The sequence below is a fragment of the Vibrio japonicus genome (genome assembly GCF_024582835.1).
GTDB lineage: Bacteria > Pseudomonadota > Gammaproteobacteria > Enterobacterales > Vibrionaceae > Vibrio > Vibrio japonicus.
The window spans coordinates 1-115343 of the sequence record NZ_CP102096.1 but is presented as its reverse complement, the minus strand read 5'-3'; the positions used below and the strand labels follow the sequence as shown (position 1 = coordinate 115343).

The window sequence follows — 115343 nt, the reverse complement described above, 5'->3', positions numbered from 1 at the left end:
TCATTGCGATTAAGCACTTGCATAAAGCCTGCATTGACTCGCTCAGGAAAACGCTCATGAGATTCCAGAAGTGGTCCCAATGTGTCTACATCGGCCGTTGCAACATCGTCCACGACCGTAACCACATGAGGATTACCCATGCTTACCGCACCGCAAAACAGTGTTTTGTCTTCAGTTCGGAGAATGTAAGTTTTCTCCATTTGCTTTGCTTTGAAAGGAATTTTGTTTGGCTCAAACTCAGGTATACCCATATTGACGGTGATCTGATCATCGTCTTCGATGTTGAGTATCATTTTACCTTTTTTGGTGCTCACACTAATGCTGTATTTATTAGTCAGCCCTTTCATTCGCACAAAACGCGCAAAGCAACGAGCACCATTTCCACACTGTTCGACTTCACTGCCATCGGCATTAAAAATACGGTAATGGAAATCTGTTTCAGGATCGTAAGGCGCTTCAACAACCAAGAGTTGATCGAAGCCCACCCCGGTATGACGATCCGCCAAACGACGGATCAACTCAGGGGAAAAAAATATGTTTTGGGTAATACAATCAACGACCATAAAGTCATTACCCAAACCATGCATTTTAGAAAAATGGAAATGCATAAAGCTCACATTACTCCGGAAGAATGTTCTCTAACGCCCATAGACTAGACAGCTCTTCACGCTGACGCACTAAGTGAGCCTGATCGCCATCCACCATCACTTCAGCAACGCGAGTACGTGTGTTGTAGTTCGATGACATGACAAAGCCATACGCACCTGCTGAACGTACAGCTAGCAAATCATTTTGCTCCAGTACCAACGTACGATCTTTGCCAAGGAAGTCACCCGTCTCACAAATTGGTCCGACTAAGTCGTAGGTTACTGCCTCACCTTCACGAGGTTTTACTGGCACAATGTCTTGCCATGCTTGATAAAGCGCTGGGCGCATCAAGTCATTCATCGCAGCATCAATAATGGCGAAGTTCTTGTGCTCGGTATGCTTTAGGAACTCGACTTTGGTCAGGAGAACACCTGCGTTGGCAGCAATCGCACGCCCAGGCTCAAAGATCAATTCCAGATTTTGGTGGTTATCTAGACGACCCAATAACGCTTTTGCGTACTCTGACGGCTCAGGAGGGAGTTCATCTCGGTAAACAACACCTAGGCCACCGCCCACATCTAAATGCTCAATAGTGATACCTTGTGCTTCCAGATCATCAATCAGAGCTAGCAGGCGGTCCGTAGCATCAATAAATGGTTCGATATCTGTCAGCTGAGAGCCAATGTGGCAATCAATACCTTTGACATTCAGGTTCTTTAGGCTCGCTGCAAACTTGTAAACTTCAGGAGCTCGGTCAAATGCGATACCAAACTTGTTGTCACGCAGTCCAGTGGAAATATAAGGGTGAGTATTTGCGTCGACATCTGGATTAATGCGCAGCGAGATAGGCGCTTTCACTCCTAACGCTCCTGCTACTTTATTCAGACGTTCCAGTTCTGGCTCAGATTCAACGTTAAAACACTTAATTCCCAGCTCTAGTGCTCGCTTCATCTCCTCTTCGGTTTTACCAACCCCAGAGAAGACAACTTTGCTCGGGTCGCCGCCCGCAGCCAACACACGTTCTAGCTCGCCGCCAGAAACGATATCGAAACCGGAACCTAATCGAGCCAACGCGTTTAACACACCTAGGTTTGAGTTCGCCTTCACGGCATAACACACCAAATGTGGATGTGCTCCGACAGACTTGTCAAACGCATGCCAATGGCGCTCCAACGTCGCTCTTGAGTAAACATATAGTGGCGTGCCGTATTGGTGCGCCAAATCAGATAGTGCGACGTTCTCGGCCCAGAGCTGGCCATCATCCTGATAGTTGAAGTAATCCAAAGTGCTTTCCCTTATATTCTGATATCACTGTATAGTTATTATGACGGCTGCTCGTTCTGAGGTGCCTCTTCAGGCATGTACAATGGACCTGTTTGGCCGCAACCAGCCAAGCCAAGTACAGAAACAATAAACAGAGCTAAGATTGATTTTTTCATAGGTTCTATCGTGATTATTTTTTCAATGCCCCCTATAATCGCACCACACTCAGGAAAAGCAATAGGATAGACAAGATGAACGATACTGAATTTCATCAGTTGGTTGATGTTCAAATGGAAATCATCGAAGAAATGATTGATGATTCAGGTGCGGACATCGATTACGAGGTAACTGGCAACGTTATGACATTGGATTTTGAAGATCGCAGCCAAGTGATCATCAACCGCCAAGAGCCAATGAAAGAGATCTGGTTAGCATCAAAATCCGGTGGTTTTCATTTTGCGTTTGTCGATGAGAAATGGATTTGTTCAAAAACCGGTATCGAACTGATTGCTATGGTTAAGCAAGAGTGTGAGAAACACGCAGATGAAGAGATCGAGTGGCCTTAATCAGAGAGTAAGCCACAGAATTCTAAAACAAAGAGGCCATCATAACGATGGCCTCTTTGTTTTAATCTCAATGCAAATCGAGTCGAATAATTCACTAGGCATTGGCTATTTTACGCAGCTTTGAGCTCCCAGCGCTATCACTGCGATAAGGGACAATATATGTCTCCCCTTCTTCTGGGTGCACAATTTGGTAGTACTGAGGCAAGTTAAAGTTAATAAACTTAGAAGCTAACTTGTTGTCATCTTTAATCGAAGTGTAAAAACCGTTTACACTCGCGATCATCTCGTCTTTCTCACCTCTAAACTGGTGGTAAACTTCTACGCGGTTAGCTTCATCCAAAACGTAAATATTGAACCCTTGCTCACTGTCTTCAAAAAAGAACTGAATCAATCCTTCACTCGCAAAACCGTCTACTGCATCAGGCAACTGATAATCCTGCTCTTTATCCAGCATCAGAAGAGGAGAACCTTTCAGTTTATTGGTAGAAATACTACGGTAGAAGTCCACCGAGTTTTCGAGCATCTGTACAGATACTCCACGACGTTCGAAGAACAAGCCGTATGTCTGCTGGCCAATTCGCATCGCTTTAAAACGACGTCGCTTTTCTTGCTCGATCGGCTTCAAGCGTAAATCAATACACTCTGCCAGCAACTGATAAACCATATTACGCATAACACCGCGAAGGTTCTTACAGTAGCAGAACACATCCACAGATTCTGGCGGCAACGCGTCTTGGTGCATTTTGCCTAAAATGGTCTTCAATGCATCCAGCATCGAAGTCTCACCTTTGAAATGCAAAGTACGAACTTCTTGCCAAGAATTACGGTAAACCAAATCTACGCTACCCACTAGACACTTTTGATCTTGACCAAAACTAAGAATGTCGGTGTTTTTCGGGTCAAGTTTCAGGGCTTTACCACTCAATTCGGTGGTAGGGTCATTTTCAAAGTTAATGAACATCGCCAACTGGCTAATTTCACACGGGCTAGCCAATGCCTGCATCGTTGGTCGATGCTTACGTAAAGAAAAGGTGTTACGTAAATCGCTGACCATCTGATAGAACTTATCAATATCGAGGTGAGCATCGCGCACTACGGAGTGAAGGCGAGTCGATTCGGTAATCAAACCATTAAAGAATGACCACGCAACCAGTTTACTCAGATATTCATTATGCTCTAACGGAGCGCGACCAATAATTCGATGCGGCGAGAGTGGTTGCTTGTAAAGGTACCAGCCCTGCTTGTTCGTTCTTCCTGGGCGCACTTCAATGAAGGTCAAATCTGGCTCATGCAGGTCAGGCGAAATTTGTGGATTTAGAAGCGTTACTTTACCCGGTAAGATTTCAAAGGCTGCGTAAAGTTTACGTGCAAGCACACTAATATCTTGCGGACTGATCGCCGAGGTAATGTCGTTACGACGAGCAAACTGGATAAGATTGCGATAGCTCTGCATAAGCGCATCAAGTAGTGCATGGTGTACTACTTTCACTTGCTCTACTTTCCAGTTTCGGCGGTCATCTAGCTCACGAATGACACTCTCATCCCATTGCCATTGCTGTACCATTTCACCCAGAGCTTCGCGACGCCACGCCACCGAACCTACGCTCGGTTCGCGTGATAATTTTTCATGGGTTTTTAAATAGAAACAGCGACGAACGAGATCGAGACGCGTCTCATCCCCGATACGTTCTAAGTAGCGCGTTACTTTTTCTAGCATTAAATAGTATGCATCCATACCGTAAAGGTCTGGCTCATGAGCAAAAAAACGGCGCTTTGTATCAAGGCTAAGTAACTGGGTATTTGGGTACTCCCAAGAGTACGCTTCTAACAGGATAGCTTTTAGCACCGACTTGTAAGGCGAGTCGATACTTTTATAAAGTTGCCAAAGGTTTGAGCCGAAATATTCTTCTGCAGGTATGCAATTCAACTTACCAAAGTCGATCCATTTAGAACAATCAATGAAGCCATCGTTGCAAAGATTCTGAACATACTCGTCGTAACACTCTTCCATCTCAGGAGGAACGATTTGCCAAAGTAGACGCTTACCAGCTAAACGAACAGCTGAACGGTAAAACTCATCTAATAACAATAGGTGCTGCGATGAACCACAGTTATCACCTGTCATTTCTTCAGAATGATTAGAACGAAAGCGCTCTTCATCCATAAGGAAAAAGTTGGCTTCCACACCCTGAGTCTGTGCCCAGTCGGTTATCAATAAGCACTTATTGGTTAGGGACTCACGTTCATCCTGAGGCATCGTTGCAGACACGCAGACCCAAATGTCTAAATCACTTGAGGTACTCTGACCAATCGATGAGGTACTGCCCATTGTAAATAGACCGTGAATGGCTGGTGATGAGGCCGTGACTAATGGCTGTCCAATTGTCAGCTCAGTATCTTCAACAAACTGACGCTGAACATCACTAAACTCGAACTCACAAATGCCATAAGGGACTTGCGCAGCATAATATCCAGGAATAGAAGGATGGTTAAAATGCAGAAGGGTAGGAATTAAGTGGAATACACGCTGACTTTGCAAATCCATAAGTGCCAGCGCACGATCTGTGCGTTGCTGATTCAGATTATCAAGTCTTTGAATTAAAGTCTTTGTGTAAGCCTGCAAGGGATAGTCCTTGTTAATTACCTGTTGCGCTCTGACGAAAAAGCAATCTAAAGCGTCCATTAAACGTGATCAATGTAACACTTTTATTTTAATTGGTAAAGAATTGTACGATCGAATCCACATTATAGCCTGCCCTGAGAGCAGGTGGGGATAGTGTGGTACGGAACACCTATTAATTATAATAGCCAACCGCACAAACGAGAGATAAATCACACTCTTTTGATGATTTCAGGTAAGCAACAAGAGAAGTAATCATCCTGAAGATATTGCAGTAATACTTTTTGATTCAGAATGGTACGATTGGGGAATTACGTTGAATCAACCAGTAGAACATCATGACTCAAACTACCCCTATCCGTATAGCGACACGTAAAAGTCCTCTTGCCTTATGGCAAGCCCACTTTGTTAAAGATGCACTGCAAGCAGCTCACCCTGGTCTCGAAGTCGAACTAGTGACCATGGTAACAAAAGGCGATGTGATACTTGATACCCCCCTTGCTAAGGTTGGCGGTAAAGGCTTATTCGTTAAAGAATTAGAAGTCGCCATGTTAGAAGGGCGTGCAGATCTCGCCGTGCACTCTATGAAAGACGTTCCAGTGGACTTCCCTGAAGGCCTAGGTTTAGTCACCATCTGCGAGCGTGAAGATCCTCGCGATGCATTTGTCTCTAATACTTACAGCAACATTGATGAATTGCCTCAGGGCGCAATTGTCGGTACATGTAGCCTACGTCGTCAATGTCAGCTAAAAGAATACCGCCCAGATCTTGTGATTAAAGAATTACGAGGAAATGTAGGCACTCGCCTAGGTAAACTGGACGCGGGTGAATACGATGCCATTATCCTTGCTGCGGCTGGTCTAAAACGCCTTGAGCTTGAAGAGCGCATTCGTAGCTTTATCGAGCCTGAGCAATCGCTTCCTGCAGTTGGACAAGGCGCCGTAGGTATCGAATGCCGACTGGATGACGAACGCCTACTTAAACTACTTGATCCGTTAAACCACCAAGATACTGCCGATCGTGTTAAGTGTGAGCGAGCAATGAACTTGACGTTAGAAGGTGGTTGCCAGGTTCCTATTGGTAGTTACTCATTACTTGACGGCGACGATATTTGGTTGCGTGCTCTGGTCGGTGAGCCAGACGGTACTAAAATTGTCCGTGGTGAGATCAAAGGCCCACGTGATCAAGCAGAAGCCATGGGCGTTAAACTGGCCAATCAGTTACTTGATAATGGTGCCAGAGAGATTCTGACTAAGCTTTACGCTGATCACGAGTAATCCCTATGGCAGTGTTGGTTACTAGACCTGATGAGCAAGGAAGCGCATTATGCCAACAGCTACATGACGTCGGAATTGATGCGATGCATCAACCCATCATTTCAATCAAGCCAGGGAGCACACTCTCTGGCATTGGCCAAGCATTAGAACATTTCGACATCATTATTGCTGTCAGTCAACATGCGGTGAACTTTACTCACGAAGCGATACTGGCATCCTCTTCCCGATGGCCTAAATCAGCCACTTATCTTGCCGTTGGTCAAAAATCTGCACATGTATTGAGCAAAAAGACACAACAGAAAGTACACTATCCCGACATCAGCGATAGCGAACATCTACTTCGTCTCGATGTTTTGCAAAACGTGGAAAATAAACGCATTGTGATCTTGCGGGGTAATGGTGGCAGAGAACTTATTTTTGATACTCTCATGCAACGAGGTGCCAGAGTTGAATATAGAGAAGTATACAAGCGGGAAAATATAGCTTTCCACTCAGAATTACTCATATCGTTATGGCAGGATAATAACATTCAGCAATTGGTGATAACCAGCTTGGAGCAACTGAATCACTTTGTCTCTCAGTTTTCCGAGATCGAGTTAGATTGGTTACTTACACTAACGCTTTATGTACCTAGTGAACGTATTATGCAAGAGGCAATGCAGTTAGGTTTTAAAAAGGTAATCAATACCTATAGCGCTTCAAATAAGGACTTGTTGACTGCTCTCCGGTCAACTGAAACAGGACAATAAATAATGGCAAGTAAAAACAAAAACGGAATCATTGAACCTGAGAAAGAAAACAACGCCATAACGGAAGAGGTCGAGCAAGCGCCAACTTCCGAGGCAACTTCAAATGTAGAAAACCAAAATACGGATACTAAAGGCGCAGAGGCTACGGTTGGCGGCACTGCACCAAAAGACGTAAAAAAAGATGAGCCTCCCGTTTTTGAAGAAAAGCAAGGTAAACGAGGTGTCAAACTTGGCACGATCGCAATCATCATTTCGCTGCTGTTTGGAGGCGGTCTAACATTCCATATGCAGCAGAAAAACGCTGAATATCAAGAAAAAATCAATGCCCTCCAGTCTCAGCTAGATCAAACTGAAACCTCCCTCAAACAAGATCTTGAAGCGACACAACAAGCCACAGTTTCTAAAGCAAATGAAATTGCTAACCGAGCCGAAACCGTACTAGACCAGCAACAGAAGAGTATTGAAAGTCTGCAAGTTGCCTTAGCTGAAGTGAAGGGGCGTCGCCCTAATGATTGGCTTTTGGCGGAAGCGGACTACCTCGTGAAACTAGCTGGACGCAAACTCTTCTTAGAGAATGACGCTGTAAGCGCTACTGAGCTGATGGAAAGCGCCGACCAGCGCATCGCAGCTCTAAATGATCCAAGCCTGGTTCCACTTCGTAAAGCAATGGCTACAGACATTACTAAATTAAAAACGATCCCATTAGTTGATAGAGAAGGGCTGGTTCTTCGCATCACAGCACTACAGCAACAAGTCGACGCGCTACCTCTAGCCAACGCATTACTCCCAGAAGCTCAGCAAGTCGAGGAGCATAAGGTGTCAGAAGATCTTAATGATTGGCAAGATAACCTCATGACGTCCCTAAAAGATTTCTCTGCGAACTTCATTACTTTCCGAACCAGAGATGGGAATGTGATCCCTCTACTTTCACCAGAGCAGCATTTTTATCTGAAAGAAAACATCAAAGCGAAGCTAGAAACTGCAATTAAAGCAGTCTATGTAGAGCAACAAGACATTTATAGCACTGCACTTACCACCGCTGACAAATGGTCGAGTGCTTTCTTCAATCAAGATTCTAACAGCGTTAAAGAATTCAATAATGCGCTAGCGATGCTAAGCAAACAGACTATCCAGGTGGAATATCCGGTAAAACTTAATACTCAAGAAGTCCTATCAGATGTCATCCGAGAGCGTCTACGCCGTGAAGTAACCACTCTAGTCACGGAGGAAAAATAATGTTTCGTATCATTTTCCTGTTCGTTGTATTAGGTGCAGGCTTATTTGCGGGAACCCAATACTCAGGGCAGCAAGGCTATGTTCTCATCTCCATAGCAGATAAAACGATAGAAATGAGCGTAACGACACTCGTCATTTTTGTCATCGCTGTATTAGGCTTACTGTTTTTCCTCGAATTCCTGGTGAAGAAAGCGTTATACGCGAGTTCTTCTACTTGGAACTATTTTAGTGCGCGTAAATCTCGTCTATCTCGTCGATACACAGACGAAGGCATCGTAAAATTACTGGAAGGCGATTTTAAACAAGCAGAGAAAAAAGCAACTAAGTGGGCTAGTTACCATGACATGCCTCTTCTTTGCTATCTGGTTGCCTCAGAAGCCGCGCAAGGCTTAGGTGATACGGCTAAACGTGACAAGTATCTAGAGCTTGCAAGCAAGGAAACAAACGCACAGCTAGCAGTAGAATTAACACGCGCTAAGCAACAAGTTCGCGAGGCTGACTACGAGCAAGCACTAGAAACCCTTTCAAATCTAAAGGCAGCACACTCACAGAATAATATTGTTCTTAACTTGCTAAAAACGGTCTACATTGAGCTCAAACTATGGCAACCATTGTTAGACCTATTACCGAACCTCGGCAAGGTGAACAACCTTTCTGAAGAAGAACAGCTAAAACTGACGGAAAGAGCTCAATGTGGCCTTCTGATTGACATTGCAGAACAAAAAGGCAGTGAAGGATTGATTACTCATTGGAATAGTTTACCGCGCAAACTCAAGAGCGACAGCTATCTTGTAGAGTGCTTTGCTAAACAACTTATTTCTAGAAAGGCTGATAACGAGGCATTCACTCTAGTTAAAGAAAATCTGAAGAAACACCCTAACTCTGAGCTGTATGCACTTCTACCAGAAATGAATCTTGCCGATAATCACCCTGCTGTTGTGTTCCTTGAAGAGACACTGCGTAAAGATGGTAATAATGCGGAAGCGCACAGCGCGTTGGCTCAATTCCATTTTCGCAATGAAAAGTGGTCAGACGCTCAAGAACATTTCGAGAAAGCATTGTCTCTACGTTCTAATGTATCCGACTACGCGTATCTAGCAGACGCACTAGAGAAACAGAACTTAACCAAAGCAGCGCACGAAGTATCGCGCAAAGCACTGACTTTGATTCAAGAGTAAGGTACATCCTACCTACGATCAAAACCGGCTTAGTTAGCCGGTTTTTTTATGCCTTGAATACCCCATCCAAATCCCTTCCCTATTAATTAAAGCAAAGAGATATTGTTATATCTCCAATCTCCACACCTGCGTCATCTATGTTCAGGGCTATAAGCTGACGTCAGAAGGGATAACTCTCTAATAAGAAGAAAATCCGCTAAGATTGAACACTAGACGGGATGGTAAAGCGTAAAAACTTATAGAGTGATAATTGAAATTCTTCTTCCGTCCCCAAAGAATCGCATAGAGAAGTTCATTTTAGTGATATTGCTGAGCTCGAAGAAATATCAGGAGTTTAGGATAAATAGTAAAGACGCAGTATCCACATTGTTACTGATACACTAGGTAAGACAACTAAAGTATGGAGTACAGCTACATTCGCCGCAGGGATATGTTCTGATACCAATCTAAGAAAAAATATGATCTAATTTAAGTCCATTCAACAATAGAATGTATTCGTTATGGATAGCCTCAAGAATATTGATTTTAAAAAGCTCGCAAGCCAGCAGAAATCCATCCAGATGAAAATGAGATTGCTCGCACTTGCTCATTTCAAAGATGGACACCCTCGTACCCAAATCGCCAAGTTTCTTAAGGTGAGCCGAACCAGTGTTAATCGATGGGTTCAAATCTTTCTTGAAGAAGGATTAGAAGGGCTGAAGGAAAAGCCAAGAACGGGAAGACCGCCATTATTAACTTCTGAACAAAGGGAGCAATTGAGCCAATACATCAAAGATAAAGCTCATGATACTCAAGGTGGGCGACTGACCGGCGCCGATATCCATGCCTATATTGTGAAAGAATTTGGCCAGCATTATCATCCTGATTCTATCTATTACCTACTCGAGCATATGGGTTTCTCATGGGTCACTTCCCGTTCAAAACACCCACAACAATCCCAAGCGATACAGGAAGATTTTAAAAAAACTCCAAGACGAAACGATCCTTAAGATCCCAGGTCATGTCGCTTTAAAGCATGTCGATATCTGGTTTCAGGATGAAGCTCGATTTGGGCAACAAAATACAACAACACGGTTATGGGCTGAAAGAGGCACACGTCCCAGAGCAGTGAAGCAACAACAGTTCGAATATGCGTATCTATTTGGTTCTGTCTGTCCTCAAAAAGGTATTGGTGAGGCTATCGTTGTCCCATGGGTCAATAAAGACCTCATGATTGAGCATTTAAAGCAAATATCGGCGGTCACTGAAAAAGGACGTCATGCCGTCATCATTATGGATGGCGCAGGATGGCATACAGAAGATATCGCTAATGGCTTTCAGAACATCAGTGTCATCAAACTTCCCCCCTATTCTCCAGAGCTAAACCCTATAGAACAAGTATGGAGCTGGATGAGACAACACTATCTCGCCAATCAGTCTTTTGCGGATTACGAAGACATTGTCTCCAAAGTGTGTAGGGCTTGGAATCGTTTTTTGGCATGCTCCAACAGAGTCACCAAGATGTGTTCGAGAGAATGGGCAGACCTGACCAGTTAATTTTCCAGATTGGTATACGATTGGTATTGGAAACGCATAGTCTGAATTCGGAGAAGCATGATGGAAAAGCCGGAGATAGATCTTATGACTTCAAAATGCCATAAATGAAGAAAGCCCTGCTATTGCTAGCAGGGCTTCTGAATAAGTGGCGGAGCGGACGGGACTCGAACCCGCGACCCCCGGCGTGACAGGCCGGTATTCTAACCAACTGAACTACCGCTCCGCACTGGTTAGACTCTAAGTCTAAGTTTTTGCCTTTAGATTTTTCTAAAATCTAAAAACGAAATGTAAGCCTGGCGATGTCCTACTCTCACATGGGGAAACCCCACACTACCATCGGCGCTAATTCGTTTCACTTCTGAGTTCGGCATGGAAATCAGGTGGGTCCAAATCGCTATGGTCGCCAAGCAAATTCTTACTCTCTATTTCTAGAGAAAATCTGGAAAGCTGTTTTGTGTTCTCTACACATTCAATGTTCTTACTTTGAGTCCATCAAAACCCTTTGGGTGTTGTATGGTTAAGCCTCACGGGCAATTAGTACAGGTTAGCTCAACGCCTCACAACGCTTACACACCCTGCCTATCAACGTTCTAGTCTCGAACAACCCTTCAGGACTCTCAAGGAGTCAGGGAAGACTCATCTCAGGGCTCGCTTCCCGCTTAGATGCTTTCAGCGGTTATCGATTCCGAACTTAGCTACCGGGCAATGCGTCTGGCGACACAACCCGAACACCAGAGGTTCGTCCACTCCGGTCCTCTCGTACTAGGAGCAGCCCCCTTCAATCTTCCAACGCCCACGGCAGATAGGGACCGAACTGTCTCACGACGTTCTAAACCCAGCTCGCGTACCACTTTAAATGGCGAACAGCCATACCCTTGGGACCGACTTCAGCCCCAGGATGTGATGAGCCGACATCGAGGTGCCAAACACCGCCGTCGATATGAACTCTTGGGCGGTATCAGCCTGTTATCCCCGGAGTACCTTTTATCCGTTGAGCGATGGCCCTTCCATTCAGAACCACCGGATCACTATGACCTGCTTTCGCACCTGCTCGAATTGTCATTCTCGCAGTCAAGCGGGCTTATGCCATTGCACTAACCTCACGATGTCCAACCGTGATTAGCCCACCTTCGTGCTCCTCCGTTACTCTTTGGGAGGAGACCGCCCCAGTCAAACTACCCACCAGGCACTGTCCTCACCCCGGATGACGGGGCTAAGTTAGAACATCAAACATACAAGGGTGGTATTTCAAGGTCGGCTCCACCGATACTGGCGTACCGGTTTCAAAGCCTCCCACCTATCCTACACATGTAGGCTCAATGTTCAGTGCCAAGCTGTAGTAAAGGTTCACGGGGTCTTTCCGTCTAGCCGCGGGTACACTGCATCTTCACAGCGATTTCAATTTCACTGAGTCTCGGGTGGAGACAGCGTGGCCATCATTACGCCATTCGTGCAGGTCGGAACTTACCCGACAAGGAATTTCGCTACCTTAGGACCGTTATAGTTACGGCCGCCGTTTACCGGGGCTTCGATCAAGAGCTTCGACCGAAGTCTAACCCCATCAATTAACCTTCCGGCACCGGGCAGGCGTCACACCGTATACGTCATCTTACGATTTTGCACAGTGCTGTGTTTTTAATAAACAGTTGCAGCCACCTGGTATCTGCGACTCTCAATAGCTCCATCCGCAAGGGACTTCACCGTCAAGAGCGTACCTTCTCCCGAAGTTACGGTACCATTTTGCCTAGTTCCTTCACCCGAGTTCTCTCAAGCGCCTTGGTATTCTCTACCCGACCACCTGTGTCGGTTTGGGGTACGATTCCTTACAATCTGAAGCTTAGAGGCTTTTCCTGGAAGCATGGCATCAATGACTTCACACCCGTAGGTGCTCGACGTCGTGTCTCAGCCTTAGAAAGAGCCGGATTTACCTAACTCTTAAGCCTACGCACTTGAACCTGGACAACCGTCGCCAGGCCCACCTAGCCTTCTCCGTCCCCCCATCGCAATTGTAAGAAGTACGGGAATATTAACCCGTTTCCCATCGACTACGCTTTTCAGCCTCGCCTTAGGGGTCGACTTACCCTGCCCCGATTAACGTTGGACAGGAACCCTTGGTCTTCCGGCGAGGGGGTTTTTCACCCCCTTTATCGTTACTCATGTCAGCATTCGCACTTCTGATACCTCCAGCAAGCTTTACAACTCACCTTCAACGGCTTACAGAACGCTCCCCTACCCAATGCAGTAAACTGCATTGCCGCAGCTTCGGTTTATAGCTTAGCCCCGTTACATCTTCCGCGCAGGCCGACTCGACTAGTGAGCTATTACGCTTTCTTTAAATGATGGCTGCTTCTAAGCCAACATCCTAGCTGTCTAAGCCTTCCCACATCGTTTCCCACTTAGCTATAATTTGGGACCTTAGCTGGCGGTCTGGGTTGTTTCCCTCTCCACGACGGACGTTAGCACCCGCCGTGTGTCTCCCGGATAGTACTTACTGGTATTCGGAGTTTGCAAAGGGTTGGTAAGTCGGGATGACCCCCTAGCCTTAACAGTGCTCTACCCCCAGTAGTATTCGTCCGAGGCGCTACCTAAATAGCTTTCGGGGAGAACCAGCTATCTCCAGGTTTGATTGGCCTTTCACCCCTAGCCACAAGTCATCCGCTAATTTTTCAACATTAGTCGGTTCGGTCCTCCAGTTGATGTTACTCAACCTTCAACCTGCCCATGGCTAGATCACCTGGTTTCGGGTCTATATCCAGAGACTGAGCGCCCAGTTAAGACTCGGTTTCCCTACGGCTCCCCTAGATGGTTAACCTTGCCACTGAATATAAGTCGCTGACCCATTATACAAAAGGTACGCAGTCACAGGACAAAGCCTGCTCCTACTGCTTGTACGTACACGGTTTCAGGTTCTATTTCACTCCCCTCACAGGGGTTCTTTTCGCCTTTCCCTCACGGTACTGGTTCACTATCGGTCAGTCAGTAGTATTTAGCCTTGGAGGATGGTCCCCCCATATTCAGACAGGATATCACGTGTCCCGCCCTACTCGATTTCACTGAATGTGCGTTGTCAACTACGGGGCTATCACCCTGTATCGCCGGACTTTCCAGACCGTTCGTCTAACGCATATAAAGCTTAAGGGCTAGTCCAATTTCGCTCGCCGCTACTTTCGGAATCTCGGTTGATTTCTTTTCCTCGGGGTACTTAGATGTTTCAGTTCCCCCGGTTCGCCTCTTGCACCTATGTATTCAGTACAAGATACGTGCTTATGCACGTGGGTTTCCCCATTCGGAAATCCCAGACTCAAGTGGCTTTTACTGCCTAATCTGGGCTTATCGCAAGTTAATACGTCCTTCATCGCCTCTGACTGCCAAGGCATCCACCGTGTACGCTTAGTCACTTAACCATACAACCCCAAAGAGTTTCGCGGAGCGAATCTTGAGGATGTTGTTTAAACAACCAAAGTTGCTATCTCATTATTTGAATGAGCGAGATAGCTTTCGATTTTGCCGGACTCAATTTCTTTTTATTTTACTTTTTATAAAAGTGAAAACAAAAAGCCAAGAACACTTGAATGTGTTGTATTGGTGTTTGTCTTTAAAGACAAACATTGAGAACTTTACAAACAACAATAAATTGTTGTTTTGTCAGCTTTCCAAATTGTTAAAGAGCAATAATAGCTCGAAGCTTTCGCTTCAAAAACTATCAATCTGTGTGAACACTCATCGCAATAATCATCGTATAAGGAGGTGATCCAGCGCCAGGTTCCCCTAGCGCTACCTTGTTACGACTTCACCCCAGTCATGAACCACAAAGTGGTAAGCGTCCTCCCGAAGGTTAAACTACCTACTTCTTTTGCAGCCCACTCCCATGGTGTGACGGGCGGTGTGTACAAGGCCCGGGAACGTATTCACCGTGGCATTCTGATCCACGATTACTAGCGATTCCGACTTCACGGAGTCGAGTTGCAGACTCCGATCCGGACTACGACGCACTTTTTGGGATTCGCTCACTCTCGCAAGTTGGCCGCCCTCTGTATGCGCCATTGTAGCACGTGTGTAGCCCTACTCGTAAGGGCCATGATGACTTGACGTCGTCCCCACCTTCCTCCGGTTTATCACCGGCAGTCTCCCTGGAGTTCCCACCCGAAGTGCTGGCAAACAAGGATAAGGGTTGCGCTCGTTGCGGGACTTAACCCAACATTTCACAACACGAGCTGACGACAGCCATGCAGCACCTGTCTCAGAGTTCCCGAAGGCACCAATCCATCTCTGGAAAGTTCTCTGGATGTCAAGAGTAGGTAAGGTTCTTCGCGTTGCATCGAATTAAACCACATGCTCCACCGCTTGTGCGGGCCCCCGTCAATTCATTTGAGTTTTAATCTTGCGACCGTACTCCCCAGGCGGTCTACTTAACGCGTTAGCTCCGAAAGCCACGGCTCAAGGCCACAACCTCCAAGTAGACATCGTTTACGGCGTGGACTACCAGGGTATCTAATCCTGTTTGCTCCCCACGCTTTCGCATCTGAGTGTCAGTATCTGTCCAGGGGGCCGCCTTCGCCACCGGTATTCCTTCAGATCTCTACGCATTTCACCGCTACACCTGAAATTCTACCCCCCTCTACAGTACTCTAGTCTGCCAGTTTCAAATGCTATTCCGAGGTTGAGCCCCGGGCTTTCACATCTGACTTAACACACCACCTGCATGCGCTTTACGCCCAGTAATTCCGATTAACGCTCGCACCCTCCGTATTACCGCGGCTGCTGGCACGGAGTTAGCCGGTGCTTCTTCTGCAGCTAACGTCAAATAATGCAGCTATTAACTACACTACCTTCCTCACTGCTGAAAGTACTTTACAACCCGAAGGCCTTCTTCATACACGCGGCATGGCTGCATCAGGCTTGCGCCCATTGTGCAATATTCCCCACTGCTGCCTCCCGTAGGAGTCTGGACCGTGTCTCAGTTCCAGTGTGGCTGATCATCCTCTCAGACCAGCTAGGGATCGTCGCCTTGGTGAGCCCTTACCTCACCAACTAGCTAATCCCACCTGGGCATATCCTGACGCGAGAGGCCCGAAGGTCCCCCTCTTTGAGCCGAAGCTATTATGCGGTATTAGCCATCGTTTCCAATGGTTATCCCCCACATCAGGGCAATTTCCCAGGCATTACTCACCCGTCCGCCGCTCGACGCCGTTAACGTCCCCCGAGGGTTCAGTTAACTCGTTTCCGCTCGACTTGCATGTGTTAGGCCTGCCGCCAGCGTTCAATCTGAGCCATGATCAAACTCTTCAATTTAAGATTTTGTCGGCTCAATGAATACTGACTTCAAAACTACTAATGTAATTTTAAAGCTATTATCGTTCCAACAGAACGATAATGAATTGACTGTGCTGAATCCGAAGATTCAATGGTCACTTCGTATCATTGAAACCTAATTTGATACCGAGGTATCTAATTGGATTATCATCAACGAGTGCCCACACAGATTGATAGATTTATATTGTTAAAGAGCTTTTCTTTTGAGAAGCTTTCTTCTCAAAGCGGAGGTGCATTCTAGCGAGATAATTTGAAGAGTCAAACACTTTTTCAAATTTATTTTCTCGAGAAGCTTTCACCTCTCTAACACTGCTGAAGCCTTTTGCTGTCTGCCGTGTCAGTGGATGCGCATTATAGGGAGTTCATTGGATAGCGCAACCCATTTTTCATAAAAAGTTTAAAAAAATAAGCGTTCGTTGGTTTTACGCCCAAAAACAAAGAAAAAGAGAGCAATATGCTCTCTTTTTATCCAGTATCACATCATTTTTAAATGAAGGCATACGCGTCAGCAAACATTCGGTCACTTTGTGCGCCTTTGTTCTGCGTGAACTGCTCTCGCGCGGCTCCCGCCATTTCAAAACGGCCAGCAATATAAATGTCGTATTCAGCTAATGAACCAAAGTCTTCGCTCACCGCTTGAAGTACATTTCCTACTTTACCTTGCCACTCACTCGTATTTTGCTCAATAACAGGGATAAAATGCACATTGCTGTTCTGACTAGCTATCTCAACTAACTCTTCTTTAGCATAGAGCTGACACTCATCACGTGCGCCCCAGTACAGATAGATTTCATTGTCTTTATTCTGTGCCACACAGTGATCCAAGATTGAGCGAACATAGCTGAATCCCGTACCACCAGCGATAAGTAGTAAAGGTCGTTCACTGTCTTCTTTTATCCAAGCATCACCATGAGGTGCATCGATCGTAATATCGCTACCATTTTCAAGAGCAAGCTTCATTGCTTCTACCACTTCTAGTGCGTATGCGTTGTGTTCTGCGGCACCGATATGTAGTTCGAGCTCTCCTGCATGTCGGCAAGGGCTACTTGCAATTGAAAATGGTCGCTTATCCTTTTCACCCATAACTACCATAAGATACTGACCAGCTTTAAAGTTCACTGGTGATTCTGGGTGAAGGAGAATTTGATATGTATTACTCGCCAATGGCTTAATGGACTTTACTTTACATTGAATGGTCATGGTGTTCCTCTTACCTACTCCTCAAAAGTAAGTACTAAATTACTTTCGGCGATTGCCTGACACGCAAATATCCAACCTTGTTCTTGCTCTTTCTCTGTGAGCATTGGGTCAAGGTGATAACTTACTGTTCCCTCTAGTTTGCGGCACAAACAAGCTGCACACGCTCCAACTTGGCATCGATTTGGAAAGCTAATATTGTTATTGAGCGCAGCTTCCAAGACCGTTTGCCCATCTTGCACCTCAAACCTAATACCCTTTGGCTGCAAGATGATTGTTTTACTCATGATAACCCCAGCTTACTCCATTTCTCGTCTACCTGCGCAACGAGCTGAGGATCTTTCTTAATCGGAATGCCCCACTCACGTTCAACCTCTCCAGAAAATTTATTGGTTGCATCTAGACCAAGTTTAGAGCTTCGACCGTCTTTTGCGGGAATTTGCAACGTATCACGTGCAGGGTCCATACGGGTGGTCATCGCCCAAATCACGTCATTCCAATCATGAACATTGACGTCTTGATCGCAAAGAATGACAAACTTCGCATCGGTGAACTGGTCTAAAAACTCCCAAACATCACTTAATACCTGTTTTGATTGATGAGCTTGTGTTTTGTGCATTGATACGATTGCAAAGCGATCATGACCAGCAGATACAGGTAGCGCTACGTCAATGATCTCTGGGTGCTGAGCTTTAAGCACCTCTAGTTGCTCTGTAGTGATATCGATCTTTGGACCGTCAGTTAATTCTGGAGCAGTCACATTTTCCGCATCCCATTTAATCGTTGCGTCCATACCCATTTTTGAGCCAAGACCAACAACCGGAGAAGCAAAATCCAATGAATCGATCGGCGTATTCTCAATCATCAAGGTATCGCGTACAGGTTCCATATTCTCTGTCATGGCTTTGATGACATCATCCCAGCTACGAGCATTAACGCTTTCATCACACACAACAACAAACTTGGTATACATGAATTGACGTAGGAAAGACCATACACCCAGCATGACTCGCTTCGCATGGCCCGGATACTGCTTCTTCATCGTCACAACGGCCATACGATAAGAGCAGCCTTCTGGCGGAAGATAAAAATCCTCAATTTCCGGGAACTGCTTTTGCAAAATAGGCACGAAGACTTCGTTAAGTGCAACGCCTAAAACAGCTGGCTCATCAGGTGGGCGTCCTGTGTATGTACTGTGGTAAATTGGGTCTTTACGCATGGTGATATGCGTAATGGTAAAGACGTGATGCTTTTCTTTCTCATTGTAGTAACCAGTGTGATCGCCATACGGCCCTTCGTCGGCAAATTCATTCGGGTCGATGTAACCTTCCATAACGATCTCTGCACTTGCGGGTACTTCTAGATCGTTACTGATGGATTTAACCACTTCGGTTTTACTACCACGTAGCAATCCTGCGAATGCGTATTCCGACAAGGTATCTGGTACTGGCGTTACCGCACCAAGAATGGTCGCTGGATCAGCACCGAATGCAACAGATACTGGAAATGGCTTACCTGGATTGGTTTCCATCCAGTCACGTAGGTCTAACGCTCCACCACGGTGAGCAAGCCAACGCATGATGATTTTGTTCTTGGCAATTTTTTGCTGACGGTAAATGCCTAAGTTCTGGCGCTTTTTATGCGGACCACGAGTTACGGTCAATCCCCATGTCAGCAGAGGAGCAACGTCGTCTTGCCAGCAACTCATAACCGGAATTTTATCTAGGTCAACGTCATCACCTTGCCAAACTATCTCCTGACACGGTGCTTTACGCAATCTTTTGGCTGGCATGTTTAAGACTTGCTTAAACACTGGGATTTTTTCCAATGCATCTTTAAATCCGCGTGGCGGCTCAGGCTCTTTGAGATAAGCGAGCAACTTCCCCACTTCACGGAGTTCTTTGACGTCACTGCGACCCATACCTATTGCTACTCGCTCGGGTGTACCAAATAGATTGGTTAGCACTGGCATATCGTATCCGATTGGATTTTCGAATAGTAATGCAGGCCCACCCGCACGAAGAGTGCGATCGCTGATTTCTGTCATCTCATAGTTAGGGTCAACGGGGTGAGAGATGCGCTTTAGTTTCCCTTGCTGTTCAAGGTGGGCAATAAAGTCGCGTAAATCCTTAAAACTCATAGGCCTTCTGATGGACTGGTTAATCTGCACGCAGTATAACAAAAAGAGGGTTCATTCGATCCCTCTTTTTCATATGGTTATTTACGTCCATTTTATGCGCTATAAAGACAGTGCATGAGTAATCGCACTACTGCGTACTTTTTTATTGCTTGTTACCAGCTCTTCTAACCAAGATTGATAGCCTTGACGCGCAAGTTCATTAGCGACGATTTCGGCATCTTCTTTAATCGCCATCTTGCTGATGAGAAACTCTCGAATGTCATTATTTAGAGGTTTGATGCTCGCCAAAGCCTGAAGTGCTTTCTCTTTTAGCCTTGGATTTTGTGTAGCGATCTTCAATTGCTCTATAGAGAAATCATCTGCAATCGAACCCAGCCTAGACAGTTCTTTCTGGCTATTAAAGTCAGCTCGCATCAACCATAACAACTTATACACTTGTGAGTCTTCGCTAACTTGTGCCAACCTCACCATCACCGCTGATGATGGCAACCAACTTGTAACAGCTTCCTGTGTCAGCTGGCTAGTTAAGGCATTAATTGCATTGGGAGACAAACTATCGAGCTCGCGGATCAATAACGTTTCGCGAGTTTGAACTTGATACTCACTGCCAGACAACCACTCTTTTAGTTTGAGCTCTTCACGCTCGGCTTTCAGCACAAAATCGAGTGTTGACTGATCTTGTTTCCAGCGTTTGATTAAGCGATTTGCGATAGAAGGATAGTTAAAGGCAGGAACAGAAAACTCGTAACCATCTCCTCTTTCAAGGATTTGGTAAGTAGGCACCATCGATGTCTGACGCTCGACAAACAACGCCATTTTGGGAGTTAAAATGATGCTTTGCTCTTCAATTTTTTTGAGCAATAGATAACGAGCGACCTCTTGCTGAGACAAAGTAAGCCTCTCGATCGCAAAATTAAGAGAGTCGATATTATCTTCAACTGCATATTGCAGAAGTTCAGCGACTTTTTGATGTATTTGCTCATCCTCGAGCAGAACTTCCACACGCGAGGACGTCATTTCCATCGCGGAAGCAATAGGTGTTCCCAATAGCATAGATGCAGATAGGAGAACTGACGACAACATTCCTTGTTGCATGTTAACCTCCTTGTAACATTCTCGCCATTTTGCTTGCTCAGCAGAGAGAATGCAAACAAAAACGCCACCGATATAGTCGATGGCGTTTTTGTTAAATTTTAATTACTGGCGACGCATTGCATCAAAGAACTCATCATTGGTCTTCGTCATTGCCAGTTTATCAATGAGGAATTCCATCGCATCGGTTTCACCCATTGGATGAACAATCTTACGCAGGATCCACATTTTTTGTAGTTCGTCTGTCTTCGTAAGAAGTTCTTCACGACGAGTACCAGAACGGTTGAAGTCAATCGCAGGGAAGACACGCTTCTCAGCAATCTTACGGTTCAGGTGCAATTCCATGTTACCTGTACCTTTAAATTCTTCGTAGATAACTTCATCCATCTTAGAACCAGTATCAACCAGTGCTGTTGCGATGATCGTTAAGCTACCGCCCTCTTCTACATTACGTGCCGCACCGAAGAAGCGCTTCGGACGATGCAGAGCGTTTGCATCCACACCACCAGTCAGTACTTTACCTGACGATGGCACAACGGTGTTGTATGCACGCGCTAGACGAGTAATAGAATCAAGAAGAATAACGACGTCTTTTTTGTGCTCAACAAGACGCTTCGCTTTCTCGATAACCATTTCTGCCACTTGTACGTGACGAGACGCTGGCTCATCAAACGTAGACGCGATCACTTCACCTTTAACTAGGCGCTGCATTTCCGTTACTTCTTCCGGACGCTCATCGATAAGCAGTACCATCAACTCACACTCAGGATGGTTGTAGGCAATGCTCTGCGCGATGTTTTGCAGTAGCATTGTCTTACCCGCTTTTGGCGGAGCAACAATCAGACCACGCTGACCTTTACCGATTGGTGAAGCCAAATCCAATACACGTGCCGTAATGTCTTCTGTCGAGCCATTACCGCGTTCCATCACCATGCGTTCGTTAGCATGCAGCGGTGTTAAGTTCTCAAAAAGAATCTTGTTACGCGCATTATCCGGTTTGTCGTCGTTAACTGTGTTAACTTTTAACAGAGCAAAGTAACGTTCACCGTCTTTTGGTGGACGAATCTTACCTGCAATTGAGTCACCTGTACGTAGGTTGAAGCGACGAATCTGGCTAGGAGATACGTAGATATCATCAGGGCCGGCCAAATATGAACTGTCGGCACTACGTAGGAAACCAAAACCGTCTTGAAGTATTTCCAGAACCCCGTCGCCAAAAATATCTTCACCACTTTTCGCATGCGCTTTAAGGATGGCGAAGATGATGTCTTGTTTTCTTAGACGCGCAAGGTTTTCAAGGCCCAAGCTTTCGCCAAGTTTTACAAGATCAGACACAGGTCTGTTTTTCAGTTCTGTTAGATTCATGGTGGTGGATACTTGTTTAGTCAAAATAGGATCTGTTATTTAGTTAAGATGGATTTGGTCACAGGATCGACCAAGAAGAGAACTTGTTTAATTAACGTGCGATAAATTAGCACTAAATACTAGCCTAGTCTAGATTTTGTTGGAGCACAAAAACAAAACCGTGCATTATTTACAATGCACGGTCTTATGTGACTATTACAGGTTTGCGTCTAGGAACTCTTTTAGTTGAGTCTTAGACAGCGCGCCTACTTTAGTTGCTGCTACGCTGCCATCTTTAAATAGAAGCAACGTTGGAATACCGCGAATACCAAATTTAGGTGGTGTACCTGCGTTTTGGTCGATATTTAGTTTACCGATAGTGAGTTTGCCTTCGTACTCTTCAGCGACTTCGTCCAGAATCGGAGCAATCATCTTACAAGGACCACACCATTCTGCCCAAAAGTCTACTAATACAGGGCCTGCAGCGTTGATTACATCGTTTTCAAAACCGTCATCAGTTAGCTGCAAAATCTTATCACTCATCTTCCACTCCAATGTGTTTTTCAGAACTGGTTGGATGATAACCAGTATTAAGATGCCCTATTGGAATGTATTTACTTTCGTATTGCAAGCTTAAGCTGATATTCTATAGCCATGAAAAAGACGCATATCACAGAGCAAAAGTTCGCCGATTTGGGATTGCATGCCCAAGTTACTGAAGGTTTGATTAAAAAAGGGTTCGAATTTTGTACCCCAATTCAAGCCTTGGCGTTGCCGGTACTGCTCACCGGCCAAGACATTGCAGGTCAGGCTCAAACAGGGACAGGTAAAACCCTGGCTTTCTTGACTGCTACTTTTAACCACCTACTGAATACGCCTGAACATGAAGGCCGTAAACCAACTCAGCCGCGTGCCATCATCATGGCCCCTACGCGTGAGTTAGCTATTCAGATCTACAACGACGCAGCGCCTCTAATCGAAAGCACAGGTATTAAAGCCGCACTTGCTTACGGCGGAGAAAGCTACGACAAACAGCTTGCCAAACTAGAGCAAGGTGTTGACGTTTTGATCGGTACGACTGGCCGAATCATTGACTTCTACAAGCAACGAGTGTTCAACCTAAACCACATTCAAGCAGTAGTATTAGACGAAGCGGATCGCATGTTTGACCTTGGCTTTATTAAGGACATTCGTTTCCTATTCCGCCGTATGCCTGAACCAAAAGAGCGTTTGAACATGCTGTTTTCTGCGACGCTGTCTTACCGCGTACAAGAGCTGGCGTTCGAGCACATGCATAATCCAGAGCACGTGGTAGTAGAGCCTGAACAGAAAACCGGTCACCGTATCCAAGAAGAGCTGTTCTACCCATCCAACGAACACAAAATGGCGCTGCTTCAAACTCTGATTGAAGAAGAATGGCCAGACCGTGCAATTATTTTCGCTAACACCAAGCACAAGTGTGATTCGGTTTGGGGACATTTAGCTGCAGATGGTCATCGTGTTGGTCTACTAACGGGTGATGTACCGCAGAAGAAACGTGAACGCATTCTGGATCAATTCACTAAAGGTGAAGTGGATATTCTGGTTGCGACCGACGTTGCTGCCCGTGGTCTGCACATTCCACAAGTGACACACGTTTATAACTACGATTTACCAGACGATTGTGAGGACTACGTACACCGTATTGGTCGTACAGGTCGTGCTGGTGCAAGCGGTCACTCGATTAGCTTTGCTTGTGAAGATTACGCAATCAACTTGCCAGCAATCGAAGAGTATATAGAACACGCGATTCCAGTTTCTGATTACGACCCAAGCGCGCTGATTGAAGATCTTCCAGCTCCAATTCGTATGCGTTCTAATCGTCCGCAACAGCGCCGTACTAATACTGGTGGTTCACGTTCAAACAACCGTCGCCAAAACACTCGCTCTCGTCCGCGTCAACAGAAGGATTCTTAAGCGTCTATGAGCCAAGCAGTATCATCTCCGCTATATGCAGCCATCGATCTCGGATCGAACAGTTTTCATATGCTCGTTGTGCGTCATATAGATGGAAGCGTACAAACTATGGCTAAGATAAAACGCAAGGTTCGCCTAGCCGCTGGGTTAGATGAACATAATGCTCTTAGTCTGGAAGCCATGCAGCGAGGTTGGGACTGCCTGAGCTTATTTGCTGAACGACTTCAGGATATTCCGAAAGAGAATATTCGTATTGTGGGTACAGCTACGCTTCGTACCGCGACAAACGTTGAAAAGTTTCTGGAAAAAGCAAACCAGATCTTAGGTTACGATATTGAAGTTATCTGTGGAGAAGAGGAAGCCGCCACTATTTATAAAGGTGTTGCGCATACCTCTGGAGGCAGTGGCCGCCGCCTGGTAGTCGATATTGGCGGTGCCAGTACCGAGCTAATTATCGGTGAAGGCTTTGAAGCGAAAGCTTTGACTAGCCTTAAGATGGGCTGCGTGACTTGGCTAGAACGTCATTTTAAAGATCGCCAGCTAACGTCGACAAACTTTAATAACGCGATTCAAGCAGCTAAAGACACCTTGCAACCTATCTTAGAGCAATACACGCAGATAGGTTGGGACGTGTGTGTCGGTGCTTCTGGTACAGTGCAAGCGTTGCAAGAAATCATGTTGGCACAGGGCATGGATGAGGTGATTACACTCGCCAAGCTAAAACGTCTTCAGAAACAGGCGATGCGTGCTGAGCACCTTGAAGAACTTGAAATTGAAGGGCTAACCTTAGAGCGAGCACTGGTATTTCCAAGCGGCCTATCTATATTGATCGCCATTTTTGAGCTGTTAGAAATTGATTCGATGACACTAGCAGGCGGCGCGCTGCGTGAAGGCTTAGTCTACGAGATGGTAGAAGAGCTAAAGCAAGACGATATTCGTGCGCGCACGATCGCTAGTGTACAAAGCCGCTACCAAATCGATACTAGCTACGGTGACCAAGTCGCCTCTATGGCAGCCAAGCTTTTAAGGCAATGCCAACAAGATTGGATCAATGAAGAGCAAGGGCACATTCTGCTTGATACCGCCGCCAAGCTACACGAAATTGGTCTCACGATTGACTTCAAGAAAGGTGGTGAGCACAACGCTTACCTACTTCAAAACCTTGATCTACCTGGCTACACTCGCGCACAAAAACACCTATTGGGTGAAGTGGCGCGACGCTACCGTGATCAACTGACGTCACTCCCAGAACAGCACGCCATTTCTGGTACAAGTGCTAAACGTGTTTTACGCCTACTGCGCGTTGCCGTTCTATTGTCACATCGTAGAAATCCAGATTTGGAGCCAGCGTTTACGCTAAGTTCGGATGGAGACAAACTGACATTATCAATTGACGCCCAGTGGCTAGAGGCAAACCCTCTTACTGCGGCCGAGCTTGAAATCGAAGCCAACCGACAAACGGATATTGGCTGGCCACTGAACGTGATTGCCAAATAGCGAGTCTAACAAATAGCAAAAAGCCCGAGTGATGTTCTCACTCGGGCTTTTTTGTTTTTGATGGGGCTTAGTTTGCACCGACCATCTTGAACTCTGGATTCACTGCGGTCAGCTTCTTCACTAAGTAGTTCAACAACACGCCGTACATTGGGACAAACAGACCCAAGCTAATGACTAGCTTGAAGCCATAATCGACCAAGGCGATCTCTGTCCAATGCTCCGCCATAAATGGATCTGGGCTTTGGTAGAAAGCAATCGCAAAGAAAGCAATGGTATCTAGCGCGTTACCAAACAACGTTGAACACGTAGGCGCGACCCACCATTGTTTTAGCTGACGCAGACGGTTGAATACGTGCACATCAAGGATTTGACCAAGTAGATACGCCATAAAACTCGCCGCAGCAATACGTGCGACAAACAGGTTAAACTCACTCAACTGAGCAAAACCTTGGAACTGGCCTTCATAGAACAAGACTGACAGCGCGTACGACACTGCCAAGGCTGGCAACATTACCAAGAAGATAATACGACGAGCCAACTGTGCACCAAAGACACGAACCGTTAAATCCGTTGCTAAGAAAATAAATGGGAAAGTGAAAGCACCCCAAGTGGTATGAAAACCAAAGATGGTAAACGGAAGCTGAACCAGATAGTTGCTCGATGCAATAATGATCAGGTGAAACAGGGTCAAAAAGAAAAGGGCTTTGCGCTGCTGCGCAGGGGTAAAGTTACTCATGCGATACCTTTTTAGTTTGGTTTGGGGGTGAGGGAACCCAAATCGAATCTATCCCAACTATTTGGAACGACTCTTACCAACAATGTAAATAAAGAGATTAAGATATTTTAAATAGTTGGAGTTTCAACAAGGCGACAAATGAGTACTGCCCTATGAGCATAGGGAACCTATGTGATTAGGGAGGACGAATGTAGTCAACGATGATGAAACTTCAAATATGACAAATATCGCGGCGGGCGATTATACATTAACCAACTATAGCCGCAAGCCTGAGTAATTACGCAATCGTTGGCGTACTAAAATCCGCGCTGAAAAAGGCTGGCTAGGAACGCAAGTTCTTCTTTTGAATCTTCAATTGAAAGCGCTTCAAACCATACGCACTCACTGTAATGCTCGGCTCTCAAGAACAGTTGGCAGCCTTCAAAGTCAATCAGCCAAGAGTGAATATCGGCATCCCACTGCTTTTCGACCACTGTCGCAGATAGCAGCTCGACTAAACGCGCTCCAAGCTCTGGAAAAGAGTCAAAGTCAAAGCTTGGGGTACGAATAATAATGCGACCTTCGTCTGCCTGATACTCTTGCAGGCCAAATTCCGTTTGTTGATCAACCATGATTAGTTAAGTGCTCCTGAATTAAATCTAAGAATGGATCGGCGTATTTTTCCAGCTTACGTTGCCCGACTCCGTTTACCGCCAGCATTTCGCCATAGGAAGTTGGCAGTATCTCGGCCATGTCGATCAAGGTTGCGTCGCTGAATACCACATATGGTGGTAAACCATCTTCATCAGCGATCGCTTTACGCAGCTTACGTAATTTAGCAAACAGCTTTTTGTCGTAGTGTTTGTTCGATAGCTTATCTGATTTAGCCGCTCGCGCTGCCGTATCTAGGCGAGGCACTGCGAGTTCAAGCGACATCTCACCGCGCAACAGTGGCCTCGCTTCTTCAGTTAGCTGCAGCGTTGAGTTGCGGGTAATATTTTGGGATAACAATCCTTTGTGAATCAACTGGCGGAAAATACTTACCCAGTAGTCATGGCTGTTCTCACGTCCAAGCCCGTAGGTTGAGATCTTATCGTGGCCATTCTCACGTACACGAATATTTTGCATACCGCGCAGCACTTCCACCACATAGCCCATACCAAAACTCTGATTGACGCGATACACACAAGACAGCGCTTTTTGCGCCTGCTCCGTTGCATCGAAATGTTTCGGTGGGTCTAGGCAGATATCGCAGTTACCACACGGCTTTTCGCGATACTCGCCAAAATAGTTGAGCAGCACTTGTCGACGGCAGGTTTGTGCTTCAGCAAACGCACTCATTGCGTGGAGCTTATGCGCTTCGACTTGTTTTTGCGGGCCATCATCTTTTTCGTCCAACATGCGGCGCAACCAACTGATATCCGCTGGGTCATAGAGCATCATCGCTTCTGCTGGCAAACCATCACGTCCGGCACGACCGGTTTCCTGATAGTAAGACTCGATGTTACGAGGGATATCAAAGTGAACCACAAAACGCACATTAGGTTTGTTGATCCCCATACCAAATGCAACTGTGGCGACCACTATCTGAATATCATCACGCTGGAAGGCATCTTGTACGTAAGCACGCTCATCCACTTCCAAACCCGCATGATAACTGGCCGCTCGCAAGCCGTTGTTGCACAGTTTTTCTGTCAACATTTCAACTTTCTTTCGGCTACCGCAGTAGATAATACCGCATTGACCCCTCTGGTTTTCGAGAAATCGAACCACCTGAGAAACGGGTTTGTGCTTTTCAACTAAGGTATAGCTGATATTCGGTCTATCAAAGCTACCCAGATACTCATGGGGCTCGCAAAGTTGTAAACGATGCATGATATCTTTACGAGTAGCATCATCAGCCGTTGCCGTGAGCGCCATCACTGGCACATGCGGAAAATACTGCTTTAGCTGACCTAAAGAGGCGTATTCCGGTCTAAAATCATGTCCCCACTGAGAAATACAGTGCGCTTCATCCACCGCGATCATCGACAGCGGCAAGCTCTCTAAACGTTCTATAAAATCACGCATCAACACGCGTTCAGGGGAAACATAAATCAGTTTTATGGCACCTGAATGCATTCGGTTGTACACGGAGATCAGCTCTTCACGTGACATGGTTGAATTAACGCACTCTGCCGCCACGCCATTCGCTTTTAGCTGATCGACCTGGTCTTTCATTAACGAAATCAGCGGAGAGATCACGAGCGTCAGGCCATTTCGAACCAACGCCGGGATTTGATAACAAAGCGACTTACCACCACCCGTTGGCATAATAACCAAACTGTCTTGCCCTGCGACCGCAGACTCGATCACCTCTTGTTGTCCATCACGAAACGTCTGATATCCGAAGACCTCCTCAAGTATGCTTTGTGGCGTCACCGTTGGATCAGATTGTTCGGCTATTAGTGTGGCTGTCATGGGTATCTCAAAAAGGGATGAGTGCAGAAGTGCAAGGGGCACATTGTAGTGGGGAATCAGGGTGAATAAAACAGCAAATTTCTAGGTGATTTTCAAACTCGTTCGTATACTGGATGTTTCAATTTGTAAACGTCGTGTTGAGATTATTTAATGACACCAGAAGAACAGCAAAGAGCGAAGCAAGGCGTATTGCTCGCCATTGGTGCCTACACCATGTGGGGCGTCGCACCAATTTATTTTAAAGCCATCAGTGACGTCTCACCGCTTGAGATCCTAAGCCATCGTGTCATTTGGTCCTTTGTCTTATTAGCACTGCTACTGCATTTTAGCCGACGCTGGCGTAGCGTGAGAGATGTGTTTCAATCAAAGAAGAAAATGGCTTACTTGCTGTCGACGTCGGTTATCATCGCGGCAAACTGGTTGATTTTTATTTGGGCGGTGAACGCCAATCATATGCTCGATGCCAGCTTGGGTTACTACATCAACCCATTGATTAACGTCGTCCTCGGAATGATTTTCCTCGGCGAAAGGCTGCGTAAACTGCAGTGGTTCGCAGTGGCGTTGGCGGCTTGTGGCGTCATCGTTCAGCTGGTTGCTTTTGGCTCAGTGCCAATTGTCGCAATCGCATTAGCGTTCAGTTTTGGCTTTTATGGCTTGCTACGAAAGAAGGTCAGCTTGGATGCCCAAACAGGACTCTTTATAGAAACCTTAGTCTTACTACCTGCAGCGGCTATTTATCTTCTGTGGTTTGCCAACTCTCCAACCTCAAATATGGCTGAAAACTCGTTAAACCTGAACGTGCTTCTCGTTGCTGCGGGTGTTATCACTACCCTGCCACTGCTTTGCTTTACTGGCGCTGCGACCCGACTCAAACTGTCGACTCTGGGTTTCTTCCAATATATCGGTCCGAGCCTAATGTTCTTACTCGCGGTACTGGTTTACGGAGAAGTATTTACCTCAGATAAAGCCATCACCTTTGCCTTTATTTGGGGTGCGTTGGTGGTATTTAGTTTTGATGGATTAAAAACCAGCAAGCAATCGCGAGCGTCCGCACTGGCGAAGTGATCGTTTTTTACAAGACAAACCGACATTCGCACTATAAGCTTGGTGAAATCTTCACCAAGCTTTTTTTGTACCATGGATAAGGTCAATTACCACAAAACGCAAAACCAAGAGATCAGCCTGATCGATGCAAACTACCAAAAGTTTGCGTTTCAGCGTCATTATCACCTTGATTTTCATATTGGCCTTATCACCGATGGACAGCAAAAGTTTCATTACCAAGGCTGCTCTTATCAAGTTGGCAGCGGGCAGATTGTCATCATGCCACCCGATGAGCTACACGATGGTCATTCACTGCTAGATTCTGGCTATCAAGTAAAAGTCTTTTCCATCGACCCGCAGTGGCTGAGTGATTTGGCCGAGTTAAAACGCCCGGGTAACACGATCAGTTTTAGTGAACTTATCATCCATGATCCCGGCGTGTTCAAACCCTTAGCTCGGCTTCACCATTCATTGACCCAAAATAACATCAGCCAACTCGCAAAAGACTGTTTACCCTATGAGGGCTTTAGTCAGCTCTTTACCCGTTACGGAGCGTTGGCACAAAAAGCAGCCATTCCTTTGGGTCAGCAGTCCGTCAATACGCTCAAAGAGTACTTGATGGAAAATCTTGATCAGCCGGTCAGACTGGAGCAACTTTCTGAGCTGTGCCAACTCAGTCCGACGCAATTTCAACGCCACTTTAAAGCCAGAGTCGGCCTAACGCCGTATGCATGGCTAAGTCGATTACGCCTGGAAAAAGGCATGAGGTTACTAAAATCAGGACTGTGTGGAACCGAAGTGGCTCACCAAATCGGCTTTTACGATCAAGCCCATTTTAGCAAAGCGTTTAAAGCCACCTATGGCGTGTCGCCTTCTCAATTCATCTAGTGTCAGTTTTTTACAATCGGCGTTGATGTTTTCCGTGCACAATAGTGCGATGTTTTGACGGTGTTGGCCTGTAGTAATGAATGAAATCTCCATATTAGTAACCCTCGCAACGATTCACTTTATCGCGTTAATGAGCCCGGGGCCCGACTTTGCGCTCGTGGTACAAAACGCCACCCGATATGGCCGACAAACCGGCGTATACATTGCACTTGGACTCTCTTTTGGCATTTTGCTGCATTCGTTGTTGAGCCTGACTGGCGTGAGTTATTTGGTTCATCAACAACCAACCTTATTCGCGTTAGTGCAAATCGCTGGCGGTAGCTATCTGCTCTACTTGGGCTTTGGCGCACTAAAAGGAACATGGCAAACCCTACGCTCAAAAAGTGAGGTTTCTGAAGAGATCCCCCACTCAAGCCTATTACTGAACAACAAGCGCCAAGCCTTTTCACGCGGTTTCGCTACCAATATCCTCAACCCCAAAGCGCTAGTGTTTTTCGTTAGTTTGATGTCGACACTGGTTCCAGCAAGCATGTCAGTAACTGGGAAAGGAATTGCGCTGTTTATTCTCTGGAGTTTGTCTTTGGCGTGGTTTTCATTCCTTGCATGGGCGTTATCGACGCAGCGACTGCAAAACAAGTTGAAGTCTTTCGCGGTTTATATTGATGGTTTATGTGGGATCATTTTCACCGTGATTGGAGTGAGCATTCTTTGGCAGTCAGTTATCGCACTGCTCATCCGTATCTAAGGATGAACAAGTCGGAATCGATGTCTAAGAACTGACTCCAAGTTACACTTTTCTAACAATTTCATGGACGTACTCAATGTCCACTGCCAATCTTGTTGAGCAAACACAACAAGGAGAACAATAAATGCAGTGGACATTGAAACTCATCACCACCTCCCTTTTGCTTGCCTCTACGTCTGGCTGGGCTGATCAAGCGGCAGACTCCGTCGCTCCCGAGCAGAGTACCGGCGTCGAACAAAAGCGCCTAGTAACCGCAAAAGATTGGATGGTCACCGCCGCCAACCCAATCGCTACCCAAGCGGGGGCAGATATTTTGGCTCAGGGCGGTAACGCAATTGATGCTATGGTAACAACTCAGTTGATGCTCGGCTTAGTTGAACCACAGTCATCCGGTATTGGTGGCGGTGCATTCTTAGTGTACTGGGATGCCAAAGAGAAAAAACTCACCACCTATGATGGCCGAGAAACCGCGCCACTCGCTGCGACTCCAACTCTGTTCCAAAACGACAAAGGTGAACCGCTTGAGTTTTACGATGCGGTTGTCGGCGGTCGCTCCGTGGGAACACCCGGCACCGTTAAGCTGATGTGGGAGACCCACCAGAAATACGGCAAACTTGAATGGAACAAGCTGATAGAGCCAGCGATCAAACTGGCGCAACAAGGTTTTGAAATCAGCCCTCGCTTAGCCAGCCTTATCGAAGGAGATGCCGAGCGTTTAAGCCGATTCCCAACCACTAAAGCGTATTTCTTCAATCCAGATGGTTCGCCTAAAGCCGAAGGCACAATACTCAAGAACCCAGAATACGCAGCAACCTTAACCACCATTGCTAAGCAGGGTGCAGAGGGTTTCTACCAAGGTGAGATCGCGACAGATATCGTCAAGACGGTACAAACTGCCGCAGGTAACCCAGGCGTTCTTGCTGAGCAAGACCTCGATATTTATCAAATCAAACAGCGCGACGCCGTTTGTGCACCGTACCAAAGCTATGATGTATGCGGTATGGGGCCACCGAGTTCAGGCGCACTGACCGTTGGGCAAATCTTGGCGATGACCGAGCAGTTTGACCTCAAAGGATGGGGCGCAGAAAATCCAAAATCTTGGCAAGTGATCGCTGATGCGTCTGCCCTCGCATTTGCTGACCGAGGCATGTACATGGCTGACGAAGACTTTGTTCCAATGCCAACTACCGGATTGCTTAACGCGGAGTATCTGAAACAACGCGCGAGCTTAATCACCCCGGGAAAAGCTCTGGAATCGGTCTCGGCGGGCACGCCACCGTGGGATTATGCTCAGTTGCAAAGTCAGGATGAATCGATAGAACTGCCGTCCACCAGCCACTTCAACGTCGTCGATGGCGAAGGAAACGTCGTCTCAATTACGACTACAATTGAAAACGCGTTTGGATCTAGGCTGATGGTGAGAGGCTTCTTGCTTAACAACGAGTTAACCGACTTCTCGTTCCGCACGCACAGCGACGGCAAACCTATTGCCAACCGCCTTGAACCGGGTAAGCGCCCACGTTCTTCAATGGCGTCAACCATCATCATGCAAGACGATAAACCTTACATGGCGATCGGATCACCGGGTGGTAGCCGCATTATCGGTTATGTTGCACAAGCGATCATTGCTCACACGCAGTGGGGAATGGATATTCAAAGTGCAATCAATCAGCCACATTTACTTAATCGCTTTGGAACCGTCGACATTGAACAGGGAACAAGCTTCGAAAGCATGAAATCTGAGCTGGAAAAACTCGGACTACAAATCAACGTTCGTGACTTAAATTCCGGTTTACATGCCATTCGATTCACCAAAGAAGGCTTAGAAGGTGCCGCTGACCCGCGTCGTGAAGGAGCCGCTATCGGCAAATAGAGACGATCTGCCCGCCCGTTTGTGCGAGATATCTTACAAACGGGTGAGCAAAAGTAGCTTTTTTGCTAAGAGAAAACACACCAATAACACTTAACCAATTGAATTATAATAACATTAATTATTTTTCACTAATATTTCGTCTATGTAATCGTTTTCTTCGCATTGCTGAAATCGAGCAAAGGCTTAATATGAACCCTGTCGGAAGGATACTGACACGGAACAGGAAATTACCAAGGATTAGGTAATCTTCAGGAAGAAGATACGGTTACTCAGGATGAGTAGTCGGCACGGATAGCAAATTGGACATTGAACGGACGCAATAGTAACTAGGATGGTTGCTACTAAGGATGGGAAATGGACACCTCTGGACGAGGTAAGGAACTTATCATCAGGATGATGAAAGGGACACCGCTCAGGGAACAAGCGACGTGAGCTAACGAGGATTGTTAGCAGACCAGGATAGGGTCAAGGACACCGCTAGGAAGGCGATGAAAGGATTAAGCTGAAGGAAGTCAGCATACTATCAAGGATTTGATGCATGGAGCACTTTTAGTAGCCGGATTGCTGCGAGTAAGACTATAACCCCGATGGGCGCAAGCCCTCGGGGTTTTTCTTTATCTGAATCTCACCCATCTTTATTTTTCAATAAATCTTATTATTGCTGTTGACCTCTATTTAACTTGAGGTTTTAAAGTCATTACATCCACACCTAAAATCAACTTAAAACAAGGATGTAAGACCATGAGCTATTACCTAGAACACGCCAATTTGAGCGTTGATAATGCCCAAGCCACTGTCGATTTTTTACTCGCCGCGATCCCAACGTGGAGAGTGCGTGGCGGTGGCGATTGGGACTCGCCAATCGGACAAACAGTCGATTGGTATCATGTTGGCGACGATAATCAATACATCACTGTGCAGTCTGGTGGTGACGGCCCAGCGCAAGACTGGACGTTAAAATGGACCGGCGTCAAGCACCTCGGCATCGCAGTCCCCAACTTAGAAGACGTGATTGAACGCTTACGCCAACACGGTTACGAACTCGATCATTTAGGTGGTGAGCATCCACACCGTAAAAGCGTTTACTACTTGGATGGCAATAATCTGCAATTTGAATTTATCGAGTACCTTTCTGAGCGTGCCGATGAGCGTAATGACTACACGTTGTAAGCAATAAAAAAGCGCTAACTCGGTTAGCGCTTTCTTTGGTTTTAGTTATAGCTTTTCCAACTTGGCGTAAGCGGTAACAAGCCACTTGATGCCCTCGCCGTTAAAAGCGACCTGAACCCTGCTTTGCGGACCACTACCTTCAAAGTTGATAATGGTTCCTTCACCAAACTTAGGATGCATCACACGCGCACCCAGACTAAAGCCAGTTTCGTTAAAGCTCTCTTTGACTACGGTTTGGCTAAAGCGACCAGAACTTGCTGGACGGCTCACCTGTGCTTTCATGCGCACTTCGTCTAAGCACGCCTCTGGTAATTCACGAATAAAGCGAGACGGTTTATGGTATTTGTCTTGACCGTACAAACGGCGCATTTCTGCATACGTGATGTAGAGTTTTTCCATCGCGCGAGTCATACCCACATAGCAAAGACGGCGTTCTTCTTCCAAACGTCCCGCTTCTTCTGCGGACATTTGGCTCGGGAACATCCCCTCTTCGACACCCACCATAAACACTAATGGGAACTCCAACCCTTTTGCGCTGTGCAAAGTCATCAATTGTACGGCATCTTCAAATTCATCCGCCTGACCTTCACCCGCTTCTAAAGCTGCGTGAGTCAAAAAAGCAATCAGTATCGGCATTTCTTCCGCTTCTTCTGGCTTTTCAAATTGACGAGTCGCAGTCACCAATTCTTCCAAGTTCTCAATACGAGCCTTAGACTTCTCACCTTTTTCTTGCTCGTACATCGCGAACAAGCCCGAGTACTTAATCACGTGGTCGGTTTGCTCGTGCAATGGCAACTCGCAAGTGTCGTCTTCCATTGCATTGATCAGTTCGATAAAACGCCCTAATGCACTCGCCGCTCGTCCTGCCAGCACTTTGTCTTCCAACAGGCGTAAACTGGCTTGCCACATAGTGCTGCCCTGATCGCGCGCGGCAAAACGAATAGTTTCCAACGTTTTATCGCCAAGACCACGAGTCGGTGTATTTACGATACGCTCAAACGCCGCGTCATCGTTGCGGTTCGACATCAAACGCAGATAGCCCAACGCGTCGCGGATCTCTTGACGCTCGAAGAATCGCATCCCGCCGTAGATTCGATACGGTAAACCCGCTTGAATTAATGCTTCTTCCAGAACACGCGACTGGGCGTTGTTTCGGTATAACATCGCCGCGTCATTAAGTGCGCCGCCTTTCTCCTGCCACTCTTTAATTTTGTTGACTGCAAAGCGGGCTTCATCCAGTTCGTTGTATGCCGAGTACACGGAAATCGGCTCACCTTCCGCGCCTTCGGTCCAGAGCTCTTTCCCCATTCGCTCAGTGTTATTGGCGATCAACGTATTCGACGCCTCAAGAATCGTCTTGGTTGAACGGTAGTTTTGCTCCAAACGGATGGTGTTTACACTCGGGAACTCTTGAGTGAATTTTTCGATGTTCTCGATCTTTGCCCCGCGCCAGCCGTAAATTGACTGATCATCATCGCCGACGATCATTACGTGCGAATCCGGACCCGCCATCATTCGAAGCCAAGCGTACTGAATGTTGTTGGTATCTTGGAATTCGTCGACCAGAATGTGCTTAAAGCGCGCTTGGTAGTGCTCGCGAACAAACTTGTTATCACGCAATAACTCGTGCGTTCTCAACAAGATCTCAGCAAAGTCGACCAATCCCGCACGGTCACAGGCTTCTTGATACGCGCTATACAGTTGCAGGTACGTCTTGGTCACCGGGTCGTGATAAGCATCGATATGGCTAGGGCGTAAGCCTTCATCTTTTTTACCGTTGATCCACCAAGCAACCTGACGCGCAGGCCACTGCTTATCATCTAGGTTCTGGGCTTTAATTAAGCGCTTGAGTAATCTTTGCTGATCATCGGTGTCAATGATTTGGAAATCTTCCGGCAACTTAGCATCCAAATAATGCGCGCGAAGAATGCGGTGACAAATTCCATGGAACGTGCCGTTCCACATACCAGATGCACTGCCCATCATGAGTTCTTCAATACGGCCACGCATTTCTGCCGCCGCCTTGTTGGTGAACGTCACCGACATAATCGAAAACGGCGAGGCTTGTTCAACAGACATTAGCCAAGCAATGCGGTGTACAAGCACACGTGTCTTACCACTGCCTGCGCCAGCAAGGACAAGTAGGTTTTCTAGTGGGGCGGCAACGGCTTCACGCTGCTTGTCATTGAGACCGTCGAGAAGTAATGAAGGATCCATTCTGAGCTCAGCTACTGGTTATCTATACATGAAAATTGATTATAACCTAAACACCGATGCCATTTCAGGGGAAAAGAGAGAAAAAATTCGTTGATTATTTTCAACCACTTATCAGAAACTTACATAAGCACAACCAATAACTCACGAATTTATCATTAATTATTTGAAAGTTTTTTTATTCCTCTTCTTTCTTTTTGAATAAGCAAGCTGGTCAAGAATCACACAACACTTAATTGGTTTGCATAGCTCTAAGGGCTATTTATCTAGGAAAAAAGAAATAAAGTCAGAGGAAACTACCATGAAAAAGTCAAATCTTGCCGTTACTGCCGCTGTTACAGGTCTACTCGCTCTAGGTGGCACAATGCTCACAGCCAATCATGCAGTCGCAGCTGAAAAAGAGAAATGCTACGGCGTTGCCAAAGCGGGTAAAAACGACTGCGCCACCAAAGCAGGTTCTTGTGCGGGTACAGCAAAAGAAGACAGCCAAAAAGACGCGTTTGTTGTCGTTCCTAAGGGACTTTGTGACAAACTTGCTGGCGGTAGTACTCAGTCTTCTTAATCGTTTTGCCATTACAAGCCGGCCTTATGATGGCGGCCAATTGAATTCAGGCCGCCATTCTTCTCTTTACACGTAAGGACTCGCCCGTGACTACCAAACACTATGACCCGCACACAGGTGTTGGATTACGCTCGCCACACCTCGACTATTTCGTCAATGAAAGGCCAAAGCTGGCTTGGTTAGAAATCCACAGCGAGAACTACTTTCAACCCTACTCCGTAGCAAGGCAAACACTGCGTCAATTGGCCAATGATTATCAAATAAGCTGCCATGGCATTGGGTTATCACTCGGCAGTGTTGAGCGCCCAAACCAATCTCATCTCAAGAAACTGAAACACCTGATTGATGAATTAGACCCTTTTCTCGTATCAGACCATTTAAGCTGGAGCGAAAATGGTGGCCACTATTTTAATGACTTGCTGCCTTTGCCTTATACAGAAGAAGCGTTAGACGTTTTCTGCCGTAATGTCGACGAGGTACAAGATTACCTGCAGCGCCCAATGCTGATAGAAAACCCGTCAAGTTACCTCAAATTCAATCACTCCACGATTTCAGAGTGGGAGTTTCTCAGTGAAGTGCAGCGACGCACAGCGTGCCGACTGCTGCTCGACTTAAACAACATTTACGTTTCGGCGTTTAATCACGGCTTTGATGCCACGACTTATCTCAATGCGATTCCCGCCAATGCAGTCGATGAAATTCATTTAGCCGGATTTACCATCAAGCAGCTTGAGCAAGGCGAGATTTGGATTGATACCCACAGTAAACCTGTTTGTGATGAAGTATGGCAATTGTTCGAGCAATGGTTGGTGCAGCATGGGCCTCGCCATACATTAATCGAGTGGGATTTAGATATCCCCACGCCAGACGTACTGCTCGCAGAAGCAGAGAAAGCCAGCCAAAGGCTACAAACTTACCGCTCGAAAGACGGGAGGAAAGCGTCATGACTTTACCGCTCGCTAAACTACAGAGCCGCTTTTCTGATGCACTCCGCTACAACGCAACTGGCGAGGAATGTGATGTCGTGAGTGATGCATTTAGCGCAGATGAACGCGTTCAGATCTATCGCAACAACTTTATTATCAGCTTAAGTGAAGTGCTACAAGCAAGCTATCCATTGGTGTTAGCTCTGGTTGGCGGGGAGTGTTTTACCCAACTGGCGCGACAGCATGTATTGGATCACCCATTAACATCTGGTGATGTCAGTCACTACGGTGAGCACTTTTCCCACACCATCAACAAATTCCCTGCTGTTATTAAAGCCGCACCATACATCACAGATGTCGCCGAGTTTGAGTGGCAAATGGATAACGCTCAACAACTTCACGACAACATGACCATTGAAGAAGCGTCGATGCCGTTAGCACTGCTGAGCGACATACCGGAAAATAAGCACGCGGATATCCAATTACATCTACAACCGGGCGTTTTACCTTTTCAATCTGAATTTGCGGTATTTTCACTAAAAGTCGCCGTTGATAACCAACAGTACGACGATCTCGTGCTCGACCAAGCAGAACAAGGGGTGATTTGCCACCTCGCTGGCAACGAAAGTTGGAGCTTGGCTTTGACGCCCGAGCCATTCCAGCTGCTTCTACTTCTTCATTCAGGTGCGCGTTTAGGCGATATACCGGCCGAGTGCTTATCGCACCTAAGTTTTCTATTGGACAACCATCTTGTGGCGGGATTCTCGCTGAAAGGTTAAGGAGCTAAGTATGTCGACTGCAATTAAGAATGTCATTGAGACCTATGACTCGCTGATTGGCAAAGCGCAGTGTGTATTTGTTCCTGTTCTCCTACTGTTTTGCCGCTTATGGGTCGCTTATGTCTTTTTCAATTCGGGCCTGACTAAGGTTGCTACCTGGGATAGCACGCTTTATCTATTTGAATATGAATACCAAGTGCCACTACTTCCTTGGCAAATGGCCGCTTATCTGGGGACTGCCGCAGAGCTGACTCTACCGATATTTGTCGCTTTAGGACTACTGACAAGACCGATGGCTGCGATTCTGTTTGTATTCAATATTATCGCTGTCGTGTCTTATCCATTGCTTTGGGAAAAGGGATTCTATGACCACCAGCTTTGGGGGTTGATGATTTTAATGATTGTAGTTTGGGGGGCGGGGCCTTTCTCTATTGATAGACTTTTGAAAAACAGAGTCGCAAGTTAACGAGTGAAACAACTGACCGATAGAACAATGCCCTCGAGACAGAGGGCATTGGTGTTTTAAATCTCAGTGTTAGGCGATGATACCTGAGTTAGGCGCTGATACCTGAGTGACGCAACAAAGCATCAATTTTAGGCTCGCGACCACGGAAGCGTTTGAACAGTTCCATTGGCTCTTCACTGCCACCCATCTCAAGGATGTTATTCAAGAAGCTCTTACCCGTTTCCGCGTTGAAAATGCCTTCTTCTTCAAAGCGAGAGAACGCATCCGACGACAATACTTCTGCCCACAAGTAGCTGTAGTAGCCAGCGCTGTAACCACCAGCAAAAATATGGCTAAAGCTGTGTGAGAATCGGTTCCATTCTAAACTTGGTAGCACCGCGACTTTCGATTTTACTTCAGCCAGCGTTTCCAATACGCGCGGGCCGACTTCTGGATCGAATTCTGTGTGCAAGGTAAAGTCGAACAAACCAAGCTCTAGCTGACGCAGGATAAACATCGCCGACTGGAAGTTCTTCGCCGCCAGCATTTTATCCAACATCTCTTTTGGTAGCGGTTCACCCGTTTCATAGTGACCGGAGATAAACGCCAGCGCGTCTTCTTCCCAACACCAGTTTTCTAAGAACTGACTTGGTAGTTCGACTGCATCCCAAGGCACACCATTGATGCCAGAAACCGAACCTGTTTCAACTTGAGTCAGCATATGGTGGATGCCGTGACCAAATTCGTGGAATAGCGTGACCACTTCGTCGTGAGTAAACAACGCAGGTTTATCACCGATAGGACGGTTAAAGTTACACGTCAGGTAAGCCACTGGCGTTTGTAATTCACCTTCGCCATTGATGCGACGTACACGACATTCATCCATCCACGCACCGCCACGTTTGTGCTCACGCGCGTATAGGTCTAGATAGAAGCTGCCGCGTAGTTTGTTCTCTGAATCGAAGATATCAAAAAAGCGAACTGACTCATGCCAGGTATCCACGCCTTCGCGCTCTTTCACTGTCATGCCGAAAACGCGTTTAAGCACTTCGAACAGACCACTTACCGCTTTCGCTTCCGGGAAGTATGGGCGCAATTCTTCATCTGAGATTTGGAATAGATGTTGTTTTTGTTTTTCGCTGTAGTAAGCAATATCCCAAAGGTTCAGTTCTTCTACACCAAACTCACTCTTCGCAAATTGACGTAGGTCTTCGACTTCACGTTCACCTTGTGATTTCGCTTTGCTGGCTAAGTCATTCAAAAAGCCTAGAACCTGAGATGGATTTTCAGCCATCTTGGTTGCCAGTGACTTTTCACTGAAGGTGTTAAAACCAAGCATGCGTGCAATTTCGTGTCGCAGTTTTAGCTGTTCGTTAATGATCTCACTATTGTCCCACTTACCTGCGTTCGGACCGCGATCCGATGCACGTGTGACGTACGCTTCATACAACTCTTTACGCAGCTCTTGGTTATCACAATAAGTCATCACTGGTAGGTAAGACGGAATATCTAGTGTCAGTAAGTAACCATCCAGCTCTTTAGCTTCTGCTGCTGCTTTCGCCGCTGCCAGTGCAGAGTCTGGCATACCTGCAAGTTCTTTTTCGTCGGTCACGTGCTTTGTCCAACCCATGGTGGCATCCAACACATTGTTTGAGAACTTAGAGCCTAGCTCCGACATACGTTTGCTAATTTCGCCGTAACGGTGCTGCTCGTCCGCTGGCAAACCGATACCGGACAATTCGAAATCACGTAGAGAATCTGTGATGGTTTTCTTCTGCGCTTGCGTCAACTCTTCATAAGACTCATCCGCTTTAATCGCTTTGTACGCTTCAAATAACCCTTTGTGCTGACCAACCCAAGTACCGTACTCCGACAACATTGGTAAGCAGCTTTCGTATGCCTCGCGCAACTCATCGCTGTTCACGACTGAGTTCATATGGCTCACTGGTGACCAAATGCGGCTTAGGCGATCATCCACTTCTTCAATCGGCGCAATCACGTTTTCCCAGTTAGGAGCTTCGTTATCTTTTAACACTTGCTCAATCTTCGCGCGGCAGTCCGCAATGGCCTGCTCAACAGCAGGTTTTACGTGCTCAGGTTTAATCTGAGAAAACGGAGGGAGATCCGTAAAAGTCAGTAGTGGATTAGACATAAAACATTCCTTTTGATTCAAAGATGTACCTCTTGAGTCATCTTTGCTACTTATCGTTTGTGTTAGATAGTAAATATAGGTAGGTTCTGCAATTTTCAATAGTAACGTATACTAAGTGCCATTATTCATGATGCGCCTCGCACCGATTCTGAGAGAAATATTTTGTTAAGTTATCGCCATAGCTTTCACGCTGGAAACCACGCTGACGTAATAAAGCATATTGTTCAAAGCCTTATCCTAGATTCCCTAAAACAGAAAGATAAGCCTTTTGTCTATCACGATACGCACTCTGGTGTGGGTCGTTACGATTTAACGCATGAGTGGTCAGAGAAAACGGGCGAATACAAACAAGGTATCGCGCGAGTGTGGGATCAGAAAGACATCCCAGAAGACCTTCACGGCTACCTAGATGCAATTAAAGCGCTGAACAACGGTGACAAACTGCGTTACTACCCTGGCTCACCGCGTGTAGCACGCGCTCAAATACGCAAACAAGATCGCATGGTGCTGACCGAATTACACCCAAGCGATTACCCGTTGCTTGAACAAGAGTTTCATCGCGATCGCCAGGTCAGCATCTATAAAGAAGATGGTTTTAAACGCCTGAAAGCGAGCTTGCCACCACAAGAGCGCCGAGGTTTGGTGCTGATTGACCCACCTTACGAGCTGGCAAAAGAGTACCGCGATGTAGTGCAAGCGATCTGGCAAAGCCACAAACGCTGGGCGACGGGTATCTACGCAATTTGGTATCCTGTGGTCAATCGTCACGACATCGACGACATGATCGAAGGTCTAGAAAGCCTAGGCATTCGCAAAATCTTACAAATTGAGTTGGGCGTGGCACCGGATACCAACGAGCACGGTATGACCGCATCTGGCATGATTGTCATTAACCCACCGTGGAAACTGGAAAGCCAAATGAAAGAGATTTTGCCTTTCCTTAAAGAAGCCATTGCACCGGCGACCGGTCATTGGAAAGTAGATTGGATTGTTCCTGAGTAAGGCTCTGTAACAGCAAATTAAAATGGGATGGATTGAGTTCAACCGATTCATCCTTAATATACAAGAATACATTTAAACTCTCAGGGAGCTTGCGGCGTCACGAAAGTGAATAACCAGCCCTCGCCCCTAGATAAACGGAGAAAGTAATGGCGACTCATTTTGACTATATCTGTATCGGCGGCGGCAGCGGCGGTATCGCATCAGCAAACCGCGCGGCAATGTACGGTGCTAAAGTAGCGCTAATCGAAGCTCAAGACCTTGGCGGTACGTGTGTAAACGTTGGCTGTGTGCCAAAGAAAGTAATGTGGCACGGCGCGCAAATCGCTGAAGCGATGAACCTGTATGCAGAAGACTACGGCTTCGACGTAGACGTAAAAGGCTTCGATTGGAGCAAACTGGTTGAGAGTCGTCAGGCGTACATTGGTCGTATCCACCAGTCTTACGACCGCGTTCTTGGCAACAACAAAGTTAACGTGATCAAAGGCTTTGCTAAGTTCGTCGATGAGAAAACGGTTGAAGTAAACGGTGAGCACTACACAGCGGATCACATCCTGATTGCTGTTGGTGGTCGTCCAACTATTCCAAACATCCCTGGTGCAGAATACGGCATCGATTCAAACGGCTTCTTTGACCTAGCAGAACAACCAAAACGCGTTGCAGTTATTGGTGCAGGTTACATCGCGGTTGAAATCGCAGGTGTTCTTCACGCTTTGGGTACTGAAACTCACTTATTCGTACGTAAAGAGTCACCACTGCGTAGCTTTGATCCAATGATCATCGACACATTAGTTGAAGTGATGGACACAGAAGGTCCAAAATTGCACACGCATTCAGTACCAAAAGAAGTGGTAAAAGAAGCAGACGGCAGCCTGACTCTACACCTAGAAAACGGTGAGAGCCAAAACGTTGACCAACTGATCTGGGCAATCGGTCGTCACCCAGCAACAGACGCGATCAACCTTGCGTCAACAGGCGTTGCAACTAACGACAAAGGCTACATCAAGGTAGACGAATACCAGCAAACTAACGTGAACGGCATCTACTGTGTTGGCGACATTATGGAAGGTGGTATTGAGCTAACTCCAGTTGCAGTTAAAGCAGGTCGCCAGCTTTCTGAGCGTCTGTTCAACAACAAGCCAAACGCGAAGATGGACTACGATTTGGTTCCAACCGTTGTATTCAGCCACCCACCTATCGGTACTATCGGTTTAACCACACAAGAAGCCGAAGAAAAGTACGGCAAAGACAACATCAAAGTCTACACGTCTGGCTTTACTGCGATGTACACCGCGGTCACTAAGCACCGTCAACCATGTAAGATGAAGCTAGTCTGCGCGGGCGAAGAAGAAACGGTTGTTGGCCTACATGGTATCGGCTTCACTGTTGATGAAATGATTCAAGGCTTCGGTGTTGCGATGAAGATGGGTGCAACCAAAGCAGACTTCGACTCTGTGGTTGCCATCCACCCAACTGGCTCGGAAGAATTCGTTACCATGAGATAAGCTAAGGCGTTAATACTCCTTAAGCATATGTATGAAAAGCAGCCGAAGTCGGCTGCTTTTTAGTATGATAAATATCAATAACCTCATAACCATCTCAATTTTAAGAAAATAGTGAGATAAGCATTCCATTTCTCATTACACTGTGCGCATAAGAAACAATATCAATCAACACGCAGTGAATCTAGACACTAGCAAAACCCAGCTGTACTACTTGTTGCTGGACTTAGATGAGCAACAAAAGCAAGCGAAGCTTGAACAGATCAGACAAAGTCAGCCAGAGCTCTATCAGGAAGTCTCTGCTCTAATTAATGCGGAAAGCTCTGATAATTTAGATCAGCTTTTTCATCGTACGCTTCAAAATAGCCTACTTCAGCAGACTGACTACAGTCATCAAACCGTCGACAAATACCAAATCCTGCATGAAATTGGTCGGGGTGGTATGGGGGTGGTTTATGCCGCTTGTCGTGCGGATAAGGCTTTCGACCAAAAGCTCGCAATCAAGTTTCTGCAATCAGACATAATAGGGCTGTTCAGTCACCACGCCCTGTTTGATGAAGCTCAGCTGCTGGCTAAGTTGAATCACCCCCACATCGCCAAAGTGTTTGATGGCGGGATCCATGACGGCGATGTGTACATTGTGATGGAGCAAGTAGAAGGACCTAACTTCAAGGAATATATAGAGCAAATCACACTCTCACGCTCAGGCAAACTTAAGCTTTTTGTTCAGATCTGCTCAGCCGTGGAGCACGCGCATCAAAACGGAATTTTGCATGGGGATCTCAAACCTGAAAATGTCCTGATAAACCACCAGCATCAAATAGTGAAGCTGATAGATTTCAATCTCGCTCCAACACACTCCTATTCATATTCCTATGGCATATTCGCTTATAGCCAACAGTTTGCGAGCCCAGAACAACAAGCTGGACAAGCGATGGCGTATCAAAGTGATGTTTACTCTCTTGGTCAGATCTTGCTCTGGTTGTTTCCCAATGAATCGGCCTTATCGGATTTAAAGGCCATCCAGAATCACGCAACTCAGGCTGAGATAAGTCAACGCTACCATTCTGTAGAGCAACTGAAAGTGGACATTGAAGCAATCATCGCGTCAAAGCCGATTTCACTCAGACGCCACTTATGGTTTTATCCTCAACTTTGCTTACTACAACGTCGCCCTATCAATTGTGCTCTCCTACTCGCAATAGCAGCAATTGGTACCGGCTTATCGACAGCGCTCTTTACAAAGCACAATCAGCTAGAACAACAAAAACTGATGACTCAACGGCTCATCGAAGAGATGTCTCAAAGCAACTCCCCCCATACGGTAGAGCTCCTCACGGATATCAGCCTTGACCAGAATAGATCCACGAACGACACGGCTGGGGAAAAGGAGAACGTGATATGACAAGTGACTCAAAGTTAACTGACCTTATCCATGGATGGCAATCTGGCGACAAACAGGCGGAAAACTTACTGTACCGTAGTGCGTATTTGCAACTGAGAAAGATTGCACGTAAAGAGAGGGAGCGATGTGCTAATAAGTATGGTGACACCAATATCGAGATGCTTGATAGAGCATGCAGCACGACCATTTTGATTCATGAGTCTTACGTCAAAATATCGAGCTCCAAAACAAGCCACATACAAAACCAGCGCGAGTATTATTTGATGGTCACTCAAGTCATGCGTCAAATCCTTATTGATAATGCTCGAGCCAATCAAGCAAAGAAACGGCAGAAAACCAAAGACTGGAGCTGCACGAAAGAGAGTGACACAGAGCAACTCATCGAACTGAATAAAGCGCTAGATTGCTTTAGCGAGCTTTACCCTCGCCAATCCAAAGCCTTAACACTAAAGTACCTGATCGGCTTAAAAAACCAAGAGATCAGCGAACTTTTAGAATGCAGTAATAGCCTGATTGAAAAAGACCTGAAGTTTTCTCGTAGTTGGCTTCAGTCAAAGCTCACTACTGTTTAGCTGTTTTCTTATCATTTCAGACCGCAAACAGATATCCCCAATAAATAAGTGGAAAAGTTTAAAAATATTTTACGGCTTTTCTCTTGTTTTCCGTACCTTGAACCTCTATGAAAAATCCAATAAAAATGTCTCTCTTTTTAGATAGCTAAACATTTGGCTTAAATAAGCCTATCTAGAAAAGCATAAAAAATTAAAGGATTATTCAGAATGAAAAAACTAAGTTTACTAGCAGCGTCAGTGGCTATTGCACTTACAGGGTGCGGTGGCTCAGATAATGATGATAGCAGCACATCAACTACGCAAAGTTCGCAAAGTGGAGTAGAAATCACTGCAATTGATGGTTACTTGAAAAACGCAGCCGTATGGGTAGATACAAACGAAAACTTAATCTTAGACATCAGTGAAGATACTAAGCTGGATATCGTTACAAACGAATACGGCAAGTTTACCCTTCCGGAAAAATACAAATCTCAGACGGTATTTATTCAAGCAGTCGCTGGTCAAACGGAAGATACTACTCGCGGCTTCATTACTGAAGACTTCTCACTTGCTTCAACTTCAGGCTCCACCGTTGTTAACCCGATGACCAATATGGTCGTTAAAAAGGTTGCTAATCAACTAAAAGTAGATTCGACTCTAGACATAGAAACAGCGATAAAAGAAGCGAAAAAGGCCGTAGTTGAAGCTGTTACTAAATCGGGTCTAAAAGTAGATGCTTCAATGATTTTTGGCGACTACATCGCGAAAGCAGACGAATCTAAAGAAGCTCAAGCGCTAAATGCAATCGGTGAAGTACTCGTTGATAACGCTGACATTGATGTCGAGAAACAACTAGAAGTTGCAGATCTCGTTGCGAAAGAAGCGAACGATATTATCGAAAACAACGGTAATGTGGCGGATTTTGCTCCTGTTATCACTATACCAGCAGATGACAACCCAGTTGTGGTAGAGAAGAACCACCGCCCAACAAGCTCTCAGACGATTGAGCCAATCACAGTCGTGCTAGGCGATGTTATTGCATCATTCACTGTGTCATTTACCGATAGTGACGATGACAAGCTAACATACGAGCTAAAAGTTCTAAAAGTAGGTGATGGGCTGCATGGTTTATCCATTGACTCGACAACTGGCGAAATCAGCGGCACTCCAGTATCAGCTGGCGTATTTACATACCAAGTGTTTGCGACTGACGAACATAAAGCACGCTCTTACCCGCTAACCTTCACAGTAACCGTTGAAGCGCCAAACACAGCGCCAGTGATCAACGAAGATGTAAAAGTTCAGCTACAAGATGAAATCAGTACTTGGCAATGGGTTGAAGGTGAACAACCTCTTGATACATTGAACATCTCAGCGCTATTTGACGATGCTGATTCAGATATACTGACCTACCGTGTTTTATCTTCGCTAAGCGTCAATAGTGGGGAGCAGACAGGCTTCCAAGTATTGCAGGATAGTAACGGCAACGTTTCATTCGATGGTCCAGTTCCTAACTCAGCAGAAGCAGGAGCTGAACACCTATACGTTTACGCCAAAGACAGCGTTAATGCAGATGAGCCATACGTAATGTTTGAACTGCCTGCTATCGCTGAAGGCACAACTGTTGATCCGGAGCCACCTTTAACCGCAGAGCGAGGATTCACAGAAGAACATTTCGACGGCCGAGTTTGGAAAATGGGCAGCTTTGCCGGGCATGATGGTGAAATCGGATACGCGACACTGAAAAAGGGTCTTAATGGCCTTGAGTTCTGTTGGGGCTCAAGCGATTTAGAAACGACCACTTTCTACAAAGGTAACATTAGCAACCAAGGTATAGAACTGCTGTCTGATCTAGACTCACTACCAAGCTACCTAGACTACCAAAACCAAGACTGTTGGGGTGTTACGTTAGAAAACGGGACTTTGAAAGACGAAGGTGGTTTCGTTTCAACAGTACTCTACCAAAACATTACCATGGATAACCAATATCAGATGTTGGTCAAAATTGGCTCGGAGCAGTTATTCTGGCTTGACTCAACAAACACTCCATTTGCCCAAACATTGGCAGTTGCAGAAAAAGTAGCTGAAAGTGTCGTGGAATACGATATGACGGTAGAAGCGACCAGCGGGCATATTGAAGAGTTGGACGGCCCAGAACTAAGTTACGCTTCAGGTAAGTTAACATACCAAACGGATACTTACGCTTTTGAGTCAATCCTACCGACAGGTTTCCATACTCCTGGAAACTACCGAGTAGAGCAAGACGGCAACGGTGCAGATCAATTGGTTTTAGAGGAAACGGGCGAAATGTCTGACTACAAAACGCGCTACCGTTACGTTAACCGCGATTTTGGTGACTTCTACATTGGCATTAAGTGGAGCACAGAGCAGAACTTTGTTTCTTCGAAAGACTACGGCTTATACACTCGCAATGAGCAATTGATGCAGGATTTATTATCGAACTACCGCATCATTCAAGACTAGGTTAGTCAAAAAAATCAAGCCCCGCACTGCGGGGCTTTGTTTTAATTTCTGGATTTCAAAACTCTAGCCACGTTACTTCACACACAATACATTTAACTTCGAGCTGCCTTTTAGCTGATTTACTTTCCCACTGTAGAACAAGCCTGTGTTCTTTGCCCCCCAATACGGCAAATGAATCGGCCACTTACCTTTCGCCATCACTTGAGAATCAAGCAGTACTTTCCAATCCGCTGGTGTCGCTAGGTGCATCCCTAAACTACGGCAAGTTTTATTCGCCCCATCGTAGCTCATTCGGTTCCACGGCAAATCGTGCTCCATATAGAATAACTCATCACTAAACATCACATAAGGGACTTTGTATTCCTTACCATTTAGCGTTGTTTGTACACGAATAGATACTTCCGTTTTTTTCTTCTCTACTACTGGTTTAGGTTCGGGTTTCAGATCCGTTTTCACAGGCGCGGTAAACACCGCCTGAGTCCGTTTTTCGGCTGAAACTTCGACTGGTTTAGCTGTTGGTTTTTGTGCCGAAGGTTTAACATTCGCTGAATTAAGAATCTCGCGAATAAACGCATCTTTGTAGCCTTGCTCTTTTCTCACTTTCGCAAGTTCACTACTTGCTTGAGAAAAATCCACATATGGCCCAATTAAGCATCGATATTCTTTGCTTTCCGGTTTCATCCAAACGTCGGTTGAAATGTGCTGGTACAAACGCTTTGCTCGATTAAGCGACAACGGCTTAGGGTAAATCCCACACTGAATCCAGAATTTGGAACCTTGGCCTTTCGGCTTTTGCTTACCCCATAAGCCATTCCCAATCGGGCAAGACTTATCTAACAAAGGCAACTGTGTGCCTGAGGTCTGAATAGCATCACATAAGAACTCTTCTGCTAATGTCGGTGCAGGTATCATTACCATCAACAGTGTCGAAATACTCAAGATATTCACTAAAGGTCGCTTTCGCATCGTCATGTTCGTTTTCCTAGTCCTTACTCAGTCCTGTCTACGTATCAGAGCGCGTCGATATTGTCGTGGGTTTATCGGCTCAATAACAAGATATAGAATGCAAAAAAAAGAGCCGTAATTCATTACAGCTCTTAGTGTAGAGATTTTTTTGCAACCAAATCTTGGGGTTAGATCACCCTTTATAGATTTTTGGGTTAAATACGTCGCGCAACCAGTCGCCAAGTAAGTTGATGACCAGTACCAAAGTCACCAGCACAATACCAGGGAAGGCCGTAATCCACCAAGCTCCTGAGAAGATGTAGTTGAAACCGATGCTGATCAACGCACCCAACGACGGTTGGTCCACAGGTAGACCTAAACCTAGGAAAGAGAGTGCGGCTTCAGACATGATCGCATTGGCTACCTGCACAGTGGAGATAACCAAGATTGGCGATAAACAGTTAGGCAGTATGTGACGGAACATGATGCGCGGAGCTTTAAATCCCATCACTCGAGCCGCTTCGACATACTCTTTCTTCTTCTCTGCGAGTACCGACGCACGAATGGTACGCGCGTACTGTGGCCACTCCGCAACACCGATAATTACCACCAACATCACTACCGCATATTGGCTGTAAAAGTCGCTGCCAAAGCTGGCTTTAAAGATCGCAGAGACTATGATCGCCACCATCATAGTTGAGAACGACAGCTGAACATCGGCAAAACGCATCAAGAAGCTATCGATACGACCACCAAAATAACCCGCCGACAAACCAATCACGATCCCTAAAACCAGCTGCAGACCCACAGCAAGAAAGCCAATCGTCAGTGACAGGCGCGAGCCATAGAGAATGGTTGAGAGAATGTCGCGCCCTTGTTCATCCGTGCCGAGGACAAAACGCTCTTCGCCGCCTTCCATCCACGAGGGTGGCAGCTCTGAATCCATAATATCAATGGATGCCAAATCATAAGGGTCAGTCGGCGACAGTATTGGGGCAGCCAGTGCCATCAACAGAAACAGCATGAAGATGGTAAAACTGGTCATCGCTACTTTGTCGCGCTTGAAGTAATAAAGAAAATCAGATTGTTTAAAACGCTCCCAACGAGAAGGAGCCGCCGATACTTTGCTCATGGTTACGCTCCTTTTCCAGTCAGGTTCACAGTTGGGTTAATCAGACCGTACAGCAGGTCGACGATGGTATTGGTCACCACGAAAATCAAACCAACAAAAATCACGTAAGCGGTAATCAGAGGCGTATCGACTCGGTTAATCGCTTCGAGGAAAAGGAACCCCGTACCCGGCCACTGGAACACGGTCTCGGTAAGAATGGTGTACGCCACCATAGTACCGATTTGCACCCCGCCTACGGTTAGAACTGGCAGCATGGTGTTTTTCAGTGCATGTTGGTAGTAGATTTTGTTCAGCGCCAGGCCTTTTGCCTTGGCAAACTTGATGTATTCCGAGCTTAGTACTTCGAGCATTTCAGAGCGAACCAATCGGATAAACAACGGCAGCATGATGGATGCCAATGAAATACACGGCAGAATCAGATGTGCTAAGCCGTCTAGTGTGAAATAACCCGACTCCCAGCCGAGTATGTTGGCGGTTTCTCCCCGCCCGTAAGACGGTAGCCAGCCTAATTCTATCGAGAACACATACATCAACATAATCGCGGTTAAGAACACAGGTATCGAGATACCGATACTACTGAATGCCATGACCACTTTAGTCAAAATGCTTTTTGGGTGAATTGCCGAGTACACCCCGAGCGGGATCGACAACACCACTATGATGACAGTAGCACCAAACACCAGTTCCAGTGTGGCCACTAACTTATCTAAAATCACTTCCACCGCTGGACGCTTGAAGAAATAAGATGTACCTAAATCACCCTGTAGAGCTGCGCCTACAAAGCGAGTGTATTTTGTAATGAAGGGATCATTCAGGCCGAGTTCGTCACGCAAAGCTTGACGCTCTGCTTCCGATACCGACTGACCAACTAGCTCACGCAATGGGTCACCCAGATTATCCTGAATGGCAAACGCCACCAAACTGATCACAAACATCACTATCAGTGCCTGAAACAGGCGCTTGACCAGAAACGAAAACATTCCTTGCCCCTTAACTTTCCATAGTTTTTCAGCCTACAAGCGAGATAGAAAACCCGCCTATTTTTCAGTCTTAAAAATGGCACCTAACCCGACTGAAACAAAGTTAAGCACCAAAAATTTAAGCTGGCACCCGTGTATTCGGGTGCCAATTTTACATGTTGGGTCAGGTTATTTCACAACCAAGTCGCCAAAGTAAGGGTAGTCCATCGCGTTGACGATCGGCGCTATATCCACGTTCGATTTTGCACCCCAAGCTAGGTTCTGCCAGTGTAGAGGAACAAATGCCGCGTCGTTGTACAGCGTTGCTTCCACTTGCTGTAGCATAGCTGCACGTTTCGCAGGATCGGTTTCTACGTTTGACGCTTCAACGAGCTTATCCACTTCTGCATTCGAGTAGTAACCACAGTTGTACTGACCTTTACCTGTCTCTTCGTTACGAGTCATGGTTAAGAATTCAGAGAAGTTCGCTGAATCTTCTGTATCAGAGTGCCAGCCGATCATAAGCATATCTGCTGCACACTTATCGAATTCTGGCCAGTATTGCGCTTTAGGCATGGTCTTCAGGTCAACTTTGATACCAATCTTAGATAGCATTGCCGCCGCCGCTTGAGCGATTTTCGCGTCGTTCACATAACGGTTGTTTGGTGCCATCATAGTTAGCGTAAAGCCTTTCTCGTAACCCGCTTCTTTCATCAGCTCTTTCGCTTTTTTCAGATCGTAGCGTGGCACTAGGTCTGCGTTGTAACCTGCGTAACCTTCAGGACCTTGTTGACCCGCAACAGTCGCGAAACCCTTCATGATTTTCTTCACGATACCGTCGTTGTTGATTGCGTGAACAATCGCTTGACGTACGCGCACATCTTTCAGCGCCTCATTACTGGTTTGGTTCATTTGGAACGTAATGATACGAGTACCAGGAAGCGTTACTAGATTAACACCTTTCGCGCTTTCTACACGCTGGTGATCATTTGGAGCCACTGGCGCAATCATATCTACGTCACCAGAAAGAAGTGCAGCTACACGTGTTGCGTCTTCTTTGATTGGCACAAGCGTTAACTTATCTACGTTACCTGTGTTTTTGTCCCAGTATCCACTGAAACGCTCGAACTCCACTTTTACGCCCTGCTCACGCGCAGTCACGATAAATGGACCTGTACCTGAAACATTGGTTGAAGCAAACGAGTTGCCGTGCTTCACAACTTCGCCTTTCTCTTTACCGTCAGCCGTGGTGCCCGAGTAGAACTTGCTGTCCATTGGGAAAATGTAAGTCGCCGTTTGTAGCACCAGTGGGTATGCACCTTTTGAAACCAGCTCTACCGTGTAGTCGTCTACCTTAACCATCTTCTCGTAAGGTTCGAAGATGGCTTTAAAGTCTGGAGAATTTTGGAGACGGTCAAATGTCCAAACCACATCGTCAGCGGTTAGCTCATTGCCCGAGTGGAATTTCACGCCTTTACGCAGTTGGAAACGGAAAGTCGTGTCATTCACACGTTCCCATTTCTCAGCCAGACGCGGTTCAAAATCTAACTTTTGTGTGTAGCGAACCAACGGATCAAACACCATGTGAGACATTTGCAGTGTACCGCCAGAGAGCTGTTCATGCGGGTCCAGTGATACTGGATCGGCATCGTAAGCGACGGTGATATCTGCTGCAGCTGCACTAAAGCTTAAGCCTGCTGCCATTAAAGCCACTGCTAATTTGCTTTTCATGGTTTTCATTGCATAACTCCTTATGCGGGATTTATCCCTAGTTGTTGTATTTGCTTGTGTTTATTTTGCCCAATCAAGCATTGGGAAAGTGTGACGACTTATGCCGTTTTTATATCTTCTCGTAAGCCTGTAAATTCAGGCATTAACGAAATCAGTTGCTTGCTGTATTCATGCTGTGGTGACGTAAACAATTGTTCGGTTGGCGCGACCTCAAGCAGCGTGCCCATCTGCATCACCCCAACTCGGTCACACATTTGACGAATAACTGGCAAATCGTGACTGATGAACAGCATGGTTAAGTTCAGCTCGTCTTGTAAGTCTTTTAGAAGGTTCAGGATCTGCGCCTGCACCGACACATCTAATGCAGAAGTTGGCTCATCACAGATAAGTAGACGCGGACGAGTCGCTAGCGCACGCGCAATAGAGATACGCTGACGCTGACCACCTGAAAATTCGTGTGGGTACTTAACGCCCGCCATTCTGCCCAAACCCACGTGATCAAGTAGATCATTTACGATCTGCCTGGTTTCCGCTTCGCTATTGGTCAATTTATGGAAACGAATTGGCTCAGCAATAATGTCCGCGATCTTCATCCTTGGATTCATTGAAGAATAAGGGTTTTGGAACACCATCTGCATCTGACGACGCATCGGTCGGCGTTCTTTCTCTGACTTCAGCGCGGTTAAATCAATACCTTCAAAAGTCACACGACCAGAGTTTGGCTGATACAGGCCAGCGATAACACGTGCAATCGTCGATTTACCTGAACCAGACTCACCTACTAGACCAAAAGTTTCCCCTTCAAACACTTCAAAACTAACGTTATTTGATGCTTGTACATATTCACGGCGACTTTCAAATAGAGAATCTTTGGTCGTAAAACGAAGATTTACACTTTCAACGTTTAACAGAGCACCTGTGTAGCTACGTTGATCTTGGCTTTGTCCAAGCCAGTGGTTTTTCACATCGAGCGGTTCCATCTCATGCGCTTCTTCGATGTAACTCACCAAAGGGAATCGGTCGAGTTTGACATCTGAACGCGGCACCGCCGAAATCAAGCTGTGGGTGTATGGATGCTCTGGTGTACCCAATACTTTTTGGGTTGGGCCGAACTCAACTAAGTCACCACGGTACATTACAGCAACACGGTCAGTCACGTTGGATACCACACCCATATCGTGAGTAACCAACATACAACCGACATTGTTCTTAATGCACAGGTCACGGATCAGTTGCAGGATTTGGTCTTGAATGGACACATCGAGCGCGGTGGTCGGTTCATCGGCAATGATCAAATCTGGCTCGCCCGCCAGAGCGATCGCGATCACCACCCGCTGACGCATCCCCCCAGAAAACTGATGCGGGTACTGCTTCAGACGGTTTTCTGGCTGTGGAATGCCCACTTGGTTCATCAAGGCGAGTGAACGCTGATAGGCTTCTTCGTCTGACACATCCATATTGGCATGGATGGTTTCTTTTAACTGCTGCTCAACCGTAAACAGAGGGTTTAGCGATGTCATCGGGTCTTGGAAAATAAACCCGATCTTCGAACCTCGTACCTTACGCATCTGCTCTGGGGATAGGCCGGAGATTTTCTCACCATCGAGAAACACATCGCCGCTAGCAATTTGCCCAGGAGGGCTTAATAAATCAATCACCGCATTACCCACGGTGGACTTACCCGCACCAGATTCGCCAACAACACCAACAATTTCCCCTCGCTCAATATTGAACGATAAAGATTTAACTGCAGCGTGCACACCGTGGCGAGACGGATACTCAATACGAAGATTTTTAACTTCTAAAAGTGACATTAACCAGACCTCTACTGCTTCGGCAGCTTTCTGCCCTGTCTGAAAAGTGAATCCATTCGAGTCAGTCAATTACTGACAATCTATAAGATCAGCAATTTGGCAAATATTTCACAAAAAAGCAACATAGATAGTATAAAAACTCGACATCAGACAGAATACAAGCACCTTATAAAATAAGTATGCGATTAACCAAAAGTATAAATTGATCCGACCACTTTATAAAATTGATAGGCAATATATAAATGGTAATCAATCAGAGTTAATGGATATGTAGCCAGTCAAAAATAAAAGCATAAATATTCAATCAACAAGTTATGCTTTGATGATATTGAATATTGATTTCCCCAATTACCGAAAGAAACATGTCTTTTGATCGAAACTTTAATAGTAGTCGATGAAGAGCTAGACTTTGAAAATCAGGCGAAGCTAGACCCAAAAACATGAACCTCGACACGCTAAACGTAAAAAGCCCCAATCGTTTGACTGGGGCTTTAAGTATTCTAGCTAACAATATGATCTAATTAGACTATTCCCATGAGGACTCGTAAATAGCCTTAAAAATCCGACTTTCAAACCCTAAGCAGAATGCACCGCCCTGTTCAGACGACAGTACGCGTATTAGATTTAAATCACTTAGCGAATATACCTCAATGGCATTGTTGAGAGGGTTTGTGAGGCATGGAATAGCTTTTTACCTTATCCAAGGCAAATAGCAAAAACATGCATGAGAGATTGGATAAACCTGATGAGCTAATTAAGTAAATGGTATTAATAGATGTGTATGTATCACCCTTATGTGTTGGGTGTTTTTCAGTATGCGTCAGATAAGAAAAAAGCGCTGATAAATCAGCGCTTTTTTCTTAAATGTGGCGGAGAGATAGGGATTTGAACCCTAGATACGCTATTAACGTATGCCGGTTTTCAAGACCGGTGCTTTCAACCACTCAGCCATCTCTCCACAAATTGTCATCGCTAGATTAGTACACTAGTGATGTGGTTACGTGCTTATGCAGGTAACTGTATTTAAAGCCTGGCGATGTCCTACTCTCACATGGGGAAACCCCACACTACCATCGGCGCTAATTCGTTTCACTTCTGAGTTCGGCATGGAAATCAGGTGGGTCCAAATCGCTATGGTCGCCAAGCAAATTCTTACTCTCTATTTCTAGAGAAAATCTGGAAAGCTGTTTTGTGTTCTCTACACATTCAATGTTCTTACTTTGAGTCCATCAAAACCCTTTGGGTGTTGTATGGTTAAGCCTCACGGGCAATTAGTACAGGTTAGCTCAACGCCTCACAACGCTTACACACCCTGCCTATCAACGTTCTAGTCTCGAACAACCCTTCAGGACTCTCAAGGAGTCAGGGAAGACTCATCTCAGGGCTCGCTTCCCGCTTAGATGCTTTCAGCGGTTATCGATTCCGAACTTAGCTACCGGGCAATGCGTCTGGCGACACAACCCGAACACCAGAGGTTCGTCCACTCCGGTCCTCTCGTACTAGGAGCAGCCCCCTTCAATCTTCCAACGCCCACGGCAGATAGGGACCGAACTGTCTCACGACGTTCTAAACCCAGCTCGCGTACCACTTTAAATGGCGAACAGCCATACCCTTGGGACCGACTTCAGCCCCAGGATGTGATGAGCCGACATCGAGGTGCCAAACACCGCCGTCGATATGAACTCTTGGGCGGTATCAGCCTGTTATCCCCGGAGTACCTTTTATCCGTTGAGCGATGGCCCTTCCATTCAGAACCACCGGATCACTATGACCTGCTTTCGCACCTGCTCGAATTGTCATTCTCGCAGTCAAGCGGGCTTATGCCATTGCACTAACCTCACGATGTCCAACCGTGATTAGCCCACCTTCGTGCTCCTCCGTTACTCTTTGGGAGGAGACCGCCCCAGTCAAACTACCCACCAGGCACTGTCCTCACCCCGGATGACGGGGCTAAGTTAGAACATCAAACATACAAGGGTGGTATTTCAAGGTCGGCTCCACCGATACTGGCGTACCGGTTTCAAAGCCTCCCACCTATCCTACACATGTAGGCTCAATGTTCAGTGCCAAGCTGTAGTAAAGGTTCACGGGGTCTTTCCGTCTAGCCGCGGGTACACTGCATCTTCACAGCGATTTCAATTTCACTGAGTCTCGGGTGGAGACAGCGTGGCCATCATTACGCCATTCGTGCAGGTCGGAACTTACCCGACAAGGAATTTCGCTACCTTAGGACCGTTATAGTTACGGCCGCCGTTTACCGGGGCTTCGATCAAGAGCTTCGACCGAAGTCTAACCCCATCAATTAACCTTCCGGCACCGGGCAGGCGTCACACCGTATACGTCATCTTACGATTTTGCACAGTGCTGTGTTTTTAATAAACAGTTGCAGCCACCTGGTATCTGCGACTCTCAATAGCTCCATCCGCAAGGGACTTCACCGTCAAGAGCGTACCTTCTCCCGAAGTTACGGTACCATTTTGCCTAGTTCCTTCACCCGAGTTCTCTCAAGCGCCTTGGTATTCTCTACCCGACCACCTGTGTCGGTTTGGGGTACGATTCCTTACAATCTGAAGCTTAGAGGCTTTTCCTGGAAGCATGGCATCAATGACTTCACACCCGTAGGTGCTCGACGTCGTGTCTCAGCCTTAGAAAGAGCCGGATTTACCTAACTCTTAAGCCTACGCACTTGAACCTGGACAACCGTCGCCAGGCCCACCTAGCCTTCTCCGTCCCCCCATCGCAATTGTAAGAAGTACGGGAATATTAACCCGTTTCCCATCGACTACGCTTTTCAGCCTCGCCTTAGGGGTCGACTTACCCTGCCCCGATTAACGTTGGACAGGAACCCTTGGTCTTCCGGCGAGGGGGTTTTTCACCCCCTTTATCGTTACTCATGTCAGCATTCGCACTTCTGATACCTCCAGCAAGCTTTACAACTCACCTTCAACGGCTTACAGAACGCTCCCCTACCCAATGCAGTAAACTGCATTGCCGCAGCTTCGGTTTATAGCTTAGCCCCGTTACATCTTCCGCGCAGGCCGACTCGACTAGTGAGCTATTACGCTTTCTTTAAATGATGGCTGCTTCTAAGCCAACATCCTAGCTGTCTAAGCCTTCCCACATCGTTTCCCACTTAGCTATAATTTGGGACCTTAGCTGGCGGTCTGGGTTGTTTCCCTCTCCACGACGGACGTTAGCACCCGCCGTGTGTCTCCCGGATAGTACTTACTGGTATTCGGAGTTTGCAAAGGGTTGGTAAGTCGGGATGACCCCCTAGCCTTAACAGTGCTCTACCCCCAGTAGTATTCGTCCGAGGCGCTACCTAAATAGCTTTCGGGGAGAACCAGCTATCTCCAGGTTTGATTGGCCTTTCACCCCTAGCCACAAGTCATCCGCTAATTTTTCAACATTAGTCGGTTCGGTCCTCCAGTTGATGTTACTCAACCTTCAACCTGCCCATGGCTAGATCACCTGGTTTCGGGTCTATATCCAGAGACTGAGCGCCCAGTTAAGACTCGGTTTCCCTACGGCTCCCCTAGATGGTTAACCTTGCCACTGAATATAAGTCGCTGACCCATTATACAAAAGGTACGCAGTCACAGGACAAAGCCTGCTCCTACTGCTTGTACGTACACGGTTTCAGGTTCTATTTCACTCCCCTCACAGGGGTTCTTTTCGCCTTTCCCTCACGGTACTGGTTCACTATCGGTCAGTCAGTAGTATTTAGCCTTGGAGGATGGTCCCCCCATATTCAGACAGGATATCACGTGTCCCGCCCTACTCGATTTCACTGAATGTGCGTTGTCAACTACGGGGCTATCACCCTGTATCGCCGGACTTTCCAGACCGTTCGTCTAACGCATATAAAGCTTAAGGGCTAGTCCAATTTCGCTCGCCGCTACTTTCGGAATCTCGGTTGATTTCTTTTCCTCGGGGTACTTAGATGTTTCAGTTCCCCCGGTTCGCCTCTTGCACCTATGTATTCAGTACAAGATACGTGCTTATGCACGTGGGTTTCCCCATTCGGAAATCCCAGACTCAAGTGGCTTTTACTGCCTAATCTGGGCTTATCGCAAGTTAATACGTCCTTCATCGCCTCTGACTGCCAAGGCATCCACCGTGTACGCTTAGTCACTTAACCATACAACCCCAAAGAGTTTCGCGGAGCGAATCTTGAGGATGTTGTTTAAACAACCAAAGTTGCTATCTCATTATTTGAATGAGCGAGATAGCTTTCGATTTTGCCGGACTCAATTTCTTTTTATTTTACTTTTTATAAAAGTGAAAACAAAAAGCCAAGAACACTTGAATGTGTTGTTTTGGTGTTTGTCATAAAGACAAACATTGAGAACTTTACAAACAATCTTAAAAGATTGTTTTGTCAGCTTTCCAAATTGTTAAAGAGCATGATGCTTCCGAAGAAGACCATTTTCTAAGCTTTTTCAGCGTCAAAAATTCCAACCACATACGCTTTACTGAAGTGGTTTGGAAATCCTATCCAAAAATACTTAGAGAATGGTGGGCGATACCGGGCTCGAACCAGTGACCCCCTGCTTGTAAGGCAGGTGCTCTCCCAACTGAGCTAATCGCCCACATAAGTTTTCTCTTGCCTTCACTTTTGGTAAAAGTGAAACAAAAGCCATTCTTCGTGGAAAGAATGGTGGGTCGTGCAGGATTCGAACCTGCGACCAATTGATTAAAAGTCAACTGCTCTACCAACTGAGCTAACGACCCAATGGTATCCCGTAGGGGAGTCGAACCCCTGTTACCGCCGTGAAAGGGCGGTGTCCTAGGCCTCTAGACGAACGGGACACTAAGTTGAACATCTTGGGGGATGTTCTTTCTCTTAAACTACATAAACCATCAATCTGTGTGAACACTCATCGCAATAATCATCGTATAAGGAGGTGATCCAGCGCCAGGTTCCCCTAGCGCTACCTTGTTACGACTTCACCCCAGTCATGAACCACAAAGTGGTAAGCGTCCTCCCGAAGGTTAAACTACCTACTTCTTTTGCAGCCCACTCCCATGGTGTGACGGGCGGTGTGTACAAGGCCCGGGAACGTATTCACCGTGGCATTCTGATCCACGATTACTAGCGATTCCGACTTCACGGAGTCGAGTTGCAGACTCCGATCCGGACTACGACGCACTTTTTGGGATTCGCTCACTCTCGCAAGTTGGCCGCCCTCTGTATGCGCCATTGTAGCACGTGTGTAGCCCTACTCGTAAGGGCCATGATGACTTGACGTCGTCCCCACCTTCCTCCGGTTTATCACCGGCAGTCTCCCTGGAGTTCCCACCCGAAGTGCTGGCAAACAAGGATAAGGGTTGCGCTCGTTGCGGGACTTAACCCAACATTTCACAACACGAGCTGACGACAGCCATGCAGCACCTGTCTCAGAGTTCCCGAAGGCACCAATCCATCTCTGGAAAGTTCTCTGGATGTCAAGAGTAGGTAAGGTTCTTCGCGTTGCATCGAATTAAACCACATGCTCCACCGCTTGTGCGGGCCCCCGTCAATTCATTTGAGTTTTAATCTTGCGACCGTACTCCCCAGGCGGTCTACTTAACGCGTTAGCTCCGAAAGCCACGGCTCAAGGCCACAACCTCCAAGTAGACATCGTTTACGGCGTGGACTACCAGGGTATCTAATCCTGTTTGCTCCCCACGCTTTCGCATCTGAGTGTCAGTATCTGTCCAGGGGGCCGCCTTCGCCACCGGTATTCCTTCAGATCTCTACGCATTTCACCGCTACACCTGAAATTCTACCCCCCTCTACAGTACTCTAGTCTGCCAGTTTCAAATGCTATTCCGAGGTTGAGCCCCGGGCTTTCACATCTGACTTAACACACCACCTGCATGCGCTTTACGCCCAGTAATTCCGATTAACGCTCGCACCCTCCGTATTACCGCGGCTGCTGGCACGGAGTTAGCCGGTGCTTCTTCTGCAGCTAACGTCAAATAATGCAGCTATTAACTACACTACCTTCCTCACTGCTGAAAGTACTTTACAACCCGAAGGCCTTCTTCATACACGCGGCATGGCTGCATCAGGCTTGCGCCCATTGTGCAATATTCCCCACTGCTGCCTCCCGTAGGAGTCTGGACCGTGTCTCAGTTCCAGTGTGGCTGATCATCCTCTCAGACCAGCTAGGGATCGTCGCCTTGGTGAGCCCTTACCTCACCAACTAGCTAATCCCACCTGGGCATATCCTGACGCGAGAGGCCCGAAGGTCCCCCTCTTTGAGCCGAAGCTATTATGCGGTATTAGCCATCGTTTCCAATGGTTATCCCCCACATCAGGGCAATTTCCCAGGCATTACTCACCCGTCCGCCGCTCGACGCCGTTAACGTCCCCCGAGGGTTCAGTTAACTCGTTTCCGCTCGACTTGCATGTGTTAGGCCTGCCGCCAGCGTTCAATCTGAGCCATGATCAAACTCTTCAATTTAAGATTTTGTCGGCTCAATGAATACTGACTTCAAAACTACTAATGTAATTTTAAAGCTATTATCGTTCCAACAGAACGATAATGAATTGACTGTGCTGAATCCGAAGATTCAATGGTCACTTCGTATCATTGAAACCTAATTTGAAACCGAAGTTTCTAATTGGATTATCATCAACGAGTGCCCACACAGATTGATAGGTTTATATTGTTAAAGAACTATTCTTCTTTGTGACTCACATCACTTCGGAAGAGGCGGCTATTTTAGCGAGATAAAGTTTAGTGTCAACCACTTTTTTCAAACTTTTTTAAGTCTTTCGACTTAGCTAATTAACCTGCTAACTCGTTGTTGTTTCTTTCGAAGCTTTCCCGTGTCAGCGAGGGGGCATTATAGAGATCGCCGTCACGTTGGCAAGCCCTTTTTTCAGTTTTTTTTGATTTTTTTGCCGTTTGGGTATTTTCTATTCAAAACACTCTATTTTAGGCACTCTTCTCGTGTCTATTAGCCAAAAATCACCCTAGATAAGGAGAAAAGATGAACGCTTTACGGAGTTACAAAGGAATTTGCCCTCAAATTGGTCAGCGCGTCTATATAGATAATAGTTCAGTTTTAGTGGGTGATATAAAAATTGGCGATGATTCTAGTATTTGGCCACTCGTTGCAGCCCGTGGTGATGTGAACCATATCCATATTGGCGAGCGTAGTAATGTTCAGGACGGCAGCGTATTGCATGTCACACATAAGAATGCGGAAAACCCTAATGGTTACCCTCTTATTATCGGCAACGATGTCACCATTGGACATAAAGTGATGCTGCATGGCTGCACAATTCACAACCGTGTACTAGTCGGGATGGGTACGATTGTATTAGATGGTGTAGTAGTTGAAGAAGAAGTTATGATTGGCGCAGGTAGCTTAGTACCACCAGGGAAAACTCTAGAGAGTGGCTTCTTATATGTGGGGAGTCCGGTTAAACAAGCTCGCCCCTTAACTGATAAAGAGCGAGCATTTTTGCAAAAGTCGGCTGACAACTATGTACAGAATAAAGAAGACTATTTGCATCAGGTCGAAGATATCAACTGATGACTTCTATCTGACCAAGCGCGTTAAACTCTTCCTCTTCTATCAGTTCTTCAGCAAGCTCTTCCAGTTCAAAACGGCACTGGGAAAACACATCAAGAGCTTGCTGCTCCTCTTCTATTCTCTGACCAGAGATTTTTTCCAGCTCAGCTTTGCGAATAAAGCATTCTATTAAGGCTCCGGATTGCTGAGCTGGAAACGTTACGATTTGTTGCTCTTCATCCCAGCTTTGGATATCGGGGAAGAGAATCGATTGATTCATTATACGCCTTCTAAGTTTTTTCTAAGTTCACGTAAGATCTGTTTTGTACCCGGTCTTAAACCGCGCCACAACATAAAACTTTCTGCCGCTTGCCCCACCAGCATACCGAGACCATCGTACGCCGCTGCAACACCATTCTCCGTTGCCCATTGGTTAAATGCCGTTTTCCCCGCGCCATACATCATGTCGTACGCGTTAGTATGCGGAGTAAAGATAACGGGAGATATTGCAGGCAACTCGCCTGATAAGCTTGCTGACGTTGAGTTGATGACCACATCGAATGCTTGATTTATTTCGTTCATTGGCAGCGCTTTTATCTCGCCATACGGTGAAAATAGCTCCGCCAATTGTTCAGCTTTCGATAAGGTTCGGTTAGCAATGATGATTTCTGCTGGTTTTTGGTCGAGCAAAGGCTTAATCACACCACGCGCAGCCCCACCAGCGCCAATCAGTAAAATGCGAGCACCTGACAACGGAACTTGGCATTGCAACAAGTCTTGCACTAACCCTTCACCATCGGTGTTGTCACCAATGATTTCGCCATCATCGAGCTTTTTGAGTGTATTAACCGCTCCCGCCAATTTAGCACGCTCAGTAAGTCGAGTGGCAAATTGATAAGCCTCTTCTTTGAATGGTACGGTAATGTTGCAGCCTTTACCGCCCGTAGCGAAAAACTCTTTCGCCACAGGGACAAATCCATCAACTGGCGCTAGCTCTGCAGTATAGGTTAAAGCCTGATTCGTCTGGCGAGCAAATAAAGTATGAATGAAGGGAGATTTACTGTGCCCTATTGGGTTGCCAAAAACGGCGTAACGATCAGTTTGCTGTGTCATATCCTTACCTACAGAAAAATAAAGGGTCAATGCTTAAGCAATGACCCTATCACTATCTATATAAGGAGAAAAGCCTTACCACTCTCTCGGCTTAAGGAAGTGATCGTATAGCTCGGCTTCTGGCGAGTTTGGCTCAACTTGATAGCTGTACTCCCAACGGGCAAGTGGAGGCATCGACATTAAGATAGACTCTGTACGTCCACCACTTTGAAGACCAAACAAGGTGCCTCGGTCAAAGACTAGGTTGAACTCTACGTATCGACCACGTCTATACAGCTGAAACTGCCTTTCTCGCTCGCCATATGCGATGTCTTTTCTGCGCTCAACAATGGGAGCGTAAGCTTTGGTATAACCTTCACCTACCGCTTTAATGTAATCAAAGCACTTGTCAAATTCCCACTGATTCAAGTCATCGAAGAACAAGCCACCGACACCGCGCGTTTCGTCGCGGTGAGGAAGATAAAAATACTTATCACACCAGGCTTTGTGCTCGGCATACACCTCGCTGCCAAACGGTGCACACACTTCTTTTGCTACATCGTGCCAGAATTGAGCATCTTCTTCGAATGGATAGAACGGAGTTAAATCGAAACCACCGCCGAACCACCAGATTGGCTCTTCACCCTCTTTCTCAGCAATAAAGAAACGAACGTTAGCGTGAGACGTTGGTACGTATGGGTTGTTAGGATGCATAACCAGAGAAACACCCATTGCTTCGAAATGGCGACCAGCTAACTCAGGACGATGGGCAGTTGCAGAAGCAGGCATTTGCTTACCTTGAACATGGGAAAAGTTCACACCACCTTGTTCAAACACGGAGCCATCTTTCATGACTCGTGTTCTTCCTCCGCCACCAAGCCGTTCGCCCGGCTCTCTATGCCAAGCATCTTCAACGAACTTTGCTTGACCATCGACTTGCTCTAGTTGATGGCAAATCGAATCTTGCAAATCCATTAAGAACTGTTTAACTGTTTCTTTGTTTATGGCTGACATTTTTTTCCCTGTTAACCCTGTCTTAATACTTGTGACGTTTTAGCATCGCGAATCTCACTCGGTTTATCTCGACCACCCGTTTCCCCTTCCAGAATCGCCACTAATCTATCACCAAGTTGTTGTTCAACTTGCTCTGTTGTCATACACGGTGGTTGCCCGGTTAAGTTCGCGCTGGTAGAGGTTAACGGCTTTCCAAACTCATTACACATCTTTTGTACCAAAGGATGATCAGTAACACGTACCGCAATTGAATCAAACTGCCCGGAAACCCAACTAGACACTTTGTCACTGCAAGGCATAATCCAAGTAACGGGTCCTGGCCAAGACTGATGAACTTTATCAAGCTGAGCCTGAGTCAGTTGGGATTCATCAATATAAGGCAGAAGCTGCTCATAGTTAGCCGCAATAAGAATGAGCCCTTTCTCAACAGGCCTTTGCTTAAGTGCCAAAAGCTTTTTTATTGCCTCTGCATTATCTGGATCACAACCAACACCAAACACGCCTTCCGTCGGATAGGCAATTACTTCACCATTTTTCAAAGCGTTAAGCGCTTTACTAAAGTTGTCCACGACACTCTTCCTATTGAATCTTTCTCATTTATATTGCCAAGTGTACAAATAATACAGAAAGCTGCCTAAAGCTATTTCTTTTGAGATTGTAACCATCATATTTTAAACCCAACGCAAACGTTTGCTTCGCATGAAAATCCCCGTATAATGCGCACAAACTAATCCTCACCTATTTAGTGCAGCGTTTAAGGAGTTTGAGATGAAAGTCGGTATCATCATGGGTTCAAAATCGGATTGGCCTACCATGAAGTTAGCAGCAGAGATGCTGGATAAATTCGGAGTTGAGTACGAAACCAAGGTTGTTTCTGCCCACCGTACACCTCAACTTCTTGCTGACTATGCAAACAGTGCGAAAGAACGTGGATTAAAGGTGATCATTGCTGGCGCGGGCGGCGCTGCTCATTTACCGGGCATGGCTGCAGCATTTACCAGTCTCCCAGTTCTGGGCGTACCTGTTCAGTCTCGTGCGCTAAAAGGAATGGACTCTTTACTCTCAATCGTTCAAATGCCTAAAGGCATCGCAGTTGGCACGCTTGCTATTGGCGAAGCTGGTGCTGCAAATGCAGGTATCCTAGCTGCTCAAATCATTGGTACTCATGATGAGTCTGTAATGGCGAAAGTTGAGGCTTTCCGCAACGAGCAAACGGAAACTGTTCTAGCTAACCCAAACCCAGCAGAGGACTAATCTGATGCACGTTTTAGTATTGGGGGCTGGTCAACTCGCTCGAATGATGTCTCTTGCTGGCGCGCCATTGAATATTGAAATTTCCGCGTATGATGTCAGCAGCGAACATATCGTCCATCCTTTAACTCAAACGGTAATCGGTAAAGGGCTGGAGAATGCGATAGCAAACGCAGATGTCATTACAGCTGAGTTTGAGCATATTCCCCATGACGTTCTTGAGACCTGCGAACAAAGCGGTAAATTCTTACCATCTTCAGAAGCCATCAAAGCCGGTGGAGATCGCCGTATTGAAAAAGCACTTCTAGATACCGCTGCGGTCCGTAATGCGAAGTACCACATCATCAACACTCGTGACGATTTTTATAACGCGATCGAATCCGTTGGCGTACCAATGGTATTAAAAAGTGCCCTTGGCGGTTACGACGGTAAAGGCCAATGGCGTTTGAAAGATGCCTCCCAAGCCGATGCAATTTGGGCAGAAATGGAAGAGTGCATTACCGCAACCGACAACCAAGCAATTGTTGCTGAAGAATTTGTACCGTTCAGCCGCGAAGTGTCTCTTGTCGGTGTACGCGGAAAAGATGGTTCTGTCGCGGTATATCCTTTAGCGGAAAATATCCATACTAACGGCGTTTTGAGTTTATCTACTGCAATTTCTGACCTTGAACTGCAAGCACAAGCCGAGGAAATGTTCACTGCTGTGGCCAATACTCTCAATTATGTCGGTGTATTAACACTTGAGCTCTTCGATGTTGAAGGGACACTCCTAGTCAACGAGATCGCTCCTCGTGTTCATAACTCTGGCCACTGGACTCAGCAAGGCGCAGAAACCTGTCAGTTTGAAAATCACTTACGTGCAGTATGTGGTCTGCCTCTTGGTAGCACTAAGCTGATTCGTGAAACTGCGATGATCAACATCTTAGGCGAAGACACTCTCCCACAAGCTGTTCTAGAAATGGACGGTTGCCACATTCACTGGTATGGCAAAGAAAAGCGACAAGGGCGCAAGATGGGTCATATAAACGTCTGTGGTGATTACTCCGGTGAACTGCAAAGAAGACTATGCGCTCTGGCTGGTGTACTGGATAAACCTGCCTTTCCCGCTGTCCATGAGTTTGCTGAAAACTTCTCATCCAGTAACTAAAAGCAATGAAAAAACGGCGCATTGAGCGCCGTTCTTATTTAAGATTCTGATTGCGTGTGGTGACACTTTCGGTCAGCACACTGCTTTTTATTACCACTGGCTAATTTTTTTTCTACCAAGAGTGGGAAACCGCACTTTTCACACTTGCCAGACACAGGCGGCTGGTTCACTGCAAACTTACACTTCGGATAATTATCACAAGCATAAAACAGCTTACCAAATCGAGTTTTACGCTCTACTAGGTGCCCCTTGTGACATTCTGGGCATTCAAACTGAGCATCTTCATTCTCGTCATGAGAATCGAGAGATTCAATATGATGGCATTGCGGGTAGTTACTGCACCCAATGAACATTCCGTAGCGTCCTTGACGCAGTACCAATTCACTCGCACATTCAGGGCAAGCAATACCCAGCTCTTTTACGACATGACCGTCGTTCTGGTGAAGTGGTTTGATAAAGTCACACGCAGGATACTGGTTACAGCCTAAAAATGGGCCATGTTTGCCGTGGCGAAGCTGGAGTTCGCCTTGACGTCCGTCAGACAAGCACTTTGGGCACGCTTGATGTTCCAAAGCGTGCTCATGCGCGGAAAATAACTGATGATCGATCTTACTGCTCATAGAATGAAAGTTAATTAATGAAGAACACCCTGTTCTTTGGTGTACAACAACTCTTCCATAAGTGTGTAAGCGTTTTCATTGCCAGGTACATTAAATAGCACCATTAGCACAATCCATTTTAGATCATCGAGTTCAAAGTCATCGGTTTCGAGACCCATGATACGGTCGATTACCATTTCACGCGTTTCCGTTGTCAACACGTTTACCTGCTCTAGAAAAGTTAGAAAGCCACGGCATTCAATGCTTAGGCGTTCGCACTCTTTTGCAGTGTATATACGAGTGGAAGTCGAAGTGCTGCAAACAGAAATTGCTGAGTGAGCCTCACTTTGCTGCAGCGCGGCCAACTCTTCGAGCCAGATAAGGGCTTTATAAATGTCTTTTTGATGAAAACCAGCACGACTTAGTTCGTCTTCCAGCTCATCTTGATTGACCTGTAACTCCGCATCGCTATGGATGTAAGTCTCGAACAGATACATTAAAATATCCATCATCATAGCTTGCCCCTCCCCCTTAGAATATAGCCACCTGAAACTGCAACAACATGCCCTGAAAGCTCAAGCTCCAGGAGCTGCATCATGACTTCTTGCACAGGTATATTGGTCCTGTTTGCCAGAATATCAACTGGTGTCGCTTCATTTCCTACGTTAGCTAACAGCTGAGGAAATGGCAATCCTTCTTTGCTATCTATTTCTTCAAAAAGATCGCATTGTTGCGGGGGCTTATTGGCATTAGACCAACGAATTAGCACATCTATTTCATCCAAAATATCTTGGGTGGTCTGAACTAAACAAGCTCCCTGTTTAATCAATAGATTACATCCACGGCCATTTGAATTGTGTATTGAGCTAGGAATCGCAAACACATCCCGACCTTGCTCTGCCGCATAACGCGCAGTAATGAGCGATCCACTTTTTTCAGCGGCCTCTATCACTAGAACGCCTGTAGATAGTCCACTGATGATTCTGTTTCGTCTTGGGAAATGGTCAGCTTTCGGTTTCGCTGTTGGGTGGAACTCAGAAACAAGGGCACCACTTTCAGTGATTCGGCTTGCTAAGCTTCGATGCCGCGCGGGATAAATTGTATTGAGCCCACACCCAAGCACGGCGATGGTTTTCCCTCCGCCTTTCAAAGCGCCGTCATGAGCATACCCATCCACACCTAGTGCCAAACCACTAGTAATCACTAATCCTTGCTCTACCAGGTCTGCGGCAAAATTTCGTGCCGAATTTAGGCCATCGATACTGACGTTGCGACTGCCAACGATCGCCAACTGGTGCTGAGATAAGCAGCTCACATCACCTTCAACGAACAATACCGCTGGTGCGCTGCCCGTTTGTTTGAGTAACGCAGGGTAATGGACGTCTTCAAGAGTCAATATATGACGGTGCTTGGCACCCTCCAACCACTTCACACAATCCTCGACATCCTGAGGTGCCTTGTGCTTAAGGTATTGAATTTGCGTGTCGGTAAAACCTACCGATTGCAATGTGGAAGGCGCTGACTCGACCAATGCTCGTGGTGCATCGATCGCAGTCAGCTTCTGAAAGGTTTTCGGCCCAATTCTAGGCGTAAAATAGAGCGCCAGCCAAGCCGATAGCTCTACGTCATTCATTGAGATGTGTTAACCAAAGGCGCTTTTAGTCGTGTTACTTGGCTCACTGGCTCCGAGCTTTCTGTAACTAAGGCTAAGCTGAAATGAGAGTATGGACGAATGACCATCAAATGGCCTATACGTGTATCGGGTAAATAAGCGTTATCGGTCTCTGAATCTTCGATCTCGACAGCGACGCCCTGCTTATACAATTCAAACATTGAGCCTTGGCGAAGCTGATCTTGAGCACCACGATCGATCACTACCACCTGATTCTGGCCAACAAAGTGACTTCCATCGATAGAACCTAGAATATTAGCCACACTCCCTTGTGGTGATGGGGCAGGATAAAACGTCGTGGAGAGAGAGCTCAACTCTATATCCACCTCAGGCAACGCAATATCATCAACCAAAATTTCTTGGGTTTGAGTCAGAACATTCAAGCCGCTGAACTCGGACTTTGTCTCAGCTAACTCTGCCGTTGCGACCTGTTTCATCGCAATCACTTTATGCGCGTCTCGGGTGTATTCTTTCAGTGGGCGATAAATCGTCCATGACTTCACTTTATGTTCGCCAGTGATATATAACAATCCTTCGTTTGAGAGAAATTGTTTTCCATCACTTGAGCCCAACACTCGAGGACTCGCTGCAATTTCTGATTCGCTCAATAAGCGGTCTGATTCAATGTAAGGCAGTACCAGTCCATCATTTACCGTCGTCAGTGCTTCTTTTTCCAATACACGCACTTTAGGACTCAACTTCTTCATTGGCTTTAGGCTTAACACCGGGTGTCCATTGCGCCATATTAGAATTAGTCTATCACCAGGGTAAATGAGGTGAGGGTTGTCAATGCTAGGGTTCACTTGCCATAACCGTGGCCAAAGCCATGGACTATCCAAATACATGGCAGAGATATCCCACAAGGTATCTCCCTGAACAACGGTGTAAGTAGTGGGTGCATCCTTTTTTACAGTCAATGGTTTTTCTGTCGCGAAAGTAGGAAAGGTAAGGCTTAAAGAGAGTAGCGCTCCAATAGAAAACCCTAAGTGGCGTGGCATGACGATCATCCTGATAACGAATAAAATGAACAGTGTTTCTGTTCGTACAAACGCTTTAGAAACGCGTTAAAAACGTAATGATGCTGTCATTTAGGCTATAAAATGTCTAGAATTGAGCCAACGAGGTTTATCCCGATTCGGCACAGTTCAACATTTCGAGTGTATATGTCTGTATTACAAGTTCTAACATTCCCGGATGATCGCCTTCGCACAGTCGCTAAGCCTGTAGAAGAGGTGACTCCTGAGATTCAAAAATTCGTTGATGACATGATTGAAACCATGTACGACGAAGAAGGTATTGGCCTGGCTGCGACCCAGGTAGATTTCCACCAACGCATTGTCGTTATCGATGTTTCAGATACGCGTGACGAGCCAATGGTGCTGATCAATCCAGAAATCATCGAAAAACGCGGTGAAGATGGCATTGAAGAAGGCTGTCTATCTGTACCTGGTGCACGTGCACTGGTTCCGCGTGCAGCTGAAGTGAGCGTAAAAGCGCTAAACCGTGACGGCGAAGAGTTTACATTTGAAGCAGACGACCTGCTTGCCATCTGTGTTCAACATGAGCTTGACCACCTAGAAGGCAAACTGTTTGTTGATTACCTTTCGCCTTTAAAGCGTAAGCGCATTCAAGAAAAGCTCGCGAAAATCAAACGCTTTAACGAGAAGCACGCAAGCTAAGCCTAGTTGCTAATTAATTGAAGGAAAGTACCTTGAGCAAACCTTTAAAAATCGTTTTCGCAGGTACTCCGGACTTCGCCGCCCGTCATTTGGCGGCGTTGTTGTCTTCGGAGCACGATGTCATTGCTGTTTACACTAACCCTGACCGTCCAGCAGGCCGTGGTAAGAAACTGACGGCAAGTGCAGTTAAAAACTTAGCCGTTGAACACAATGTACCTGTCTACCAACCAGAAAACTTTAAGTCTGATGAAGCAAAACAAGAGCTTGCAGACTTAAACGCTGACATCATGGTCGTGGTGGCTTACGGTATGCTATTGCCACAAGCGGTGCTTGATACCCCTAAACTGGGTTGTATCAACGTACACGGCTCGATTCTTCCTCGTTGGCGTGGTGCAGCACCGATTCAGCGCTCTATTTGGGCTGGCGATAAAGAGACTGGCGTGACCATCATGCAGATGGATATTGGTCTAGATACTGGCGAGATGCTGAAAGTCGCGACGCTACCTATCGAAGCAACCGACACCAGTGCTTCTATGTACGAGAAACTCGCTGAGCTAGGCCCTCAAGCACTAGTGGAGTGTCTGGCTGACATCGCAAACGGTAAGACAGTACCTGTAAAACAAGATGATGAGCAAGCGAACTACGCGAAGAAGCTGAGCAAAGAAGAAGCTCGCATCAATTGGAGCGATGACGCTGCGCACATCGAACGCTGTGTTCGCGCTTTCAACCCATGGCCAATGAGCCACTTTGAAGCGTTAGAAAACAACATCAAAGTATGGCAAAGCCGAGTAGACGAACAATCGACTGATAAGCCTGCAGGAACGATTTTGCAAGCGGATAAGACGGGTATCTACGTGGCGACGGGCAATGGCGTACTGGTACTGGAACAGCTTCAAGTGCCAGGTAAAAAAGCCATGGCAGTGCAAGATATTCTCAACTCTCGCGCCAACTGGTTTGAAGTTGGAAGCGTACTGAGCTAACCCATAAACATGAGCCAATCCAACGTTCTAGGCTTGGCTCACTATTAAGAACTTTTTGAGATCAGAGATGGTCTCGCACCATTAAGGTATTCATCATGAATGTTCGTGCTGCTGCAGCAAACGTCCTATTCCTCGTGGTCGACAAAGGTCACTCTCTCTCTAACGCACTCCCTGCGGCTCAACAAAAAGTAAGACCTCGTGACCATGCTCTACTGCAAGAGATTTGCTTTGGCGCACTGCGCTACCTTCCTCGCCTTGAATCCATTGCCAATGAGCTGATGGATAAACCATTAAAAGGCAAACAACGCGTATTTCACCACTTGATCTTGGTTGGTATCTATCAATTGAGCTTCATGCGTATTCCTGCCCATGCGGCCGTTGGTGAAACAGTGGAAGGCACTAAAGAGCTCAAAGGTCCTCGTCTGCGTGGATTAATCAACGCGGTACTGCGCAACTACCAACGTAACCAAGAAGAGTTGGATGCCATGGCGGTTAGCCACGATGCAGGTAAATACGGTCATCCTAGCTGGCTTTTAAAGCTACTGAAAGAAAGCTATCCAGATCAATGGGAACAGATTGTTGAAGCGAACAACAACAAAGCGCCAATGTGGCTTCGCGTCAACCACCAGTACCATACTAGAGACGAATACCAAGCACTGCTCAAAAATGAAAACATTGATAGCACTGCTCACAGTGAAGCGAACGACGCCCTAAGATTGGCAGTACCATGTGACGTAACGACATTGCCAGGCTTTGATAAAGGCTGGGTTTCCGTTCAGGATGCCGCTGCGCAGCTCTCAATCAATTACTTAACTCCGAAAGACGGCGAGCTAATCTTAGATTGTTGTGCTGCTCCGGGCGGTAAAACCGCGCATATTCTGGAACGTACCCAAGGCTGTGAAGTGGTCGCTATAGACTGCGATGAAACACGCCTAAAGCGCGTTCACGAAAACCTAGAGCGCCTAAAACTTAACGCAAAAGTTATTTGCGGCGACGCCCGTAATCCGCAAGACTGGTGGCAAGGCGAGCAATTTGATCGCATTCTGCTTGATGCGCCATGTTCGGCTACCGGTGTTATTCGTCGCCACCCAGATATCAAGTGGCTACGTCGCGGCGATGACATCGCGGCACTGGCAGAGCTACAAAGTGAAATTTTAGATGCCATGTGGCAACAGCTTAAACCGGGTGGTACTTTGGTGTATGCGACATGCTCAATCACGCCACAAGAGAACAAAGAGCAGGTAAAGGCGTTTCTTACCCGTACAGCTAACGCGCAGTTAGAAGGCTCTGACGCGAACAATCCAGGTCGTCAGATATTGCCTGGTGAAGAAGGGATGGATGGATTTTACTACGCCATCCTTAAGAAAAGCGCGTAATTCAGTTGGGCGGTGAAGGCAATTTCACCGCCCTATTTATAGGTTAAACGAGAACAAAGTATGAAAATCATCATTCTTGGCGCAGGTCAGGTAGGCGGTACGCTGGCAGAAAACCTGGTAGGTGAAAACAACGATATTACGATTGTTGACCGAGATAATGACCGACTGCGAGAACTGCAAGACAAGTACGATTTGCGTGTGGTACACGGGCACGCCAGTCATCCAAACTCGCTTCGCGAAGCGGGCGCACAAGATGCGGATATGTTGGTCGCAGTGACAAATACGGACGAAACCAATATGGCAGCTTGTCAGGTCGCGTTCTCTCTGTTTAACACGCCAAACCGAATTGCACGGATTCGCTCACCAGAGTACCTAGCCGAGAAAGAAGCGCTATTCCAGTCCGGTGCGGTCCCCGTCGATCACCTAATTGCCCCAGAAGAGTTAGTCACAAGCTATATCGAACGCTTGATTCAATACCCAGGTGCACTACAGGTAGTAAGCTTTGCCGATCAAAAAGTCAGCCTTGTGGCAGTAAAAGCCTACTATGGCGGCCCTCTGGTTGGTAATGCACTTTCCACGCTGCGTGAGCACATGCCGCACATCGACACTCGTGTGGCTGCCATTTTCCGTCAAGGCCGACCAATTCGTCCACAAGGAACAACCATTATCGAAGCCGATGATGAAGTGTTCTTTGTCGCAGCAAGTAACCACATTCGCTCAGTCATGAGTGAACTGCAACGTTTGGAAAAGCCGTATCGCCGCGTAATGATCGTGGGCGGCGGTAATATCGGCGCAAGTTTGGCAAAACGTTTGGAGCAAACCTACAGCGTGAAGCTGATTGAACGCGGTTACCAACGTGCTGAAAAACTCTCTGAAGAGCTCGAAAACACCATTGTCTTCTGTGGTGACGCGGCCGATCAGGAACTCCTCAGCGAAGAAAACATCGATCAAGTAGATGTCTTCATCGCACTGACCAACGAAGATGAAACCAACATCATGTCTGCGATGCTCGCTAAGCGCATGGGCGCGAAGAAAGTGATGGTTTTGATCCAGCGTGGTGCTTACGTTGACCTTGTTCAAGGCGGTGTGATTGATGTTGCAATCTCCCCTCAGCAAGCAACGATTTCTGCGTTGTTAACTCACGTTCGTCGTGCCGATATTGTTAACGTATCCTCTTTACGACGAGGCGCAGCAGAAGCGATTGAAGCGATCGCACACGGTGATGAAACGACGTCAAAAGTAGTTGGCCGAGCGATCGGTGATATTAAACTACCGCCAGGCACGACCATTGGTGCTATCGTGCGTGGTGAAGAAGTCCTGATTGCCCATGACCGTACCGTGATTGAACAAGATGACCACGTGGTGATGTTCTTAGTTGATAAGAAATATGTGCCAGACGTAGAAGCCCTGTTCCAACCGAGTCCGTTCTTCCTATAAGGTTAGGGACATGCTCAATTTCCGCCCCGTTCTGTTTGTGGTCGGGCTAGTTCTCTCCAAACTGGCCCTGTTTATGTACGTCCCGACTCTGGTCGCTTTTTTCACTGGTACGGCTGGCTTTATCGAGTTTGGCCAAGCGGTCATCATCACTCATATCATCGCTTTTGCCTGTTTATCGATAGGCAGCACCGCTACATTTAAGCTGAGTGTTCGCGACATGTTCCTCATCACCAGTTTGGTGTGGTCCATCGCCAGTGCCTTTGCTGCACTACCGTTTATGTTCATAAACCACATCAGTTTCACCGATGCCTATTTTGAAACGATGTCGGGAATAACCACCACTGGCTCAACGGTACTCAGCGGTCTGGATGATATGGCTCCTAGCATCCTGCTATGGCGTTCGATTCTGCAATGGTTGGGCGGGATCGGTTTTATTGTTATGGCGGTGGCGGTACTGCCGATGCTCAACGTCGGCGGGATGAAACTATTCCACACAGAATCATCAGATTGGTCAGATAAAAGCAGTCCCAGAGCCAAAACCGTGGCAAAAAACATCATGGTCGTCTATTTGATTCTGACGGGGCTGTGCTTAATCGGCTACATGATGACGGGGATGGGGCTGTTTGACGCCATCAACCACTCCTTCACCACGCTTTCAACTGGCGGTTACTCTACATCAGACGGCTCAATGAACCACTTTTCGAAAGGGGCTCATTGGGTGGCTACCCTATTTATGTTTTTGGGAGGATTGCCGTTTCTATTGTTTGTCTCTGCACTACGTAAACGTCGATTGGATGAGCTATTTGAAGATGCGCAGGTTCGTGGCTTTACTGCATTGTTTCTGATTACCAGCCTAGTTATTGCGGCTTGGCTAGTGATACGCGATGACTACAGTATCATGGATGCGTTACGCGTCTCCATGTTCAACATTGTCTCTGTTGTCACGACCACAGGTTTCGGTTTAGAAGATTTTACCGCGTGGGGAGCGCTCCCGACGACCTTATTCGCCTTTTTAATGATGGCGGGAGCATGCTCAGGTTCCACCTCTGGTGGCATCAAAGTTTTCCGATTTCAGATCGCCATGACACTGCTTAACAAGCAAATGATGAAACTCATCCACCCGTCAGGGGTCTTCGTGCAGCGTTATAACCGCCGCCCGGTCAATGACGATATCGTGCGTTCGATTATTGCTTTTGGCTTGACGTTTTTTATCACGACGATTGTGATTGCAGGAGCACTCAGTGCGATGGGGCTTGATCCAATCACCAGTATTTCTGGCGCTGTGACTGCGGTCGCCAACGTAGGCCCGGGGATGGGTTCCGTGATCGGCCCAACGGGCAATTTCGCTCCGCTTCCCGATGCGGCCAAGTGGATATTGAGTCTGGGCATGCTAATGGGACGACTGGAGATTCTGACCTTAATTGTGCTTTTTTTCCCAGCCTTTTGGCGTCGTTAATACTGACACTGGAGCGAAAGTGAGTAGCTCCAGTGTCAGGTGGGGAAATCAGAAGTCGCTATGAATTCTCATCGAGATAAGCGAGCACTTTCTGCCCAGCTTCATCAGGTGGAGTGTCTAACGGAATTGCTAACTGCCTTTTCAGCTGACCAACACCAAGTAAAGTCGCTAACATCCCTTTGGCTCCCTCTCGATGACGATCAATTTCGAACCACATCTGGAGCTCATCATCTGTTCTATGCGCCACTATTTCCAACTCTCGCCAACGGCCATGAAATGGCCCCGTAGTAGGCACAAATTCAAACTCTTGAACAAATGGCAACGCAAAGCCATCCACTGCTTCGCATTCAACTTGTCTGATTCTTAACCCCTGCTCTTCAAGCGCTGTAAATACACCATCCAATAAATCATCAGGGCGAACCGTGAGGATGTCTTTATCACTTGGGTCTTTCGCCATCGCGATATCCAAACCAGTTTCTAACCAGACTTTTGAGTCACCTATCGTCACGGGTGTGTTCCATGGCACATCCAATTCCACGTTAAACTCTCTATCTTCACCATGCCCGATCGTAAAGGCATAAGGGAGTTTCCACTTGGCAAGCACATAGGTCGTCGGCACGCGTCTCATGGGTCCATCGTCTCTGTCATTGTTATTATTAGCAGGGACTTCTTTGATATAACGACAGCAAAGCTTCACATCAATATTATCTATCTCTTGCGCTGTCGAGCCGCCATATACATGGATGGTGATACTCAATTTCTGGCCTGCGTACAGCACCTCTTGCTTCAGGACAGAGTCCACTTGCGCTGAACCTATACCAAAGCTCGCAAGCGTTTTTTTGAATAACGACATACACTCCTCCTTCGCGATCTTAAAACCAAGCAATATGCTTATAGACCCATACTAATCTCGTAAGCTGTCTTACTACTAGTACGCTTCTCACATAATTGTAGTGTTTCATTAAAACCCTTAGTGATTAGATATCGACCAAATAAAAAGTTGGTGCTAATCTAATTATCGATATGCATGCATATCATTATTCCTGATGGATTATTTGGATTGGCGAAAGCCAGAAGAGCCACCCTTCAGTAATGAAGCTCAACTCATAATTTATCAGGCCATTAGATTGGCAATGGAGATGCCTGGCAGTTAGGTAACTAAATGCGCCCAACAACCGTCAGGTTTTCGCACACGAATACGAGTGCGATGCGTCGTCGCAGTGGCTTTGCTGCTGCACCAACGGCGAAAAAAGCAGCGCCTGCAATGACTTTGGTAGAAAAGACCGCTCTATTAACGTCCGCACCTGCAAAAGTAGTGAAGGCAGCTTAATGAAAAAGCGCAGTGTGAACTGCGCTTTTTTTCTTATATTCAGCAGTTCAATTTGATACCTTTACTGGCAAGTCACTATAAACGTTGTGGATAATTAAGATGAAATGCCATCGTATAGAAGAGCTGATTGAGCTGTTAGAGCCTGAATGGCAAAAAGATCAGGAACTTAACTTACTACAATTTCTTGTCAAGTTAGCAAGTGAGGCAGGCTATAAAGGGCCGCTAGAAGAACTCTCAGATGATGTACTGATTTATCACCTGAAAATGCGTAACAGCAAAAGTGATGAAATGATTCCAGGGCTCAAAAAAGACCAAGAAAACGACTTTAAAACCGCCATCTTACGTGCACGTGGTGTCATCGAATAAATAGCTCTCTAAGGAGCGGCCTTCTGGTCGCTCTTTTTATATCAATCTCATAGAGAAACATCAGACTGTTAGGCCATTTTTTTATAAAACTGTACTGACCTTTGTTGCTAAAGGTTGATAGCCTTAAAGAAACGAATTTGTTATAGCGTATATAATCGCCGTTCATAAGAATTTACTAAAATATCTTACAAGCAATGTTGAAAAGAGTGTGAATAGAATAAATCGCACCGAATAGCCTAAGAAGGAAGCGGAATGAGTCAGGACAAAATCGATATCAAAGATGTGACTCCTAAAACATATAACCCCAAAACTCATAAAAACAACGGGGATAGATTTAACCCGAGTAACCGAATTTATGTCCGTGAGAGTAAAGGGACGTTTCAAAAGCTACGTCGTTACGGCGGCTGGTTTTTATTGGTCTTGTTTGCGATGGTGCCATGGATTCCTTACGGTGACCGCCAAGCAATCTTACTGGATGTTGGCCAACAGCAATTCAATTTTTTCGGTACCACTTTATACCCACAAGATCTGACACTGCTCGCGCTGCTATTTGTGATCTCAGCATTCGGTCTATTTTTCCTTACGACCTTCTTAGGTCGCGTGTGGTGTGGTTACCTCTGCCCACAAACCGTCTGGACCTTCATGTACATCTGGTTTGAAGAAAAACTCGAAGGCAGTGCCAACAAACGACGTAAGCAAGACTCAGGAAAACTCACTGCTAACCTAGCAATGCGCAAAGGCTTAAAACACCTCGCTTGGTGGGCGATTGCCTTAGCAACAGGCTTTACTTTTGCGGGCTATTTTGTGCCAATTCGTGAACTGGTTGTCGATTTCTTTACCTTCAACGCAGAGTTTTGGCCAGTGTTCTGGGTATTATTCTTTGCGGCCTGTACCTATGGTAACGCGGGCTGGATGCGCTCAATTATGTGTATTCACATGTGCCCTTACGCACGCTTCCAATCTGCCATGTTCGACAAAGACACGTTTATCGTAGGTTACGATACAAAACGCGGTGAAAAACGCGGCCCTCGCTCTCGTAAAGCCGATCACAAAGCGCTTGGTCTAGGCGACTGTATCGACTGTGACCTATGTGTACAAGTGTGTCCAACTGGTATCGATATTCGTGATGGCTTGCAGTACGAATGCATAAACTGTGGTGCGTGTATTGACGCCTGCGACCACACGATGGAACGTATGGGGTACGAAAAAGGCCTGATCAGCTATACCACAGAACACCGTTTATCAGGGAAACACACCAAAATTATGCGTCCGAAGTTACTCGGTTACGGTGCTGCGCTTTTGGTGATGATCGCTCTATTCTTTGCCCAGATCGCGGCGGTCGATCCGGCTGGCTTGAGTGTTCTTCGAGATCGAAACCAACTGTTCCGAACCAATAGCTCTGGCGAAGTCGAAAACACCTATACGCTGAAGATCATCAACAAAACTCAGCAAACTCAAACTTATAACCTAGATGTTGAAGGCCTAAGCGACGTATCTTGGTACGGTAAACAAACGGTTCAAGTCGCGCCTGGTGAGGTACTCAATCTTCCGATGAGTTTAGGGGTAGACCCCGATAATCTAAGCTCTTCTGTTTCAACAATTCAGTTTATACTGTCTGATAGTGAAGACTTTACGATTGCAGTAGAGAGCCGCTTTATTAAAAAGCTATAACACCTCTACAAAAAACGATGGAAAAAGGCTCAGCAATGAGCCTTTTTTATTTTATGACACAACAAGCTTTTAACTTTGATGCGCTTACCCCTGACTTTATGTGGTATGCCCTAGAGAGCATTGGTATTAGAGCCGAATCTGGTTTTTTACCACTCAATAGTTACGAAAACCGCGTCTATCAATTTACTGATGAAGAGCGCAAACGCTACGTCGTGAAGTTTTATCGTCCTGAGCGTTGGAGCCAAGAACAAATTCGAGAAGAACATAACTTCACCCTTGAGTTGATTGAATCAGATATCCCTGTCGCGCCTCCTATTCAGATTAACGGCATGACATTACACCAGTATCAAGGCTACTTCTTTGCCCTGTTTGCCAGTGTTGGTGGACGACAATTTGAGGTAGATAACTTAGATCAACTCGAAGGCGTCGGGCGCTTTCTTGGACGAATCCATAAGGTTGGATCTCGTACGCCATTCAAACACAGACCGACAATCGGCTTACAAGAATATCTATACCAACCGCGCGAACTGCTTCAGCAATCTCAATTTATTCCCATGCATCTGGAAAATGCATTTTTTAACGATCTAGATCTACTCATTAAATCGATAGAAGAACACTGGGACGAATCCGCCACTATTATTCGTCTCCATGGCGATTGCCACCCGGGAAATATACTATGGCGAGACGGACCGATGTTTGTCGACCTAGACGACTCGCGCAACGGACCAGCGGTACAAGATCTATGGATGATGCTAAGTGGCGATCGTTCTGAAAAGACGATGCAATTGGATACCATCTTAGAGGCATACCAAGAGTTCAACGACTTTAATACCAGCGAATTGAAACTTATTGAGCCTTTACGTGGTCTACGTATGGTGCACTATATGGCATGGCTAGCAAAAAGATGGCAGGATCCTGCTTTCCCTATCGCTTTTCCTTGGTTTAATGATCCAAAATATTGGGAAGGTCAGGTGCTGGCGTTTAAAGAACAAATTTCAGCGCTCAATGAACCACCGCTATCACTCATGCCACAATGGTAATCCGGTAACTAAAGAGAAAATGGAGTTAACAATGAAAAAGCTGCTTGTATTAGCTGCAACACTGATAATGAGTCTTTCTGCTCACGCTGCGCAATTTAAAGAAGGTCAGCATTTTAAAGTTCTAGATTTAGAAGCTTCGGCGAAACCAACAGTGACTGAGTTCTTTTCATTCTACTGCCCACACTGTCATTCGTTTGAACCTGTCATTCAGCAGCTAAAAGCACAGCTACCAGACAACGCAAAACTGCAAAAGAATCACGTTTCATTCATGGGCGGCAACATGGGCGAGTCTATGAGTAAAGCCTACGCAACCATGATTGCACTAAAAGTTGAAGATAAAATGGTGCCAGTGATGTTTAACCGCATCCACAACATGCGTAAAGCACCAAAAAATGACGAAGAACTTCGCCAAATCTTCATTGATGAAGGTGTGGATGCAATAGCATTTGACGCTGCATTTAAAGGCTTCGCAGTAGACTCTATGGTTCGTCGTTTTGACAAACAGTTTAAAGATAGCGGCCTATCTGGCGTTCCTGCGGTTGTAGTAAACAACAAGTACCTAGTTCAAGCACAAAGTATTAAAACAACGGATGAGTACTTTGAATTGGTAAACTACCTGCTGACTAAGTAACAAATACACGCAAGGGAGCTGAACGCTCCCTTTTTTGTCTCTAACACTTTAATGGCGTTGGTGAATATCCTTAAGTACGTCATCCTTCTCTCGCCACACACCCGTTAACCATTGCTGAAATTGGCGCTTAAACGGTTTATCGTTGAAGTAATCCCCTCTGACATGTTCATCAACTGGCAATACCTTGATACGAACGACAATCTTGGTCATCCGCCCCAGCAACATATCTCTAAAGGGTTTGTCCGTATTTTCTGGATAAGCCAAGGTGACATCGATAATATTCTCGAACTGCTCACCCATTGCGGCCAGCGTATACGCGATTCCGCCAGTTTTCGGTGGCAACAAATATGCGTAGCTTGATTTACTCTTACGCTGCTTTTCTGCTGTAAATCGGGTGCCTTCCACGTAATTCACCACCGTTGTTGGTGAATTTCTAAATTTTTCGCACGATCGTCGAGTCGTCTCTAAATCTTGGCCACGCTTTTCAGGGTGGCGAATTAGATACTCGCGCGAATAGCGACGCATGAATGGCATATCCAGCGCCCAACAAGCCATCCCAATAAATGGAACGTACAATAACTGCTGCTTGAGAAAAAACTTTGGCATTGGGATGCGGTCTTTGAACACGCTGCAAAGTACCACGATGTCAGTCCAGCTTAAGTGGTTGCTGATCAGCAAATACCAGCCATCTTTCTTGAGTTCTTCACCCCCCTCAATCTCCCACTCAACATGGTTTGTCGCAGACAAAATTCCTGCGTTGATCGTTGACCAAAACCACATGACTTTATTGGCCAATGAGGTTGCTTTGACTTTCAGTTGAGAAGTGGGCAACAACGCCTTGATCAGAGCAATGAGGCATATTGCGATTGAGCACAGCACGGAGTTGAAAATGACGAGTACAATGTTGAGAGCAAAAATAAAAGGGAACAGCATAATTTTCAGAAATGAAACCTCAAAAAAAGATTAACCAATATTTGTGTTTTAAATCGCTAACTTATTAACATCTTCAGCTATTTCCTTTATAGGAAAATTCACATTTATTTATTTCACTTGCAATAAAACAGTGTGTAATTATACAGCGTCAACAAAACATTGGAATCACACTGCCGATGGTCAGATTAGTTGATCGGCAAAGTGGTGGTCCCATTAACAACCAACGATTACATAAAAGGAAGCCTTCATGAAAGCTCAACTCACACTACTCTCTTTGGCGATAGCTTCAACGCCAACCATGGCTAAGCTATCCGAACATTCAGGGTTTAGTGGTGAAGTTTCGTTAAGTGCTGGATATGTTTCGTCAAAATCCAACTTTGACACTGAGGGTGAGAAAACCGTAGATCAGTTCAACCAAGAAGCCTCTACTGACTCACGTATTACGGCACTCCCATTAGGCAAACTGAATTACACCTTTGGTCATTCACTCGACAAACAAGTCTATATCGGCACATCGCGTGAAGATATCGCGATCGGTGCTCTCGCCGTTGAATTAGGCTATAAGCAACAACTCGGCTCAGGCACCATCGTCGATGTTTCCGTCTTACCTAGCATTATGTCGGGAGAAACTTGGGCAGACCCATTTGTTGTTAACCAAACACGCCAGAAAACCGATGAAGACGGGATGGCTTATAGACTCAAATTCACCAACATCCAAGGCAGTCACTTTAGCCTTGATACCGCGTTTGGTTCTAAAGACATTGACGAGGAACGTTCAGGAGTCACTCAACTGACCGCCGATCAAGCCAAACTACTAGATCGTGATAGTGACTGGTATTACATGCGAGGTAGTTATCGCATGCCACTGGGCAATTCTACCTATTTAGTCCCAGCCCTGACTTACATCTCAGCAGATGCTGACGGTGACGCCAACTCCTATGATTCATACCGAGGTGAAGTATCTTATGCCACTCTATTAGATCGTCATAAGCTAGCGATCACGGCAGGTTACACCCATCGCTCATATGACGAGATACATCCTCTATTCAGCAAAACTCGTGAGGAAAATGTGTACAGCCTATTTACTGCATACGAATATAGACTTGGTAATGAATGGCGAGACTGGTCTGTGGTTGCGTTGGCAGGCTACAAAAACACGGATGCAAATATCAAGTTTTATGACAAAAGCCAGTTTTTAACTTCTGTTGGTATGAGCTACCACTTCTAAGCTAAAACGTAAAAAAACCACCTAATCCCATTAATCTGGATAAATTTAGGTGGTTCTTTACTCTTAGGCTTATCACTCTCTAGCGGTAAGTTGGCAACTGCACGCCTTCAAACCATTTCAGTAATTCAGCTTTAGACATATGTGCGGTGTCTTCAATCACCGGGCGCGTTAGGTGAGGCGCAAACTTCTCAATAAAGTCATACATATAACGCTGTAGATAAATATTTTTGCTGTAGCAAAGCCAAGCATAACAATCCGGCACCAGGCCTTCCAAAGAGCGTACTGTGATAGAACTGTTGATCGAGTGCGTCGCCACTGAAGCGATAATCCCAATCCCAACGCCTAGGCTCACGTACTCTTTAATCACGTCCACATCCATGGCGGTCACGATGTACTGAGGATCCAAGCCACGCTGTGCAAACGCATTATCAATCGCAATTCGGCCCGTTGATTTGAGCTCGTAGCTGATGAGTTTTTCTTTCGCAATATCTTCCAGCGTGACCGTTTCAGCAGTGGCGAGTGGATGATCCGAAGGGACAATTAAGCTCAATGACCATTTGTACGCAGGAAGCATCGCCAAATCCATTTGCTCATCAACGTCTTGTGCCACAATAGAAAAGTCATAAGGCCCGGTCGGCAATGAGTTACCACGCGTATCCGGCTCTATCGTACCCATATGCAGAGAGACTTTAGAGTATCGGTTCATAAAGTAACGGACACTTTCTGGCAGCAAGAACTTTGCGATCGCATTGGTCGTATAGATGTTCAATCGCCCTTGCTCAGGAGAAGCGACACTGGCAGAAATTGCTTTTATCCTTTCTTCCACTTCAAGCATCTGACTCGCTTCATGGATGATTTGTTTACCAATTTCCGTCGGACCAGATAGATGTTTGCCATGCCTTTCAAATATCTGCACGCCAAGTTCGTCTTCAAGTAACGAGACTTGCTTGCTTATCCCTGGCTGGGAAGTAAATAACTTTTGAGAGGTTAAAGAGATATTGTATCCATTTCGCTCTATCTCACGAATATAGCGAAGTTGCTGTAGCTTCATTGTCTATTCCCCATCGCATACATGATTGCTCAACAACCACTTATCAATAATCCATTGTTATAGCAATACTACCCTAGCTTGAGCAATTACACACTCAAACGAAGACACTTATGGGAAGAGATTAACCTAACTACTCTGTGAAGCGTTAAAAGCACACATCCTGTTGATGATGCACGATTTCATTTCTTTGATCGCCGCATTTTGAAGTCGGCCTTTGCGCATCACAAGATCAACGGAGGCATCAAGAGTGTGCATACCCTCAACAGGGACAGCGACAAAGCATTGACTCTTCAATTCTTTCGTCACACAAACTTTGGGAAGTAACGTTCCACCCAAGCCAGCCTCGACAAAGCTCTTCAACGCCTCGAAAGAGTTACATTCCATTAAAGATTTGAGCCGTATCTGCTGACGGGCTTCATATAGATTCACCGCACGACGAATACTAAAAGACTCGCCCAACAGCGCCAAAGGGATCTCAGATAATTGTGAAGGGGAACAAGCGTCGAGCGTCGCCCACGGACTTTGATTCGGAACCAGCAAGCTCAACTCTTGGAAAGCACAGGAGTACAGCACATCCACTTTTGGGTCGTGCTTGGCATTAAGCAGCAAACCAATATCGGCGTCTTCATTCTTGATGCTATCAATCACATCGTCTCCACCGCCGACTTGCAACACCAGTTTCACTCCAGGATGAAGGCGAGAAAATTGCGTGATCGCGTTGTTGAGCAAATCGGAGATAAAGCCGCCACCGATGGAGATACGCAGAGTACCCGACTGCAAATGCTCAATTTCCGACAATTGCGAGATAAAGTCATTCTTACGCTGGTTGACGTCTTGAATGTACTCGGTCAGGCGAATACCGGATTCGGTAAGGTTGACGCCACGACCGACTCGTTCCAGTAATTGCACATCGAGTTGAGCCTCAAGCTGAGCCACTTTACGACTGATGGCAGAAGGAGAAACGTGCAGAATCTCCGACGCTGCACGAATACTTTTGGTTTTAGCGACCACCTCGAAATATTTTAAGGCTCTATCATCCATCGGTCTGGTATTGTTAATCCTTTATTTGGTCAGTAAATGCTGCACCAGCCTGACCCAGAAGTTCGCGCCAATAGGCAGAACATCATCATTGAAATCATAGTTCGGGCTGTGCAGGTTATGGGTATGCTCTTGGCTACCATTACCCAACCAGATGTAAGCACCCGGTCGTTGCTCCAACATAAACGCGAAATCTTCACCGCCCATACTTGCAGGTGGGTTCAGATGCAAACGCGAGATCTCCGGCATTTGTTCCAATACTGCGCGACACTTTGCCGCTTCCTCTGGTGTGTTTATCGTCGCGGGATAACGTCGAGTATAGACAATCTCAGCCTTACACCCTTGTGCCTGCGCAATGCTTGTCACCACCTCTTTCATTCTCGACTCGATCAAGTCACGAACTTGAGGACAGAACGAACGCGTTGTGCCTTTGAATACCACCTCTTCTGGTATTACGTTATACGCGTGACCCGCGTTGATTTGCGTCACACTGATCACCCCCGACTTTTGTGGATCGAGGTTACGGCTAATCACGCTTTGCAGAGCATTGACGATCAAACTGGCGGTATAGATTGGGTCTATGGTGTCGTGCGGCATCGCACCGTGTCCACCTGCACCGACGATTTTGATATCAAAAGTATCAAACGCCGCCATTACGGCACCATCGTGCACTGCCGCTTCACCAGCAGGCAAGGCCGGCCAGTTGTGCAGACCGTACACTTCTTTGACAGGAAAACGCTCAAACAAGCCGTCTTCAATCATCGCTTTTGCACCCGCTTCATTTTCTTCCGCAGGTTGGAAAATGAAATGCACCGTTCCTTTGAAGTGCGGATTTTTCGCCAGCATGACAGCAGCGCCCAGAAGCATGGTCGTATGACCATCGTGGCCGCAAGCGTGCATTTTACCCTGGTGGGTTGAGCAATGAGCAAAAGTGTTCAGCTCATCAAGGTCGAGTGCGTCCATATCTGCTCGTAAGCCAATACTTTCGCCCTCTCCTAAACTGCCGTGTAAAGTGGCAACCACGCCAGTACCACCCAAACCACGATGCACCTTCAAACCTAAGTTAGTTAGGATGTCGGCCACAACCTCCGACGTCCTAAACTCCTCATAGGCGGTTTCTGGGTGGGCATGGATATCACGTCGCCATTGTACAAGCTGAGCATGCTCTTCGGAGTGATGTTTGATGTATTCTGTCATAACCTTTCTAGCCGATTTATTCTTTTGATTCACGTTATCCAACCTGGCTGAACGCACTTACAGCAGCGCGTTCGCAACCAGAGCTGAACCAATATAAGTTCCAGTAAAGACCAAGATAGCAATCAGTACGATCTTACCACCAGCAGATTTAAAGGTAGTGACTTCATGTTTACTGATCGCTAGGCCAGCATAAGCCAGCACCGGAGTAACCAAACTCAAAAAGTTAATATCTTTTACGTAACCTAAAATCGGCTCAGCAAGTGGAGAGGCAGGAATAGTGAGTAACACACTGACTACCGACAACCACGCTACCGATGGTAAATAAAACGGCATCACCTTAGCTAACACCAATCCCGCCATCACCATAGCAAAGATGATCACCATGCCCGGCAAGGCTGATAGAGGTGTCACGCCCGTGCCAGTCCAGTTACTGATCAGCGCGACGACACAAACAATGGCCAACACCATCGCGTAATCGAGCAAGTTGATATCGGCATTTACATTCTTTTTCGTTGCTGTATTAGACATTTAGATCACTCCCTGACTGCTGTGCTTGTTTCTCCATCTTGTTACCCGCAAGTAAGCGGTACAGTTTTTCGGTCAAAGGTAGGGCGATAAACAACCCGACAAACAGACCTGTCGCGTTAGTTAACAAGTTACTCGCACCAGCCAGTGCAAGAATTTCCTCTTTCATCGCTGGGACACTTTCACCTAACGCCGCTGAACACGCTGCCGTCATACTGCCACTGCCCACGCCACATGCCATAGCCAGTGCGCGGACATCAAACCATTCTGTTGATGCAAGCAAAGAAGCCAGAATCGCAAAATACAACGTACCAAACATGGTGCCCATTACGTACACACCCATGACACCGATGCCTTCTGGGCTCTTCAAGCCATATTTGTCTGAAATCAGTGCGATGTTTGGTTCACGGGCGATAGAGAAACACGCGCCGACCGACTCGCGTCCCATTTTTAATAGCAGAATAGCAACGGGCATCGCTATCAAGATGGTTCCGAGGTTGCCAAGTTCCTGAAAAATCATTGCCGGACCAATCGCCATGATTTTATTCAGAGAAGGACCGATTAACGTGCCGAATTTCGCCAAAAAAGGAAGTACAGAAATAATGATGATTGGCGTGGCTTTTTCAGCCTGTTTAGAGCTGAGTATCAGCTTAGCGGCGCTGACCACATTCGGGTTAAAAACCAGACCGATAATAAATGCGTAAAAGAGGGGAAGCAGTACCACACTGCTGCTGCCTAACGGCACTTTGATTACGCCGACGAGTTCGGCGAATACCGCAATTGCAATCACCAAAAGGTGAAGTCTCCAATTGCCCAACTGTCCTTTCAAGCTGTTCATCTTTAGCTTCCTTGTTGGTTATAAATCATTCCATTTTGCTTGTGTAGCAAATTGATTAAATCATAATTACCACACTGTCACTAATGCTATATAACCAACAATCCGTTCTAATAAACGCAACAAAAAACATAATATCGTTGCAATAAATGGATACGAAAACGTTTACCCTATCAACAGGTAAAACAAGACGATTCCGCTCAATTCAGACAAAATGGCAGGACTTTCCCCTACTACACCGCTTGTGCCGTCAATTGTTTCAACAACCGATCCATCGCGCGGTAGCCTAATGCTTCGGCAAGATGGGAACGTTCTATATGACTTTTTCCTTCCAAATCAGCGATGGTGCGAGCAACTTTGATGATGCGGTGATAGGCCCGAATCGATAACCCTAATTGGTGCAAAGCACTTTCTAAAAATTGAGCGTCCTGTTTTTGCAAAGGACAATGCTTTTCTATCTCGCGGCTGCCCAACAACGCATTGGACTTCTTTGCCCGATGCTCCATTCTCGCTCTGGCTTCCAGCACTCGATCTCTGACAACAGACGTTGGCTCTCCCCGATCGCCACCTTCGGCTAATGTCCCTTTGGGTAGCGATGGGATTTCAATCGACATATCAAATCGATCGAGTAATGGACCAGATAAGCGGCTCAAGTAGCGCAATATGGTTTGTGGGTTAACGCGAGATTGGTTGCCTTCATAATAACCCGTTGGGCTAGGATTGAGCGCACCCACCAATTGGAAACGAGCGGGAAAACGGGTTTTCCCTTGTGCACGAGAAATGATAATTTCTCCCGACTCTAGCGGTTCTCGCAATGAATCAAGTACCTTTCTTTCAAATTCAGGCATTTCGTCCAAAAATAATAGGCCGTTATGCGCTAAAGAGATCTCGCCAGGGCGAGGAATTGAGCCACCACCAACTAGCGCCGCCATTGAGCTGGAGTGGTGAGGTGCTCTAAACGGACGCTGCTTCCAGTTATTAATATTGATTTCCTGTTGGGTCAGCGAGGCAACGGAAGCGGTTTCCATCGCTTCTTCATCGTTCATTTCAGGCAGCAAGTCACACAGTCTCGACGCGAGCATCGTTTTGCCCGTCCCAGGAGGCCCCAGAAATAGCAAGTTGTGATTGCCAGCGGCAGCGATTTCGAGCGCTCGTTTACCTTGCTGCTGACCAATAATGTCCTGAAGATCACGGCCATTCGATGCTGGCTGAATTCGATTGCTCGTCTGATGAAGGCTGAGAGATTGCTGCCCACATAAATCAGCGCACACTTCGAGTAGACTCTGCGCTGACTTGTGCGTCGCTTTCCCCACCAGCGCCGCCTGATCACCATTTTGGTGAGGAACAACCAAAGAGCGTTTGTCTCGATTAGCGGCTAACGCGGCGGGCAACACCCCTTTCACCGTTCGCAGCTCACCGGATAAAGCCAACTCCCCTACAAATTCTTTATCGTTTAGCTCGGTGACTGGGAGCTGTTCTGAAGCAGCCAAAATGCCCAGCGCAATAGGTAAATCGAACCGACCGCCTTCTTTGGGTAAATCCGCTGGCGCTAAGTTGACGGTAATTCGCTTGGCCGGAAATTCAAAACGCGAGTTAATGATCGCACTACGCACCCGATCTCGTGACTCTTTAACTGTTGTTTCGGGAAGACCGACTAGAGTGAACCCCGGCATTCCGTTACTAATATGCACTTCAACCGTTACATTGGGTGCTTCAACACCAACCGAAGCTCGACTATGAACAATTGCTAATCCCATAATTTACCCACTTTCATCCCATTCACTCTTCATCTCCTTGATAAGCTGTATAAAACGTCATCATGCTTGTTATATATCCCGAACAGATGCTGATAAAATGTGAAAAAAGTATGACTTTTTGCTTGTCATTTAACGGATAGGTGTGATACCACTAAAGGCGTAAGCTATTTAGAACCATATTTGCACAAACACAACATTAGATAAGAATGATGAACTTAACCGCCCGCACTAACGCACTGATTGTCCTGATTATCGTGGTCATTATTGATTCCGCGCGGGGTATGGTGGGCGAAAAATAGCCACAGAATAAAAAAAACCCCCGCACTGAAAAGTCCGGGGGTTTTTTGCAACTTAGAAGCTAAAAAACAGGGTTCATCCTGACCAAAGTCGTTCAAAGGTCAGAATTAACAGGAAGAATGGGAGCGCACATGACGTGCATACAAAAAAGAAATCGCAACAGCGATAAACAGGGAGGAATGTGATGACAGGAGCTGAGTTAGTCGTAGCCGCGTTGCAGCAACAGGGAATCAAAACCGTTTTTGGTTACCCAGGCGGTGCAATCATGCCAATTTACGACGCATTATACGATGGCGGTGTTGAACACATACTCTGTCGTCACGAACAAGGGGCAGCAATGGCTGCAATCGGCATGGCGCGCTCGACTCAAGATGTGGCTGTTTGTATGGCAACATCAGGGCCAGGTGCCACCAACCTAGTAACCGGTCTAGCCGATGCCTTTATGGATTCTATCCCGCTGGTGGCCATCACAGGTCAGGTAGCCAGCTCTCATATCGGGACAGACGCTTTCCAGGAAATGGATGTGATCGGTATGTCACTTTCTTGTACCAAGCACAGCTACTTAGTTACCGATATCAACGAACTTGCGCCAACCATGGCCGAAGCGTTTGAAGTCGCGAAAACAGGCCGTCCAGGCCCGGTAATCGTTGATATCGCTAAAGATGTACAGCTAGCACAAGCTCCTGTAGAACACCTTCCTTCTTTTACTCCTCCACCAATGCCAGTTGCCAGCTCAGACGCAATAGCTAAAGCCCAAGAGCTGCTATCACAGAGCTCTCGACCTGTTTTATACGTCGGTGGTGGTGTCCAGTTAGGCCATGCTACGCCAGCGGTTCGCGAGTTCCTGCGTCTTAACCCAATGCCTTCAGTTAGCACATTAAAAGGCTTAGGTACGATTGAGCGTCACGATCCTCACTACCTTGGCATGCTGGGCATGCATGGTACCAAAGCGGCCAACTTAGTCGTGCAAGAGTGTGACCTGTTAATTGCTGTTGGTGCGCGATTTGATGACCGAGTGACAGGCAAGCTAGACACGTTTGCCCCTAACGCAAAAGTTATCCATATTGATATTGATGCGGCTGAGATCCATAAACTTCGTCAAGCAAACGCACCTGTCCGTGGCGAAATCCCTGAAAGCTTGGCCCAATTAGAATTGACTCAAGATATCACCCCTTGGGTCAAACACAGCGAAAGTCTGCGTAGCGGATTTAAGTGGCGATACGATCATCCGGGCGAGCTTATCTACGCACCGGGCCTATTGAAACAACTTTCCGACCTGATGCCAGACAGCGCGATCGTCTCGACCGATGTCGGCCAGCACCAAATGTGGGCAGCGCAGCATATCCAACCGCGTGAGCCACAAAACTTCATCACATCCGCTGGCCTTGGGACGATGGGCTTTGGCCTTCCTGCCGCAATGGGCGCAGCAGTCGCGAGACCAGATGATCAGTCTATTCTTATTACTGGTGATGGCTCGTTTATGATGAACGTTCAGGAATTGGGGACATTAAAGCGCCGCCAAATCCCGGTCAAAATCGTTCTCTTAAACAACCAACGTTTGGGTATGGTTCGTCAGTGGCAATCTCTATTTTTTGATGGTCGCCACAGTGAAACCATTCTTGATGACAATCCGGACTTTATCATGCTAGCAAAAGCTTTTGATATTCCAGGAAAAACCATCACTAAAAAAGAAGAGGTGGAGCCAGCGTTAAAAGAGATGCTAGAGAGCAAAACGTCATACGTGCTTCACGTTATGATCGACGAAGAAGAAAACGTATGGCCACTTGTACCGCCAGGCGCTTCAAATAATGACATGCTGGAGAACACATAACATGGAAAGATATCTATTAGACATCAAAGCTGATGATAAACCAGTCCTTTTGGAACGTGTTCTTCGCGTCGTTCGCCACCGTGGATTCGTCATCAAACAGGTAGCAGCTACACAAAATCACGAAAGCAAAGTAGCGAGCGTTGAGATTATTGTAGATAGTGATCGTCCAATCTCTTTCATTACTAATCAGATAGAGAAACTCTGGGACGTTCGAACGGTTGATGTGACGAAAATCGCGAGCGACGAACTACCAAACAACAACTTACAACAAAAGATTTGTGCATAAGGAAGGCAATAATGGCTACAAAAACTGCAGATTACATTTGGTTCAACGGTGAAATGGTTCCATGGGCAGACGCGAATGTCCACGTACTGACTCACGCAATGCATTACGGTACATCGGTATTCGAAGGCGTGCGCTGCTACAACACACCGAAAGGACCAATTGTCTTCCGTCACCGCGAGCACGCACAGCGTCTTAAAGATTCAGCGAAGATTTACCGCTTCCCTATCCCTTACTCAATCGATGAGATCATGGAAGCGACACGCGAAACGCTACGTCAAAACAAACTCGATAGCGCGTACATTCGCCCACTGGGTTTTGTTGGCAACGTGGGTTTAGGTGTTTGCCCACCAGTGGGTACAGAGATGGATCTGATTATCGCCGCGTTCCCTTGGGGCTCTTACCTTGGTGAAGAAGCCCTAGAAAAAGGCGTAAGCGCGATGGTTTCAAGCTGGAATCGTGCGGCACCAAACACCATCCCAACGGCAGCAAAAGCCGGCGGTAACTACCTATCTTCATTACTTGTAGGCGGTGAAGCTCGTCGCCACGGTTACGACGAAGGTATCGCATTGAGCGTAGATGGTTACCTGTCAGAAGGCGCAGGCGAGAATATTTTCGTGGTTAAAAACGGCGTTATTACGACACCTCCAGCAACCAGCGCAATCCTACCGGGCATCACTCGTGATTCGATCATGACGCTAGCGCGTGACAAGGGTTACGAAGTTCGTGAAGCAAACATTGCCCGCGAAGCTCTGTACCTAGCAGACGAAGTGTTTATGACGGGTACAGCCGCAGAAGTCGTGCCAGTCGCGACTATCGATAAGATTGAAGTTGGCAGCGGTAAACGTGGCCCTATCACTAAAGAGCTTCAAGAAGCGTACTTTGGTCTATTCAACGGCACCACTGAAGATAAGTGGGGCTGGTTGGATTACGTTTACCCGCAAGATGCAGAATAAGGAAGTAGCACAATGCCTAAATATAGATCAGCCACCACCACACACGGACGCAACATGGCGGGTGCACGTGCCTTGTGGCGCGCAACTGGCGTAAAAGATGAAGACTTTGGTAAGCCAATCATCGCGGTGGTGAACTCATTTACTCAGTTTGTACCTGGCCACGTTCATCTAAAAGACCTTGGTCAACTTGTTGCGCGCGAAATCGAAGCGGCAGGCGGCATCGCCAAAGAATTCAACACTATCGCAGTCGACGATGGCATCGCGATGGGTCACGGCGGCATGCTTTACTCGCTGCCTTCACGTGAACTGATCGCGGACTCGGTGGAGTACATGGTCAACGCGCACTGTGCTGACGCGATGGTGTGTATCTCTAACTGTGACAAAATCACTCCGGGAATGCTAATGGCGTCAATGCGCCTGAATATCCCAGTAATTTTCGTCTCTGGTGGCCCAATGGAAGCGGGTAAAACCAAGCTTTCTGATCAAATCATCAAGCTGGATCTGGTTGATGCGATGATCCAAGGCGCTGACCCGAAAGTTTCAGACGAACAAAGCGAACAGATCGAACGCTCGGCGTGTCCGACTTGTGGTTCATGTTCGGGCATGTTCACGGCAAACTCAATGAACTGTCTGACCGAAGCACTTGGTTTGTCTCAGCCGGGTAACGGCTCACTACTGGCGACGCACGCGGATCGTAAAGAACTGTTCGTTAATGCAGGTAAACGCATCGTTGAGCTGACCAAACGTTACTACGAGCAAGACGATGAAACCGCCCTACCACGTAATATCGCGACTAAAGCAGCGTTTGAAAACGCAATGGCTCTGGATATCGCGATGGGTGGTTCAACCAACACAGTTCTGCACCTGTTAGCGGCAGCGCAAGAAGGCGAAGTCGACTTCGACATGACCGATATCGACCGCATGTCTCGTCTGGTTCCGCATTTGTGCAAAGTCGCACCATCCACTCAGAAATACCATATGGAAGACGTACACCGCGCAGGTGGTGTTGTCGGTATCCTTGGTGAACTGAACCGCGCAGGTTTGCTACACAACCAGTCTAAGACAGTACTGGGTCTGACTTGGGAAGAGCAATTAGCGCAGTACGACATCATGCTGACCGACTCGGAAGAAGTAAAATCGTTCTACCGTGCTGGCCCTGCGGGTATCCGTACCACTCAAGCGTTCTCGCAAGAGTGTCGTTGGGACACATTAGATGATGACCGTGCTGAAGGTTGTATCCGCACCAAAGAAAACGCATTTAGCCAGGACGGTGGCCTTGCCGTACTGAAAGGCAATATCGCGCTCGACGGCTGTATTGTAAAAACTGCGGGTGTTGATGAAAGCATCCTGAAATTTACAGGCCCTGCGGTGGTATTTGAAAGCCAAGAAGACGCGGTAGAAGGCATCCTTGGTGGCAAAGTTAAGTCGGGTGATGTGGTTGTTATCCGTTACGAAGGGCCAAAAGGCGGTCCGGGTATGCAAGAAATGCTCTACCCGACTACTTACCTTAAGTCGATGGGTTTAGGTAAAGAATGTGCCTTGCTGACTGACGGTCGTTTCTCTGGCGGTACTTCCGGTCTGTCTATCGGTCACGCTTCCCCAGAAGCAGCAAATGGCGGCGCGATTGGCTTGGTGAAAAATGGCGATCTGATCGCGATTGATATTCCAAATCGTACTATCTCTCTAGAGATCTCAGAGGAAGAGCTTGCCGAGCGCCGAGTGAAGCAAGACGAGCTAGGCTGGAAACCCGTTGCTCGTGAACGTGAAGTGTCTTTTGCACTGAAAGCATACGCAAGCATGGCAACCAGTGCTGACAAAGGGGCAGTACGAGATAAATCTAAGCTAGAGGACTAGCTTATGAGCGATTCTTCAACCCTCAACCAACTATCTGGCGCAGAGTACCTGCGCCAAATCTTGCGCGCGCCGGTGTATGAAGTCGCGATCGTCACACCACTGCAGGACATGCCGCGTTTGTCGGCACGTCTGAAAAACCATATACAAATCAAACGAGAAGACCGTCAGCCGGTGCACTCGTTTAAACTGCGCGGCGCTTACAACATGGTGTCGAGCCTAACTGACGAGCAAAAAGCGGCGGGCGTGATTGCTGCATCTGCGGGCAACCACGCGCAAGGCATGGCGCTTTCAGGTACTAAGCTCGGCATCAAAACCACGATTGTGATGCCAAGAACCACGCCGGACATCAAGGTCGAGGCAGTACGCGGCTTTGGTGGTAATGTCGTTCTTCATGGCAGCAACTTTGACGAAGCGAAAGCGGAAGCAGAACGTTTATCCGAAGTAAACGGCTATACTTTTGTACCGCCTTTTGACCACCCACTGGTGATCGCAGGGCAAGGTACGATCGGTATGGAGATGCTGCAGCAAAACGGCCACCTCGATTACATTTTCGTTCCTGTCGGTGGCGGTGGTTTGGCTGCGGGTGTTGCAGTCTTAGTCAAACAACTGATGCCAGAAATCAAAGTCATCGCAGTTGAACCTGAAGATTCCGCGTGCCTAAAAGCGGCACTCGACGCAGGTGAACCGGTAGTGCTTGACCAAGTCAGCATGTTTGCCGACGGTGTCGCAGTAAAACGCATCGGCGAAGAGACCTTCCGACTCTGTCAGAAATACATAGACGGCCACATTACGGTATCAAGCGATGAAATCTGTTCAGCGGTCAAAGACATCTTCGAAGATACACGTGCGATTGCCGAGCCATCAGGCGCGTTAGCCCTAGCTGGTTTGAAAAAGTTTGCCGAAAAGAACAAGCTGGAAGGCAAAAAACTGGGGACGGTTCTCTCGGGTGCCAACACCAACTTCCACGGATTGCGCTATGTTTCTGAGCGTTGTGAATTGGGCGAAAAACGCGAAGGTTTATTGGCGGTCACCATTCCTGAGCGCCAAGGGGCATTCCTTGAGTTCTGCCATCTGATAGGTGGACGCGCAGTGACGGAATTTAACTACCGTTACAGCGATGATAGCTTGGCGAATATTTTCGTTGGTGTTCGTCTACAAGGCGGTCAAGAGGAACTGGATCATATCATTCACGATCTACGTGAAGGCGGTTATCCGGTGATTGACCTATCCGATGATGAAATGGCGAAATTGCACGTACGCTACATGATCGGCGGTAAGCCTTCAAAACCGTTGAAAGAGCGTTTGTACAGCTTTGAGTTTCCAGAATACCCTGGCGCATTGCTTAAATTCTTAAGCACGCTTGGCACGCACTGGAATATCAGCCTGTTTAATTACCGCAATCACGGTGCGGATTATGGTCGGGTACTTTGTGGCTTCCAATTGGATGAAGCTGACCTGCCGCAATTCTCCGCGCATTTACGTGAGTTGGGTTATCAGTGTAAAGACGAAACCGAAAACCCTGCGTATAAGTTTTTCCTTTCCTAAACCGCTTTTTCTTCCTAGTTATCTAAGCCAGTCGAGAGACTGGCTTTTTTATCGCCACAATAACCTTAATGATAATGCGTGATATGCATAGGTATAATGCTAAAGTTTCATTTTAGTCATAGTCGTTTTGATACTACACTCAACATCAGTTTTTTAATATTGCTGCTGACAGTGGAGACCACTTATGTTTAACGCTCTGATTCTAAACCAAGAAGAAAAACGCACTATCGCGAGCATCGAACAAATCGATGAAGCACAGCTACCGGAAGGAGACGTGCTTATCGATGTCGATTACTCGTCACTGAACTACAAAGATGGTTTGGCGATCACTGGTAAAGGAAAAATCATCCGCAACTTCCCGATGGTTCCGGGCATCGACCTTGCTGGTACCGTGGTTGATTCTAAAGACGCTCGTTACCAAGCAGGCGACAAAGTGGTGCTCACAGGTTGGGGAGTGGGTGAAAACCACTGGGGCGGTATGGCTCAACGCGCAAGTCTAAAAGCGGACTGGCTGGTACCACTACCAAAAGGCCTCGATAGCAAAAAAGCGATGATGGTTGGCACAGCTGGTTTTACCGCAATGTTGTGTGTTCAAGCGCTGCTGGATGCGGGCATCAAACCGGAAGACGGTGAGATTCTGGTTACTGGTGCAAGCGGCGGTGTGGGTTCAGTTGCGGTCACTCTGTTGGCTCAACTAGGCTACAAAGTTGCAGCAGTTACGGGTCGTGTTGAACAAAATGGTCCTCTTTTAGAAAAACTAGGCGCAAGCCGCATCATCGACCGTGTTGAATTTGAAGAACCGGCACGACCACTAGAAAAACAAATCTGGGCAGGTGCTGTAGACACAGTTGGCAGCAAAGTATTAGCAAAAGTACTCGCGCAAATGGACTACAACAGCGCGGTGGCTGCATGTGGTCTGGCGGGCGGTTTCGACCTGCCAACAACAGTCATGCCATTCATCCTACGTAACGTACGCCTTCAAGGAATTGATTCGGTCATGTGTCCGACCGAGAAACGTATCGCAGCGTGGGAAAAACTGGTTGAGCTACTACCAGACAGCTACTTTGATCAAGCCTGTACGGAAGTTGAACTAGCAGAAGCGCCAAAATACGCCGAAGACATTACTAACGGCCAAGTGACAGGTCGCGTCGTAATCAAGCTATAAGCTCAAAAACACATAGAAAGACAAAGAGCCAGCATGACTGGCTCTTTTGATATCTAATCAACCTAATCCCATATCCTCAATTCGTTTAGCGATCAAACGGCCGCACTCCTCTTTAACAATCCCTCTCAGCCACTCTTGTGCGGGAGAATGCTCACAGCGTGGGTGCCAAATCATCGAATAATCAAACGGGGTGAAGTGGAACGGTAACGGCTTAACCACCAAGTCATATCGCTCAGCAACCAAATAAGCCAAATCAGCGGGCACGGTGATAATCAACGGCATGGTATCGACTATCGCCAGCGCCGCTTCGAGATGATAAGCGCGTAACACCATTCTTCGCTCAGGGTACTCAACCAACGCTTGCTCTATCAGTGCTTTTACCCCGTCGCTGATGGCGATCATTGCGTGAGGGCAAGTTACATAGTCCTGCAAACTCATCTCAGTATCAGCTAGTGGATGTTGCTTGGACAACAAACACAACACACCGACTCGGCCTAAAATTTCGCTCTGCAACGGCTCAACCGGACCAATCGGACGGCAGATCGCCAAATCCGCGCCTTCGTAGGTCAATTGGTCGTCTAGCCTGTCGTGCTGCAACGGAAGAAAGTTAAACGACACCTTAGGCGCTTCCTGATAAATACGCGGCAAAGCAAACGGCAGAATGGTCTGCATCGCATAATCGGTGGTCGCAATGGTGAACGTCTGCTCGCAGCTACTGGGTTCAAACTCGATCGGCGATAGGATTTGCCGCAGCGACTCCAAGGGTTCACCCAGCGCTCTATCGATCTCAAGCGCTTTCTCGGTCGGAATCAGATGCTGGCCTTGGCGGGTAAAAAGTGGATCGCCGAGCATGTCACGCAATCGTCCGAGCACTCGACTCATCGCCGATTGGCTCAAATTAAGCCGAGTTGCAGCCTTGCTAACGCTGGACTCTTCAATCAGCACTCGCAAAGCAACAAACAGGTTTAAGTCGCGTCGATAGATCTCTTCTAATTCCACAAATAGCCGCTTCTTTTTAACAGGGTATTCGTCAGATTCTACTCTTTAGGCAAAAAAAATCCCGCCTTTCACAGCGGGGAAGCCCAAGAAAAATGGGGATAGTGTCGGAATGTATTTGAGCGTAGTTACAAATGTTGATGGATGTTGGAAGTCATCCATCAATGTTCTTGCTCTTCAGATGCACTCGGCCAACGGTGCATCTCGAGCCAAATCCCTACAACCGTCGCAACCATACCAAGAAGTGGCATATACGAAGGTTCAGCTGATGAATGTAAAACAAGTGCGCAAAAGGAGATAAAGCACAACACTGAATAGATTGTAAGACGATCTAGTGATGTCATAATCGCTGCTCCTTGTTTTAATTGTTACCAACTTGTTAACTAAGTTAAAACAAAATGATCTGTTTGCCAAGTGCTTATTGAATATTTTTTCTTCGGCAGTATTATCTACGCCCAGATCAGAGCAAAAAAGATATGACCATGACATTCAATCCAGAGCAGGCAACACATACTCTAGAAGCAGAAGGACTCCGCTGCCCAGAGCCAGTTATGATGGTCAGGAAGACAATTAGAAATATGAACGATGGGGACGTATTGTTGGTAAAAGCAGACGACCCTTCAACCACTCGTGATATCCCGAGTTTTTGTCGTTTTATGGATCATCAGCTGATTGCCGCTCAAACCGACGAGCTACCTTACCAATACCTGATCAAGAAGGGTGTTGAGTAACGCTTATGCGCCACACAATGTAAAGCGGCAGCCTGAGGCTGCCGATTTTTATTCTTCATACTCTAGGGTGCGAACTTCAGACTCTAGCTTTCGAATCTGCTTTTTCATCGCACGCATTTCTTCATGCATCGGGATAATATGCGCCACCCTGATCCACGCTTCCACCGTTAATCCGGTCAAAATGAACGAGCCTGCTACGATAGGCAACCACATATCAGTAAGTGCCATCGCCAGTAAGCAAAGAACCAAACCAAAGGTGAACAAATAACTCTGACTTTTTGGGGACATCCCCGTATAACGTGTAAGCATAAACTTGCCCTCTCGCTACACTCTTCATACTTAAAATCATCGCCAAAACAACGAGCTTTCAAATAATTAGAGCAACATCATTCACATCCTTAAAGTAGCATGACAGTGATGACACTTATATGTCCAACATCACGCATTTCAGTAAATTCGCTCAGACGTGTCATTGGTTATGCATGCCTAACCAACACAAAAAAGGCCCCAACCGAAGTCAGGGCCAACACTTAGCAAGGTTAGCTAGAAACTAGCTACGAGGTTTTAAATCGAGGACATGCAGCAATCGCTCGGGCGTGCCTTCCCATACCATAGGACGGCCTTTCGGATTGTCTTTGTTCCACCAGCCTGTGAAGCGTGTGGTGTTGTATTGGTAGAAGTTAGGCCCAGATAATACTGGCACGGTCACTTGGTTTTCCGCGATCAATGCTTGAATACTGTTTGCAATCTTACGCTGCTCTTGGCCATCAGCAGTTTTGTAGAAGCTATCCAACAGTTTGTCCAAATCCGCGTTTTTCCAATGGTGCATCGCGAAACGTGGCATCCCTTCAGAAGCTTGCAGACGCGAGTGGTAGCCACTGTCCCAATACTTGTGTGGCGTTGGGCCGTGGAAGTAGTTGGTGTAGGCGATATCGTAATCCGCCGAGATCATGCCTTTGTTGTAAATCGAAAAGTCTGGAGTGCGAGCTTTAACGTTGATCCCCACTTCCGCCAATTGCTCAGTGGCCAACATGACGGTGTTGTTAAAGTCGGTCCATCCTTGTGGAGATTGAATCAACAACTCAAATTTGCCACCAGACGGAGATTCAACAAAACCATCGTTGTCGATATCTTTGTAGCCCGCTTTCGCCAACAGTGCTTTGGCTTTTTCTGGCGAGTACGTCATGAATGGCTTGTATTTGTTGTGGGTCTCTTTGTCAGACCAAGCTTCAAAAGCGTAACCGAGCCCAGAGGCAAAATCGTTCAGTACCGCGTTACCGTAGTTGGCAATATCGATCAAGGTCTGGCGGTCAATCGCCATGGAGAAAGCGCGGCGGAAATCGATGTCATTGAGCACCTCATGCTTAACCTTGTCTTTTGACGCGTAGTTAAACACAAATGCTTGTGTGCCCGCTGGTGGATACCAGTAACCGTGATTCTCTGAGGCTTTCATATACGTTTGGTCGATATCCGGAACAAACGAGCCAGCCCAGTCGATCTTGGAGTTCATGAGCTCACCCAACACTTGGTCGTTGTGGTTCATTTGCGGAATACGCAAACAATCGACATCTAAGTTGGCTTTATCCCAATAATTCGGGTTGCGGCACTGCAAGAACAACGTTTTGGTAAACTGCGGTAACTCGGTAAACGGCCCTGTCCCTACTGGATTCGGGTTCATAAACGCAGCCGGATCTTCCACGCTGTTCCACTGATGCTCAGGCACAATCGGCACCTGAACAATTTCATAACTGATGTTGGTGTTCACCTCATTGAGATGGAATCGCACTTGATAAGGCCCAAGTTTTTCTACCGACTTAATTTTGCTATTGATTCCTCGATCGTCGATGTTAGCGTGCCCTTTCACCAATTCAAACGTAAACACGACGTCATCTGCGTCAAACGTCTCGCCATCTGACCATTTCACCCCTTCACGCAAATCAAACGTGATGCTGAGCAGGTCTTGACTCAAACTGTACCCAGTCGCAAGGCGATACTCGGGAACATTCCCTTTCAACTCATTGAAAATCACCAGCGGTTCAAAGATAAAGTCACGCGCGGTATGCAAACGCGATACTGCGTAAGGGTTGAAGTTGCGAATGAGGGACGCGTTGTGATTCGGAATGATGGTGAGCTGTGACATGTCATCAATGTCAGCAGCGACAGTGGAATGCGAAGCAATAGTCAGAGCTGAAACAATAGCGGCAGATAGCAGAGTGGTTTTCATAGCGATTCCTTGCGAACTAAGATGCCCACAAAATAACCAGTAAAACACCCACCAGCAACAGGGTGAAAACACAAATAAAAACAGCCAGTTGATTAGTACATCAGTACCACTGGCTGTTTGATATTTTAGCGACGTATCTCGGCTTCACAGCCAAAAGAATATGCGGCTGAATTCAAAGTTATTTCCATCAAGTGGTGAAAGAAAACAACACCTCACCTAATAAGCATCAATGTGTACACTTATTAAAAATGCGAGCAGGTTAAAAAAATACTCGCACTCAGAACCTAAAAGACCTCAATCCGCGTATGTAAGAAGGCAATTTAAGAATAGAAGTAAGCCCCGATCGCTAACGCAGCAAACAGAGCCGCGGTGATTTTTCGGATCAGTGCTAATGGCATTTTATCCGCCGACAACTTGCCTATCAGCACAACTGGCACATTGGCGAGCAACATACCAATGGTGGTGCCAAGAACAACCATTGTTAACGCATCGGCGTACTGCGCACCAAGAATCGACGTCGCGATCTGGGTTTTATCCCCAATCTCGGCGATAAAAAACGCGATAAAGCTGGCAACAAATGGGCCTCGGTTTGAAATTTCTTCGTCATCATCCAGCTTATCTGGAATCAGTACCCAAGCCGCCATCGCAGCAAAACTGACCACCAGCACCCATTTTAAAACGTCTGGAGACAGATAATCGGCGACCACCACACCCAACCAAGCTGCCAAAGCGTGGTTAGCAATTGTTGCAAAAAAGATCGCAGCAATAATGGGAACAGGTTTACGATAACGACTGGCAAGAAGTAGAGATAGCAATTGGGTCTTATCGCCAATTTCTGCTAAGGCTACACTGGTAATTGAAATAGCTAAAACGCTCACGACATGCTCATTGGGGCAGGGATTATAATTTTAACCATAGATAAACCTCGCGCCCCACCCCGGTTCACGATGTTTATCTAAGGTCTTGCTAAACCCATCAAGCGATGAGTCTCGAGCGCCATGGTGATTTTGCACCAATTATGTTGACGAACGAACTAAGACGAAAAGGTCATCGACTTAGTAAGCTACTCCCCAAAGATGGGCGCAATATTAACCACCTAAGTCCAGAATCTCAAGACGAAAAACCGCCAAATACTCCCGTTTAGGAAAATTTAGATACATAAGCCGTTAAATTTCTATTAAACGAGAAATATGACTAGGAATTAATCAAGATTAACCCTACTCCGAACACTAATATCTGGGTATACTTGATCGTTAATTTATTCAACCGTAATTACTCTTTACCGCCCTTGTTTGAGTTGAAAACTCAGCAGAAAAGACGAATAAATGAGTAACTAGAGAATCGCGCGAACCTGACTTATGCAAAAATACGATATCAAAACCTTCCAGGGAATGATCCTCGCGCTGCAGGATTATTGGGCTCAAAATGGTTGTACCATTGTTCAACCGCTAGATATGGAAGTGGGTGCGGGTACCTCTCACCCAATGACCTGTTTACGAGCGCTTGGCCCAGAGCCAATGTCGACAGCTTACGTACAACCTTCACGTCGTCCGACCGATGGCCGTTATGGTGAAAACCCTAACCGTCTTCAGCACTACTACCAATTCCAAGTAGCGCTAAAACCATCACCAGACAATATCCAAGAGTTGTACCTTGGTTCTCTTGAAGTTCTTGGTATTGACCCACTTGTACACGACATCCGTTTCGTTGAAGACAACTGGGAAAACCCAACGCTAGGCGCTTGGGGTCTAGGCTGGGAAGTTTGGCTAAACGGCATGGAAGTGACTCAGTTTACTTACTTCCAACAAGTTGGCGGCCTTGAATGTAAGCCTGTAACGGGTGAAATCACTTACGGTATCGAACGTCTCGCTATGTACATCCAAGAAGTAGACTCTGTTTACGATTTGGTATGGAACATCGCTCCTGACGGCAGCAGCGTTACTTACGGTGATATCTTCCACCAAAACGAAGTGGAACAATCAACGTACAACTTTGAACACGCTGATGTTGAATTCCTATTCAGTTTCTTCGAGCAATGTGAGAAAGAGTGTAAAGAGCTACTTGAGCTTGAAAAGCCTCTTCCTCTTCCTGCTTACGAGCGCATCCTGAAAGCAGGTCACGCCTTCAACTTACTAGACGCACGTAAAGCGATCTCAGTGACGGAGCGTCAACGCTACATCCTGCGTATCCGTAACCTGACTAAGTCAGTAGCAGAAGCATACTACGCATCACGTGAAGCTCTTGGCTTCCCAATGTGCAAAAAAGAAGAAAACGCGTAAGGGAAGATCCAATATGGCAAAAGAATTTCTAATCGAGCTAGGTACAGAAGAGCTACCACCAACGCAACTTCGTACTTTGGCTGAAGCATTCGCTGCAAACTTTGAAGCAGAACTAAAAAGCGCGGAACTTGCTCACGAAGGCATTAAGTGGTTTGCAGCACCTCGTCGTCTTGCACTTAAAGTAACAGCACTGGCAGACAGCCAATCAGACAAAATCGTTGAGAAGCGTGGTCCTGCCGTTTCTGCAGCATTTGACGCGGAAGGCAACCCAACCAAAGCAGCTCAAGGCTGGGCTCGTGGTTGTGGCATCACGGTTGACCAAGCGGATCGCATGGTAACAGACAAAGGCGAATGGCTACTGTTCAAACAAGAAGTCAAAGGTCAGCCAGCGTCTGAGATCGTGGTTGAGCTAGCAGCAAAAGCACTAGCAAACCTACCTATCGCAAAACCAATGCGTTGGGGTGATAAGACGACTCAATTTATCCGTCCTGTTAAGACACTCACTATGCTAATGGGCAGCGACCTGATCGAAGGCGAAATCCTTGGCGTAGCATCGAGCCGCACTATCCGTGGTCACCGCTTCATGGGCGAGCAAGAGTTCACCATCGACTCTGCTGAACAGTACCCTGCGATCCTAGAAGAGCGCGGTAAAGTCATGGCAGACTACGAAGCGCGTAAAGCCATCATCCTCGCTGACGCTCAAAAAGCAGCAGCCGCAGTTGGCGGTATCGCTGATCTAGAAGATGACCTAGTTGAAGAAGTCACATCTCTGGTTGAATGGCCAGTAGTACTTACCGCGAAGTTTGAAGAAGAATTCCTAAAAGTACCTTCTGAAGCGTTGGTTTACACCATGAAAGGTGACCAGAAGTATTTCCCTGTTTATTCAGCAGAGAAAAAACTCCTGCCTAACTTCATCTTCGTATCGAACATTGAGTCGAAAGAGCCTCGCCACGTCATCGAAGGTAACGAGAAGGTAGTACGTCCACGTCTTGCTGACGCAGAGTTCTTCTTCAACACAGACCGTAAGCGCCCGCTTATCGATCGTCTACCTGAACTAGAAACCGCTATCTTCCAGAAGCAGCTTGGCACAATCAAAGACAAAACCGACCGTATCGCAGCGCTAGCAGGCTACATTGCGAAACAAATCGGTGCTGACGTAGAAAAATCAACACGCGCAGGCCTACTAGCGAAATGTGATCTAATGACATCGATGGTATTCGAATTTACCGATACTCAAGGTGTGATGGGCATGCACTACGCTCGCCATGACGGTGAAGACGAAGCGGTTGCGGTGGCACTGAACGAGCAGTACATGCCGCGTTTCGCTGGTGATGATTTACCAACTGACGGTGTATCAACAGCTGTAGCTATGGCAGACAAGCTAGACACTATCGTTGGTATCTTTGGTATCGGTCAGGCTCCTAAAGGCTCAGACCCATTTGCACTTCGTCGTGCCTCTCTAGGTGTTCTGCGTATTATCGTAGAATACGGCTACAACGTTGATCTGGTTGATTTGGTTCGTGAAGCGAAGATTTTGTTCGGCGACAAGCTGACCAACGACAACGTAGAGCAAGACGTGATTGAATTCATGCTGGGTCGTTTCCGTGCTTGGTATCAAGACGAAGGCTTCAGCGTTGATATCATCCAAGCGGTATTGGCTCGTCGTCCTACTAAACCAGCAGACTTCGACCAACGCGTGAAAGCGGTATCTCACTTCCGTGAACTCGAAGCGGCTGAGTCTCTCGCGGCAGCGAACAAGCGTGTCGGTAACATCCTAGCGAAATTCGACGGTGAACTCGCTGAAGAGATTGACCTAGCACTGCTACAAGAAGACGCAGAGAAAGCACTGGCAGAAAGCGTTGAAGTAATGACAGAAGCGCTAGAACCTGCATTTGCCACGGGTAACTACCAAGAAGCACTAAGCAAGCTTGCTGACCTACGTGAGCCAGTGGATGCGTTCTTCGATAACGTAATGGTTATGGCAGACGATGAAGCACTTAAGAAAAACCGTCTGACACTACTGAACAATCTACGTAATTTATTCCTGCAAATTGCGGATATTTCACTACTACAGAAGTAATTCTTAGCTGAAATCATTATGTATCAACAAGCCCGACTCTTTGAGTCGGGCTTTATTTTTATCTAAAGCCAAATTTTGTGCTTTGCGTCGTAAAAGCATTAAGGTAAGGTCAAGTATTACACTATTAGCTGATCTGAGTCAGCGTATTACATATAAAGCAATCACAATGAATTAGGTAAAAGAAGCAATGCAGTTTTCTAAGTTTGGCGAAAAATTTAATCAGTATTCCGGTATCACGCAGTTAATGGACGACTTAAATGATGGTCTACGCACGCCTGGTGCCATCATGCTCGGTGGAGGCAACCCCGCCGCCATTCCTGCCATGCTCGACTACTTTAGCCAAGCCAGTGAAGACCTGCTCGCCAGCGGTGACCTAATCGCCGCGCTCGCCAACTACGATGGCCCACAAGGAAAAAACACCTTTGTAAAAGCGCTGGCAACGTTATTGAAAGAAACCTACGGTTGGAATATCACAGAAAAGAACATCAGCCTGACCAACGGCAGCCAGAGCGGTTTCTTTTACCTTTTCAATCTACTGGCTGGTCAGCAACCCGACGGTTCACACAAGAAGATCTTGTTGCCCATCGCGCCTGAGTACATCGGCTATGGTGACGCAGGGATCGATGAGAATACTTTTATCTCTTACCACCCTGAAATTGAGCTGCTTGATAACGGCTTGTTTAAGTACCACGTTGACTTTGAAGAATTGAAAGTCGATGAATCGGTGGCGGCGATCTGTGCCTCTCGTCCGACGAACCCAACAGGTAATGTCCTGACTGACGAAGAAATCCACAAACTCGATAAGTTAGCGCGTGAGAACAATATTCCACTGATCATCGACAACGCGTATGGCCTACCATTCCCGAACATTATTTTTGAAGACGTAGAGCCGTTCTGGAATGAAAATACCATCTTATGTATGAGCTTATCGAAATTGGGTTTACCAGGAGTGCGCTGTGGGATTGTGATTGCCAGCGAAGAAATCACTCAAGCGATGACCAATATGAATGGTATCATCAGCCTTGCCCCAGGCAGCGTCGGCCCGACAATCGCCAATCATATGATCGCAAAAGGTGACTTGCTAAAACTCAGTACTGAGGTGATCAAACCTTTCTACAAGCAAAAATCACTGCGTGCGGTTGAGCTACTGCAACAGGCCATTACCGATAAACGCTTCCGCATTCATAAACCGGAAGGCGCGATCTTCTTATGGCTGTGGTTTGACGAACTACCGATCACAACGATGGAACTGTACAAACGCCTGAAAGCGCGTGGCGTTTTAATCGTTCCGGGTGAGTATTTCTTTATCGGGCAGGAAGATGATTGGGAACACGCACATCAGTGTCTACGTATGAACTACGTACAAGACGATGAGATGATGCAAAAAGGCATCGCTATCATTGCCGAAGAAATCAAGAAAGCTTATCAAGAAGGCTAATACAAGAACGAAAAAGAGCGCTCAATGGCGCTCTTTCACTCTTTATCATCAACGATTTTTTACTTATCTTCGATAAGCTTTTGACCATTAATCGCGATCTTACGTGGTTGCATCGCTTCAGGAATTTCGCGTTCCAAATCAACGTGCAGCAAGCCATTTTCCATACTTGCACCAATCACTTTTACGTAATCCGCTAGCTGGAATTTACGCTCAAAATCGCGTTCGGCAATACCTTGGTATACGTAGTTTTTGTCGTCTTCGCCGTTACGCTCGCCTTTTACAATCAGCATGTTCTCGTTTTGCGTAATATCTAGCTGGTCTTCAGCAAAGCCCGCGACCGCCATGGTAATACGGTAGTGGTTGTCGTCTTTCTGCTCGATGTTGTAAGGAGGGTAACCGCCAGAATTATTCTTTGCTGAGTTCGCTTCCATCATATTGAAAAGACGATCAAAGCCGATTGCGTTGCGGTATAAAGGAGTGAAATCTACAGTTCTCATATTAACTATCCTCTTGATTAAGCAATAGTCTTAGCCGATGCAAGTTAGGCTAAGTGGATTCGATTCACTTCACTGGCATCATTGCACTGGAACATGAAATAGAATCTCGATTTGGGTTGTACTACTTGAGCAATCCTCTTAAAAGCGATGCTCAGTCAGTCGTGTTCAGAGACCCATTTGGCATCTCTTCATAAATATATATAAGGTCGTAAAAATGGCTTTCAAGTGGATCTATGATTTTTTGCACTAAAAAGCCCACCTTGTAAGATGGGCTCGGCAACTTGACGAATTACTTACGCGACGGCTTACGCGCTTTTACCACGCTTTGCTCTGCCGCTTTCTCCTGCTTTAACTTACGTTTTTCTTTCAGGCTTAGCTGTGGCTGTTTCTTCTCTTGTTTACTCATGACGTCACCTTTGTTTACTGGCATAACAGGCAGCCACACGACGGTTGTTCAACCGGTGGCCGTGATTGATGAACAATGTCGGTAATCACAAAGCATCGCCGCTGATGAAATATCTCAACATCGAACACCTCGTTCCGAGCACGCCCTAACAAACGGGAACCTAAATGCGAATCCACCGCCAACATCCCCGTTAACGGCTGATTTTTTCGGGAATCGACGATCGTCATTCGGTAGTAATGAGAACGTTCAATATCAACTAAACTCACCGTATCACCGATGGTGACTCGCGCTAAGTTGCGACATCGCGCCAGACGCTCATGGGTTTCAAAAAGCAACAATAACCGCAACGGAGATTGATACGTTAAGAAACGGCTGGTTAACCACCAAGTTCGTAGCGCAGCACCATACGCTGAGAACCAGCGTTCAAACATGATTATTTCCTTCTAAATGCCTTGTCTTACAGATAGCTTCAATGCATTGACCGGAAGTGAGCTCACCTCCGGTTTAGTTCAGGAAAATAATCACCATTTGTCTTTATCTCTTGGTTAATAATTCAACGCCCCACCACTATATCGAGTACAACAAAGAAAGCAAAAGCCGGCAGTCGAACAAAATGGCAATAAACGCGCTAAACGGGGACAAAGTCGCGAGGTGGAATCGAGAGTTGGAACTTCATACCAAAAGCCCCAATAAATTGGCACAAAGTGGCGATTTGCCAGTAAATGGAAAACAAAAAAGCAGCGAGAGATCGCTGCTTTTGATGTTGAGGGTGAGGCTTAACTTACACGTCGAGGTTTGCTACTTTCAGCGCATTCTCTTCGATAAAGTTACGACGAGGTTCTACTTGGTCACCCATTAACGTGGTGAACAACTGATCTGCGCCTACCGCATCTTCAATTGTTACCTGCATCATACGGCGTGATTCTGGATCCATCGTCGTTTCCCACAACTGATCAGGGTTCATCTCACCCAGACCTTTGTATCGCTGTAGGCTTAGACCGCGACGTGACTCTTTGATTAACCAGTTCAGTGCTTCAACAAAGCTAACGACTGGTTGAGTACGTTCACCGCGCTTAATATACGCACCTTCTTCAATTAAGCCGTGCAATGCTTCTGACAGATCTGCCAGCTTGCCGTACTCTTTTGAGTTGATCAGGTCGATACTCAGTGGGAAGGTATGGGTCACACCGTGTGTACGTACAACAATCTTAGGTAGACTTAAGCCCAACTCAGCGTGCTGTTCTACTTCGTAGCTGTACTGGCTCGCACCCACTTCTTTCGCATTCAGCTGTTCAACCAATTGTTTTGTCCATGCGTCCACAACTTCTGCATCGTGGCACTGCTCAGCTGTCAGACGAGGAGAGTAAATAAACTCGTGAATCAACGCGTATGGGTAACGGCGGCTCATGCGTTCCACCAGCTTGATGCCAGCATTGTATTGGTGAACAAGTTTCTCTAACGATTCACCTGCCAGAGCTGGAGCTTCAGGGTTTACGTGCAGCTCAGCGTTATCCAGCGCCAACGCAACCTGGTACTGGTTCATCGCGTCTTCGTCTTTGATGTACTGCTCTTGCTTGCCTTTCTTCACTTTGTACAGTGGTGGCTGAGCAATGTATACGTAACCACGCTCAATAAGCTCAGGCATTTGACGGTAGAAGAAGGTCAATAGTAGCGTACGAATGTGCGAACCATCGACATCCGCATCGGTCATGATAATGATGTTGTGGTAACGCAGTTTGTCTGGGTTGTACTCATCGCGGCCAATACCACAGCCTAGCGCGGTGATCAGTGTTGCGACTTCTTGAGAAGAGAGCATCTTGTCGAAACGAGCTTTCTCTACGTTCAGGATTTTACCTTTCAGCGGTAGGATTGCTTGGTTTTTACGGTTACGGCCTTGTTTTGCGGAGCCGCCTGCCGAGTCACCCTCCACTATGTAGAGTTCAGATAGTGCTGGGTCTTTTTCCTGACAGTCAGCCAGTTTACCTGGTAGACCAGCTAGGTCTAATGCGCCTTTACGACGCGTCATTTCACGGGCTTTACGCGCTGCTTCACGTGCACGTGCCGCATCGATGATTTTGCTACATACCATCTTCGCTTCGCTTGGGTTTTCAACCAAAAACTCAGACAGTTTTTCACCCATTGCCGACTCAACCGCCGATTTCACTTCAGAGGAAACCAGTTTGTCTTTGGTCTGGCTGGAGAATTTCGGATCCGGCACTTTCACCGATACCACGGCCGTCAAGCCTTCACGAGCATCATCACCTGATGTCGCTGTTTTTGCTTTCTTCGAGAAACCTTCTTTGTCCATGAAGGTGTTCAGCGTACGAGTCAGTGCAGCACGGAAGCCTGCCAAGTGCGTACCACCATCACGCTGAGGGATGTTGTTGGTAAAACAGTAGATGTTTTCTTGGAAGCCATCATTCCACTGCATCGCCACTTCCACCGAAATGCCGTCTTCGCGTTCGAAGTTGAAGTGGAAAATCTTGTCGATGATCGGCGTTTTGTTGGTGTTTAGGTGGTCAACGAACGCTTGAATACCGCCTTCAAACATGAAGTGGTCGCTTTTATCTTCTTCACGCTCATCAATCAACTTGATCGAGACACCAGAGTTTAGGAAAGACAGCTCGCGCAGACGTTTTGCTAGGATGTCATAGTGGAATACGGTGTTAGAGAACGTTGCTGAGCTCGGCCAAAAACGGATCTGAGTACCCGTTTTATCTGTATCACCAACCACAGCTAGTGGCGCCTGAGGCTCACCATGATGATAAGTTTGAGAATGGATGTGACCACCACGCTGGATAGTCAGTTCCACTTTTTCAGACAGTGCGTTTACTACAGAAACACCTACGCCGTGCAGACCACCTGACACCTTGTATGAGTTGTCATCAAACTTACCGCCCGCGTGAAGTACCGTCATGATAACTTCGGCTGCAGAGACTTTCTCTTCAGGGTGCATTTCCGTTGGGATACCACGGCCATCATCACTGACAGAAACTGAGTTGTCCTCATGAATTGTCACAAGGATGTCTTTACAGTGACCCGCTAACGCTTCATCAATTGAGTTATCCACCACCTCAAAAACCATGTGGTGCAGACCGGTGCCATCATCCGTGTCGCCGATGTACATACCTGGACGCTTACGAACCGCATCCAGACCCTTTAGTACTTTAATACTCGATGAATCGTAATTTTCAGACATGAGTTATCTTCCGCTATATATTTTGTTCTATTGTGCCATGTTCCACATGGAACATCTTGCCATTTTCATCTGCCATATCGGCAACTTGGCTTTGCGTAATAGAACTTACAAAAACTTGAGCCCCCGTCTCTTTTAAGCAATCTGCTAGACGCTTTCGACGTTGGCTATCTAATTCCGATGCAAAGTCATCAATCAGGTAAATACACTGTTTGCCTGTCATCTCTGTCAGATGTTGGCCCTGTGCAACCCGAAGTGCACAAACCATCAATTTAAGCTGGCCTCGTGACAATACATCTTCTACGGGTGTACCGTTTACTTTGATTCTTAAATCGGCTTTATTGGGTCCACTGAATGTGTAACCAAGCGACTGATCTCGTTCGAAGTTTTTCTCTAGAATCTCTTGATACGGCGTATCTTTGTCCCAGCCTCTATAATACTTCAACTGGATATCAAACTCAGGCAGAAAAGTCTGACAAATCTCTTCTGCTTTCGATTTCAATTGTTCTACGTACAGCGATCGCCACTGACTGATGTTTTCAGCCAGTCTAGCCATCTCTTGATCCCAATAACTGAGTTCTCGGTAACTCGTTGCTGTTTTCAATAACGCATTACGCTGCTTATTCAGTCGTTTGAATCGACCCCATGCATCATAGAATGCAGACTCTGTATGAAACACGCCCCAGTCAATAAATGCTCGGCGATGTTTCGGTCCATCAGTTAACAGATCAAACCCTTCTGGATGAATAAGTTGCAAGGGCAAAACCTGAGCTAACTGAGCCAACTTTTGTCCAGATTGACCGCCTATTTTAACCTCTGTTGAGCCATCACGCTGCTTATTAATGCCAATAGGTAGCTCAAATTGATCAGAGCTCAAAAAACGGCCATGAACAAACAGTTCATCGCAGTCATTTTGAATCACTCGCCCTGTTAGCGAGCTCTTAAAAGATCGACCGTGACCAAGTAAATAGATGGCCTCAAGGACGCTGGTTTTACCGCTTCCATTAGGACCAATAAGAAAGTTAAAGCCTGATGATAGGTCAATATCACAGGCTTTAATGTTTCTAAATTGCTGAATAATAAGACGGGTAAGCGGCATGCTAGAGTCGAATTGGCATAACCACGTACATCGCACTGTCATCGTCGGCATTTTCAATCAATGCACTGGCATTAGCGTCAGACATTGAAATACGAACTTTTTCACAGCGCAGCGTGTTTAACACGTCCAGTACATAGCTAACGTTGAATCCAATCTCGATCGCGTCGCCTTCAAAGCTGACATCCAGCATCTCTTCCGCCTCTTCCTGTTCAGGGTTGTTGGCGGTAATGCGCATTTCGCTATCTGCAAGATTCACTCGCACGCCACGGAATTTTTCATTCGACAAGATGGCCGCTCGAGAAAATGCCTGGCGCAGTTCATCACACCCTGCTTCCAGCGTTTTGGTCGTATGTTGCGGCATTACGCGACGATAATCCGGGAAACGGCCGTCAACCAGCTTAGAAGTAAAAACAAAATTATTTACTTCTGCACGAAGATTAGAATTACCAATTTGTAAGATGACAGGCTGCTCCGGTGCATCCATCAACTTAACGAGTTCAAGTACCCCTTTACGCGGGACGATGATTTGGTTCTGTGCGAAATCAGCGCCTAGTTGAGTCTGAGAAACAGCCATTCGGTGACCGTCGGTCGCGACGCTACGTAGCGTACTACCATCAATTTCAAAAAGCATTCCGTTAAGGTAATAACGCACATCTTGGTTGGCCATAGAGAATTGTGTTTTCTCTATTACGCCACGCAATTCGGCCTGAGTGAGTGTCATTTCGACTTCGCTCTGCCAATCTTCGATGTTCGGGAAATCACTTGCTGGTAATGTTGAAAGTGAGAAACGACTACGACCAGAGCGAACTTGTACGCGATCACCTTCTAAAATGAAGGTAATCACTGCGTCATCGGGCAAACCGCGACAAATATCCAAAAACTTACGTGAAGGAACCGTCACACTACCTGCTTCAAAGTCACCTTCCAGCGTCACTCGGCTGATCAATTCCACTTCGAGATCGGTGGCAGTCATCGACAACACATTGTCTTCTACTTTTAGCAACAAGTTACCAAGGATTGGCAGTGTTGGTCGACCACCTAACGCCCCGGATACCTGTTGAAGCGGTTTTAGTAAGTGGCTACGTTCAATGGAAAATTTCATAGGACGCTCTTATCAGAATTCTTTTTGCTTATACAAACAGAGTAATGGCTGGGGGTTTATACCCCAATAATCAGGGTATAAGGATACTTTGAATTAAGAAGAAAGGGTACGAATCAAGTTCGAGTAATCTTCTTTAATATCGTGACTTTCTTCGCGTAGTTGCTCGATCTTACGGCAAGCGTGCAGAACCGTAGTATGGTCGCGACCACCAAACGCATCACCAATCTCAGGCAAGCTATGGTTTGTCAGCTCTTTCGCCAATGCCATGGCAAGCTGACGAGGACGAGCAACCGAACGAGAGCGACGTTTAGACAATAAATCTGCCACTTTTATTTTGTAGTATTCCGCTACCGTCTTTTGAATATTATCGATCGTCACTAGCTTCTCTTGCAGAGCAAGCAAGTCACGGAGCGCTTCACGAACAAAATCGATAGTAATTGGTCGGCCTGTAAAATTCGCATTCGCTATAACGCGGTTTAGTGCCCCTTCAAGTTCGCGGACATTAGAACGCAGTCGCTTAGCGATAAAGAATGCCACCTCATCCGCAAGATGGATTTGGTGATCTTCCGCTTTTTTCATCAAGATCGCGACACGAGTTTCCAGTTCAGGTGGCTCAATCGCTACCGTCAAACCCCAACCAAAACGCGATTTAAGGCGATCTTCTACGCCGTTGATCTCTTTAGGGTATCGATCTGACGTCAGGATAATTTGTTGGTTGCCTTCAAGTAGCGCGTTAAAAGTATGGAAGAACTCTTCTTGAGAACGCTCTTTATTGGCGAAGAACTGAATATCATCGATAAGTAACGCATCAACACTGCGGTAATAGCGTTTGAACTCTTCAATCGCGTTGTTTTGCAGGGCTTTTACCATATCCTGAACAAAACGCTCAGAGTGCATGTACACCACTTTCGCGTTGGGGTTGTTATCCACAATCGCGTTGCCCACCGCGTGCAACAAGTGCGTTTTACCTAAACCCGTACCGCCATATAGGAACAGTGGGTTGTAGGCTGCACCCGGGTTATCCGACACCTGACGCGCGGCCGCCAAACCAAGTTGGTTGGACTTACCTTCGACGAAGTTCTTGAACTTGTGTTTCGGATTAACGTTCGAGCGATGGTTGATGTTCGCCACAGCTTCTGCGTCATCGTCCCAAGTTTTGTGAACTGGCTTGCGAGCTTGCAGCTGCGCAGGCGCTGAAGACTCTGCCGCCACATCAGCAGGTGTACGCTTTGGCGCAGGCTTAGGTGCCGATACCGGACGACTGCCGATTTCAAAACGCAAGTTAGGAATATCGTTACCACAATATTCCTGCAAAAGTCGGTTAATGCTGTTCAGATACTTATCGCGCACCCAATCCAAAACAAATCGGTTCGGTGCAAACAAAGTGAGAGTATTGTCATTGAGCTCCGCTTGTAACGGACGAACCCACATACTGAATTCTGTAGCTGGTAGCTCTTCTTGAAGCTGCTGCATACATTGCAACCATAGCGAAGATGACAC

At 46.6% G+C, this 115343-nt stretch carries 93 protein-coding genes, 5 tRNA genes and 6 rRNA genes (1 of these 104 running past the window's edge); 46 read left to right on the top strand and 58 right to left on the bottom strand.

Going from position 1 to position 115343, the window contains the following annotated elements; all coding sequences use genetic code 11:
* The 3 genes in view from dapF to lptM are tightly spaced (at most 38 nt apart) and all read right to left on the bottom strand, a layout consistent with a single transcriptional unit that may run on beyond the window.
* Positions 1 to 608, bottom strand: partial view of a diaminopimelate epimerase gene (gene dapF / locus NP165_RS00525; RefSeq protein ID WP_257084447.1) — the 5' portion only. The gene continues 223 nt to the left of window position 1, outside the view; the window shows 608 of its 831 coding nt (coding positions 1–608); it begins with the start codon at positions 606 to 608; the stop codon falls past the left edge of the window.
* A gap of 10 nt (positions 609 to 618) precedes the next feature.
* A complete protein-coding gene (gene lysA, locus NP165_RS00520; protein ID WP_257084446.1) occupies positions 619 to 1872 on the bottom strand; it encodes a diaminopimelate decarboxylase in 1254 nt (417 codons plus the stop codon).
* Between the two features lie 38 nt (positions 1873 to 1910).
* Positions 1911 to 2027: an LPS translocon maturation chaperone LptM gene (gene lptM / locus NP165_RS20135; protein WP_442538125.1), complete on the bottom strand. Its 117-nt coding sequence runs from the start codon at positions 2025 to 2027 to the stop codon at positions 1911 to 1913.
* A 75-nt stretch (positions 2028 to 2102) separates the two neighbouring features.
* On the opposite strand from lptM, the gene cyaY reads away from it, so the two are divergent.
* Positions 2103 to 2417: an iron donor protein CyaY gene (cyaY, locus tag NP165_RS00510; RefSeq protein WP_257084444.1), complete on the top strand. Its 315-nt coding sequence runs from the start codon at positions 2103 to 2105 to the stop codon at positions 2415 to 2417.
* Positions 2418 to 2511: 94 nt separating this feature from the next.
* On the opposite strand, the gene NP165_RS00505 is transcribed toward cyaY, so the two are convergent.
* Positions 2512 to 5040, bottom strand: a complete 2529-nt coding sequence (locus tag NP165_RS00505) for a class I adenylate cyclase (RefSeq protein ID WP_257084443.1) — start codon at positions 5038 to 5040, stop codon at positions 2512 to 2514.
* 335 nt (positions 5041 to 5375) lie between these two features.
* Between NP165_RS00505 and hemC the strand changes: the two genes are divergently transcribed.
* The 5 genes from hemC to NP165_RS20015 all read left to right on the top strand — a co-directional run bounded on the left by hemC (position 5376) and on the right by NP165_RS20015 (position 11013).
* Positions 5376 to 6314 carry a hydroxymethylbilane synthase gene (gene hemC, locus NP165_RS00500; protein WP_257084442.1) on the top strand — a complete coding sequence of 313 codons (939 nt, stop codon included), beginning with the start codon at positions 5376 to 5378 and terminating at the stop codon, positions 6312 to 6314.
* 5 nt (positions 6315 to 6319) lie between these two features.
* Entirely contained in the window at positions 6320 to 7063 is a 744-nt protein-coding gene (locus NP165_RS00495) for a uroporphyrinogen-III synthase (RefSeq protein ID WP_257084441.1), read from the top strand.
* 3 nt (positions 7064 to 7066) lie between these two features.
* The gene (locus NP165_RS00490) at positions 7067 to 8299 is read left to right on the top strand and encodes a uroporphyrinogen-III C-methyltransferase (protein WP_257084440.1); all 1233 of its coding nucleotides are present in this window, start codon (positions 7067 to 7069) and stop codon (positions 8297 to 8299) included.
* Positions 8299 to 9477, top strand: coding sequence for a heme biosynthesis protein HemY (locus NP165_RS00485; RefSeq protein ID WP_257084439.1), 1179 nt, complete (start codon positions 8299 to 8301; stop codon positions 9475 to 9477). The genes NP165_RS00490 and NP165_RS00485 overlap by 1 nt, the downstream gene beginning before the upstream one ends.
* A 500-nt stretch (positions 9478 to 9977) precedes the next feature.
* A protein-coding gene (locus NP165_RS20015; RefSeq protein WP_371133671.1) for an IS630 family transposase occupies positions 9978 to 11013 on the top strand; the annotation gives its coding sequence in 2 pieces (ribosomal slippage) (positions 9978 to 10436 and positions 10438 to 11013; 1035 coding nt in all).
* 146 nt (positions 11014 to 11159) lie between these two features.
* On the opposite strand, the gene NP165_RS00470 is transcribed toward NP165_RS20015, so the two are convergent.
* From NP165_RS00470 to trxA, 10 genes are all read right to left on the bottom strand, one after another.
* A tRNA-Asp gene (locus NP165_RS00470) sits at positions 11160 to 11236 on the bottom strand.
* A 68-nt stretch (positions 11237 to 11304) separates the two neighbouring features.
* Positions 11305 to 11421: ribosomal RNA gene (gene rrf, locus NP165_RS00465) — 5S ribosomal RNA — on the bottom strand.
* A 105-nt stretch (positions 11422 to 11526) separates the two neighbouring features.
* A 23S ribosomal RNA gene (locus tag NP165_RS00460) occupies positions 11527 to 14417 on the bottom strand.
* 336 nt (positions 14418 to 14753) lie between these two features.
* Positions 14754 to 16305 (bottom strand): 16S ribosomal RNA (locus NP165_RS00455).
* Together the 16S, 23S and 5S rRNA genes with 1 tRNA gene alongside form the textbook arrangement of a ribosomal RNA operon.
* A gap of 507 nt (positions 16306 to 16812) precedes the next feature.
* Entirely contained in the window at positions 16813 to 17526 is a 714-nt protein-coding gene (gene fre, locus NP165_RS00450) for an NAD(P)H-flavin reductase (RefSeq protein WP_257084438.1), read from the bottom strand.
* Between the two features lie 14 nt (positions 17527 to 17540).
* A complete protein-coding gene (locus tag NP165_RS00445) occupies positions 17541 to 17810 on the bottom strand; it encodes a 2Fe-2S iron-sulfur cluster-binding protein (RefSeq protein WP_257084437.1) in 270 nt (89 codons plus the stop codon).
* Positions 17807 to 19663 carry a 4-hydroxy-3-polyprenylbenzoate decarboxylase gene (ubiD, locus tag NP165_RS00440; RefSeq protein WP_257084436.1) on the bottom strand — a complete coding sequence of 619 codons (1857 nt, stop codon included), beginning with the start codon at positions 19661 to 19663 and terminating at the stop codon, positions 17807 to 17809. Before ubiD ends, NP165_RS00445 begins: the two co-directional genes overlap by 4 nt.
* Positions 19664 to 19762: 99 nt before the next feature.
* The gene (locus NP165_RS00435) at positions 19763 to 20758 is read right to left on the bottom strand and encodes a hypothetical protein (protein ID WP_257084435.1); all 996 of its coding nucleotides are present in this window, start codon (positions 20756 to 20758) and stop codon (positions 19763 to 19765) included.
* Between the two features lie 102 nt (positions 20759 to 20860).
* Entirely contained in the window at positions 20861 to 22120 is a 1260-nt protein-coding gene (gene rho / locus NP165_RS00430) for a transcription termination factor Rho (protein ID WP_257084434.1), read from the bottom strand.
* 195 nt (positions 22121 to 22315) lie between these two features.
* Entirely contained in the window at positions 22316 to 22642 is a 327-nt protein-coding gene (trxA, locus tag NP165_RS00425; RefSeq protein ID WP_053410962.1) for a thioredoxin TrxA, read from the bottom strand.
* 111 nt (positions 22643 to 22753) lie between these two features.
* Here trxA and rhlB point away from each other — a divergent pair, with 111 nt between their 5' ends.
* Together rhlB and gppA are read left to right on the top strand one after the other, a co-directional pair.
* Positions 22754 to 24055 carry an ATP-dependent RNA helicase RhlB gene (gene rhlB, locus NP165_RS00420; RefSeq protein WP_257084433.1) on the top strand — a complete coding sequence of 434 codons (1302 nt, stop codon included), beginning with the start codon at positions 22754 to 22756 and terminating at the stop codon, positions 24053 to 24055.
* Between the two features lie 6 nt (positions 24056 to 24061).
* Positions 24062 to 25552 (top strand): guanosine-5'-triphosphate,3'-diphosphate diphosphatase, encoded by a 1491-nt coding sequence (gene gppA, locus NP165_RS00415; protein WP_257084432.1) that lies wholly within the window; start codon positions 24062 to 24064, stop codon positions 25550 to 25552.
* Positions 25553 to 25619: 67 nt separating this feature from the next.
* On the opposite strand, the gene NP165_RS00410 is transcribed toward gppA, so the two are convergent.
* From NP165_RS00410 to recQ, 3 genes are all read right to left on the bottom strand, one after another.
* Positions 25620 to 26288: a 7-cyano-7-deazaguanine/7-aminomethyl-7-deazaguanine transporter gene (locus NP165_RS00410; protein ID WP_257084431.1), complete on the bottom strand. Its 669-nt coding sequence runs from the start codon at positions 26286 to 26288 to the stop codon at positions 25620 to 25622.
* A 296-nt stretch (positions 26289 to 26584) separates the two neighbouring features.
* The gene (locus NP165_RS00405; RefSeq protein ID WP_257084430.1) at positions 26585 to 26899 is read right to left on the bottom strand and encodes a DUF3630 family protein; all 315 of its coding nucleotides are present in this window, start codon (positions 26897 to 26899) and stop codon (positions 26585 to 26587) included.
* Positions 26892 to 28727, bottom strand: coding sequence for an ATP-dependent DNA helicase RecQ (recQ, locus tag NP165_RS00400; RefSeq protein WP_257084429.1), 1836 nt, complete (start codon positions 28725 to 28727; stop codon positions 26892 to 26894). Before recQ ends, NP165_RS00405 begins: the two co-directional genes overlap by 8 nt.
* A 150-nt stretch (positions 28728 to 28877) precedes the next feature.
* Between recQ and rarD the strand changes: the two genes are divergently transcribed.
* The 5 genes from rarD (at position 28878) to NP165_RS00375 (ending at position 34447) form a co-directional block, all read left to right on the top strand.
* Positions 28878 to 29792, top strand: coding sequence for an EamA family transporter RarD (rarD, locus tag NP165_RS00395; RefSeq protein ID WP_257084428.1), 915 nt, complete (start codon positions 28878 to 28880; stop codon positions 29790 to 29792).
* A 72-nt stretch (positions 29793 to 29864) separates the two neighbouring features.
* Positions 29865 to 30659 carry an AraC family transcriptional regulator gene (locus NP165_RS00390; protein ID WP_257084427.1) on the top strand — a complete coding sequence of 265 codons (795 nt, stop codon included), beginning with the start codon at positions 29865 to 29867 and terminating at the stop codon, positions 30657 to 30659.
* A 76-nt stretch (positions 30660 to 30735) separates the two neighbouring features.
* The gene (locus tag NP165_RS00385; protein ID WP_257084426.1) at positions 30736 to 31404 is read left to right on the top strand and encodes a LysE family translocator; all 669 of its coding nucleotides are present in this window, start codon (positions 30736 to 30738) and stop codon (positions 31402 to 31404) included.
* A gap of 124 nt (positions 31405 to 31528) precedes the next feature.
* A complete protein-coding gene (gene ggt / locus NP165_RS00380) occupies positions 31529 to 33277 on the top strand; it encodes a gamma-glutamyltransferase (protein WP_257084425.1) in 1749 nt (582 codons plus the stop codon).
* 741 nt (positions 33278 to 34018) lie between these two features.
* A complete protein-coding gene (locus tag NP165_RS00375) occupies positions 34019 to 34447 on the top strand; it encodes a VOC family protein (RefSeq protein WP_257084424.1) in 429 nt (142 codons plus the stop codon).
* 45 nt (positions 34448 to 34492) lie between these two features.
* Here NP165_RS00375 and uvrD read toward each other — a convergent pair whose 3' ends face one another.
* Entirely contained in the window at positions 34493 to 36664 is a 2172-nt protein-coding gene (gene uvrD, locus NP165_RS00370; protein WP_257084423.1) for a DNA helicase II, read from the bottom strand.
* Between the two features lie 298 nt (positions 36665 to 36962).
* Here uvrD and NP165_RS00365 point away from each other — a divergent pair, with 298 nt between their 5' ends.
* The 4 genes from NP165_RS00365 to NP165_RS00350 all read left to right on the top strand — a co-directional run bounded on the left by NP165_RS00365 (position 36963) and on the right by NP165_RS00350 (position 39394).
* Positions 36963 to 37223 (top strand): BufA1 family periplasmic bufferin-type metallophore, encoded by a 261-nt coding sequence (locus NP165_RS00365; protein WP_257084422.1) that lies wholly within the window; start codon positions 36963 to 36965, stop codon positions 37221 to 37223.
* 86 nt (positions 37224 to 37309) lie between these two features.
* Entirely contained in the window at positions 37310 to 38170 is an 861-nt protein-coding gene (gene bufB, locus NP165_RS00360; protein ID WP_257084421.1) for an MNIO family bufferin maturase, read from the top strand.
* Positions 38167 to 38928 (top strand): HvfC/BufC N-terminal domain-containing protein, encoded by a 762-nt coding sequence (locus NP165_RS00355; RefSeq protein WP_257084420.1) that lies wholly within the window; start codon positions 38167 to 38169, stop codon positions 38926 to 38928. The genes bufB and NP165_RS00355 overlap by 4 nt, the downstream gene beginning before the upstream one ends.
* 10 nt (positions 38929 to 38938) lie before the next feature.
* Positions 38939 to 39394, top strand: coding sequence for a DoxX family protein (locus NP165_RS00350; protein ID WP_257084419.1), 456 nt, complete (start codon positions 38939 to 38941; stop codon positions 39392 to 39394).
* A gap of 88 nt (positions 39395 to 39482) precedes the next feature.
* Here NP165_RS00350 and prlC read toward each other — a convergent pair whose 3' ends face one another.
* Entirely contained in the window at positions 39483 to 41525 is a 2043-nt protein-coding gene (gene prlC / locus NP165_RS00345; RefSeq protein ID WP_257084418.1) for an oligopeptidase A, read from the bottom strand.
* A 162-nt stretch (positions 41526 to 41687) separates the two neighbouring features.
* On the opposite strand from prlC, the gene NP165_RS00340 reads away from it, so the two are divergent.
* From NP165_RS00340 to NP165_RS00320, 5 genes are all read left to right on the top strand, one after another.
* Positions 41688 to 42527, top strand: a complete 840-nt coding sequence (locus NP165_RS00340) for a 23S rRNA (adenine(2030)-N(6))-methyltransferase RlmJ (protein WP_257084417.1) — start codon at positions 41688 to 41690, stop codon at positions 42525 to 42527.
* A gap of 146 nt (positions 42528 to 42673) precedes the next feature.
* On the top strand, positions 42674 to 44029 hold the full coding sequence (gorA, locus tag NP165_RS00335; RefSeq protein ID WP_257084416.1) for a glutathione-disulfide reductase: 1356 nt from the start codon (positions 42674 to 42676) through the stop codon (positions 44027 to 44029).
* 175 nt (positions 44030 to 44204) lie between these two features.
* Positions 44205 to 45431, top strand: a complete 1227-nt coding sequence (locus NP165_RS00330) for a serine/threonine protein kinase (RefSeq protein WP_257084415.1) — start codon at positions 44205 to 44207, stop codon at positions 45429 to 45431.
* A complete protein-coding gene (locus NP165_RS00325) occupies positions 45428 to 46003 on the top strand; it encodes an ECF-type sigma factor (RefSeq protein ID WP_257084414.1) in 576 nt (191 codons plus the stop codon). Before NP165_RS00330 ends, NP165_RS00325 begins: the two co-directional genes overlap by 4 nt.
* A 207-nt stretch (positions 46004 to 46210) precedes the next feature.
* Positions 46211 to 48466 carry a putative Ig domain-containing protein gene (locus NP165_RS00320; protein WP_257084413.1) on the top strand — a complete coding sequence of 752 codons (2256 nt, stop codon included), beginning with the start codon at positions 46211 to 46213 and terminating at the stop codon, positions 48464 to 48466.
* Between the two features lie 72 nt (positions 48467 to 48538).
* Here NP165_RS00320 and NP165_RS00315 read toward each other — a convergent pair whose 3' ends face one another.
* The 12 genes from NP165_RS00315 to NP165_RS00260 form a co-directional block, all read right to left on the bottom strand.
* Positions 48539 to 49438: an SPOR domain-containing protein gene (locus NP165_RS00315; RefSeq protein WP_257084412.1), complete on the bottom strand. Its 900-nt coding sequence runs from the start codon at positions 49436 to 49438 to the stop codon at positions 48539 to 48541.
* A 166-nt stretch (positions 49439 to 49604) separates the two neighbouring features.
* Positions 49605 to 50543: an ABC transporter permease gene (locus tag NP165_RS00310; RefSeq protein ID WP_257084411.1), complete on the bottom strand. Its 939-nt coding sequence runs from the start codon at positions 50541 to 50543 to the stop codon at positions 49605 to 49607.
* 2 nt (positions 50544 to 50545) lie between these two features.
* Positions 50546 to 51523: an ABC transporter permease gene (locus NP165_RS00305; RefSeq protein ID WP_257084410.1), complete on the bottom strand. Its 978-nt coding sequence runs from the start codon at positions 51521 to 51523 to the stop codon at positions 50546 to 50548.
* A 168-nt stretch (positions 51524 to 51691) separates the two neighbouring features.
* Positions 51692 to 53242 carry an ABC transporter substrate-binding protein gene (locus tag NP165_RS00300; protein ID WP_257084409.1) on the bottom strand — a complete coding sequence of 517 codons (1551 nt, stop codon included), beginning with the start codon at positions 53240 to 53242 and terminating at the stop codon, positions 51692 to 51694.
* Between the two features lie 89 nt (positions 53243 to 53331).
* A complete protein-coding gene (locus NP165_RS00295) occupies positions 53332 to 55047 on the bottom strand; it encodes a dipeptide ABC transporter ATP-binding protein (protein WP_257084408.1) in 1716 nt (571 codons plus the stop codon).
* 867 nt (positions 55048 to 55914) lie between these two features.
* Positions 55915 to 56005 (bottom strand) — tRNA-Ser (locus NP165_RS00290).
* Between the two features lie 70 nt (positions 56006 to 56075).
* Positions 56076 to 56192 (bottom strand): 5S ribosomal RNA (gene rrf / locus NP165_RS00285).
* Positions 56193 to 56297: 105 nt separating this feature from the next.
* A 23S ribosomal RNA gene (locus NP165_RS00280) occupies positions 56298 to 59188 on the bottom strand.
* 375 nt (positions 59189 to 59563) lie between these two features.
* Positions 59564 to 59639, bottom strand: a tRNA-Val gene (locus tag NP165_RS00275).
* Positions 59640 to 59705: 66 nt separating this feature from the next.
* Positions 59706 to 59781: transfer RNA gene (locus tag NP165_RS00270), tRNA-Lys, on the bottom strand.
* 2 nt (positions 59782 to 59783) lie between these two features.
* Positions 59784 to 59859, bottom strand: a tRNA-Glu gene (locus tag NP165_RS00265).
* A gap of 88 nt (positions 59860 to 59947) precedes the next feature.
* Positions 59948 to 61499: ribosomal RNA gene (locus tag NP165_RS00260) — 16S ribosomal RNA — on the bottom strand.
* Between the two features lie 532 nt (positions 61500 to 62031).
* On the opposite strand from NP165_RS00260, the gene NP165_RS00255 reads away from it, so the two are divergent.
* Positions 62032 to 62580, top strand: a complete 549-nt coding sequence (locus NP165_RS00255; protein WP_257084407.1) for a gamma carbonic anhydrase family protein — start codon at positions 62032 to 62034, stop codon at positions 62578 to 62580.
* On the opposite strand, the gene NP165_RS00250 is transcribed toward NP165_RS00255, so the two are convergent.
* The 4 genes from NP165_RS00250 to tsaC all read right to left on the bottom strand — a co-directional run bounded on the left by NP165_RS00250 (position 62573) and on the right by tsaC (position 65234).
* Positions 62573 to 62839: a DUF1488 family protein gene (locus tag NP165_RS00250; protein WP_257084406.1), complete on the bottom strand. Its 267-nt coding sequence runs from the start codon at positions 62837 to 62839 to the stop codon at positions 62573 to 62575. The two genes, NP165_RS00255 and NP165_RS00250, sit on opposite strands and share 8 nt — an antisense overlap.
* Positions 62839 to 63672 carry a shikimate dehydrogenase gene (gene aroE, locus NP165_RS00245; RefSeq protein ID WP_257084405.1) on the bottom strand — a complete coding sequence of 278 codons (834 nt, stop codon included), beginning with the start codon at positions 63670 to 63672 and terminating at the stop codon, positions 62839 to 62841. The genes NP165_RS00250 and aroE overlap by 1 nt, the downstream gene beginning before the upstream one ends.
* 75 nt (positions 63673 to 63747) lie before the next feature.
* Positions 63748 to 64665: an oxygen-dependent coproporphyrinogen oxidase gene (hemF, locus tag NP165_RS00240; RefSeq protein WP_257084404.1), complete on the bottom strand. Its 918-nt coding sequence runs from the start codon at positions 64663 to 64665 to the stop codon at positions 63748 to 63750.
* 11 nt (positions 64666 to 64676) lie between these two features.
* The gene (gene tsaC, locus NP165_RS00235) at positions 64677 to 65234 is read right to left on the bottom strand and encodes an L-threonylcarbamoyladenylate synthase type 1 TsaC (protein WP_257084403.1); all 558 of its coding nucleotides are present in this window, start codon (positions 65232 to 65234) and stop codon (positions 64677 to 64679) included.
* 199 nt (positions 65235 to 65433) lie between these two features.
* Here tsaC and purE point away from each other — a divergent pair, with 199 nt between their 5' ends.
* Both purE and NP165_RS00225 read left to right on the top strand, forming a co-directional pair.
* Positions 65434 to 65919, top strand: a complete 486-nt coding sequence (purE, locus tag NP165_RS00230) for a 5-(carboxyamino)imidazole ribonucleotide mutase (RefSeq protein WP_053408069.1) — start codon at positions 65434 to 65436, stop codon at positions 65917 to 65919.
* A gap of 4 nt (positions 65920 to 65923) precedes the next feature.
* Positions 65924 to 67063: a 5-(carboxyamino)imidazole ribonucleotide synthase gene (locus tag NP165_RS00225; protein WP_257084402.1), complete on the top strand. Its 1140-nt coding sequence runs from the start codon at positions 65924 to 65926 to the stop codon at positions 67061 to 67063.
* 38 nt (positions 67064 to 67101) lie between these two features.
* On the opposite strand, the gene NP165_RS00220 is transcribed toward NP165_RS00225, so the two are convergent.
* Genes NP165_RS00220 through NP165_RS00205 form a run of 4 tightly spaced genes read right to left on the bottom strand, consistent with a single transcriptional unit; the run spans position 67102 to position 70332 of the window.
* The gene (locus NP165_RS00220; protein WP_257084401.1) at positions 67102 to 67683 is read right to left on the bottom strand and encodes a DNA topoisomerase family protein; all 582 of its coding nucleotides are present in this window, start codon (positions 67681 to 67683) and stop codon (positions 67102 to 67104) included.
* A 14-nt stretch (positions 67684 to 67697) separates the two neighbouring features.
* Positions 67698 to 68177, bottom strand: coding sequence for a DUF494 family protein (locus NP165_RS00215; protein ID WP_306439752.1), 480 nt, complete (start codon positions 68175 to 68177; stop codon positions 67698 to 67700).
* Positions 68174 to 69295, bottom strand: coding sequence for a DNA-processing protein DprA (gene dprA / locus NP165_RS00210; RefSeq protein WP_257084400.1), 1122 nt, complete (start codon positions 69293 to 69295; stop codon positions 68174 to 68176). Before dprA ends, NP165_RS00215 begins: the two co-directional genes overlap by 4 nt.
* Positions 69292 to 70332, bottom strand: coding sequence for a LysM peptidoglycan-binding domain-containing protein (locus NP165_RS00205; RefSeq protein ID WP_257084399.1), 1041 nt, complete (start codon positions 70330 to 70332; stop codon positions 69292 to 69294). Before NP165_RS00205 ends, dprA begins: the two co-directional genes overlap by 4 nt.
* A gap of 165 nt (positions 70333 to 70497) precedes the next feature.
* On the opposite strand from NP165_RS00205, the gene def reads away from it, so the two are divergent.
* The 5 genes from def to NP165_RS00180 all read left to right on the top strand — a co-directional run bounded on the left by def (position 70498) and on the right by NP165_RS00180 (position 76262).
* A complete protein-coding gene (gene def, locus NP165_RS00200; RefSeq protein WP_257084398.1) occupies positions 70498 to 71013 on the top strand; it encodes a peptide deformylase in 516 nt (171 codons plus the stop codon).
* Between the two features lie 32 nt (positions 71014 to 71045).
* On the top strand, positions 71046 to 71993 hold the full coding sequence (gene fmt, locus NP165_RS00195; RefSeq protein WP_257084397.1) for a methionyl-tRNA formyltransferase: 948 nt from the start codon (positions 71046 to 71048) through the stop codon (positions 71991 to 71993).
* Positions 71994 to 72088: 95 nt separating this feature from the next.
* Positions 72089 to 73369, top strand: coding sequence for a 16S rRNA (cytosine(967)-C(5))-methyltransferase RsmB (gene rsmB / locus NP165_RS00190; protein ID WP_257084396.1), 1281 nt, complete (start codon positions 72089 to 72091; stop codon positions 73367 to 73369).
* Positions 73370 to 73429: 60 nt separating this feature from the next.
* Entirely contained in the window at positions 73430 to 74806 is a 1377-nt protein-coding gene (trkA, locus tag NP165_RS00185) for a Trk system potassium transporter TrkA (protein ID WP_257084395.1), read from the top strand.
* Positions 74807 to 74816: 10 nt separating this feature from the next.
* On the top strand, positions 74817 to 76262 hold the full coding sequence (locus NP165_RS00180) for a TrkH family potassium uptake protein (protein ID WP_257084394.1): 1446 nt from the start codon (positions 74817 to 74819) through the stop codon (positions 76260 to 76262).
* A 58-nt stretch (positions 76263 to 76320) separates the two neighbouring features.
* Here the strand turns inward: NP165_RS00180 and NP165_RS00175 are convergent, their stop codons facing one another.
* A complete protein-coding gene (locus NP165_RS00175; RefSeq protein ID WP_257084393.1) occupies positions 76321 to 77115 on the bottom strand; it encodes a sporulation protein in 795 nt (264 codons plus the stop codon).
* Positions 77116 to 77424: 309 nt separating this feature from the next.
* Here NP165_RS00175 and NP165_RS00170 point away from each other — a divergent pair, with 309 nt between their 5' ends.
* The 5 genes from NP165_RS00170 to NP165_RS00150 all read left to right on the top strand — a co-directional run bounded on the left by NP165_RS00170 (position 77425) and on the right by NP165_RS00150 (position 81300).
* Positions 77425 to 77592: a hypothetical protein gene (locus NP165_RS00170; protein ID WP_257084392.1), complete on the top strand. Its 168-nt coding sequence runs from the start codon at positions 77425 to 77427 to the stop codon at positions 77590 to 77592.
* Positions 77593 to 77691: 99 nt separating this feature from the next.
* A complete protein-coding gene (locus NP165_RS00165) occupies positions 77692 to 77958 on the top strand; it encodes a YihD family protein (protein WP_257084391.1) in 267 nt (88 codons plus the stop codon).
* A gap of 252 nt (positions 77959 to 78210) precedes the next feature.
* Complete coding sequence (ccoG, locus tag NP165_RS00160; protein ID WP_257084390.1) at positions 78211 to 79629, top strand: cytochrome c oxidase accessory protein CcoG; 1419 nt, start codon at positions 78211 to 78213, stop codon at positions 79627 to 79629.
* A gap of 53 nt (positions 79630 to 79682) precedes the next feature.
* Positions 79683 to 80669: a serine/threonine protein kinase gene (locus NP165_RS00155; protein ID WP_257085603.1), complete on the top strand. Its 987-nt coding sequence runs from the start codon at positions 79683 to 79685 to the stop codon at positions 80667 to 80669.
* Between the two features lie 31 nt (positions 80670 to 80700).
* The gene (locus NP165_RS00150; RefSeq protein ID WP_257084389.1) at positions 80701 to 81300 is read left to right on the top strand and encodes a thiol:disulfide interchange protein DsbA/DsbL; all 600 of its coding nucleotides are present in this window, start codon (positions 80701 to 80703) and stop codon (positions 81298 to 81300) included.
* 48 nt (positions 81301 to 81348) lie between these two features.
* On the opposite strand, the gene yihG is transcribed toward NP165_RS00150, so the two are convergent.
* Complete coding sequence (gene yihG, locus NP165_RS00145; RefSeq protein ID WP_257084388.1) at positions 81349 to 82233, bottom strand: 1-acylglycerol-3-phosphate O-acyltransferase, YihG family; 885 nt, start codon at positions 82231 to 82233, stop codon at positions 81349 to 81351.
* A gap of 247 nt (positions 82234 to 82480) precedes the next feature.
* On the opposite strand from yihG, the gene NP165_RS00140 reads away from it, so the two are divergent.
* Positions 82481 to 83461, top strand: a complete 981-nt coding sequence (locus NP165_RS00140; RefSeq protein ID WP_257084387.1) for a DUF2860 domain-containing protein — start codon at positions 82481 to 82483, stop codon at positions 83459 to 83461.
* Between the two features lie 79 nt (positions 83462 to 83540).
* On the opposite strand, the gene NP165_RS00135 is transcribed toward NP165_RS00140, so the two are convergent.
* The 6 genes from NP165_RS00135 to NP165_RS00110 all read right to left on the bottom strand — a co-directional run bounded on the left by NP165_RS00135 (position 83541) and on the right by NP165_RS00110 (position 89864).
* Positions 83541 to 84512, bottom strand: a complete 972-nt coding sequence (locus NP165_RS00135) for a LysR substrate-binding domain-containing protein (RefSeq protein ID WP_257084386.1) — start codon at positions 84510 to 84512, stop codon at positions 83541 to 83543.
* Between the two features lie 126 nt (positions 84513 to 84638).
* Positions 84639 to 85553: a LysR family transcriptional regulator gene (locus tag NP165_RS00130; RefSeq protein WP_257084385.1), complete on the bottom strand. Its 915-nt coding sequence runs from the start codon at positions 85551 to 85553 to the stop codon at positions 84639 to 84641.
* Positions 85554 to 85574: 21 nt separating this feature from the next.
* A complete protein-coding gene (locus NP165_RS00125) occupies positions 85575 to 86747 on the bottom strand; it encodes a M20 aminoacylase family protein (RefSeq protein WP_257084384.1) in 1173 nt (390 codons plus the stop codon).
* Between the two features lie 57 nt (positions 86748 to 86804).
* The gene (locus tag NP165_RS00120; protein ID WP_257084383.1) at positions 86805 to 87275 is read right to left on the bottom strand and encodes a hypothetical protein; all 471 of its coding nucleotides are present in this window, start codon (positions 87273 to 87275) and stop codon (positions 86805 to 86807) included.
* A complete protein-coding gene (locus NP165_RS00115) occupies positions 87268 to 88110 on the bottom strand; it encodes a DUF3100 domain-containing protein (RefSeq protein WP_257084382.1) in 843 nt (280 codons plus the stop codon). The genes NP165_RS00120 and NP165_RS00115 overlap by 8 nt, the downstream gene beginning before the upstream one ends.
* Before the next feature lie 230 nt (positions 88111 to 88340).
* The gene (locus NP165_RS00110; RefSeq protein ID WP_257084381.1) at positions 88341 to 89864 is read right to left on the bottom strand and encodes a YifB family Mg chelatase-like AAA ATPase; all 1524 of its coding nucleotides are present in this window, start codon (positions 89862 to 89864) and stop codon (positions 88341 to 88343) included.
* A 481-nt stretch (positions 89865 to 90345) separates the two neighbouring features.
* Here NP165_RS00110 and ilvG point away from each other — a divergent pair, with 481 nt between their 5' ends.
* The 6 genes from ilvG to acuI all read left to right on the top strand — a co-directional run bounded on the left by ilvG (position 90346) and on the right by acuI (position 97795).
* Positions 90346 to 91992 carry an acetolactate synthase 2 catalytic subunit gene (gene ilvG, locus NP165_RS00105; protein WP_257084380.1) on the top strand — a complete coding sequence of 549 codons (1647 nt, stop codon included), beginning with the start codon at positions 90346 to 90348 and terminating at the stop codon, positions 91990 to 91992.
* A 1-nt stretch (position 91993) separates the two neighbouring features.
* Complete coding sequence (gene ilvM, locus NP165_RS00100; RefSeq protein ID WP_257084379.1) at positions 91994 to 92278, top strand: acetolactate synthase 2 small subunit; 285 nt, start codon at positions 91994 to 91996, stop codon at positions 92276 to 92278.
* A gap of 11 nt (positions 92279 to 92289) precedes the next feature.
* Entirely contained in the window at positions 92290 to 93231 is a 942-nt protein-coding gene (gene ilvE, locus NP165_RS00095) for a branched-chain-amino-acid transaminase (protein WP_257084378.1), read from the top strand.
* A gap of 12 nt (positions 93232 to 93243) precedes the next feature.
* Entirely contained in the window at positions 93244 to 95085 is a 1842-nt protein-coding gene (gene ilvD / locus NP165_RS00090) for a dihydroxy-acid dehydratase (protein WP_257084377.1), read from the top strand.
* 3 nt (positions 95086 to 95088) lie between these two features.
* Positions 95089 to 96630 carry a threonine ammonia-lyase, biosynthetic gene (gene ilvA, locus NP165_RS00085; RefSeq protein WP_257084376.1) on the top strand — a complete coding sequence of 514 codons (1542 nt, stop codon included), beginning with the start codon at positions 95089 to 95091 and terminating at the stop codon, positions 96628 to 96630.
* A gap of 184 nt (positions 96631 to 96814) precedes the next feature.
* The gene (acuI, locus tag NP165_RS00080; RefSeq protein WP_257084375.1) at positions 96815 to 97795 is read left to right on the top strand and encodes an acrylyl-CoA reductase (NADPH); all 981 of its coding nucleotides are present in this window, start codon (positions 96815 to 96817) and stop codon (positions 97793 to 97795) included.
* A 57-nt stretch (positions 97796 to 97852) separates the two neighbouring features.
* Here acuI and NP165_RS00075 read toward each other — a convergent pair whose 3' ends face one another.
* Complete coding sequence (locus NP165_RS00075) at positions 97853 to 98794, bottom strand: LysR family transcriptional regulator (RefSeq protein ID WP_257084374.1); 942 nt, start codon at positions 98792 to 98794, stop codon at positions 97853 to 97855.
* Between the two features lie 158 nt (positions 98795 to 98952).
* The gene (locus NP165_RS00070) at positions 98953 to 99138 is read right to left on the bottom strand and encodes a hypothetical protein (RefSeq protein WP_257085602.1); all 186 of its coding nucleotides are present in this window, start codon (positions 99136 to 99138) and stop codon (positions 98953 to 98955) included.
* Between the two features lie 135 nt (positions 99139 to 99273).
* Here NP165_RS00070 and tusA point away from each other — a divergent pair, with 135 nt between their 5' ends.
* The gene (gene tusA / locus NP165_RS00065; RefSeq protein WP_257084373.1) at positions 99274 to 99522 is read left to right on the top strand and encodes a sulfurtransferase TusA; all 249 of its coding nucleotides are present in this window, start codon (positions 99274 to 99276) and stop codon (positions 99520 to 99522) included.
* A 48-nt stretch (positions 99523 to 99570) separates the two neighbouring features.
* On the opposite strand, the gene NP165_RS00060 is transcribed toward tusA, so the two are convergent.
* The 3 genes from NP165_RS00060 to NP165_RS00050 form a co-directional block, all read right to left on the bottom strand.
* Complete coding sequence (locus NP165_RS00060; RefSeq protein ID WP_257084372.1) at positions 99571 to 99831, bottom strand: hypothetical protein; 261 nt, start codon at positions 99829 to 99831, stop codon at positions 99571 to 99573.
* A gap of 241 nt (positions 99832 to 100072) precedes the next feature.
* On the bottom strand, positions 100073 to 101746 hold the full coding sequence (locus tag NP165_RS00055) for an ABC transporter substrate-binding protein (RefSeq protein WP_257084371.1): 1674 nt from the start codon (positions 101744 to 101746) through the stop codon (positions 100073 to 100075).
* A 320-nt stretch (positions 101747 to 102066) separates the two neighbouring features.
* Positions 102067 to 102624, bottom strand: coding sequence for a TMEM165/GDT1 family protein (locus NP165_RS00050; RefSeq protein ID WP_257084370.1), 558 nt, complete (start codon positions 102622 to 102624; stop codon positions 102067 to 102069).
* A gap of 480 nt (positions 102625 to 103104) precedes the next feature.
* Here NP165_RS00050 and glyQ point away from each other — a divergent pair, with 480 nt between their 5' ends.
* The 3 genes from glyQ to NP165_RS00035 all read left to right on the top strand — a co-directional run bounded on the left by glyQ (position 103105) and on the right by NP165_RS00035 (position 107543).
* Positions 103105 to 104025, top strand: coding sequence for a glycine--tRNA ligase subunit alpha (gene glyQ, locus NP165_RS00045; protein ID WP_257084369.1), 921 nt, complete (start codon positions 103105 to 103107; stop codon positions 104023 to 104025).
* Positions 104026 to 104038: 13 nt separating this feature from the next.
* Complete coding sequence (gene glyS, locus NP165_RS00040) at positions 104039 to 106105, top strand: glycine--tRNA ligase subunit beta (protein WP_257084368.1); 2067 nt, start codon at positions 104039 to 104041, stop codon at positions 106103 to 106105.
* Positions 106106 to 106292: 187 nt separating this feature from the next.
* On the top strand, positions 106293 to 107543 hold the full coding sequence (locus NP165_RS00035; protein WP_257084367.1) for a valine--pyruvate transaminase: 1251 nt from the start codon (positions 106293 to 106295) through the stop codon (positions 107541 to 107543).
* Positions 107544 to 107602: 59 nt separating this feature from the next.
* Here the strand turns inward: NP165_RS00035 and NP165_RS00030 are convergent, their stop codons facing one another.
* The 6 genes from NP165_RS00030 to dnaA all read right to left on the bottom strand — a co-directional run bounded on the left by NP165_RS00030 (position 107603) and on the right by dnaA (position 115343).
* Positions 107603 to 108040, bottom strand: coding sequence for an Hsp20 family protein (locus NP165_RS00030; protein ID WP_257084366.1), 438 nt, complete (start codon positions 108038 to 108040; stop codon positions 107603 to 107605).
* Between the two features lie 420 nt (positions 108041 to 108460).
* On the bottom strand, positions 108461 to 108877 hold the full coding sequence (locus NP165_RS00025) for a GreA/GreB family elongation factor (RefSeq protein ID WP_257084365.1): 417 nt from the start codon (positions 108875 to 108877) through the stop codon (positions 108461 to 108463).
* Between the two features lie 350 nt (positions 108878 to 109227).
* Complete coding sequence (gyrB, locus tag NP165_RS00020; protein WP_257084364.1) at positions 109228 to 111645, bottom strand: DNA topoisomerase (ATP-hydrolyzing) subunit B; 2418 nt, start codon at positions 111643 to 111645, stop codon at positions 109228 to 109230.
* 13 nt (positions 111646 to 111658) lie between these two features.
* Positions 111659 to 112741: a DNA replication/repair protein RecF gene (recF, locus tag NP165_RS00015; protein WP_257084363.1), complete on the bottom strand. Its 1083-nt coding sequence runs from the start codon at positions 112739 to 112741 to the stop codon at positions 111659 to 111661.
* A 1-nt stretch (position 112742) separates the two neighbouring features.
* Positions 112743 to 113843 carry a DNA polymerase III subunit beta gene (gene dnaN, locus NP165_RS00010; RefSeq protein WP_257084362.1) on the bottom strand — a complete coding sequence of 367 codons (1101 nt, stop codon included), beginning with the start codon at positions 113841 to 113843 and terminating at the stop codon, positions 112743 to 112745.
* A 93-nt stretch (positions 113844 to 113936) separates the two neighbouring features.
* Entirely contained in the window at positions 113937 to 115343 is a 1407-nt protein-coding gene (gene dnaA / locus NP165_RS00005) for a chromosomal replication initiator protein DnaA (protein ID WP_257084361.1), read from the bottom strand.

What these genes read in the sequence shown, in the direction of transcription:
- lptM (WP_442538125.1), bottom strand. Translation starts at nt 2,027, where the DNA reads ATGAAAAAATCAATCTTAGCTCTGTTTATTGTTTCTGTACTTGGCTTG.
- cyaY (WP_257084444.1), top strand. Translation starts at nt 2,103, where the DNA reads ATGAACGATACTGAATTTCATCAGTTGGTTGATGTTCAAATGGAAATC.
- hemC (WP_257084442.1), top strand. Translation starts at nt 5,376, where the DNA reads ATGACTCAAACTACCCCTATCCGTATAGCGACACGTAAAAGTCCTCTT.
- NP165_RS00495 (WP_257084441.1), top strand. Translation starts at nt 6,320, where the DNA reads ATGGCAGTGTTGGTTACTAGACCTGATGAGCAAGGAAGCGCATTATGC.
- NP165_RS00490 (WP_257084440.1), top strand. Translation starts at nt 7,067, where the DNA reads ATGGCAAGTAAAAACAAAAACGGAATCATTGAACCTGAGAAAGAAAAC.
- NP165_RS00485 (WP_257084439.1), top strand. Translation starts at nt 8,299, where the DNA reads ATGTTTCGTATCATTTTCCTGTTCGTTGTATTAGGTGCAGGCTTATTT.
- fre (WP_257084438.1), bottom strand. Translation starts at nt 17,526, where the DNA reads ATGACCATTCAATGTAAAGTAAAGTCCATTAAGCCATTGGCGAGTAAT.
- NP165_RS00445 (WP_257084437.1), bottom strand. Translation starts at nt 17,810, where the DNA reads ATGAGTAAAACAATCATCTTGCAGCCAAAGGGTATTAGGTTTGAGGTG.
- ubiD (WP_257084436.1), bottom strand. Translation starts at nt 19,663, where the DNA reads ATGAGTTTTAAGGATTTACGCGACTTTATTGCCCACCTTGAACAGCAA.
- NP165_RS00435 (WP_257084435.1), bottom strand. Translation starts at nt 20,758, where the DNA reads ATGCAACAAGGAATGTTGTCGTCAGTTCTCCTATCTGCATCTATGCTA.
- rho (WP_257084434.1), bottom strand. Translation starts at nt 22,120, where the DNA reads ATGAATCTAACAGAACTGAAAAACAGACCTGTGTCTGATCTTGTAAAA.
- trxA (WP_053410962.1), bottom strand. Translation starts at nt 22,642, where the DNA reads ATGAGTGATAAGATTTTGCAGCTAACTGATGACGGTTTTGAAAACGAT.
- rhlB (WP_257084433.1), top strand. Translation starts at nt 22,754, where the DNA reads ATGAAAAAGACGCATATCACAGAGCAAAAGTTCGCCGATTTGGGATTG.
- gppA (WP_257084432.1), top strand. Translation starts at nt 24,062, where the DNA reads ATGAGCCAAGCAGTATCATCTCCGCTATATGCAGCCATCGATCTCGGA.
- NP165_RS00410 (WP_257084431.1), bottom strand. Translation starts at nt 26,288, where the DNA reads ATGAGTAACTTTACCCCTGCGCAGCAGCGCAAAGCCCTTTTCTTTTTG.
- NP165_RS00405 (WP_257084430.1), bottom strand. Translation starts at nt 26,899, where the DNA reads ATGGTTGATCAACAAACGGAATTTGGCCTGCAAGAGTATCAGGCAGAC.
- recQ (WP_257084429.1), bottom strand. Translation starts at nt 28,727, where the DNA reads ATGACAGCCACACTAATAGCCGAACAATCTGATCCAACGGTGACGCCA.
- rarD (WP_257084428.1), top strand. Translation starts at nt 28,878, where the DNA reads ATGACACCAGAAGAACAGCAAAGAGCGAAGCAAGGCGTATTGCTCGCC.
- NP165_RS00390 (WP_257084427.1), top strand. Translation starts at nt 29,865, where the DNA reads ATGGATAAGGTCAATTACCACAAAACGCAAAACCAAGAGATCAGCCTG.
- NP165_RS00385 (WP_257084426.1), top strand. Translation starts at nt 30,736, where the DNA reads ATGAATGAAATCTCCATATTAGTAACCCTCGCAACGATTCACTTTATC.
- ggt (WP_257084425.1), top strand. Translation starts at nt 31,529, where the DNA reads ATGCAGTGGACATTGAAACTCATCACCACCTCCCTTTTGCTTGCCTCT.
- NP165_RS00375 (WP_257084424.1), top strand. Translation starts at nt 34,019, where the DNA reads ATGAGCTATTACCTAGAACACGCCAATTTGAGCGTTGATAATGCCCAA.
- uvrD (WP_257084423.1), bottom strand. Translation starts at nt 36,664, where the DNA reads ATGGATCCTTCATTACTTCTCGACGGTCTCAATGACAAGCAGCGTGAA.
- NP165_RS00365 (WP_257084422.1), top strand. Translation starts at nt 36,963, where the DNA reads ATGAAAAAGTCAAATCTTGCCGTTACTGCCGCTGTTACAGGTCTACTC.
- NP165_RS00355 (WP_257084420.1), top strand. Translation starts at nt 38,167, where the DNA reads ATGACTTTACCGCTCGCTAAACTACAGAGCCGCTTTTCTGATGCACTC.
- NP165_RS00350 (WP_257084419.1), top strand. Translation starts at nt 38,939, where the DNA reads ATGTCGACTGCAATTAAGAATGTCATTGAGACCTATGACTCGCTGATT.
- prlC (WP_257084418.1), bottom strand. Translation starts at nt 41,525, where the DNA reads ATGTCTAATCCACTACTGACTTTTACGGATCTCCCTCCGTTTTCTCAG.
- gorA (WP_257084416.1), top strand. Translation starts at nt 42,674, where the DNA reads ATGGCGACTCATTTTGACTATATCTGTATCGGCGGCGGCAGCGGCGGT.
- NP165_RS00325 (WP_257084414.1), top strand. Translation starts at nt 45,428, where the DNA reads ATGACAAGTGACTCAAAGTTAACTGACCTTATCCATGGATGGCAATCT.
- NP165_RS00320 (WP_257084413.1), top strand. Translation starts at nt 46,211, where the DNA reads ATGAAAAAACTAAGTTTACTAGCAGCGTCAGTGGCTATTGCACTTACA.
- NP165_RS00315 (WP_257084412.1), bottom strand. Translation starts at nt 49,438, where the DNA reads ATGACGATGCGAAAGCGACCTTTAGTGAATATCTTGAGTATTTCGACA.
- NP165_RS00310 (WP_257084411.1), bottom strand. Translation starts at nt 50,543, where the DNA reads ATGAGCAAAGTATCGGCGGCTCCTTCTCGTTGGGAGCGTTTTAAACAA.
- NP165_RS00305 (WP_257084410.1), bottom strand. Translation starts at nt 51,523, where the DNA reads ATGTTTTCGTTTCTGGTCAAGCGCCTGTTTCAGGCACTGATAGTGATG.
- NP165_RS00300 (WP_257084409.1), bottom strand. Translation starts at nt 53,242, where the DNA reads ATGAAAACCATGAAAAGCAAATTAGCAGTGGCTTTAATGGCAGCAGGC.
- NP165_RS00295 (WP_257084408.1), bottom strand. Translation starts at nt 55,047, where the DNA reads ATGTCACTTTTAGAAGTTAAAAATCTTCGTATTGAGTATCCGTCTCGC.
- NP165_RS00255 (WP_257084407.1), top strand. Translation starts at nt 62,032, where the DNA reads ATGAACGCTTTACGGAGTTACAAAGGAATTTGCCCTCAAATTGGTCAG.
- NP165_RS00250 (WP_257084406.1), bottom strand. Translation starts at nt 62,839, where the DNA reads ATGAATCAATCGATTCTCTTCCCCGATATCCAAAGCTGGGATGAAGAG.
- aroE (WP_257084405.1), bottom strand. Translation starts at nt 63,672, where the DNA reads ATGACACAGCAAACTGATCGTTACGCCGTTTTTGGCAACCCAATAGGG.
- hemF (WP_257084404.1), bottom strand. Translation starts at nt 64,665, where the DNA reads ATGTCAGCCATAAACAAAGAAACAGTTAAACAGTTCTTAATGGATTTG.
- purE (WP_053408069.1), top strand. Translation starts at nt 65,434, where the DNA reads ATGAAAGTCGGTATCATCATGGGTTCAAAATCGGATTGGCCTACCATG.
- NP165_RS00225 (WP_257084402.1), top strand. Translation starts at nt 65,924, where the DNA reads ATGCACGTTTTAGTATTGGGGGCTGGTCAACTCGCTCGAATGATGTCT.
- NP165_RS00220 (WP_257084401.1), bottom strand. Translation starts at nt 67,683, where the DNA reads ATGAGCAGTAAGATCGATCATCAGTTATTTTCCGCGCATGAGCACGCT.
- NP165_RS00215 (WP_306439752.1), bottom strand. Translation starts at nt 68,177, where the DNA reads ATGATGATGGATATTTTAATGTATCTGTTCGAGACTTACATCCATAGC.
- dprA (WP_257084400.1), bottom strand. Translation starts at nt 69,295, where the DNA reads ATGAATGACGTAGAGCTATCGGCTTGGCTGGCGCTCTATTTTACGCCT.
- NP165_RS00205 (WP_257084399.1), bottom strand. Translation starts at nt 70,332, where the DNA reads ATGCCACGCCACTTAGGGTTTTCTATTGGAGCGCTACTCTCTTTAAGC.
- def (WP_257084398.1), top strand. Translation starts at nt 70,498, where the DNA reads ATGTCTGTATTACAAGTTCTAACATTCCCGGATGATCGCCTTCGCACA.
- rsmB (WP_257084396.1), top strand. Translation starts at nt 72,089, where the DNA reads ATGAATGTTCGTGCTGCTGCAGCAAACGTCCTATTCCTCGTGGTCGAC.
- trkA (WP_257084395.1), top strand. Translation starts at nt 73,430, where the DNA reads ATGAAAATCATCATTCTTGGCGCAGGTCAGGTAGGCGGTACGCTGGCA.
- NP165_RS00180 (WP_257084394.1), top strand. Translation starts at nt 74,817, where the DNA reads ATGCTCAATTTCCGCCCCGTTCTGTTTGTGGTCGGGCTAGTTCTCTCC.
- NP165_RS00175 (WP_257084393.1), bottom strand. Translation starts at nt 77,115, where the DNA reads ATGTCGTTATTCAAAAAAACGCTTGCGAGCTTTGGTATAGGTTCAGCG.
- NP165_RS00170 (WP_257084392.1), top strand. Translation starts at nt 77,425, where the DNA reads ATGCGCCCAACAACCGTCAGGTTTTCGCACACGAATACGAGTGCGATG.
- NP165_RS00165 (WP_257084391.1), top strand. Translation starts at nt 77,692, where the DNA reads ATGAAATGCCATCGTATAGAAGAGCTGATTGAGCTGTTAGAGCCTGAA.
- ccoG (WP_257084390.1), top strand. Translation starts at nt 78,211, where the DNA reads ATGAGTCAGGACAAAATCGATATCAAAGATGTGACTCCTAAAACATAT.
- NP165_RS00155 (WP_257085603.1), top strand. Translation starts at nt 79,683, where the DNA reads ATGACACAACAAGCTTTTAACTTTGATGCGCTTACCCCTGACTTTATG.
- NP165_RS00150 (WP_257084389.1), top strand. Translation starts at nt 80,701, where the DNA reads ATGAAAAAGCTGCTTGTATTAGCTGCAACACTGATAATGAGTCTTTCT.
- yihG (WP_257084388.1), bottom strand. Translation starts at nt 82,233, where the DNA reads ATGCTGTTCCCTTTTATTTTTGCTCTCAACATTGTACTCGTCATTTTC.
- NP165_RS00140 (WP_257084387.1), top strand. Translation starts at nt 82,481, where the DNA reads ATGAAAGCTCAACTCACACTACTCTCTTTGGCGATAGCTTCAACGCCA.
- NP165_RS00135 (WP_257084386.1), bottom strand. Translation starts at nt 84,512, where the DNA reads ATGAAGCTACAGCAACTTCGCTATATTCGTGAGATAGAGCGAAATGGA.
- NP165_RS00130 (WP_257084385.1), bottom strand. Translation starts at nt 85,553, where the DNA reads ATGGATGATAGAGCCTTAAAATATTTCGAGGTGGTCGCTAAAACCAAA.
- NP165_RS00125 (WP_257084384.1), bottom strand. Translation starts at nt 86,747, where the DNA reads ATGACAGAATACATCAAACATCACTCCGAAGAGCATGCTCAGCTTGTA.
- NP165_RS00120 (WP_257084383.1), bottom strand. Translation starts at nt 87,275, where the DNA reads ATGTCTAATACAGCAACGAAAAAGAATGTAAATGCCGATATCAACTTG.
- NP165_RS00115 (WP_257084382.1), bottom strand. Translation starts at nt 88,110, where the DNA reads ATGAACAGCTTGAAAGGACAGTTGGGCAATTGGAGACTTCACCTTTTG.
- NP165_RS00110 (WP_257084381.1), bottom strand. Translation starts at nt 89,864, where the DNA reads ATGGGATTAGCAATTGTTCATAGTCGAGCTTCGGTTGGTGTTGAAGCA.
- ilvG (WP_257084380.1), top strand. Translation starts at nt 90,346, where the DNA reads ATGACAGGAGCTGAGTTAGTCGTAGCCGCGTTGCAGCAACAGGGAATC.
- ilvM (WP_257084379.1), top strand. Translation starts at nt 91,994, where the DNA reads ATGGAAAGATATCTATTAGACATCAAAGCTGATGATAAACCAGTCCTT.
- ilvE (WP_257084378.1), top strand. Translation starts at nt 92,290, where the DNA reads ATGGCTACAAAAACTGCAGATTACATTTGGTTCAACGGTGAAATGGTT.
- ilvD (WP_257084377.1), top strand. Translation starts at nt 93,244, where the DNA reads ATGCCTAAATATAGATCAGCCACCACCACACACGGACGCAACATGGCG.
- ilvA (WP_257084376.1), top strand. Translation starts at nt 95,089, where the DNA reads ATGAGCGATTCTTCAACCCTCAACCAACTATCTGGCGCAGAGTACCTG.
- acuI (WP_257084375.1), top strand. Translation starts at nt 96,815, where the DNA reads ATGTTTAACGCTCTGATTCTAAACCAAGAAGAAAAACGCACTATCGCG.
- tusA (WP_257084373.1), top strand. Translation starts at nt 99,274, where the DNA reads ATGACATTCAATCCAGAGCAGGCAACACATACTCTAGAAGCAGAAGGA.
- NP165_RS00060 (WP_257084372.1), bottom strand. Translation starts at nt 99,831, where the DNA reads ATGCTTACACGTTATACGGGGATGTCCCCAAAAAGTCAGAGTTATTTG.
- NP165_RS00055 (WP_257084371.1), bottom strand. Translation starts at nt 101,746, where the DNA reads ATGAAAACCACTCTGCTATCTGCCGCTATTGTTTCAGCTCTGACTATT.
- glyQ (WP_257084369.1), top strand. Translation starts at nt 103,105, where the DNA reads ATGCAAAAATACGATATCAAAACCTTCCAGGGAATGATCCTCGCGCTG.
- glyS (WP_257084368.1), top strand. Translation starts at nt 104,039, where the DNA reads ATGGCAAAAGAATTTCTAATCGAGCTAGGTACAGAAGAGCTACCACCA.
- NP165_RS00035 (WP_257084367.1), top strand. Translation starts at nt 106,293, where the DNA reads ATGCAGTTTTCTAAGTTTGGCGAAAAATTTAATCAGTATTCCGGTATC.
- NP165_RS00030 (WP_257084366.1), bottom strand. Translation starts at nt 108,040, where the DNA reads ATGAGAACTGTAGATTTCACTCCTTTATACCGCAACGCAATCGGCTTT.
- NP165_RS00025 (WP_257084365.1), bottom strand. Translation starts at nt 108,877, where the DNA reads ATGTTTGAACGCTGGTTCTCAGCGTATGGTGCTGCGCTACGAACTTGG.
- gyrB (WP_257084364.1), bottom strand. Translation starts at nt 111,645, where the DNA reads ATGTCTGAAAATTACGATTCATCGAGTATTAAAGTACTAAAGGGTCTG.
- recF (WP_257084363.1), bottom strand. Translation starts at nt 112,741, where the DNA reads ATGCCGCTTACCCGTCTTATTATTCAGCAATTTAGAAACATTAAAGCC.
- dnaN (WP_257084362.1), bottom strand. Translation starts at nt 113,843, where the DNA reads ATGAAATTTTCCATTGAACGTAGCCACTTACTAAAACCGCTTCAACAG.